Below are 112,300 nucleotides of genomic sequence, written 5' to 3'. Positions count from 1 at the left end.
TCTCGAGGCTGGCCTGGAGGACCTCCTCGGGGGCGGCGCAGGCCTCGTTGGCCTCGCCGGCGGCCGGGCGCAGGATCTCGCTCGCGTACTCGGAGACGACGTCGACGAGCATCTGCTCGTCCTCGGACGGCGTGAGGTCGAACTGGCCGCTGGCCGAGGCCGGCGCGACGCGGACGCCGTCCTTCGAGCCGCTGCCCTTCTTGGCGAAGGTGCGTCCGGCGGCCGCGGCGGTCTTGAAGCCGCTGCGGGTGACGGTGAAGACGGTCTGCTCGGCCTGCTTGCGCAGGCCCACACGGTCGAGCACGTCGCTCTGGGCGAGCTTGTTGAGCGCGAGGACGGCGTAGCCGATGGGGTCGCGCGTCTCGCTGCTGGAGAGCCCGTGCTTACCGCCGGGGCCCCAGCGCGAAGGCAGCTTCGGGAGGCTCTTGGTCAGGTCCATGGCAGAAATGTAACTCAGAGTTACACATCGGACTACAGCTGCCTCGCGTGCGCCAGGTCACATCCGACCGAAGACCGGGGCGAGCGGTGGCCGATGGGTGCCGGGACCCTCCCCTCACCTACGATCGTCGCCATGTCCGAGCAGCCCGCCGAGCAGCCCAGCGCCCCCGACCACGCGCCCTACGGCCCGCTCCCCACCGGCGGCACGGTGCGCCCGATCACCCGCTGGGGGACGCCGGTCATGCACCGCGCGCAGGAACGCATCACCGCCTTCGACGACGACCTGCGCTCGCTGGTGGCCGACATGGTCGCCACGATGTACGCCGCGGACGGCGTCGGACTCGCGGCCTGCCAGATCGGCGTCGACCGGGCGGTCTTCGTCTTCGACTGCCCCGACGCCACCGGACGCCGCGTGGCCGGCGTCGTCTGCAATCCCGAGCTGACGCTGCCCGAGGGCAAGGACCGCCAGCTCGACGTCTCCGAGGAGGGCTGTCTCTCCTACCCCGGCGCCTTCGTCGACTGCGCCCGCCCCGACGTCGCGCACGTGCGCGGCCAGGGTCTGGACGGCGAACCGGTGGAGTTCAGCGGCGACGGCCTGCTCGCCCGGTGCCTCCAGCACGAGACCGACCACACCCTCGGCACCGTCTTCGGCGACCGGCTGCCGGCGAAGAAGCGCAAGAAGCTCCAGAAGGAGCACGACCGGCTGGCCGAGGACTACCCGGCGGACTGGCCGGCCGTCTGACCGGCGCCGGGCAGCCCGGCGCGCGCAGGACGCTTCCGGGATCAGACCCCGGGGGTGCCGGAGTCGGGGGTGCGCTCGGCCGATGCCTCGACCCGTCCCTCGGTGCCGTCGAGCGGCTTGGCCTTGACGTCGTCCTCGCGCAGCGCCTTGGCCTCGGCCTTGAAGATGCGCAGCGCCTGGCCGCTGCTGCGGGCCAGGTCGGGGAGCTTCGAGGCACCGAACACGAAGACCACGATCACGAGGATCACCAGCCATTCGGCACCCTCGGGCATCATCAGCAGCGGCGTCATCGATTGCCTCCTCGTCTCCGGCCCGCCACGGGCCAGACTCGACGCTAGGACGCGAACCTGAGGTGTTCCTGACCGTCGGCTGGACGGCGACGAAGAGTGCGGCCCCATCGGGAAGAGCGGTCGAGGTGCGAGCGCAAGCGAGCCGCACCGGAACGAGCGGTCGAGGTGCGAGCGGTCGAGGTGCGAGCGAAGCGAGCCACGAGACCCCCGCACCCGACCACCCGCCGGTACCGGTACCTACCGTCGCGCGGTGACGTAGCAGGCCACCGCTCCGGCGGCGGCGACGTTGAGGGAGTCGATGCCCGCCCGCATCGGGATGATCGCCCGCCGGTCGGCGCTCTCCTGCCAGCGCGGGGTCAGGCCGTGGCCCTCCGAGCCGAGCACGAGGGCGACCTTGTCGAGTCCGGCGACGGCGTCCTCGAGCGGGACGGCGTCCTCGGCCAAGGTGAGCGCCACGGTGGTGAACCCGCGCGCCGAGAGGTCGGGCAGGGCGCCGTACCAGTCGGGAAGCCGGGTCCAGGGCAACGCGAACACCGCGCCCATGCCGACCTTCACCGCCCGCCGGTAGAGCGGGTCCGCGCACCGCGGGGCCAGCAGGACGGCATCGACACCGAGCGCCGCGCCGCTACGGAACGCGGCCCCGACGTTGGTGTGGTCGACGAGGTCCTCGAGCACGAGCACGAAGCGAGCCTTTGCCAGCACGTCGTCCAGGCTCGGCAGCGCTCGGCGGTGCAGGGAGGCCAGCGCACCGCGGTGCACATGGAACCCGGTGACCTCCTCGGCGAGCGCCTCGGAGAGCACGAAGCAGGGCGCATCCGAGGTGTCGAGGACGTCGGCCAGTCCGTCGAGCCAACGCGGCGCCATGAGGAACGAACGGGCGGCGAACCCGGCCTCGACCGCGCGCCGCACGACCTTCTCGCCCTCGGCGAGGAAGAGGCCGTGCTCGGTCTCCAGGCTCTTGCGCAGTTCGACGTCGCGCAGGTCGCGGTAATCGGCCAGGCGCGGGTCGTCGGGGTCGTCGATCTCGACGATCCGCGCCATCAGGCGAACCGCTCCGGATGCGCGACCGCCACGACGTCGCCGACCACGATGATCGCGGGCGGGCGCACCTGCTCGCGCTCGAGGTCGTCGGCCACGGTGGCCAGGGTCGAGAGCACCGTGCGCTGGCCGGGCATCGTGCCGTCGCACACGATCGCCACCGGCGTGGACGGCGCGCGGCCGCCGCCGACGAGCCGCTCGGCGATGACCGGGGCGTTCTGCACCGCCATCATCAGCACGAGGGTGCCGGTCATGCGGGCGACGGCGTCCCAGTCGGTCAACGACTCGGGGTGGCCGGGCGGCAGGTGCCCGGAGATCACGGTGAACTCGTGGGCGACCCCGCGATGGGTGATCGGCAGCCCCGTGACCCCGGGCACCGCGATCGGGCTGGTGACGCCCGGGATGACCGTGACCGGCACCCCGGCCTCGCGGCAGGCGAGGATCTCCTCGAACCCGCGGCCGAAGACGAAGTTGTCGCCGCCTTTGAAGCGCGCGACGACCTTGCCCTCGAGGGCCTTCTCGACGATGACGCGGTTGATCTCCTCCTGGGAGGCCGAGCGACCGCGCGGCAGCTTCGCCACGTCGATCAGCTCGACGTGCGGGGGCAGCTCGCCGAGCAGCTCGCGAGGGGCGAGCCGGTCGGCGACGACGACGTCCGCCTCCATCAGGGCGCGACGCCCGGCGACGGTGATGAGCTCAGGGTCACCGGGGCCGCCGCCGACCAGCACGACGCCCGGCGAGCGCCGGCGGCCGTGGTTGAGCCCGATGCGTCCCTCGCGCAGCACCTCGAGGATCTCGTCGCGCACGGTGGACGACGTACGCGGGTCGCGGTTGGCGAGCACGGCGACGGTGACGCCGGCGTGGCGTCCGGTCGCGGGGGTCCACGCGGTGGCCTCGCTCGCGTCGTCGGCGCGCACGCAGAACACGCGGCGCTCCTCGGCCTCGGCGCAGATCGCGGCGTTGACCTCGGCGTCGTCGGTCAGGGCGAGGGCGTACCAGGCGCCGTCGAGGTCGCCCGGCGCGTAGCGACGGTCGTGCCAGGTGAACTCGCCGATCATCCCCTCCAGCGCGGGGGTCAGGACGGGGCTGACGACCTCGACGACCGCGCCTGCGGCGATGAGGTGCGGGACCCGCCGCTGGGCGACTCCCCCGCCGCCGACCACGACGACGCGACGACCGGCCAACCGCAGTCCGACGGGGTACGGCGGCAGGGTGTCGGCGTTCTCGGGCGGGGCGGGGATGGTCACGGCACCATCATCGGTGCCCGCGATCCCCCGCCCCGCATCCATGCCCAGCGGGCGGACCGCCCAGCCCGCCCAGCCCGGTCAGCTCGGCAGGGGCAGGGTCGCGACCCACACCGGGCGCAGTCCGGCGAAGTCGCGACGGGCGTCGTCGACCGAGCGGGGCTCCAGCACCAGCGTCGCGGGGTCGTTGGGCGGCGCGGCCGCCCCGGAGACGAGCCCGACCGGCCACCGGTCGAACTCCTCGACGACCACGCGGCGCTGCGGCGAGGCCGAGGCAGCCGGCAGCGACACGTCGGGGTACCCCGTGTCGGTCGCGATGCCGACAGCGGCGGCGACCGTCTGCCATCCGGTGTCGGGCCCACCGCCGGGCTTCTCCTGCAGGGAGACCCGGACGACGGGTCGCGTCTGCTCGCTCGCGCCACGGTGCACCTTGCCGCCGATGCGGGTGACGAGCGCGCCGCCGCTGCGGGAGAGCCGGGCCGTGCGCGCCGGCAGCAGCTGCACCGGGTCGAGGGTGACGATCCGCGACAGCGTGACCGCCTCGGCGAGGTTCGTGCCCGCGGCAGCGGCCATGAGCGGCTGGTAGCGGGCCACGGCGAGCCGCACGAACGCGCCCGGGGCGAGATCCGCGAAGGTGAGGTCGACCCAGTAGGCGTCGCGCTCGGCGTCGTAGGCGACGTCGTGCATGCGGGCGGTGAACGTGGCGGTCGGCTTGATCGTCGAACCGAGCTCCTCCGCGATCGGGAGGCGGGTGACCTCGGTGCCCGAGGTGAGAGCCCCTGTGCGGGGCACGGACTCTCCGGCGCGCAGGGCGGGGTCGGCGCCGTAGGTGGTGACGAGCTTCTCCAGGCGCGTCGTGTCCTCGGTCCCGAGGGTCGCCTTGTCGACGCCGGTGATCACGGCCAGCTGCTCGCCGTCGCCGCTGGACCACCACGGCCGTTCGAGCCACAACCGCAGACCGCTGGTCAGGCGGGCGGCCGAGGAGCCGGCGCCGTCGGACGTGCCGGGCACGATGGTGAAGGACGGGACGACGTAGCGCGGTCGCACCGGTTCGGGCCGCACGCCCGACCGCACGGTGAGGGTGCGCGGCGCCGAGGTGCGCAGCACCGAGCCGCGTACGCCGACGCCGGTCACGATGTTCTTGGCGAAGGCCTTCGCGAGGGTGTCGTCGAGCACCACGAGGGTGACGTGCTCGGTGTCGGGGTCGATGGCGGTGGCGATCTCCGTGCCGCGCGCGAGCCGGCGGCCGTCGAGGTCGAGCAGCACGCTCTCGACGTCCACGTCGTCGGGCAGGACGACGTAGAGGGCGCCGTCGGAGCGCTTGACGGCGCTGACCGGGATCGCCTCGCGCCACTCCTCCACGAAGCGGGAGGTGGCCACGGCCTCGAAGGTCGGCGAGAAGCGCCGCAGGTCCGGCAGCACCAGGGTCGGGGTGGCGTCGAGGTCGGCCATCAGCCCGGTCGTCGTCGAGGGGTCGAGGGTCTGGTCGAGGACGACGTGGCGCCGGACGAGGGTGCGGACCGGTGCGGGCGTGCCGGGGCCGTCGTCGCGCCACTGCGACCACGACGCCCGCACCGTGAGCCCCCCGGTGCTGAGCCGGTGGTAGCGCAGCCCGGTGGTGACGTCGGCGTCCTTCTGGCCCAGCCGTCGGGTGACGGCGATGTCGTCGATGATCGGCGCCTCGAGCGGCGCCCGGACCGCGTGCACGACCTCGACCTCGATGCTGGGGGTCAGGATCGGGACCTTCCCCGAGGCCACCGCGGCCGCCTGGTCGGCCGGCGAGCCACCGAGCTGGGACACCAGGCCGTGCATCCCCAGCAGGGTCGGCGTGGGGCGGGCCCTCAGCTTGACCGTGCGCACCTCGGCGGGGGCGAGGGTGACGGTGACGACCTGCTGGTCGGCGGTGCCGACGACGGGGTCGGTGAGCACCGCCGGCGACCCGAGCGCGCCCGGACGGGCCCGCAGCGCGACGGAGTTCCAGGAGCCGATCTCAGCGAACCCGGTCGGGCTCGCACCCGGCGGCAGGAAGGAGGCCACGGCCTCGCTCCCGCCGTCGGGCGCCACGACCACGCCCGTGGCGAGGGGGTCGGGCAGCCAGTCGACGTCGAGGGGGCGCGGCGTCGCGTCGGGCGGGCCGCTGGGCCCCGTCGTCGGCCCCGTCGTCGGGCTGGTGCTGGGGCCCGTGCTGGGGCCTGCACCTCCGCTGGAGGGGGCGGTCGAGCTGGGGGCGGTGGTGATCGGGGAGGTGGAGGGACTGGTGGAGGGAACCACCGTCGGCGTGACCCCTGGATCGCGGGTCGTCGCGGGCGCGGTGGGCTCGGCGGCAGCGGCCGGTCGCGCGACGTCGGGGGCCGGGCCCTGCTGCGGCGGGGCGCCGGCGTCGAGGTCGGCGATGCGCTTCCAGGAGGCGGCGTCGGGCGCGTGACCGCCGGCGGCGTCGAAGACCCCGTGCAGCAGGCCGACCTCGACCGCGACCCGAGGCGGCACGAGGGTGCGCACAGAGGGCACCTGGGGGCCGAGCCCCGAGGCCGGGTCGGAGCGGACGACGATGCGCCGCGCCGCCTCGCCTGCCGTCAGGGCCGTGGCCGGCGGCGGGAGCACGAGCGGAGCGGGCACCGGGTCCCAGCGGTAGTAGGGCGTGTCGGCCGTCGCCGGGGCGCCGGACCACTCCCCCATCCCGCGTCCGGTCACGTCGACCGCGCGGGCCCGCAGGACGTAGGAGCGGCCGAAGCGGAGCGAGGCCAGCCGTCCGTCGGTGCCGTCGGCGGCCTGGTCGGGCACGGTGGCGTCCATGGTGAGCCAGGTGAGCGGCGCCCGCTCCGGCTCGGCCTCGACCGAACTGCCCTCCGCGGTCTGGATCATCTGCCGCCCCGGGCGCGGGACCGCGACGCTCCAGCCGTCGAAGCGGGCGACGACGTCGCTGACGAGGAGGTTCGGCGAGCCGGGCTTCTGGGCGCGGGCAGCGACGGTGACGGCGGCCTCGTCGACGGCGGTGAAGCTCAGCGGCACCCGGGTGCCGGTGTCGGCGCGGTACTCGACGCGCCGATGGCCCAGACCGAACCAGGCGTCGCCGGCGTCGGCCGGCGAGACCTGCACGTGGGCGCCGACGGCGAGGTCGTCGGCATAGAGCAGCGGCGTGTGGCCGGAGACCAGCGTGGCCGCGACCTGGCGGGCACGGGCGATCTGCTTCTGCACCACGATCGCCCGGTTGGCCATCGCGAGGGTCAGGCCGGCGCTGCGTCCGGCGGGCGGCGCGGCGGTCTTCGCGTCGGGTCCGGTGGCGACGCCGAGCAGCTGGGCGGCCGCGCCGTCGACGTCGAGGCTGTGCACCGAGTACGCGTCGTCGTCGAGGCGGTAGCGCAGCCCGGTGTCGAGGAGGCTGCCCGAGGCCGGGAGCGCCCGGAAGATCCTGCTCGAGGCGGAGGCCTTGAGGGCGCAGGCGGTGCGGGTGGAGAGCACGGTGGCCGGCACCGAACCACCCGGCTTCCAGGTGGTCCGCACCATCACCGAGGAGACCGAGGACGTCGAGGACGGCGGCGTGGCGGTGAGCTCGACCACCAGGCCGAGCCGCTCGAGCAGCGGCCCGTGATCGCTCATGAGCGAGAGCCGCTCGTGGAAGTCGGGCTCGAGGGAGCCCCGGCTCACCTGGGTGCTCACCGGCGTCCGGGGCCGGTAGAAGCCGCGCAGCGCGGTGAACGCCGCGGTCGGCTGCTTGGCACCGCGGTTGTCGGGCAGCGGCTCGCGCACGCGGGCGGCGGTGATGGCCGCCCGCCCGGCGTCGGTGGCGGCGAGGGTCGGCCGGGTGAAGGAGGAGAGCACCGCAGCGGCGACGCCGGCGTAGCTGTACCCGGCAACGCTCGCGGCGGGCGGCGGCGTCCCGTCGAAGGAGGTGACCGGCACCTCCGGGCGCAGGATCGCCTTCCAGAATCCGGAGTCGCCGTCGTCGTCGACCGAGGCCGCGGCCGCCCAGGTGTTCCCGGCGTCCCACGACACCTGCCAGGCGAGCTGCTGGGCCGGCCAGTCGAGCCACGCGGGGAAGTCCTCGAGTGTCGCTCCCGAGCCGGTGTAGCTCAGCCGCGGGGAGATGTGGACGCCGATGCGCACGCTCGTCCCCCGGTCGTCCCACCCCCGCGGGACGGCGGTGAGCACGATCGTCTGCCGACGCTTGCTGATCATGGGTCAGGCTCCCGGGGCGAAGGCGGCCGCGTAGGACGCCCAGGTGGACTGGTCGGGGTAGCTGTCGGCGAAGGTGAAGGAGCCGTCGGACGGCGCGCCCGCCCGCCCGGCCGTCGTCCGCGAGCCGATGGCCTTCTTCTGGGCGCCGCCGGTGAACGTCTTCTGCACCGAGGCGTGCACGGTCTTCGACACCCAGCAGACCTCGATCTTCATCGCCAGCTCGGCCACACCGCTGAGGCTGACCGGATCGCTGTCGACGTAGGTGAGGCTGATCTCGAAGACGACGCTCACCGAGACCAGACCGAGCACCTCCAGGGCACCGGAGGCCCGGAAGAACCCGGTGAGCGAGAGGTCGCCCTTCGCGGGCAGGGCGAGCACGAGCCCAGCCGAGACCGAGATCGCGCCGGCTGCGACGCCGAGGTCGATGCCCACGCCGCCGCACACGGCCAGGGACACCTCGAGGTTGCTGATCGAGCCGCCGTCGAGCTCGATCGCGCAGTAGCCGCCGCCGCCGAAGGGCCCGTAGAGCACCTGGAAGGGGTTCTCGTGGGTCGCGAAGTTGAAGCGGGCGCCGAGGCCGCCGATGAACAGCAGGTCGACCCCGAAGCCGAAGCTCAGGCCGTTGAGCTGGAAGACGCCGACCTGGACGTCGGGCAGCTTGATCGACTGGCTGACGTGCAGGCCGGAGAGGTCGACGTCGATGTCGGGGTCGAAGCCGCGCCGCGCCGTCCGCGCCAGTGAGGCCGACGCCGGGGTCGCGCGGTAGGCGGTGGCCGGGCGGCCGGCGTCCTCGTCGTCGGAGAGGAAGGGCTCGAGGATGGCGGCCAGCTGCTGCACGAACGCGAGCGGACCGAGGAACCCGACCTGCCCGAGCACGAGGGTGAGGTCGAACGGCGCCGCCGTGGTGGAGGTGATGTGCAGGTCGTCGACCGGCAGCTGCACCAACCCGGCCAGTTCGAGGGTCGACTTCGTCAGACGCGCGTCGAGGGAGTGCTCCGGCGGCTTGTCGCCACCGGCGGCCAGCTTCGCGACGATCGCGAGCGTGCCGGGGAAGAAGTGGAGCGGGCCGAGGCTGTAGGTCTTGAGCTTCGGCGTCAGCGTCGTCGTCACGGTCTGGCGCTGGTCGACGACCTCCGTGATGGCCTTCGGCAGGGCGCCGAGATCGCCGCCGAGGATGATCGAGGCCAGCGGGATCTGACCGAAGAGCGTGAGCTTGTCGTAGATGTCGGCGGCCGCGGACACGCCGTCCGCGAGCTTGTCGTACGCCTCCTCGGTGGCGGCCAGCACGGCACCGACCTTGGTCGAGAGCCCCTGGTAGATCTGCGGGAGCGAGCCGAGGCCACCGGTGAGGCTGTCGGGCACGGGGGCGTCGAAGGAGACCTTCGGCTTGAGGAAGACTCCGCCGGCGTTGTCCTCCTCGGCCAGGTACTGCGTCGGCCACACGTGGGTCGTGGGCGAACCGGACGGCGGGGTGGCGCGCCGCGCCGACCCGGGCGCGCTCGCCGCTCCGGCCAGGGCGCTCACGGCGGGGACGACGGCGTCCAGCTTGGTGAAGACCGGGCGGAAGTTCGCCTGCTTCTGGGCGGCGGACTCCGCGCTGGTGAGCGAGACCGGGGTGACGTCGACCGATGCCGTGGTGACCTGGACCCGGGTGCTGCCGGGGGTCGGCGGCGGGATCAGCGCCATGCTGCGACCGCCGAGGTCGACACCTGCGACCTTCTCCTCCTTCGCATCAGCCCAGATCTTCGCGGGCGCGGCCGCCTTGTCGAGCAGCTCGACGGGCATGAACCCGACGGTGGAGGTGAAGGGCACCTCGGTGCCCTCCCAATCGACGCCGACGAACGGCAGCTTCAGCACCCCGCCGCCGTCGGCCAGCCGCGGGATGCCGCCCTGGGTCTTCTCAGCGCGCAGCTTGACCGGGGGGCTGGTGCGCACCGTGCAGCGCACCGACGCGAACGGCAGCCGCGACCCGCCGAGCTTGCCCTGGACGATGCGCTTCTTGGGCAGCGAGGTGTCGACCACCGGCTGGGTGACGACGACGGTGACGACCTTCTCCAGGACGCCGACCGCCCGCGCCGCCGGCCCCGACCCGCGCAGCCGCTGGCGGCGCCAGGTCTCCTCCACGATGACCGCCGGGTGCCCCCAGGGCAGCAGGAAGCCCTTGGTGACGGTCTTGACGTACTGGTCGCGGCCGAGGGTGGTGCGGTGGTCCCAGGCGGTGAGCGAGGCGCCCTTCGGCGTGGGCCACCGGCCGTGGATCTCGACGCTCGCTCCCAGCGAGCTGACGATGAACTCCTCCGCGGTCACCGGTCCGCTTCCCGACGTCGTCGTGTCGACGTTCGCGAGCTTGAGGATGGCCTTGCGGTCGGTGGCGTCGAGCGGCAGCTTCAGGCTGGTCGGCAGCGTGTCGACGACCCGCAGCAGCGGGGCCGCGCCCGTGCTGGTGGTCAGGCGGCTGTGCCACAGCTCGGTCGCCCGGGCCGGCTTGCCGTCGGCACCGGTCAGCACCCGCGGAGTCGGGTCGTGCCGCCAGACCGGCGTCCCGAGGGGGCGCACCGAGATGCGGTACGGCGCCTCGAGGAGGGAGGTGGCATCCGTCGGTCCGGTCCACACCGGTTGCAGGCCCGACCAGTCGAGCAGGGAGGCGATGTCGTAGCCGATGCGCGTGCCGACCGGCACGGTGAAGAGCAGCAGGGCCGGCTGGCCGAGCTCGGCCTTGACCAGCGGCGAGCCGGTCGAGACCGCACCCGCGCCGTGGGTGTAGGACTCGCCGAGCGACTGGGCCGGAAGCACGAAGCCGAGCGTGGCCGGCTCGGCGCCGGCCGCCTCGAGCTGGACGACGCCGTCCTGCTCGACCTCGCGGAACCCGCTGCGGACGACGTCGAGCACCAGCTGGTCGGCGTCGCGACGCACCCGCTCGACGACCGTCGCGGTGTCGCGGTCGAGCACCCGGTAGTCGTCGGTGGCCAGGTCGGCGACGGCCGCGACCACCTGGCGACCCCACGAGGTGCCGCCGAGGGCGGCGAGGCCGACCACGACCCCGCCTGCGCCGACGACGCCGCGCCGGCGCACCTGCGCGCCGAGGACCGCTCCGTCCCTCGGGACCGTTCCCGCTCCGGTCCCTGCTGCGGTCTCCGCTGCGGTGGCGCCGGCCGACTCCTCGCTCATGAGCGGCAGGCTAGGGACGCCGGTTTGAAGGATCCTTAAATCGGTGGCCGTCGGCACTACTGTCGAGGCTCGTGGCAGGCATCGGGGACGCCGTCGGGCTCGGCACGAGGATCGCCGCGCTCTCCTTCCGCCGCTACGCCACCTACCGCGCCGCGACCCTCGCCGGGGCGTTCACCAACTCGGTCTTCGGCGTCATCAACGCCTACGTGCTCCTGGCGGTCTGGCGCGCCAACCCCGGCGTCGGCGGCTACGACGCCGTCGACGCGGTGACGTTCGTGTGGCTCAGTCAGGGTCTGCTGACCGTCGTGTCGATCTGGCGCGGCGGCGCCGACGCCGACCTGTCCGATCGCATCCGCAGCGGCGACGTCGTCCTCGACCTGCAGCGGCCGGTCAGCTTGCTCGGCTGGTACCTCGCGGCCGATCTGGGTCGCGCCGCCTACCAGCTGGTCACCCGCGGCGTCGTCCCGGTGGTCGTCGGGGCGCTCCTCTTCGACCTGCGCTGGCCGCACGGCTGGGCTGTGCCGGCCTTCCTGCTGGCGGTGCTCCTCGGCGTCGTCGTGAGCTTCAGCCTGCGCATGCTGGTGGCGCTCTCGGGGTTCTGGCTGCTCGACGACACCGGGCTGCGCAACGTGCTGGCCTTCCTGGCGATCTTCCTCTCCGGTCTGACCCTCCCGCTCGTGCTCTTCCCGGGGGTGCTCGGCACGATCGCGTTCGCCTCCCCCTTCGCCACCTACCTCCAACTGCCGGCCGACCTGTGGCTGGGCACCCGGTCGAGCGCCGACGCATGGGGCGGTCTCGGGCTCGCCGCCGCCTGGGCCGCGGTCGGGCTGGTCGTCTGCTCGATGGTGCTGCGCCGCGCGACGGCGAAGGTGGTGGTGCAGGGTGGCTGACGTGCTGCGCACCTGGGGTCGCGCCGGCGTCGACTACGTGCGGATCGCACGGATGTGGGGGCGCGCCCTGCGCACCTACCGCGCCTCGTTCTGGATGCTCGTGGTGAGCAGTTTCGTGACCTCGAGCCTCGACTTCGTCGCCCTGGCGATCGTCTTCACCCACCTCGACCGGCTGGCCGGTTTCGACGTCCGCGAGATCGCCTTCCTCTACGGCGCCAGCGGACTCGGGATCGGCGTCGCCGACCTGCTCGTGGGCCGGGTCGAACGCCTGGGAGCGATGATCCGCACCGGCGCGCTCGACGCGATGCTGACCCGACCCGTCCCCCTGCTGGTGCAGGTGTGCGCCGACGAGTTCGCCCTGCGGCGGATCACGCGCATCGTCCAGGCCGGAGCGGTCTTCGCGTGGGGCTGCTGGTGGATCGACTGGACGCCGTCGCGCGCCGCCCTGACGGTGCTCATGGTCGTCTGCTCCGCCGCGATCTTCATCGGGCTCTTCCTCGGCTTCGCCACGGTGCAGTTCTGGACCCAGGAATCCGCCGAGGTCGCCAACGCCTTCACCTACGGCGGCAACACGATCACCCAGTACCCGCTGTCGGTCTACCCGGGCGAGGTGGTCAAGGCGCTCACCTTCGGCGTCCCCGTCGCGTTCGTCAGCTGGTACCCGGCGCTGGAGGTGCTGGGCCGCCGCGACCCGTTCGGCAGCCCTGCGTGGTTCGCCTACGCCCCGCCCGTGGCCGCCCTCGCGGTCGGGACGGCGGCCGCCCTCGCCTGGCGCGCCGGCGTCCGGCACTACCGATCGACCGGGAGCTGAGCCGTGACACCCGAGACCCCCGCGACACCCGGGATCCCCGGCGACACCGTCATCGTGGCCGAGCACCTGCGCCGCGTGTTCCCGCGGCGCGGTCGCCCCGACGTCGTCGCCGTCGACGACCTCAGCTTCACCGTCCGGCGCGGCGAGGTGCTCGGGCTGCTCGGGCCGAACGGCGCGGGGAAGTCGACGACGATCAAGATGCTCACCGGCATCCTGGTCCCGACCGCCGGGCGGCTGGAGGTGGCCGGGGTCGACCCCACGCGGCACCGCACCGCGCTCGCCCGCCGCATGGGCGTGCTCTTCGGGCAACGCACCACCCTGTGGTGGGACCTCCCGCTGGGCGACTCCCTCGACCTGCTCGGACGCGTGCACCGGGTGCCGCCCGATCGGCTGCGACGCACCCGGGAGCTGCTCGTCGACGTCCTCGACCTCGGCCCGCTGCTGGGCACGCCGGTGCGCCAGCTGAGCCTGGGGCAGCGGGTGCGCGGCGATCTGGCGGCCGCGCTCCTGCACGGCCCCGACCTGCTCTACCTCGACGAACCGACGATCGGCCTCGACATCACCAGCAAGCGCCGTCTGCGCGAGCTGCTGACGACGCTCATCGCCGAGTCGGGGGTCACCCTGCTGCTCACCACCCACGACCTCTCCGACGTCGAGGCGCTGTGCCGCCGGGTGCTCGTCATCGACCACGGCACCGCCATCTTCGACGGCGACCTCGCGGCTCTGCACGTCGCGGGCGGCTCGGCGCGCACCCTGGTGGTCGACCTGGTCGCCCCGGTGCCGTCCCTCGAGGCGCCCGGCGCGACCACCGTGCGCACCGAGGACGACGGACGACGCCACTGGCTGCGGCTCCCCCAGGACGCCAGCACCGCGCCCGTCATCGCCGCGATCGCGGCCGCGCACGAGATCGCCGACCTGAGCGTGCGCGAGCCCGAGATCGAGGACGTCGTCGCCCGGCTCTACAGCGGCGGAGGCCCGGCGGTCAGCGACTGACCAGGAACACCGCTCGGTCGTCGTCCCCGCGGCTGACCTGGCGGACGATCCGGCGCGCGGCCCCCTCGAAACCGGGGGCGACGGCCCGGCGGGCGACCTCCTGGAGCCAGGCGATGCCCTCCTCGATGTCGCCGCCGCGGCTCTCGACCACGCCGTCGGTGTAGAAGAGCAGCGCCTCGCCGGGGGCGAGCTTGCCCTCGCTGGCCTCGAGTTCGGGGTGGCGGTGGATGCCGAGGGCGAGGCCGCGGGCGTTGTCGACGAGCCACGCGCCCTGGGCGTGGTCCCAGCGCAGGGCGGGCGGGTGTCCGGCGCTCAGCACGAGGTAGCGCCCGCTGTCGAGCTCCAGACGCACGTAGGCCGCGGTCGCGAAGGTCTCCTCGGCGGGTTGGCGCAGCAGGAAGTCGTTGGCGGCCTCCATGAGCCGCCGCGGCGGCATCGCGCCGATGAGGCCGCCGAGGGCCCCGGCGAACTGGAGCGCGTCGACCCCGGCGGCCACGCCCTTGCCGACCACGTCGACGAGGATGACCTCCAGGACCGGTGTCGTGCCCTCGTCGTCGACCGCGGCCATCATGAAGTCCCCGGCGTACCCGACGTCGTGGGCGGCGATCATCGCGGTCTGGGTGTACCAGGGCGCCGGCAGGGGCGGGATACGACCCTGCGCCTGGAGCCGCTCGCGCAGGTCGGCCAGCATCGCCTCGCCGAGCGGGGTCGGCAGGCCCGTGCGCTGGCCACGGGCGTGGTGGAGCGCCAGCAGACCACCCACGACGAGCGCGATCATCCCCGAGAGCCGGGCGGACCCGAAGGTGCCGTCGTGCAGGCCGTCGTAGACCCCGATGCCGATCGCGCCGACGACGGTGTAGACGGTGAGGATCATGAGCGGCACGTAGCGCAGCAGCAGCATGCCGACGAGCAGCCAGAGGAAGTAGGTGCTGACCGGGAGCACCGAGTAGAACGGCAGGCTGACCGCCAGGCAGACGGTGACGCCGAGCAGCATGAAGGCCAGCACACTCGCCTGGCTGCGCCGGGTGCCGGTGCGCCACGACCGGACCAGCGCGCCGGTTCCTGCCGAGAACGCCCGCACCGGCCCAGCATAGAGGCGCCGAGGCCGCCGCGATGGGAGACTGCACAGGTGGCCGTCCCCGACCAGCCCCCCGCCGCCGACGCCGCTGCGGAGTCCGTCTCCGAGCGCCTCGACCGCAAGTTCGACGACCTCCTCCAGGAGCTCCGTGTCGCCCAGACCGGCGCCCAGCTGCTCGCCGGCATCCTCGTCACGCTGCCGTTCCAGCCCGCCTTCGACGACCTCGACTCCTTCCAACGCGGCCTCTACCTCCTGCTGTTGGCCAGCGCGCTGCTGACGACCGCGGCCGTCCTCACTCCGATCGCGGTGCATCGGCGCCTCTCGGGGCGCCACCACAAGGACTCCGTGGTGCGCGTGGCACGACAGGCCCTCGGCGTCGTGCTCGGCACGCTCTCCGTGCTCGTGGTCGGCCTGGCGATGCTGGTCGTCGACGTCGTCGTGGGGCGCGCCGAGGCCGTCGTGGCGGCGTCCCTGCTCGCGGTGCTGATGGTCTCGCTGCTGGTGGTGCTCCCCCGGCTGCTGGTGCGGGAGCGCCGATGAGGGCCGCCCGCGGCCGGGTGCTGGTCAGCGCCCACCGCTGCAACGACCGCGCGCTCATCGAGCGGGCCATCGACCTCGGCGCCGACTACGTCGAGTTCGATCTGGTGCGGGAAGGCGACGCCGTGGTCGTGGCGCACGACCCCGGGTCGTCCGGCACGATCGGCTATCCCGACGTCCTCGCGCTGCTCGCCGCCTCCGCCTGCGGCGTCCACCTCGACCTGAAGTTCGGCACCGCGACCCACGCGTTGGAGGTCGAGGTCGTCGAGGCGGCCCTGGCCGCTGTCGGGGTCGAGCGCCTCGTCGTCACCACCGGACGCGAGCGGGTCATCCGGCATCTGCGCGACTGGGCCGACACCCGCGGGCAGCCGCTGCGTCTCGGGCTCTCGCTCGGCACCGACACCGCCGGACGGCCCTGGCGCGAACGCTGGCGCGTGCTGCGCTCGGAGCTCTTCCCGGCGAGCCGCCTGGCGGCCTGCGGTGCGGACGTCGTCGTCGCGCACTGGTCGCTGGCGGCCCTCACCCTGCGCGGCTACTGCCGCCGCCACCGGGTGCCCCTGCTCGTGTGGACCGTCGACAGCCCCCGGGCCCTGGCCTACTGGCTGCGGCCGGGCCGGGCCTGGATGGTCACCACCAACCGCCCGGCGCAGGCCCTCCACCAGCGACCGGCACCCTCTCGAGGAAGGCAGCACGCATGAGCGAGGAGCACCGGGACGCCACGCCCGGGCGCAGCACCGATCAGCCGACGCGCGTCCCCGACGTCCTCGGCGGATCGTGGACGGCCGAGACGATCCCGTTGGCCGACGACCGCGAGGGCGAGGTGGTCGCGACCCTCGTGCACCACCCGGCGCCGGAGCACACCGGCCGCGCCGTCCTGCACGTGCACGGGTTCGCCGACTACTTCTTCCACACCGAGTTCGCCGCGTGGTGGCTCGCGCGGGGCTACGACTTCTACGCCCTCGACCTGCGCAAGTACGGCCGCTCGCTGCGGCCGCACCAGACGCCCAACCACGTCGACGACCTCGGTGAGCACGACGAGGAGCTCGACGCCGCCTGGCAGCGCATCGTCGAGCGCGACGGGCACCGGCAGGTCGTCGGGTCGGCGCACTCCACCGGCGGGCTGACCCTGCCGCTCTGGCTCGACGACCGCCGTCCCCCCGAGCTCGCCGGCCTCGTCCTCAACTCCCCCTGGCTCGACCTCCAGGGCCACCCGCTGCTGCGCACCGTCGGCACCGTCGTCATCGACCGCCTCGGACGCCGGCAGCCGATGCGGGTCATCCCGCGCGACGTCTCCGGCGTGTACGGCCGCACCCTGCATCGCGACCACGAGGGCGAGTGGGACTTCCACCTGCCCTGGAAGCCGATCGAGTCCTTCCTGGTGCACGCCGGCTGGCTGGCCGCCGTCCGACGCGGCCATGCCCGGGTGCACCGCGGGCTCGGTCTGAGCGTGCCGACGCTCGTGCTCTCCAGCGACCGGTCGAGCCTGACGACCGAGGTCGACGACGACGCCCGCAGCAGCGACATCGTGCTCGACGTCGAGCAGATCCGGCGGTGGTCGACGAAGATCTCGAGCCACGTCACCTCGATCGCGGTGCCGGGCGCGCTGCACGACGTCGTCCTCTCCCGGCCGGAGGTGCGGGCAGAGGCCTACCGGCACCTCGCGGTGTGGTGCGACGGCGTTCTGGCCGCGACGCTCGGCGCGTCACCGGTCCGATCGGACGGCGGGCTCGGCGGGGCCTAGTAGGGTCCGCGACATGAACCCTGTGACCGGTCTCTCACTGGCCCGTATCGGCATCGGCGCCCTCGCCCTCGCCCGTCCCGACACCGCCGCCCAGGCCTTCGGCCTCGACCCGGCGAGCAACCCGCAGGCCACCTACGTCACCCGGCTCTTCGGTTCGCGCGAGATCGCGCTCGGCACCATCACCCTGCTCTCCCGCGGCAAGGCGCGCCCGGGCATCGTGCTGCTCGGCGTCGGTGTCGACGCCGCCGACGTCGCCACCGGCTACCTCGGCCCGAAGGAGGGTCAGGTCAGCACCAAGGCCGGCGCGACGCTGGTCGGACCGGCCATCCTCGCCGTCCTGATGGGACTCGCGGGCCTGCGCCCGGCCAAGAGCCGGGAGAAGAAGGCCGCGGCCAAGGCCGCCGCGAAGAGCGAGCGGAAGCTGGAGAAGAAGGCGGCCAAGAAGCTCGCGAAGGCCGCCTGACCCGCCGCTCCGTCACGAGCGGTCGAGGTGCGTGCGCAGCGAGCCCAGCCGGTGGTCGAGGTGCGAGCGCAGCGAGCCCAGCCGGTGGTCGAGGTGCGAGCGCAGCGAGCCCAGCCGGTGGTCGAGGTGCGAGCGCAGCGAGCCCAGCCGGTGGTCGAGGTGCGAGCGCAGCGAGCCACGAGACCCCCGCACCCGACCACCCGCCGATACCGGACGCCGTCCGGCTCACCGGGTCTCGCGGCTCGTCGCCAGCGCTCCTCGCACCTCGACCACCGGCGACCTCTCGCGGCGTCACCGCCGCTCCTCGCCCGTCGGATCCGGCGCGCTCAGGTCACCAGGATCGAGACGAACGCCGCCAGACCCACCGCCACCACGAGCCCGCGCAGGACCGTGGGTGGCAGGCGGCGTCCGTACGAGCCGCCGAGGATGCCCCCGAGCCCCGAACCCACGGCTAGGAGCAGGGCGATCCACCAGTCGACGTCGGCCACCAGGGCGAACAGCAGGCCCGCGACGCCGTTGATCGCGGCGGCCAGCGCGTTCTTCACCGCGTTCACACGGTGCAAGTCGGTGCTGTAGCCGACGCCGAGCAGCGCGATCAGCATGACGCCCTGCGCGGCACCGAAGTAGCCGCCGTAGACGCCGGTGCCGACCACGGCAGGTGAGAGCCAGCGCGGTTCGGGCAGGATCCCGTCGGACGCCACCCGGCCCTCCGGCGCGCGCCGGGCGACCCACCGCGAGACGGGCGGTCCGGCCACCACGAGCCCGACGCCGAGCAGCACGAGGGCCGGCACCACGGCCTCGAACGCGTCCGAGGGCAGCGCCAGCAGGAGCACGGACCCGAGGAGGCTGCCCGCGACGGCCGCCAGGCCCCACCGGAGGAGCCGGGACCGCTGGCCGGCCAGTTCGCGGCGATAGGCCACGGCCCCGAACAGGGCGCCGGGCACGAGACCGATGTTGTTGGAGACGTTCGCGACCACCGGCGGCACGCCCAGGGAGAGCAGGAGCGGGAACGTCAGCAGCGTCGCCGACCCGACCACGCTGTTGATGACCCCGGCCGCCACGCCGGCGGCGAGCACGAGCAGGGAGTCGCCGGGGGTCACGGCAGGCCACCCTAGGCCGGTGGCGCCGGCCGGCGGCGTCCGCCCCTCCCCCGGCCGTCCGCGGTGCGAGGGAGAGGGAGGGGCGGTCCCGGCGCCGAACGGCCGCCGATCAGTCGCGGATCAGCAGCGGATCAGTCGTCGGACTGCCGGAAGGTGACCTGCGTCGGGATCGTCGCCGAGGGGACGCAGAGCGCCCACACGACGACCTTCTCGGGCGCCTTGTCCGAGACCTGGCCGGCGTTGCCGCCGAACTGGACGATCCACCCGTCGAGCCGGCCCGCACGCGGCGTGTTGGTGCTCCAGTCCATGCGGCCGGGGAACGACGACGACACGGGCGTGTTGCGGCTGATCGCCTTGTCGCCCGAGTCGAGGCCGACCGTCTGGACGCCACCGGCGATCGCCACGAACGCGGTGCTCGTCGTGCTGCAGGCGACCGTGGCGACGGCGCCGGCGTTGGTGTCGCCCTGGTCGTAGACGGCCTGGGAGTAGAAGGCGCCGGCGAGACCGGACGGACCGGCAGGGCCCGCCGGGCCGGGGCTGCCGGCAGGGCCGGCGGGACCGGCCGGGCCGGCAGGGCCCGCCTCGCCGGTGGCACCGGCGGCGCCGGCCTCACCCGGGACGCCCTGCGCGCCGGTCGGGCCGGGGATGCCGGCGGGACCGACGGGGCCGGCCTGGAGGACGCCGGGCTTGAGCTCGGAGCGACCGACGCTGCGCTCGGCGAGGTTCTTGGCGGTGATGGTGTTGCGGGCGATGTCGTCGCCGGTGATGAGCCGGGCGGCGACCGAGGTGGAGATGCCGCCGGCCACGAACATCGCGGCGGCAGCGGTGACGATCGAGCCCGACTTCAGGGCGCGCTTGTACGACAGGGGCATGGGGAGGCTCCAGTGCTGGGGAGGGAGGAGTGACGGGTGTCACTCGGGATGGCTGGACCCTAGGTGGAACGTCCGACGGAATACCCCCGGACGCACCCGAACCACCCCTGCGGGCGAGGCTTCCGCGCTGTCGCCGCGCTCCCGATCAGCGGGCGCGGGTGCGCCGTCGCGCCGACCACCGGTCGTCGTCGGTGTGGGTGACCACCAGCGGGAGTCCGAAGGTCGCGGCGAGGTTGACCTCGGTGAGGACGTCGGTCAGCAGACCGGCCTCGACCACCTTTCCGTCGCGCAGCAGGAGCGCGTGGGTGAAGCCGGGCGGGATCTCCTCGAGGTGGTGCGAGACGAGCACCGTGGCCGGCGAGTCGGGGTCGTGGGCGAGCACCGAGAGGGTCGAGACGAGGTCCTCGCGGCCACCGAGGTCGAGGCCCGCGGCGGGCTCGTCGAGGATGAGGAGCTCGGGGTCGCTCATGAGGGCGCGCGCGATCTGCACCCGCTTGCGCTCCCCCTCCGACAGCGTGCCGAAGGTGCGGTCGGCCAGGTGCAGGACGCCGAGCTCGCGCAGCAGCCCGGTGGCGCGCTCGTGGTCGAGGGCGTCGTACTGCTCACGCCAGCGGCCGAGGATGCCGTAGGAGGCCGAGACGACCAGGTCGTGCACCCGCTCATCGCGCGGGAAGCGCTCGGCGATCGCCGCGCTCGTGACGCCGATACGGGGGCGCAGTTCGAAGACGTCGACCCGGCCGAGGGTCTCCTCGAGGAGCCCCGCATGACCCGAGGTCGGGTGCAGCTGGGCGGCGGCGACCTGCATGAGGGTGGTCTTGCCGGCGCCGTTCGGCCCGAGGACGACCCAGCGCTCGTCCTCCTCGACGGTCCAGCTGACGCGGTCGAGGAGATGAGCCTGACCACGACGGACGCTGACGTCGTGGAAGTCGATCACTGCCGCCATGATCGCCACCCTAGCGAGGGGCCCACCCCCACCTGGACTACGGTCTCCTGACGTGTCCGACGCCGTCCTGCTCCCCCCTGCGCTCCGCCTGGCGTGGTGGGGCACCGCGTGGCTGCGCGGCACGGTCGTCACCGACCTGATGCTCGACGAGGTCATCGGCGAGCAGGCCACCCACCTGCTGCGCGAGGACGACGTCGTCCACCCGCTGGCGATCGGGCTCGGCCGGCTCCGGGCCCTCGGCGTGACCGCCCTCGGCGCCGCGTTCCCGGCGGAGGGCGAACCGGTCGGGCTCGGCGGACCGGCGGGGTTCAACGCCGCCGCGCTCGAGGCCGGGGAGGCGGTGGTGGCGACCGGCGCCGAGATCGGCCTGACACCCGAGGTCGTCGGCGGTGCCACGACGTGGGTCATGCACCCGGCGCGACGCCGTCCGCTCGCCGATGTCGGCGCGGCCGACCGCGACCTGCGGCGGCTCCTGGCCGAGACCGCCGATCGCCTCGCCGACCTGGACGTCGCGCGGTGGCGCCCGGAGGCCGCCGACCTGCTCCTCGACCTACGGCGACGCCGTGCGATGACGGCGCCCCCGGGCGTGCCCGCCCGCTGCGTCGACCTGGCCGCGCGGGCGTTGGACGCCCAGGAGATCTGCGAGGTCGCCCTGGCCGATGACGGCGGGGCCGTCTCGGTCTCGGAGGCGATGGCTCGTACCGATGCGCTGCGCCCCCTCGCCCGAGCCGCCCGGGTGGCGCTCGTCGCGGCGGGTTCGCCCGAGGTCTGGCCACCGGACTGAGGTCCGCCGCGCCCTCCCGACAGCGATAGCCTGCCGCCCGATGAGCGAGCGAAGCGAGCGACCCCGACGACCCCTCATCGGCACCACCGCGCCAGCGGGGGTGACCCGATGAGCGAGCGTAGCGAGCGAGACCCCGACACCCTGTTGATCACCCTCACCGGGAAGGACCGTCCCGGTGTGACCTCGGCGGTCTTCGCGACGCTCGCGCGGGCCGAGGTGCACGTCGTCGACCTCGAGCAGATCGTGCTCCGCGGACGCCTGGTGCTCGGCGTCCTGGTCACCTCGCCGGAGGGTCCGGCCGCGTTGGACGCCCTCGGCGAGGCCGTCGAGGCGACGGCGTCCGAGCTCGGGATGAGCGTGGAGATCGAGCGCGGCACCGGCGACACCGGCCGTCGCTCGCCCCAGCGCGCCCACGTCACGGTGCTCGGCACCCCGCTCACGGCCGGCGCGATGGCGGCGGTGGCGGCGCGCATCGCCGAGGCCGGGGCCAACATCGACCGCATCCAGCGGATGGCCCGCTACCCGGTCACCGCCATCGATCTGCACGTCTCCGGTGCCGCGCCCGACGACCTGCGCACGACGCTGTCGGTCGAGGCGGCCGCCCAGGGCATCGACCTGGCGGTGCAGCCGGCGAACCTGCTGCGTCGCGGGATGCGCCTGATCGTGATGGACGTCGACTCCACGCTGATCCAGGGCGAGGTGATCGAGATGATCGCCGCCCACGCCGGCTGCGAGGCCGAGGTCGCCGAGGTCACCGAGCGTGCGATGCGTGGCGAGCTGGACTTCGCCGAGTCGCTGCGCTCGCGGGTCGCGCTGCTGGAGGGGGTGCCCGAGAGCGCGCTGGAAGAGGTCTACCAGCAGATCGTGGTGAACCCCGGCGCCCGCACGATGGTGCGCACGCTGCGCCGTCTCGGCTACCGGTTCGCGATCGTCTCCGGCGGCTTCACCCAGATCACCGACCGGCTCGCCGCCGACCTCGGCATCCACTACGCCCGTGCCAACACCCTCGAGATCGTCGACGGGCGCCTCACGGGCCGGGTCGTGGGCGAGATCGTCGATCGCGCCGGCAAGGCCCGGGCGCTGCGGGAGTTCGCCGCCGACATCGGTGTGCCGCAGGCCGCGACGGTCGCGATCGGCGACGGCGCCAACGACCTCGACATGCTCGCCGCCGCCGGTCTCGGCATCGCCTACAACGCGCGCCCGGTCGTGCAGGAGGCCGCCGACACCGCGGTCAACGTGCCCTACCTCGACGCGATCATGTACCTGCTGGGCATCAGCCGCGAGGAGATCGAGGCGGCGGACGCCGAGGCCGGCATCGTCACCCCGGCCCCGCCGCTGCCCCGGGCCTGACCAGGATCAGCGTCGGCGGCGTCAGCCGCGACCGACGTGGAACGCGACGACGGTCGCGCACTGCTCGTCGAGGTCGCTCCACTCGCCCTCGAAGTCGAAGACGGTGAGCGCGCTGGTCGGGTAGCCCGAGGCCAGCTCGTTGGCGGCCTCCTCGTCGCCGTCGCCGTCGTCGAGCAGCTGCGCCAGGTAGGCCATCGTCGGGTTGTGGCCCACCACGATGAGGGTGCGGGCGTCGTCGGGGGTCTCGCGCATGAGGTCGAGGGCGGTCTCGGGCCCGGCGTCGTAGAGCGCGTCGTCGTAGACGGCGTCGTCGCTCCAGCCCGCCCCGGCCGCCACGGACTCCCAGGTCTGGCTGGTGCGGACGGCGGCCGAGACCAGCGCGTGGTCGGGTTCGATGCCGAACGCGGCGAGCCACCGGCCGGCCTCCTCGGCGTCCTCGACGCCACGAGCGCTCAGCTCCCGGGTGAAGTCGCTGGAGCCGACCTGCTCGGCCTTGGCGTGGCGCATGACGACCACCCGACGCTTGACGGCCGGCTTCTTGCCGCGGCTCGAGACCGGCTCCGCGATCGCGGAGAGCGCCCCGGCCGGCTCGACGTCCAGCTCGTCATCGGCCTCGGTGTCCGGGTCGGCGTCGGACTCGGCGTGGGACTCGGCGTCGGGCTCGAGGTCCTGCTCGGGGCCTTCGGGGTCGATCTCGCTCACCCGCGCATCGTGTCAGGCCCGCCTGAGCGGCATCAATTCAGCGCGCCGGATCAGGCGCCCATCGCGTGGAAACCGCCGTCGACGTGCACGATCTCCCCCGACGTCGCGGGGAAGAAGTCGCTCAGCAGGGCGCAGACGGCCTTCGCGGTCGGCTCCTGGTCGGTGTTGTCCCAGCCGAGCGGGGCCCGCGTGCTCCACATGTTCTCGAGGTCCTCGAAACCGGGGATCGCCTTCGCCGCCAGGGTGCGCAGCGGGCCCGCCGAGACCAGGTTGACCCGGATGCCCGCGGGTCCGAGGTCGCGTGCGAGGTAGCGCGAGCAGGACTCCAGGCCCGCCTTCGCCACGCCCATCCAGTCGTAGGCGGGCCAGGCGACAGTGGCGTCGAAGGTGAGGCCGACGATCGAGCCGCCCTCGCCCATGAGCGGGCGGCAGGCGGTCGCGAGCGACTTCAGCGAGTAGGCCGAGACCTGCACCGCCTGGGCGACGTCGTCCCAGGGGCCGTCGAGGAACCGGCCGCCGAGGAGGGTCTCGGGGTTGCCGTAGGCGATGGAGTGGACGACGCCATCGAGGCCGTCGACGTGCTCGCGCACGAGCTCCGGCAGCCGCTCGAGGTGCTCGGGGTCGGTCACATCGAGCTCGAGCACCGGCGGTTCGACGGGCAGCCGCTTGGCGATGCGGCGGGTGATGCCCAGCGCCCGCCCGAAGTTGGAGATGAGCACCGTGGCGCCCTGCTCCTGGGCGACCTTCGCCGTCGCGAAGCCGATCGAGGTGTCCATGGTCACGCCTGCGACCAGGATGCGCTTGCCGTCGAGAATGCCCATCGTGTGCTCCTTGGCTGCGGTGATGCCGGGGTGATGTCTCTGCCTGGGTGGTCTGCTGGTGCCGTCGGTGCGGGGACGTCAGTGGCCCATGCCGAGCCCGCCGTCGACGGGGATGACGGCGCCGGTGACGTAGGCGGCGCCGGGGCTCGCCAGCCAGGTGACGGCCGAGGCGATCTCCGCGGTCGAGCCGTAGCGTCCGAGCGGCACCTGGCCGCGGATCGTGTCGCGCTGGGTGTCGGTGAGCACCGCCGTCATGTCGGTCTCGATGAAGCCCGGGGCGACGACGTTCGCGGTGATCGAACGCGAACCCAGCTCCCGGGCCAGCGACCGGGCCATGCCGACCAGGCCGGCCTTGGAGGCCGCGTAGTTCACCTGACCGGCGGACCCGAGGAGGCCCACCACGCTGGAGATGAAGATGATGCGGCCGCGACGCTGCCGCAGCATGCCCTTGGCGGCGCGCTTGGCGAGCCGGAAGGAGCCGGTGAGGTTGGTGTCGATGACCGAGGACCAGTCGTCCTCGCTCATGCGCAGCACGAGGGTGTCGGCGGTGATACCGGCATTGGCGACCAGCACCTCGACCGGTCCGTGCGCCGCCTCGACCTCGGCGAACGCCGCCTCGACGGCGTCCGGGTCGGTGATGTCGCAGCGGACGTCGAGCGCGCCCTCGGGGGCGCCGCCGCTGCGGGTCGTGACCGCGACGAGGTCGCCCTGGGCCAGGAAGGCCTCGGCGATGGCGCGGCCGATGCCCCGGTTGCCGCCGGTGACGAGCACCGATCGCGGGGCGGGCGCAGGGCTCTCGTCAGGGCTCTCGCCAGGGCTCTCGGGGGTCGTCTCGCTCACGCGTCACGACCGTAGTGATTACTGCGAGGTAGCCCTAAAGGCCCCGGTTACCGCCCAGTTCTCGGGACATGGAGGCCGCAGGCGCCCTCGGCGTCCTTCCGTCAGTCCAGTCGGATCAGTCGTCCTCGAGGCGGAAGCCGATCTTCATGCCGACCTGGAAGTGCTCGACGCCGCCGTCCTTGATGTGGCCGCGGATCTGGGTGACCTCGAACCAGTCGAGGTGGCGCAGCGTGCGACCGGCCCGCTCGACCCCGTTGCGGATCGCCTCCTCGATCCCGTCGGGAGAGGTGCCGACGATCTCGGTGACGCGGTAGGTGCGGTTGGACATCGATGCCTCCGGGAAGGGGTGCGGTGACGGGCGGTCGCGCCGGGACGGCGTCCGCCGCGCGGGGGCCGATGCTACCGCCCGGTCGACGCGGTGCCGCGGATGGACGGCGGGCTCCGCGTGTGGAGGGCCCACGTAGCCTGGAGGCGTGGCAAAACAACGTCCCCAGGACGACGTCGTGCGCATCACGACGGTCGGGACGAGTCGGGCTCAGGACATCGCGACGCGCCAGCGCCGCTACCTGCTCTCGATGAGTCTCCGGTCGCTGTGCTTCGTCGGCGCCGTCATCGCCGGCCTCGCAGGGATCGGCTGGCTCTGGCCGATCCTCATCGCCGGGGCCCTGATCCTGCCCTACTTCGCCGTGGTCCTCGCCAACGTGTCGACCATGCGCAACGACACCTTCGAGCTGCGTCGCACCATCGATCATCCCGAGCTCGGACCACGTCGTTGACCTCGCCCTCCGGAGCCCCGATCCCCGAACCGCCCGCCACCGCGCCGGGGATCTGCTCCGCCAAGGGATGCACGTCGGCAGCGGAGTTCGGCCTGCTCTGGAACAACCCGAAGCTGCACACGCCTGATCGACGCAAGGTCTGGTTGGCCTGCGCCGAGCATCGCGAGAGCCTCGGGGCGTTCCTGGGTGCGCGCGGCTTCCTCAAGGACGTCGTCCCCGCCTCCGCGCTGGAGACGGAGACGGCACCCGAGGGCTGAGCACCCGAAGGCCGCGGGGCTGACGCCCGGGCCTCAGCCCCCGATGGCCGACATCGGCCGCGCGGGCTGGAGGAACGTCGGGTCGTCGATGCCGTGGCCGGCCGCCTTGCCGCGCATCGCGACGAGCCAGCGCTCGGCCAACTCCTCGTCGCTCGCACCCGACCGCAGCGCCGCGCGCAGGTCGGACTCCTCGCGCGCGAACAGGCAGGTGCGCACCTGGCCGTCGGCGGTGAGGCGCACGCGGTCGCAGTCGCCGCAGAAGGGCTGGGTGACCGAGGCGATGATGCCGACGGTGGCCGGCCCGCCGTCGACGACGAAGCGTTCGGCCGGGGCGCTCCCCCGGTGCTCGGGCGAGGGCGCGAGATCATGGGTACGGCCGAGCAGCTCGAGGGTCTCGGCCGCCGTCACCATCGCCTCGCGCGACCAGCCGTGCTGGGCGTCGAGGGGCATCTGCTCGATGAACCGCAGCTCGTAGGACCGTTCGAGGCACCAGTCGAGCAGCTCGCCGGCCTGGTCGTCGTTGATGCCGCGCAGGAGCACGGCGTTGACCTTCACCGGCGTCATCCCCGCGTCGGCGGCGGCCGCGAGGCCGGCGACGACGTCGCCGAGGCGGTCGCGGCGGGTGATGGTGGCGAAGGTGTCGGCCCGCACGGTGTCGAGGCTGACGTTGACCCGGTCGAGACCGGCGGCCGCGAGAGCAGCCGCCGTGCGGGCGAGACCCAGCCCGTTGGTGGTCATCGAGAGGCTCACGCTCGGGGCTGCCTCGCGCACCCGGCGGACGATGTCGACCAGACCCCGCCGCACCAGCGGCTCACCGCCGGTGAACCGCACCTCCTCGACGCCGAGGTGCTCGATCGCGATGCCGACCATGCGCACCACCTCGTCGTCGCTGAGCACGGTCTCGTCGGGCAGCCAGTCCAACCCCTCCGCCGGCATGCAGTAGCTGCACCGCAGGTTGCAGCGGTCGGTCAGCGAGACGCGCAGATCGGTCGCGACGCGGCCGAAGCGGTCCTCGAGGGGTCGGGGGGTCATAGGCCCGACTCTACGGGTCGGGCGGGCGGGGCTCCCGGCGTCCGCACGGTGGGATCGGGCAGCTAGCCTCGTGGTGTGGGGTCCTGGCGTTTCGTGCTGAGCCGGCGCTGGGCGTTGTTCGCGGCAGCCGTCGTGCTCATCGCCTATGCGACCTGGTGGCTCGGCGAGTGGCAGTTCGGTCGGTTGCACGACCGCAAGGCGGACAACGCGATCATCCGCACCAACGAGGACCGTCCGCCGTCCCCGGTCGGCGAGGTGCTCGCACCGGGGGGCTCGGTACCGCGCACCGACGAGTGGCGCGTCGTCTCCGCGAGCGGCACCTACGACACCGCCGACACCGTCGTGGTGCGCTACCGCACCCGCGATGGGCAGGCGGGCGTCGACATCGTGGTCCCGCTGGTCACCGATTCCGGAGTCTCGCTGCTCGTCGACCGCGGCTGGCTGGCGACCGACAACCAGGGCGCCGACCCCGGCGAGCTCGACATCCCCGCGCCTCCGACCGGGCGGGTGACGGTCACCGGCTACCTGCGTCAGGACGGCACCGGCGAGTCGACCCAGGTCACCGACAACTCCGTGCGCGCCGTCGCCAGCAGCGCGATCGGGGCGGCCCAGGACCGCACGGTCTACCCCGGCTTCGTCGAGCTGCGCTCGGAGGATCCCGCGCCGGCCGACGCGCTCGAACCCGTCGAGCTGCCCGAGCTCGACAACGGTCCGCACTTCTTCTACGGGCTGCAATGGTGGTTCTTCGGGGTGCTGGCGGTCTTCGGATTCTTCTACCTGCTCTACGACGAGCGTCGCCACGGCCGCCGCGGCACCCGCGCCGGCGACGTGGCGGAGCAGCCGTCGGAAGCCGTGCCCGCGTTCGCGCCGGGACCCTTCGGATCCCGCTCCGCGGCACGGGAGCAGAAGCCGAAGAAGGTGCGGCAGACCAACCATCCCTACGCGCGGATGAAGGCGGAGGCCGAGGCGCGGGCCGCGGCGGAGGCCGCCCGCGCAGCAGAGCACCCGGCTGAGCAGCAGCCCGCAGGCGACCGCGACTCCTGAGTCCTCGCCTGAGTCCTCGCCCGGCTGCTCGTCCCTCGACGGCTGTGGCGGCTGAGGCGGGTCAGGCGGGTCAGGCGACGCTCTGGTCGGCGAACTGGGTGCGATACAGGTCGGCGTAGAGCCCGGGGCGGGCCACGAGCTCCTCGTGGGTGCCGTTCTGCACGATGCGCCCGCCGTCGAGCACCAGGATCTGGTCGGCGTGGCGCACCGTGGAGAGCCGGTGGGCGATGACGAGCGAGGTGCGACCCGCGAGCGCCGCGTCGAGGGCCCGCTGGACCGCCGCCTCCGACTCGCTGTCGAGGTGCGCGGTCGCCTCGTCGAGGACGACGATGGCCGGCGCCTTCAACAGCAGCCGCGCGATCGCCAGACGCTGGCGCTCACCGCCCGAGAGCCGGTAGCCGCGATCGCCCACGACGGTGTCGAGGCCGTCGGGCAGCTGGCGCACCAGGCCGCCGATCTGGGCGGCGTCGAGCGCCTCCCAGATGTCCTCGTCGGAGGCGGACGGGCGCGCGTAGCGCAGGTTCGCGCGGATGGTGTCGTGGAAGAGGTGGGCGTCCTGGGTGACGTAGCCGACGGCGTCCTCGAGGGAGTCCAAGGTGGCGTCGCGGACGTCGAGGCCCCCGACCCGCACCGCGCCGTCGGTGACGTCGTAGAGGCGGGCGACGAGGTGTGTGATGGTCGACTTGCCAGCCCCCGAGGGGCCGACGAGGGCGACCAGCTGGCCGGGCTCGGCGACGAAGGACACCTCGTGCAGCACCTCGCCGTGGTCGCGGCTCTTCTCCACCCGCGCGACGGCCTCCAGGGAGGCGAGCGAGACCTCCTCGGGGCGCGGGTAGGAGAACCGGACGTGGTCGAACTCGACGCGCGCGGCTCCGGCAGGGACCGGACGCGCGTCGTCGCGCTCCTGGATGATCGAGGGCAGGTCGAGCACCTCGAAGACGCGCTCGAAGCTGACCAGCGCGGTCATGACGTCGACCCGCACGTTCGAGAGCCCCTGGAGCGGCCCGAGCAGCCGCAGCAGCAGGGTCGCGAGCGCGAGCAGCGTGCCGACCGACAGGGTGCCGCTGACGGCGAGTTGGCCGCCGACGCCGTAGACCAATGCGGTGGCCAGCGCCGGGACGGCGAGCATCGCCGCACCGAAGACGCGGGTCGTGAGGCTGATGCGAACCCCGAGGTCGCGGACGACGCCGGCCTTCTCGGCGAAGAGGGCGTCCTCCTCGGCGCGACGACCGAAGAGCTTGAGCAGCATGGCGCCGCCGACGTTGAACCGCTCGGTCATCACGTTGCCGAGTTCGGCGTTGCCGTCCATCTGCTGGCGGGTGAGCCCGACCAGACGGTTGGAGACCCAGCGCGAGGCCAGCACGAGGATCGGGAAGACCGCGAGGCACAGCAGCGTCACCTGCCAGCTCAGCGCCAGCATCGTGATGCCGACGACGACCGCGGCGATCGCGTTCGAGACCGCGCTGCCGAGGGTGGCGGTGAAGGCCCGCTGGGCGCCGATGACGTCGTTGTTCAGACGCGACACGAGCGCGCCGGTCTGGGTGCGGGTGAAGAAGGCCAGCGACTGCCGCTGCACGTGGCCGAAGACCTGGGTGCGCAGGTCGAAGATGAGGCCCTCGCCGATGCGCGAGGAGAGCCAACCGCCCAGCACGCTCCACACGGCGTTGAAGACGGCGAAGAGTCCCATGCCCAGCGCCAGCCAGGTCACGACGCTGCGATCGCCGGCGAGGATGCCGTCGTCGACGGCGTGACGCACCAGCAAGGGGGTGACGACCACCGTGGCGGCGTCGACGACCGTGACGGCGAGGAAGAAGGCGATGAGTCGCCGGTGCGGGCGCGCGAAGGCGATCACCCGCCGCACGGTCTCGCGGCGCAACCGGTGCGACGCGACGCTGCGATCGGTGCGCAGCGTGCGCCAGGCCTGCCCGGCCCCCATCATCCCCGACTGCATGTCAGCCTCCTGCGATCTCCCGGAAACGGCGTCCCTGGGCCTCCCGCTCGAGCCGGCGCTGGGTGTCCAGGTCGGCCCAGACGGCCGACTGCAGCAGCGCCTTGGTCTCTCGGACGGCGCCCGCGAGCGGTGCCGTCAGGGCGCCGGCGAGGTCGGCCACGGTCTGCTCCAGCCGGTCTCCCGGGACGACGGCCAGCGCGAGCCCGATGGCGTGCGCCTCGTCGGCGGGCACCATGCGGGCCGTGGCGCAGATCTCCAGCGCTCGTGCGTACCCAACGGCCTCGACCAGCGGCTTTGTTCCCGTCAGGTCGGGCACGAGCCCGAGCGCGGACTCCTTCATGCAGAACTGCGCGTCGTCGGCGACGACGCGCAGGTCGCACGAGAGCGCGAGCTGGAAGCCCGCGCCGACCGCGTAGCCCTGCACCGCGGCGATCGAGACCCACCGCGGATCGCGCAGCCAGGTGAAGCCCTGCTGGTAGTCGTCGATGGTGGCCGACATCTGCTCGTCGCTCATCGTGAGCAGGTCGGCGACGGTCTCGACGCCCTCGCCGCTGCGGGACGGATCGAGCATCGTGCGGTCGAGCCCGGCGGAGAAGCTCGCCCCGGCGCCCCGCACGACCACGACGCGCACGTCGCCGGGCAGGCCGGCGCCGATCGCGGCCAGTGCGCGCCACATGGACGGAGTCTGGGCGTTGCGGACCTCGGGCCGCGCGAGCGTCACCGTGGCCAGCGGGCCCTCGATCGTGAGGGTGAGACCGGCCTCGGCGAGGGCGGCGGCGTCGGGAAGCGTCATGGGGCGGAGTCTAGGGACGCCGACCGACACTGCGACCGCGGGCCCGCGACGTCCTGCGAGCCGTCGACGGGTCAGGCCAGGGAGACCAGGTCGGCGTAGCTCTCGTTCCAGAGGTCCTCGACGCCGTCGGGCAGGATCAGCACGCGGTCGGGCTCGAGGGCCGCCACCGCGCCCTCGTCGTGCGTGACCAGCACGATCGCCCCCTCGTAGGTGCGGATCGCGGCGAGCACCTCCTCGCGCGAGGCGGGGTCGAGGTTGTTCGTCGGCTCGTCGAGCAGCAGCACGTTGGCGCTCGAGACGACGAGCGAGGCCAGCGCGAGCCGCGTCTTCTCCCCGCCGCTGAGCACCGCGGCGGGCTTGTGGACGTCGTCCCCGCTGAAGAGGAAGGAGCCGAGCACGCTGCGGGCCTCGGTGTCGGTGAGCTGCGGCGCCGCGCTCTGCATGTTCTCCAGCACCGAGCGGGCGGTGTCGAGGGTCTCGTGCTCCTGCGCGTAGTAGCCGACCTTCAGGCCGTGCCCGGGGATGACCTCGCCGGTGTCGGGGCGATCGACGCCGGCGAGGATGCGCAGCATCGTGGTCTTGCCGGCACCGTTGAGGCCGAGGATGACGACCCGGCTGCCGCGGTCGATGGCGAGGTCGACGCCGGTGAAGATCTCCAGCGAGCCGTAGGCCTTGGAGAGGTCGGCGGCGGTCAACGGCGTCTTGCCGCACGGTGCGGGTGCCGGGAAGGCGATGCGGGCGACCTTGTCGGCGGCGCGCTCCCCCTCGATGTCGGCCATCATCTTCTCGGCGCGCTTGAGCATCGACTGGGCGGCCTGGGCCTTCGAGGCCTTGGCGCGCATGCGGTTGGCCTGGTCGGTGAGGGTCTTGGCCTTGTTCTCGGCGTTCATGCGCTCGCGACGGCGGCGCTTCTCGTCGGTCTCGCGCTGGGTCAGGTACGCCTTCCAGCCCATGTTGTAGACGTCGATGACCGAGCGGTTGGCGTCGAGGTGCAGCACCTTGTTGACCGTCGCCTCGAGCAGGCTGTTGTCGTGGCTGATGACGATGAAGCCGCCGGTGTGGGCCTTGAGGTAGTCGCGCAGCCAGATGATCGAGTCGGCGTCGAGGTGGTTGGTGGGCTCGTCGAGGATCATCACCTCGGCGCCGGAGAACAGGATGCGGGCCAGCTCGATGCGGCGTCGCTGACCACCGGAGAGGGTCTTCAGCGGCTGGGTCAGGATGCGGTCGGGGATGCCGAGGCTCGCCGCGATCTGGGCGGCCTCCGCCTCGGCGGCGTACCCGCCGCCGGCGTGCATCTCGTCGTCGGCCCGCGCATAGCGACGCATCGCCCGGTCGCGGACGGCAGGGTCGTCGCTGCCCATCTCGATCTCGGACTGGCGGAGCCGGCGGACGACGTCGTCGAGACCCCGGGCGGAGAGGATGCGGTCGCGGGCGATCGTCTCGGGGTCGCCCGTGCGCGGGTCCTGCGGCAGGTAGCCGACCTCACCGGAGGTCGTCACGGAGCCGGCGGACGGCAGCGCCTCGCCGGAGAGCACCTTGGTCAGCGTGGTCTTGCCGGCGCCGTTGCGCCCGACCAGACCGACCTTGTCACCGGGGCCGACCCGGAAGGAGACGTTCTCCATGAGGAGCCGCGCCCCGGCACGGACTTCGAGCTGGTGGGCGGTGATCATGAGGGTCCACATCCTAGGTGTGGCAGGCTTCGACGCGGCATTCGTCGGGCTCCTGCGGAGCGGGGTGTGACCGACGCGACGCGGACGCGGAAGGCGGCGTGAGGTGCGGTTCAATCCCAAGGCCAGGCTCGACACCGGTCGCGTGCGCGACGTCCGCGGCGGTGGGGGCGGCGGTCGCGGTGGCACGATCCCCGTGCCCGCGGGCCTGCTCGGTCGCGGCGGTGTGGTCGGCACGCTCCTGGTCGTGGGCATCGTGCTCTACAACACCTTCGTCGCCGGCGGCGGCGCCGGCGGCTACGACACCAGCCGGATGGCCCAGACCTCGCGGTACGCCTCCTGCGAGACCGGAGCCGATGCCAACGCCTCCTCCGACTGCGCCCGGGTGGCGGTGGAGAACTCCCTGTACGACTACTGGTCCGGCGAGCTCGGCGACCGGTTCCGGCCCGAGCGCGCCGTCGAGACGTTCACGGGCTCGACCGACACCGGCTGCGGCCCGGCCTCGGCCGACGTCGGGCCCTTCTACTGCCCCACCGACCAGACCATCTACCTCGACACCACCTTCTTCGACGAGGTCCTGGAGAAGGAGCTCGGCGGACCCGACGGCGGATTCGTGGAGGCCTACGTGCTGGCCCACGAGTACGGCCACCACATCCAGAATCTGCTGGGCACCATGGGCCGCGTGCGCACCCAGCAGGGCGCGAACTCCGACTCCGTGCGGTTGGAGCTCCAGGCCGACTGCTACGCCGGCATGTGGGCCAAGGCGGCCACCAGCACGGACGACGGCTCGGGCCAGCCGCTCATCAGCGAACTGACCTCCGACGACATCCGCCTCGCCCTCGAGGCGGCCGCCTCGGTCGGCGACGACCGCATCCAGTCCAAGACCTCGGGCCAGGTGGACGAGGAGACCTGGACCCACGGCTCGGCCCAGGCCCGCGAGCGCTGGTTCACCACCGGCTACCGCAAGGGCTCGCTCCAGGCCTGCGACACCTTCGCCGTCGACCGCGTGGAGTAGTCCATGCCGCACCGGTGGTCGAGGTGCGAGCGCAAGCGAGCCGCGAGACCCCCGCACTCGAGCACCCACCGGTACCGGACGCCGCCTCAGTACTCCATCAACCGCTCGATGAGGGGGAACTGCCGCTGCAGGGTGAGCAGGTGGGGCTCGACGGCCGGGTGGCGGTACTTCGCGGCGAGGGCGCCCTCTCCCCCGGCGACCCGCGCGAGGGCCCACTCCGCCCGGCTCATCGCCGTGTAGACCGCGGTCACCCGGGCACCGTGCGCGGCCTGCTCCGCCGTCGCCAGATCGCCGAGACCGAGCAGGTAGGCCTCCAGCAGCGGCTCGAACTCCTCGCGCGCCGCGAGGAGGTAGAAGCCGAGGTCGCCCCCGACCGGTCCGCGGCCCAGGGTGCCCCAGTCGACGGCGACGACCTCGTCACCGACCCGCCCGGGCAGGTTGGACGGCGTCGGGTCGCCGTGCTGGGCCACCTGCGGGAGCGCGTCGAGGGAGTCGAGCATGCGGCTGCGCGCGGCCCACAGATGCTCGGCGATGTCGGCGACCGTCGTCCGGGCCAGGGTCGGCCAGCCGCCGCGGTGGGCGGTGCGGGCCAACCGGTCGCGCAACTGGTCGGTGGCCAGCCAGGGCCGCTCGCCGAGGTCGGCGTGGGCGAAGCGCCCGAGGGCGTGGGCCAGGAAGAGGCCGTTGGAGGCGGCGTCCTCGACCCAGTCCTGGGTGAGCGTGATGCCGTCCTCGTCCTCCTCCACCCAGGCGCGGTAGTCGGCGCAGAGACCTTCGGTGGCCCGCACGACGCCGCTCTCCAGGACGTCGGCCCCGCGGCGCCACCAGGCGAAGTGGCGCGGGTCGGACAGTTCGGGCGGGTCGCTCGGGCCGGGCGCCGCGAACCGCTTGACGACCACGGCGCGTCCGTCGACGGCAGTGCGCCACACGCCGACCGTCGAGGGTCCGGAGCCGCCCGGGAGTGCATGCCAGCCGGGCTCGGGCTGCCACATGCCGGTGACGCTAGTGGATCAGCCCAGGTCACGCCGGGCGAACCGCCGTACGGCGGCGAGCGCGAGCAGGGCGCCGAGGAGCGTCATGGCGACCTGGGCGCCTGTGACGACATCGCCCGAGGTGGGCACGTGGGCGAACGGGGAGAGCCGCGCGATGGGCGTGGGCAGGTCGAGGAGGGGCCCGAGATCCTCGAGGATCACCGCCCCGGCCAGCGCCGACCAGCCGATGGTCGGGCCGCGGCGCCACCACGCGCCGCCGACGAGGGCGATGCCGATGATGACGACGGCTGCTGGCCACGGTGCGACCGCGAGGGGCAGCACCTGCCGCGCACGGCCGAGCAGCCCGCCGCCGTCCCCCACGGCGAGCACGAGGGTGGCGGAGACCCCGGCGACGGCGAGCAGGAGCAGCGGCGGGACGATCGCCGCGACGGCGGTGACCCGGGCGGCGTCCTCGCGCCGCACCGCCGTCGCGAGCAGCAGCTCCGAGCGCCCCCGCGCGTCGTCGGCCGCCGACCTGGCGACGAGCGTGATGCCCCAGCCGGCGACGGCGATCCCGGCGAACGCGAAGATCGCCGCGAGCAGCGCCTCCTCCAGCGCGCCGCGCCCACCGAGGGTGCGCAGCACGTCGCGCCCCGTGCCGGTGTCGAGGAGATCGCCGACCCCGGGCGCGAGCGCCCCGGTGACGGCGCCGGTCGCGACCATCGCGATGGTCCAGCCGAGCAGGCTGGCCCGGTAGGTGCGCCAGGCCAGGCTCCACGGCCCGGCCAGGACGCCGTCCGCGCGCCCGAGCCGCTCCCCGATGAGGCCCGCACCGAGGTCGCGACGCTGCTCGAGCACCCGGGCCACGCCGAGGAGCACGAGGGCCAGGAGCGGCCACAGGAGCAGCACCCACCAGCGCGGCTCCGACCACGCCCGCAGCCGCGTCGTCCAGCCGAGCGGCGAGATCCAGCCGAGCGCGCCCCCACCGTCCACGACGTCGCCGAGGGCGCGCAGGGCGTACGCGGCGGCCAGGACGCCGAGGGTGAGCGCGGCCGTCGCGCGGGCGGTCGAGGCGATCTGCGCGGCCACTGCCGTGAGCCCGACGCCCACCAGTCCGACGCCGGCCCAGGAGGCGCCGAAGAGGACCGACCCGCGAGCCGGCAGGCCCCCGAGCAGGCAGGCGCCCGTCGTCAGCGCTCCCACAGCGAGGGTGACCGCACCCGCCCAGACGACGGCGCCGGTCAGGAGCGACCGGCGGCGCAGGGCGGTGGAGGCCAGCAGCTCCGCTCGCCCGTCCTCCTCCTCGGAGCGGGTGTGCCGGCGCACGAGCACGAGGGCGAGCGCGGCGACCGCGAGGGCATAGAGGACGGTCAGCTTCGTCATCGCCAGCTCGCCCACACTCTGCGGGTCGAGGATCGGACCGTAGAGCGCCACCAGGGCGGTGCTGCGGTCGATCGCCTCCGCCGCCCTCACCCGGTCGGCCGGATCGGGATAGAGGTCCGTCGTCGCGGCGGCCGAGGCGTAGACGAGACCGACGAGGACGGCGACCCACGCACCGACGAGCAGGCGGTCGCGCCGGACGGCGGAGCGCACCACGATCACCGTGGACGCCGACCTCACGGGACCGACCGGTAGGCGTCGCGGAAGAGCTCCTCCAGGCTGGGCGGGGAGGCCACCAGATCGTGCACCTGCGCCGCGGCGAGCGCGGCGAGCACCGCCGGCAGCCGGTCGGGGTCGACGGTGCAGCGCACGCGGTCGGCGTCCCTCACGAGGTCGTGCACGGGAAGGTCGTCCGGGAACGCGCCGGTCATCCGGGCCTCCAGCCGGGTACGCCGCAGGTGGCGGAGGTCCTCGAGCCGTCCCGAGACCACCGTCCTGCCCTCGCGGATGATCGTGACCCGGTCGGCGAGGTGGTCGACCTCGCCGAGCACGTGGCTCGACAGCAGCACGGCGGCTCCGGCTGCCACCTGGTCGCGCACACAGTCCTCGAAGACCGCGGCCATGAGCGGGTCCAGGCCGGTGGTCGGCTCGTCGAGCACCAGCAGGTCGACGGGCGCTGCGAACGCCGCGACGAGCACGACCTTCTGCCGGTTGCCCTTGGAGTAGGCACGGCACCGCTTGGTGGGATCGAGGGCGAACCGCTCGAGCAGCTCCTCGCGGCGGGTGGCGGCGGGGTCGAGGCCGCGGGCCCGCAGCAGCAGGTCGACGACCTCTCCCCCGCTGAGCTGCGGCCACAGGGCGACGTCGCCGGGGACGTAGGCGAGGCGGCGGTGCAGTGCCGGCGCATCGCGCACCGGGTCACCGCCCAGGAGCTCGGCCCGGCCGCCGTCGAGCCGGAGGAGACCGAGGAGGGCGCGGATCGTCGTCGACTTGCCGGCGCCGTTGGGTCCGAGGAACCCGTGGACCTCCCCGGCCTCGACCTCGAGGTCGAGGCCGTCGAGGGCACGCGTACGGCCGAAGGTCTTCACTAGACCCTGCGCTCGGATGATCGACGCCACCCGCTCAGCATGGCACCGGCCAGCGGGTCAGGGCCGATCGGCCGACTCGTCGGCGTTCGCGACCTCGACGACGAGGTGGAGCGCCTGCTCGGTGACCCGGTCGAGGACGTCGCGCCGCGGGTCGGGGACGTCGAACCAGGGCCCGACGACCTCGAGGTAGGCCAGCCGCGGATCGGCCAGCACCTCGCCGACCGCCGACCGGTCGCCACCGACGATCACCGGCAGCCGGTCGCGCCGTCCCGGGGTGGCCTCGAGCACCGCCACCGCGTGGGTGGCGGCGGCCTCGAACGCCTCGCGCGCCTGGTTGTCGCGCCGGCGCGCGAACCGCTGCTGCGACTGCCCGCCGGCCTTGGTGCGCCCCTGCACGTGACGGCGTCCGACCTTCGCGGCGACCGGCGAGCCGTCGAGATGGCGCGCGACGGCGAATCCGCCCTTGCGCACCAGCAGCACGCCCCACTGCGGCGGTGCCGCGATCTGCTCCACGAGGGCTGCCGGTGTCGCAGCGCCCTGGTACGGCCGGTCGAACGGCAGCCGGGCCGCGAAGGTCGAGCCGTCCGGAGCGCTGCCGAGCAGGGCGCCGCCCGCGACGGCCAGGTCCACCGCTCCGTGGCGCGCCGCGAAGTTCTCGACCCAGCGCTCGAAGCGGGCCGGGGGCACGAGGACGACGGGCACCAGCGCAACCTATCCGGCTCGCTCCGCTGCTGCCCGCGGGGCCTGTCCGGCTCGGGGCCATCCACCGTCTGGCTACCGTCGAAGCCGACGTGTTCGCAGTTCCACACCACGGACGACCTCGGGAGGTCCTCACCCATGCGACTGCATCGACGCCTCACCCTCGCCGCCTCGGCGGCCCTGCTCACCACGGCGGCCGTCGCCGGCGCCGCGACCGGCTCGACCTCGGGTCCGCTCGTCTCGCACGACGACCGTTCCTTCCCCGCGCAGATCGCACTGCCCGACGGCTTCCAGCCTGAGGGCATCACCATCGGCCGCGGCGCGACCGCCTGGTTCGGCTCCCGGGCCGACGGCGACATCTACCAGGTCGACCTGCGCTCCGGCACCGGCCGCGTGATCAGCCAGGGTCCGGGCACCCCGTCGGTCGGGCTGAAGACCGACGGACGCCGCCTGCTCTACGTCTCCGGCGGTACCGCCGGCACTGCGCGCGTCGTCGACATCCGCACCGGCGAGGTGGTGCGCGACTACCAGTTGGCCGCCAGCCCGTCGTTCGTCAACGACGTCGTCCTCGCCCGCCGGGCCGCCTGGTTCACCGACTCCCTGCGCCCCCAGCTCTACCGGGTCGGCCGCGACGACGGGACGCCCGACACGACGGCCGCGACGCTGACCCTGTCGGGCGAGTGGGTGCAGGGCACCGGCAACAGTGCCAACGGCATCACGACGACGCCGGACGGCCGGGCGCTGATCGTCATCAACTCCAGCAACGGCCTGCTGTACCGGGTCGACCCGCGCAGCGGGGCCGCGGTGGCCCTCGACCAGGGCGGCGAGGTGCTCACCAACGGCGACGGTCTCCTGCGGGAGGGTCGCACCCTCTATGTCGTCCAGAACCGGCTGAACCGCATCGCGGTGCTCCGCCTCGACCGCGCGGGCACGAGCGCCCGCCTGGAGCGCACGATCACCTCGCCGGCCTTCGACGTGCCGACCACGGTCGCCCGCTTCGGTCGCGCGCTGTATCTGCCGAACGCCCGGTTCACGACGCCGGCCACCCCCACGACGACCTACGACGTCACCCGGGTGTACGAGCGCCGCTGAGCTCCCAGCGACCCGCGACATGACGACGCCCCCGGTGCCGATGGCACCGGGGGCGTCGTCGTGGTCGGGGACGGCGGTTCAGACGTTGAACCCCAGCGCCCGCAGCTGCTCGCGGCCGTCCTCGGTGATCTTGTCCGGACCCCACGGCGGCATCCAGACCCAGTTGATGACGACGTCGCCGACCAGGCCCTCGAGGGCGGAGTCGGTCTGGTCCTGGATGACGTCGGTGAGCGGGCAGGCCGCGGAGGTCAGCGTCATGTCGAGGACGACGTTGCTGTGCTCGTCGAGGTGCACGCCGTAGACGAGGCCGAGGTCGACGACGTTGATGCCGAGCTCGGGGTCGACGACGTCCTTCATCGCCTCGGTGACGTCCTCGACGGTGACGGTCGAGACACCGCCGGTGGCCTCGGGGACCTCGGGCAGGTCGCCGGCGGCGGATGCGGGCTCAGACATGGGAGGTCTCCTCCAGGGATCGGGCCGTGGCGTCCTTCCAGGCCATCCACGACAGCAGCGCGCACTTGACGCGCGCGGGGAACTTGGCGACACCGGCGAAGGCGATGGCGTCCTCGAGGACGTCCTCGTCGGGCTCCACGGTGCCCTTGCCCTGCATGAGGGTCAGGAAGGTCTCGTGGATGTCCATCGCCTCGGTCAGCGGCTTGCCGATGACGAGGTCGGTGAGCACCGAGGCCGAGGCCTGCGAGATCGAGCAGCCGACGGCGTCGTAGGAGACGTCGTCGACGACGCCGTCGGCGAGATGCACGCGCAGCGTGATCTCGTCGCCGCAGGTCGGGTTGACGTGGTGTACCTCGGCCTCGAAGGGCTCGCGCAGACCCTTGTGATGCGGGTTCTTGTAGTGGTCCAGGATGATCTCCTGGTAGAGCGCGTCGAGTTCCTGGCTCACTCAGGCCACCTTGAAGTACGAGCGGGTGTAGTGCAGGGCCTCGATCAGCGCGTCGATCTCCTGCGGCGTCGTGTAGAGGTAGGACGACGCACGCGTGGTGCTCTGCACGCCGAAGCGGGCGTGGGCCGGCTTTGCGCAGTGGTGGCCGGCGCGGACGGCGACGCCGCGCACGTCGAGCACCTGCGCGATGTCGTGGGGGTGCACGCCCTCGAGCTCGAAGGAGATCGCCCCACCGCGCCGCGTGGCGTCGAGCGGACCGAGCACGCGCACGCCCGGCACGGTGGCCAGGCCCTCGAGCGCGTAGGCGGTGATCGCCTGCTCGTGGGCATGGATGGCCTCCAGCCCGATGCTGCGCAGGTACTGCACGGCCGCGCCCAGGCCCACGGCCTCGACGATCGGCGGCGTGCCGGCCTCGAACTTGTGCGGGATGCCCGCGTAGGTCGAGCGCTCCATCGCGACGGTCTCGATCATCTCCCCGCCGCCGAGGAACACCGGCAGCTGCTCGAGGAGCGCACGCGAGCCCCACAGCACGCCGATGCCCGTCGGGCCCACGACCTTGTGACCGGTGAAGACCAGGGCGTCGGGACGCTCCTCGACCGGCATCGCAGCCAGGTCGATGGGCATCTGGGGCGCGGCCTGGGAGGCGTCGACGACGACGATCGCGCCGACCTCGTGGGCCCGCCGCGCGATCAGCCCGATCGGGTTGACTGTGCCGAGCATGTTCGACACCCACGTCAGCGAGACGACCTTGGTGCGCTCGGTGATGAGCGCATCGATCTCCGAGAGGTCGAGCTCGCCCTCCTCGGTGAGCCCGAACCACCGCAGCGTCGCGCCCGTGCGCTGGGTGAGCAGCTGCCACGGCACGATGTTGGAGTGATGCTCCATCTCGGTGATGACCACCTCGTCACCGGGCCCGACCTGCAGCGGCGAGCTCCAGGCGAGGGTGTTGGCGATGAGGTTGAGGGCCTCGGAGGCGTTCTTGGTGAAGATCACCTCGTCGCGCTCGGGCGCACCGAGGAAGGACGCGACCAGGTCGCGACCGTTCTCGAAGGCCTCGCTGGCCTCGGCGCCGAGCTGGTGCATGGCGCGCGCCACGTTCGCGTTGTGCCGCTCGAGGTGGTCGACCATCGCGTCGATGACGACCTGCGGCTTCTGCGAGGTGTTGGCGCTGTCGAGGTAGACCAGCGGCTGCCCGCCCGCGAGGGTGCGTTCGAGGATCGGGAAGTCCTTGCGGATCACTGCCAGGTCGGGCAGTAGTCCTGCGATCATCGGAACCCCTTTCTTGAGGTCCGGCCCAGCGGTGCGGGAAGCGATGCTGGGCAAGGCGGAGAAGCGAGGAGCGGCCGTCGAGCGGAGCGGGCCGTCGGGCGACGACAACGCAGCCCAGGGCCGGTTATCGCGTCGCTGGGGTGAAGCGCTCGTAGCCGTTGGCCTCCAGCTCGTCGGCGAGCTCGGGGCCACCGGACTCCGCGACGCGGCCGTCGACGAAGACGTGGACGACGTCGGGCTTCACGTAGCGCAGGATGCGCGTGTAGTGGGTGATGAGGAGCAGGCCCTTGCCGTCGCGGCCGGCGAAGTCGTTGATGCCGTCGGAGACGACCTTGAGGGCGTCGATGTCGAGACCGGAGTCGATCTCGTCGAGGATCGCGAACTTCGGGTCGAGCAGGTCGAGCTGGGCGATCTCGGCGCGCTTCTTCTCACCACCGGAGAAGCCCTCGTTGACCGAGCGGCTGGAGAAGGCCGAGTCGAGCTTCATACGGTCGAGGGCGCCGTTGACGTCCTTGACCCAGGTGCGCAGCTTGGGGGCCTCGCCATCGAGGGCGGTCTTGGCGGTGCGCAGGAAGTTCGCCATCGAGACGCCCGGCACCTCGACGGGGTACTGCATGGCCAGGAAGAGGCCGGCGCGGGCCCGCTCGTCGACGCTCATCTCGAGCACGTTCTCGCCGTCGAGCAGCACCTCTCCACCGGTGACGGTGTACTTGGGGTGGCCTGCGATCGAGTAGGCGGTGGTCGACTTGCCCGAGCCGTTGGGACCCATGATGGCGTGGGTCTCGCCGGACCGGATGGTCAGCGTGACGCCCTTGAGGATCTCCTTGGCACCGTCCTCGGTGTCGACGGAGACCTGGAGGTCCTTGATCTCGAGAGTGCTCATGCCGGGGTGACTCCGTTCAGGGTGGACTCCACGTCGACGTACACATCGCCGTCACGGAGTTCGACAGGGAAGGTGGCGACCGCCTCGGTCGCCGGGAAATTGGTGGGCTTGCCGGTGCGCAGGTCGAAGCGGGAGCCGTGCAACCAGCATTCGATCTGGCAGTCCGCGACCTCGCCCTCGCTGAGCGAGACCGCCGCGTGGGAGCAGAGGTCCTGGAGGGCGTACACATCGTCGCCGTCGCGGGCGACCGCGACGGTGTAGCGACCGACCTGGACCGACAGCCCCTCGTCGGTCGGGACATCGGCGAGGGCGCAGGCGCGCTCGAAGGTCACGCGAGCTCCTTCAGCACGTTCTTGGCCAGCTCGGCCTCGACGGTCGCGAGCAGCTTCTCCTCGACCGACTCGATCTGCACGCGGCGGATGACGTCGTTGAAGAAGCCATGGACGACCAGGCGCTGGGCCTCCTTCTCCGACACACCGCGCGAGCGCAGGTAGAACAGCTGCTCGTCGTCGAACCGCGCCGTGGCCGAGGCGTGACCCGCACCCTCGATCTCGCCGGTCTCGATCTCCAGGTTCGGCACCGAGTCGGCCTGGCAGCCGTCGGTGAGCACGAGGTTGCGGTTCTCCTCGTAGGTCTCGATGCCCTCGGCGACCTTGCGGATGAGCACGTTGCCGATCCACACGGCGTGCGCCTTCTCGCCCTGCAGCGCGCCCTTGTAGACGACGTTGCTGGAAGTCTTCGGCGCGTTGTGGTCGACGAAGAGGCGGTGCTCGATGTGCTGGCCGGCGTCGGCGAAGTAGAGGCCGATGCCCTCGAAGGAGCCACCCGGGCCGGCGTAGGCGACGTTGGTGCTGGTGCGCACGACGTCGCCGCCGAAGGTGACCTCGAAGTTGCGGACCACCGCGTCACGGCCGACGGTGATGTTGAGCTGCGCGGTGTGCACGGCGTCGTCGGCCCAGTCGTAGATGGTGACGAGATCGACGCTGGCGCCGTCCTCGACCACGACCTGCACGAGCTCGTTGTAGTGCGCGGAGCCCTGGTCCTCGACGACGAGCTGCACCTTGGCGTGGCGCCCGACGCGGATCACGGTGTGCTGGGCGACGCCGGCCTCGATGCCGGTGCCGACCGCGCGCACGCGGATCGGCTCGGCGAGCTCGGTGTCGGCCGGCACCTCCAGGACGCCGACGCGCGGCGCGTGCTTGGCCGCGAGCGCACCGAGGCGGTCGAGCGGGGCGATCCCGCCGAGCGCCACGGCCTCCGCCGCGTCGACCTCGCGCCACGTGGCCCCCTCGGGCAGGTGCGCCTCGAGCTCGATCGTGCCGGTGAGGGCGACGTCGTCGAGCAGCGAGCCGAGCCGCTTGAGGGGGGTGAAGCGCCACAGCTCCTCCCGGCCCGTGGGGGCCGGGTGCGCGTCGAGCTCGTAGCTCGGCTCGCTGTGGAGGTGGCTCTCGACGCGCTCGACCTCGAGCGCGTCGCGGACAGCGGTGACCGTCACCCGACGGCTCCTTCCATCTGCAGTTCGATGAGGCGGTTGAGCTCGAGGGCGTACTCCATGGGGAGCTCCTTGGCGATCGGCTCGACGAAGCCGCGCACGATCATCGCCATCGCCTCGTCCTCCTCCATGCCCCGCGACATGAGGTAGAAGAGCTGGTCGTCGGAGACCTTCGAGACGCTCGCCTCGTGACCCATCGACACGTCGTCCTCGCGGATGTCGACGTAGGGGTAGGTGTCGGAGCGGCTGATCTGGTCGACGAGCAGCGCGTCGCACAGCACGTTGGACTTCGAGCCGTAGGCGCCCTCGTTGACCTGGATCAGGCCGCGGTAGGACGTGCGGCCGCCGCCGCGGGCGACCGACTTGCTCAGGATCGAGGAGGAGGTGTGGGGCGCCGCGTGCACCATCTTGGCTCCGGCGTCCTGGTGCTGGCCCTCGCCCGCGAAGGCGATGGACAGCGTCTCGCCCTTGGCGTGCTCGCCCATGAGGTAGACGGCCGGGTACTTCATCGTGACCTTGGAGCCGATGTTGCCGTCGACCCACTCCATCGTGGCGCCGGCCTCGCAGACGGCGCGCTTGGTGACGAGGTTGTAGACGTTGTTCGACCAGTTCTGGATGGTCGTGTAGCGGCAGCGGCCGCCCTTCTTCACGATGATCTCGACGACCGCGGAGTGCAGGGAGTCGGAGGAGTAGATCGGCGCGGTGCAGCCCTCGACGTAGTGCACGTAGGCGTCCTCATCGACGATGATCAGCGTGCGCTCGAACTGGCCCATGTTCTCGGTGTTGATGCGGAAGTAGGCCTGCAGCGGGATGTCGACGTGCACCCCCTTGGGCACGTAGATGAACGAACCGCCCGACCACACCGCGGTGTTGAGCGCGGCGAACTTGTTGTCGCCGACCGGGATCACGGTGCCGAAGTACTCCTGGAAGAGCTCCGGCTGCTCCTTGAGCGCGGTGTCGGTGTCGAGGAAGAGCACGCCCTGGGCCTCGAGGTCCTCGCGGATCGAGTGGTAGACCACCTCGGACTCGTACTGCGCGGCGACGCCGGCGACGAGGCGCTGCTTCTCCGCCTCCGGGATGCCGAGCTTGTCGTAGGTGTTCTTGATGTCCTCGGGGAGGTCCTCCCAGGACTGCGCCTGCTTCTCGGAGGACCGCACGAAGTACTTGATGTTGTCGAAGTCGATGCCCGAGAGGTCAGAACCCCAGGTGGGCATGGGCTTGCGGTGGAAGAGCTTGAGGCCCTTGAGCCGCAGGTCGAGCATCCACTGGGGCTCGCCCTTCTTCGCCGAGATGTCGCGCACGACCTCCTCGTCGAGGCCGCGCTTGGCCTCAGCACCCGCGACGTCGGGGTCGGCCCAGCCGAAGTCGTAACGGCCGATCCCCTTCAGCTCGGGGTTCAACTCTTCGATCGAGGTCATGAGACGACCTTCTTCCTCTCATCGGTGGTCCGCTGGGGGTCCGGGATGCAGGTGGTGCACACGCCGTCGCCGTGGGCGATGGTGGCGAGGCGCTGCACGTGGCGGTCGAGCACGCGGCTGATCGCCGCGGTCTCGGCCTCGCACAGCTCGGGGAACTCGTGGGCGACGTGGCTGACGGGGCAGTGCTGCTGGCACAGCTGCTCGCCCGCGGCGGCCACGGACACCGGGAGGGCCCGCACGCTCGCGGCGTACCCCTCGTCGGTGAAGACCCGGGCGAGCACCTGGGCGGGGCTCAGGCTCGGGTCGGACGCCTGCACGTGGGGGAACCGCTCCTCGATGAACGCCACGCGGCGCTCGGCGAATTCCCGCAGCGCGGGCTGGCCGCCGGTCTCGGCGAGGAAGCGCAGCGCCTGGACGGCGAGGTCGTCGTACTGCTGGTCGAAGCCCTCGCGGCCGGCGTCGGTGAGCGCGAAGACCTTGGCCGGGCGGCCACGGCCGCGGGCGCCCGCGATCGGGCGGGGGTCGCGGGCCTCGACCGCGCCGTCCTCGAGCAGCTGGTCGAGGTGACGGCGGACGGCGGCCGCGGTCAGGTCGAGACGCTCGGCGATGGCGGCCGCGGTGAGCGGGCCGTCGTGGAGGAGGCAGCGCGCGACGCGCTGGCGCGTCGTCCGGTCACCCGCCTCGAATTCCACAACATCAGTGTGCCGTTAATGTTTCGGGGCCTTCAAGGAAGGGTGCCCTAACTCGGCGGGGGTCGGGTACGTGGGGGTCGTCACACCCCGCCGAGCTCGCGCAGCTCGGTCAGGATCTCCGGCATCCGGGTCATCAGGGAGAGGTGGCCGTCCTCCTCGGTGAAGTGCACCCGGGCACCCGGGATCGAGGCCGCCAGGAACTCCGCATGCGCGAACGGGACCATCCGGTCGAGCCGGCCCTGCCACAGCGCGACGGGGCGCCGGATCTGCGCCGGCTCGAACCCCCACGGCGCGACGAAGGCGAGGTCGTCGTGCAGCCAACCCTCGATGCCGCGGCTCAGCGCATGCCGGAAGGTCGCTGCCATCTCCTCGGCGAAGGCGTCGGTGAGGACGGCCTTGTCGGGCTCGGGCAGCAGGTCGCCCATGCCCTCGACGAGGTTCTCCGCGGTCAGTGCGGCGAACCCGGGGTGCCACTCCTCCAGCAGGGCGCGCAAGGCCTCCTCGCCCCGGAAGGCCGCACCGAACTCGACGACGTTCTCCTCCCCCATCCCGGCCAGGAAGTCGCCGGGGAAGCCGACGTGCGGCGCGACGCCGACCCCGGACGCGGCGGCCAGGCAGCGGTCCCCCAGCACCGCGGCGCAGGCGAGCGCGCGCGGACCGCCGCCCGACCAGCCGAGGGTCAGGAACTCCCCCAGTCCGAAAGCGTCGAGGACCGTCACGGTGTCGGCGGGGTCGTCGGCGATCGGCTGCCAGGCCGAGCGGGGCGTCGAGTCGCCGTAGCCGGGTCGCGAGAAGCACACCGTGCGCAGGCCCACCTGCGCGGCGGCGTCCTCCAGCAGCGGGGACGGCCAGGCCGCCTGCGGCGTGCCGTGGTGGTACACCAGCGGGACGCCGTCGGGGTCGCCGCCGAGGAGCACCTCGAGCTCGCGGCCGTCGGGGGTGGGGACGACGTGTCGGGTGCTGGGGTGGCTGCTCACCTCAGGAAGCCTGCCGGGTGGCCCGGAGCCAGACAAGGCCGCAGAACGGCAGCACGAGGGGCAGGAAGCCGTAGCCCTGACCGAAGTGCGACCAGACGGTCTTGTCGGGGAACAGGGCGGTGTCGACGTAGGTGAGCGTGCCGACCACCAGCACCCCGACCGCCTCGATCGAGCAGGCGACCAGCGCGATCCACCATGCCGTGCGGCCACCGCGCAGGAGGCAGGTGGTGGCGACGAGGTAGACGATCGCGGCGACCAGGGAGAGCGAGTAGGCCAGCGGCGCCTTGCCGGCGTCCAGGCCGAGCTGGGTGAGGGAGCGGCCGGTCGCGGCCACCGCGAACACGCCGTAGACGGCCACGAGGATGCGGCCGGGGCCGGCGCCGAGGCGCGGTCGGGCGTCGTCCGTCGAGGCCTCCGGCGCGCTCATGCCGCACCCCACAGGCTGTGCAGCCGCGCCTCGCAGGCGACGACGGTGAGCAGCATGACCACGAGCACTCCCGTGCCCCACCGGCTGCGTTCGACCAGGGCGAGGGCGGCCCCGACCGGGACGACGAGCAGGGCGGTGAACAGGTAGGCCACGAACGTGACCCCCTCGACGTCGCGATCGGTGTTCGCCAGCGCGACGCACCCGCCGATCGCCTGCACCAGCAGGGCGAGGAGCAGCACGCCCAGCACGACGAAGTAGCGGTCGCTCGGCGGGCTCTCGTCTCGCACGAGCATCAGCACGGTCAGCACCATCGCCACGGCGGCGATGAGCAGGACGATCGCGGTCAACCACCAGGTCACGCCCGAAGCCTAGGCGCAGGCCCGCGGACGGCTCCCGCGGCCTCGGGGAGCCGATCGACCCGGCCGCCGGGACGCTGGCCCGGGCTCCCTAGACTGGAGGCGTGCACGACGCCGACCTCGCCGTCGTCGTCGACGACCTCGTGATGCGCTACGGCGACAAGGTCGCCGTCGACGGTCTCTCACTCACCGTCGAACGGGCGAGCATCACCGCCGTCCTCGGCCCCAACGGCGCCGGCAAGACCACCACGCTCGAGACCTGCGAGGGCTTTCGCAAGCCGCAGTCCGGTAGCGTGCGCGTGCTCGGGCTCGACCCCGTGCGCGACCGTCGCGCGCTCCTCCCCCGCATCGGGGTGATGCTCCAGGGTTCCGGGGCGTGGAGCGGGGCGCGCGCGCTGGAGATGCTCGCCCATGTGGCCAAGCTGCACTCCGACCCCCTCGACATCGGCATGCTCGCCGACCGTCTCGGGCTGCACGAGTGCGGACGGACGCCGTACCGCCGCCTCTCCGGCGGGCAGCAGCAGCGCCTCGGTCTGGCGATGGCGATCGTCGGGCGACCCGAGCTGGTCTTCGTCGACGAGCCGACCGCGGGCATGGACCCGCAGGCCCGCCGCACGACGTGGAAACTGCTGCAGGAGCTGCGCGCCGACGGCGTCACCGTCGTGCTGACCACGCACTACATGGACGAGGCCGAGCGGCTCGCCGACCACATCCACATCGTCGACCACGGGCGGCTCATCGCCTCCGGCTCCCCCATCGCGCTCACGCGCGGCGGGGCCTCGACCACCATCCGCCTAGTCGTCACCAAGCCGTTCCCGCCCGGCGCGCCGGAGTCGCTGCGCGCCGCGCTCGGACCCGACATCGAGGTGACCGCCCTCGACGAGCTCAGCCTGGTCGTGAGCGGACCCGCCGACGCCTCGACCCTCGCCAAGGTCTCCGGATGGTGCGACGAGCAGGGCGTCCTGCCCGAGTCGCTCACCCTGGGACAGCGCACCCTCGAGGACGTCTTCCTCGAGCTCACCGGACGGGAGCTCCAACCGTGACCCAGACGACGTCCGCCGTCACCGCCGGTGCGTTCGCGCCGCGCCCCGGCGCCGCGCCGCTCGCCCGGCAGGTGCTCGCCCAGGCCTCGATGGAGGCCCGGCTCATGCTGCGCAACGGCGAGCAGCTGCTGCTCGCCGTCGTCATCCCGGTCATCGTGCTGATCGGCGGCGTGCAGGGCTCGGACAGCATCGGCCTGGACCTGTCCCACCCGCCCGTCGACGTCTTCACCCCCGGCGTGCTCGCCCTCGCGGTCATGTCGACCTCGTTCACCTCCCTGGCCATCGCCACCGGCTTCGAACGCCGCTACGGCGTCATCAAGCGGCTCGGCGCCTCGCCGCTGCCTCGCGTCGGACTGCTGGCCGGGAAGGCCCTGGCCCTGCTGCTGGTCGAGGTCGTCCAGATCGTCGTCGTGTGCGGCGTCGGCCTGGCGCTGGGCTGGAACCCGGACACCGCACCAGCCGCGTTCGTGGGAGCGCTGCTCGCCGCCGTCCTCGGCACCTTCGCCTTCGCGGCCCTCGGGCTGTTCGTGGCCGGCGTCCTGCGCGCCGAGGCGACCCTCGCGGCCGCCAACCTCGTCTACCTGCTGCTCATGGCCGGCGGCGCCGTCGTCCTGCCGGCCTCGGCCTACGGCGCCTTCGGGGACGCCGTCAGCTGGCTGCCCTCAGGCGCGCTCGGCCAGGCGATGCGGGCCGCGTTCCTCGACGGGTCGATCGCCTGGACCCACCTGCTCGTGCTCGCGGCCTGGGCCGCGCTCGGCACGGCGCTGACCGCCCGCACCTTCAAGTGGGAGTGACCCGCACGTGAGCCTCACCGACCGCACCGCTCGCACCGACACCCCGCCCGCCGGCCCGTCCCGGCGCGAGCCCGGGCCGCTGGCGCGCTTCCTGCCGCTGACGGCCTGGGCCTCCATCGTGGCCAACATCGGCATCGTCGTGACCGGCGGCGCCGTCCGGCTGACCGGGTCGGGGCTGGGCTGCCCCACCTGGCCGCGCTGCACCGACGAGGGGTACACCCCGCACGGCGCGTACAGCGTGCACGCGGCCATCGAGTTCGGGAACCGGCTGCTGACGTTCGTGCTCGTCGCGATCGCGATCGCGACCGTCGTCGCGGCCTGGTCGAGCCGGCGCCGCGACCTGCGCGTGCTGGCGATCGCGATGGCGCTGGGCATCCCCTTCCAGGCCGTCATCGGCGGCATCACCGTGCTCACCGACCTCAACCCGTGGGTCGTCTCGCTGCACCTGATGCTCTCGATGGTGATCACCGCGGTCGCCGTCCTGTTCCTGCGACTGCTGCCCGGACCGCTTCCCGCACCGCGCGGCGGACCGGTGACCGCGCTCGCCTGGGCGACGTTCGCGATGGCGTGGGTGGTGCTCTACGTCGGCACCGTGGTCACCGGCAGCGGCCCGCACGCGGGCGACGCCGACGCCCCCCGCAACGGCCTGGACCCGCTCCAACTCAGCCAACTGCACGCCGACGTCGTGATGCTCTTCATCGGCCTCTCCATCGGCCTGCTGGCCCTGGCCGTCCTGCTCGGCGACGGAGTGGCCCGTCGGGCCGCGGTGGTGCTCCTCGTGGTGGAGGTCGCCCAGAGCGCGATCGGTTTCGTGCAGTACTTCACCGGCCTGCCGGAGATCCTCGTCGGCGCCCACATGCTCGGTGCCGGCGTCCTCATCGCCGTGATGACCTGGGCGCTGCTCGCCGTGCGGCATCCGGTGGAGCGGGGCTGAGGGCCGGCTGCAGGTTTCCCCGGTCAGCCGGGGAACAGACCCCGCCCTCAGAACCGCAACAGCGGATCGAGCGCGACGGCGACGAAGAGCAGCGACAGGTAGAGGTTCGAGGAGTGGAACAGGCGCATCGGGGAGATGACGCTCAGCTCCTCGCTGCGTCGTGAGCGGGCCCACATGCGGTGCGCCTCGACCAGGAACGCAGCCCCCAGGAGGACGGCGGCGATCGGGTAGACCGGGCCGGTATCGGCGATCGGCCACAGGGCCAGGGAGGTCGCGACCATCACCCAGCTGTAGATGACGATCTGGCGTCCGACCTCGGCGGCCGAGGCGACGACGGGGAGCATCGGCACGTCGACGTTGCGGTAGTCCTCGCGGTAGCGCAGCGCGAGCGCCCACGTGTGGGGCGGGGTCCAGAAGAAGACCACCAGGAACAGGACGACGGGGGTCCAGGCGAGCTCGCCGGTGACGGCGGTCCAGCCGATGAGGGCGGGGAAGCAGCCGGCGATCCCGCCCCAGACGATGTTCTGGGTCGTGCGGCGCTTGAGCAGCATCGTGTAGCCGAACACGTAGAACGCGTTGGCCGCCACCGACAGCAGCGCGGAGAGCGGGTTGACGAAGGCGTAGAGCACCACCGTCGAGAGCACCCCGAGGACGACGCCGAAGACCAGCGCGGCCCGCGGGCTGACGATGTGGCGGGGCAGCGCGCGACGTCGCGTGCGGCGCATCTGCTCGTCGATGTCGCGGTCGTAGACGCAGTTGAAGACCGAGGCCGAACCCGCCGAGAACGTGCCGCCGATCACGGTGGCGACGACCAGCCCGAGCTCGGGCACCCCGCGCGCGGCGAAGAACATCACCGGCACGGTGGTGAGCAGCAGCAGCTCGATGACGCGGGGCTTGGTGAGGCCGACGTAGGCGGCCACGACGTCCTTCCAGGTCTTGCGACCCGGCAGCTCCTCACCCGCAGGGCGGGGGTCCGTCGACGACTCCGCGCCGTCTCCGCCGACGAACGGCTCGGAGGAGGCGTGCTCGCCGACGTACGTCACTGAATTCCTCACCGCAGTGCGGGCACGGGGTGTGCCCGGGACGCTTGTGAGTCTAGCCGCGGCTGACAGTAGGCTCGGAATCGCCCGCCATGCGACTCCTGCCACCCACGGCTGCCGACGCCCATGGCCTCCCACGCACCCGGTCAGCCCTGGAAGGAACCCTGTGACCTCTCCCGCCCCGCTCGAGTGGACCGACCTCGACGCCTTGGCCGTCGACACGGCCCGCGTCCTGGCGATGGACGCCGTCCAGAAGGTCGGCAACGGCCACCCCGGGACGGCGATGAGCCTGGCCCCCGCGGCCTACCTGCTCTTCCAGAAGGTCATGCGCCACGACCCGGCCGACCCGCAGTGGATCGCCCGCGACCGCTTCGTGCTGTCGTGCGGCCACTCCAGCATCACGCTGTACACGCAGCTCTACCTCGGCGGCTTCGGGCTGGAGATCGAGGACATCAAGGCGCTGCGCACGTGGGGCAGCCGCACCCCGGGCCACCCCGAGTTCGGCCACACCGCCGGCGTCGAGGTCACCACCGGCCCGCTCGGCCAGGGTGTCGCGAACGCGGTCGGCATGGCGATGGCCGCCCGTCGCATCCACGGCCTGCTCGACCCCGAGACCCCCGAGGGCGAGTCGCTCTTCGACCACCACGTCTACGTGCTGTGCTCGGACGGCGACCTCCAGGAGGGCGTGAGCGGCGAGGCCAGCTCGATCGCGGGCACCCAGAAGCTCGGCAACCTGACGGTCGTCTACGACCGCAACCGCATCTCGATCGAGGGCGACACCGACATCTCCTTCACCGAGGACGTCGCCGCGCGCTACGAGGCCTACGGCTGGCACGTGCAGACCGTCGACTGGACCAACGGCGGCACCGAGTACCGCGAGGACGTCCACGCACTGCACGACGCGATCACGGCCGCCGGCGCGGTCACCGACAAGCCCTCCCTCATCGTGCTCGACACGATCATCGCCTGGCCCGCCCCGAACGCCCAGGGCACCGAGGCCGCGCACGGCAGTGCGCTGGGCGCTGAGGAGGTCGCGGCGACGAAGAAGGTGCTCGGCTTCGACCCCGAGCAGCACTTCGAGGTGCCCGAGCAGGTGCTCGCCCACACCCGGTCGCTGCGCGAGCGCGGGGCCGCCGCCGGCAAGGAGTGGGACGGGAAGTACCGCGCCTGGGCCGAGGCGAACCCCGAGCGCGAGCAGCTGCTGCACCGCCTCAAGGCCCGCGCGCTGCCGGCCGAGGCGGCCACTGCGCTGCCGACCTTCGAGGCCGACGCCAAGGGCGTGGCCACCCGGTCGGCGTCCGGCAAGGTGATCAACGCCCTCGCTCCGGTGATGCCCGAGCTGTGGGGCGGCTCGGCCGACCTCGCAGGCTCGAACAACACCACCATCAACGGCGTCCCCTCGGTCGGCCCGGTCGACGGCGGCACGCATGACTGGACCACCGACCCGCTCCAGGGCCGGGTGCTCCACTTCGGCATCCGCGAGCACGCGATGGGCGCGATCATGAACGGCATCGCCGTCTCGGGCCTGACCCGCGTCTTCGGCGGCACCTTCATGACCTTCTCCGACTACATGCGCGGCGCGGTCCGCGTGGCCGCGCTCATGGGCGTGCCGGTCACCTACGTGTGGACCCACGACTCCATCGGCCTGGGCGAGGACGGTCCGACCCACCAGCCGATCGAGCACCTCGCGGCGCTGCGCGCGATGCCGGGTCTCGACGTCATCCGGCCCGCCGACGCCAACGAGACGGCCGCCGCCTGGCTCACCCTGCTCGGCCACACCGACCGTCCGGCCGCGCTGGCGCTGACCCGCCAGAACGTGCCGGTCTTCCCGCGCGGCGAGCAGGCCTTCGCCACCACCGAGGGCGTCGCGAAGGGCGCCTACGTGCTCATCGACGCCGAGGCCACGCCCGACGTCATCCTCATGGCCACCGGTTCGGAGGTGCAGATCGCGGTCGAGGCACGCGCGAAGCTCGCCGAGGAGGGCGTCGACGCCCGGGTGGTCTCGATGCCCTGCCTGGAGTGGTTCGAGGCGCAGGACCAGGCCTACCGCGACTCCGTGCTGCCCCCGTCGGTGCGGGCCCGGGTCTCGGTCGAGGCCGGCGTCCGTCAGGGCTGGCGGGAGTACGTCGGCGACCTGGGGCGCATCGTCTCCATCGACCACTTCGGCGGCTCCGCCGACTACCAGCGCCTGTACCAGGAGTACGGCCTGACCACCGAGGCCGTGGTCGCCGCCGCGCGCGACAGCCTCACCTCGGTCTCGGGCTGAAACCAGCACCCCGGCGGACGCCGGCGATCCCGGCGTCCGCTCCACCACCGGCACCATCACGTACGCAGGAGGGAACGACCACCATGAGCGATCGACTGAAGGAGCTGGCGGACGCGGGCGTCTCGATCTGGCTCGACGACCTGTCGCGCGAGCGCATCGAGACCGGCAACCTCACCGACCTGGTGCGGGAGAAGTCCGTCGTCGGTGTCACCACCAACCCGACCATCTTCGCCGGGGCGATCGCCGACGGTGAGCGCTACGACGAGCAGGTGCGCAAGCTCGTGGCCGAGGGCCACGACGTCGACCGGGTGATCTTCGAGCTCACCACCGAAGACGTCCGCAACGCGTGCGGTCTGCTGCGGCCGGTCTACGACGCCACGCCCGCCGACGGCCGGGTCTCCATCGAGGTCGAGCCGACCCTGGCCACCGACACCGAGGGCACCATCGCCTCGGCCCAGGCGCTGTGGCAGGCGGTCGACCAGCCCAACGCGCTGATCAAGATCCCCGCCACCCGCGAGGGCATCCCGGCGATCACCGCCGTCATCGCCCAGGGCATCTCGGTGAACGTCACCCTGATCTTCAGCGTCGAGCGCTACCGCGCCGTGATGGACGCCTACCTCACCGGCCTGGAGCAGGCACGCGACGCCGGTCTCGACCTGGCGAGCATCCACTCGGTGGCCTCGTTCTTCGTCTCCCGGGTCGACAGCGAGATCGACAAGCGCCTGGAGGCCATCGGATCCGAGGAGGCGCTCGGGCTGCGCGGGAAGGCCGCGGTCGCCAACGCCCGGCTCGCCTACGCCGCCTACGCGGAGGTCGTCGCCAGCGACCGCTGGCGTCAGCTCGCCGACGCCGGCGCCAACCCCCAGCGTCCGCTGTGGGCCTCCACCGGTGTGAAGAACCCCGACTACTCCGACACGCTCTACGTCACCGAGCTGGTCGTCGCCGGCACCGTCAACACGATGCCGGAGAAGACCCTCGACGCCGTCGCCGACCACGGCGAGGTGCACGGCGACACCGTCACCGGCACCGCCGCCGAGGCGCAGGGCGTCTTCGACGCGCTCACCGGCGTCGGCATCGACCTCGACGACGTCTTCCTCACCCTCGAGGACGAGGGCGTCTCGAAGTTCGTCGACTCCTGGCGCGAGCTCGTCGAGACCGTCCGCGGCCAGATGGAGGCGGCGGCCCGGTGACCGCCACGCCGGTGGATCCCACGTCGACACCGGCCTGGTCGCAGCTCGCGGCGCTCGCCGAGCACTTCGAACCCGACCTGCGCGGCTGGTTCGCCGCCGACCCCGACCGGGTCGCGCGCCTGACCCACGTCGCGGGCGATCTCCACGTCGACCTCTCCAAGGCGCTGCTGACCGACGAGGTGCTCGCCGCGCTGCTGGCACTGGCCGAGCAGGTGCAGGTGGCCGAGCGCCGCGAGGCGATGTTCGCCGGTGAGCGGGTCAACGTCACCGAGGACCGCGCCGTCCTGCACACCGCCCTGCGGCTGCCGGTCGACGCACACCTGGAGGTGGAGGGCCGCGACGTCGTCGCCGGCGTCCACGAGGTCCTCGAGCGCATCTACGACTTCGCGCGGCGCGTCCGCAGCGGAGCCTGGACCGGCGTCACCGGCGAGCGCATCCGCACGGTCGTCAACATCGGCATCGGCGGCTCCGACCTCGGGCCCGTCATGGCCTACGAGGCGCTCGAGCCGTTCCGCGGCGAGGGCCCCGAGTGCCGGTTCATCTCCAACATCGACCCCACCGACGCCGCCACCACGTTGGCCGGTCTCGACCCGGCGACGACGCTGTTCATCGTCTCCAGCAAGACCTTCGGCACCCTGGAGACCCTCACCAACGCCCGACTCTGCCGCACCTGGCTGCTCGAGGGCCTGGCTGACCGGCTCGGTGAGGCGTCCGAGGCCGACGCGGTCGCGCAGCACTTCGTGGCCGTGTCGACGGCGCTGGACAAGGTCGCCGACTTCGGCATCGACCCGGCCAACGCCTTCGGCTTCTGGGACTGGGTCGGCGGCCGGTACTCCCTCGACTCCGCCATCGGCACCTCGCTGGTGCTGGCCATCGGTCCGGAACGCTTCGCCGAGATGCTGGCCGGGTTCCACACCCTCGACGAGCACTTCCGCACCGCCCCGCCCGAGCGCAACGTGCCGCTGCTGATGGGGCTGCTGAACGTCTGGTACACCAACTTCCTCGGTGCCCAGAGCCACGCCGTACTGCCCTACGCCCAGTTGCTGCACCGCTTCCCGGCCTACCTCCAGCAACTGACGATGGAGTCGAACGGCAAGGGGGTGCGGTGGGACGGCTCGCCGGTCACCACCGACACCGGCGAGATCTTCTGGGGCGAGCCCGGCACGAACGGCCAGCACGCCTTCTACCAGCTGATCCACCAGGGCACCCGGCTCGTGCCGGCCGACTTCATCACCGTCGCCAACCCGGCCCATCCGCTGCGCGACGGCGACACCGACGTGCACGAGCTGTTCCTCGCCAACTTCTTGGCCCAGACCCGGGCGCTCGCGTTCGGCAAGACCGCCGAGGAGGTGCGCGCGGAGGGCGTGGCCGAGGCCGTCGTCCCGGCCCGGGTCTTCCCCGGCAACCGACCCAGCACCTCGATCATCGCCCCCGAGCTGACGCCGTCGGTGCTCGGGCAGCTGGTGGCGCTCTACGAGCACATCACCTTCACCCAGGGAATCGTCTGGGGCATCGACAGCTTCGACCAGTGGGGCGTCGAGCTCGGCAAGCAGCTCGCCCAGCAGGTCGGACCGGCCATCGCGGGCGATGCCGAGGCGCTCGCCCAGCAGGACGCCTCCACCCGCGCCCTCATCGACTACTACCACCGGCACCGACGCCAGGAGGACTGATGGCCGTCTCGGGCAACCCGCTCCGCGATCCCCAGGATCGTCGACTCCCCCGCATCGCCGGCCCGTGCGGCCTGGTGCTGTTCGGCGTCACCGGCGACCTCTCCCGCAAGAAGGTCATGCCGGCGATCTACGACCTCGCCAACCGCGGCCTGCTGCCGCCCGGCTTCAGCCTCGTCGGCTTCGCCCGGCGCGACTGGGCCGACCAGGATTTCGCGCAGATCGTGCACGACTCGGTCAAGCAGTACGCGCGTACCGAGTTCCGCGAGGAGGTGTGGCGCCAGCTCGCCGAGGGGTTCCGCTTCGTGCCCGGCTCCTTCGACGACGACGAGGCCTTCGAGCGGCTGCGGCACACCATCGAGGAGCTCGACGAGGTGCGCGGCACCGACGGCAACCACGCCTTCTACCTCGCCATCCCGCCGGGCGCCTTCGGCACGGTGACCCAGCAGTTGAAGGAGCACGGCCTCACCGACGCGCCGTCCCGGCACCCCGACGCGTGGCGCCGGGTCGTGATCGAGAAGCCGTTCGGCCACGACCTCGCCTCCGCGCAGGAGCTCAACGCCGCCCTCGACGCCGTCTTCCCGCCCGAGACGATCTTCCGCATCGACCACTACCTCGGCAAGGAGACGGTGCAGAACATCTTGGCGATGCGCTTCGCCAACCAGATGTTCGAGCCGCTGTGGAACGGCAACTTCGTCGACCACGTGCAGATCACGATGGCCGAGGACGCCGGCATCGGCGGCCGGGCCGGCTACTACGACGGCATCGGCGCGGCCCGCGACGTCATCCAGAACCACCTCCTCCAGCTGATGGCGCTCGTCGCGATGGAGGAGCCGACGTCCTTCGACGCCCACGCGCTGCGCCTGGAGAAGCAGAAGCTGCTCTCCTCGGTCTCGCTCCCCCGCCGTCTCGACCTCACCACCGCCCGCGGCCAGTACGCGGGCGGCTGGGCCGGCGGCGTCAAGGTGCCCGGGTTCTTCGAGGAGGACGGCATCGCAGCCCGCTCGACCACCGAGACGTTCGCTGCGATCACGCTGCACGTGGAGAACCGGCGCTGGGCGGGCGTGCCGTTCTACCTGCGCACCGGCAAGCGGCTGGCGCGCCGCGTCACCGAGGTCGCCGTCGTGTTCAAGAAGGCGCCGCACCAGCCGTTCAGCCAGACGGCGGTCGAGGACCTCACCCAGAACGCGCTGGTGATCCGCATCCAGCCCGACGAGGGCGTCACGCTGCGGTTCGGCTCGAAGGTGCCGGGCACGGCCATGGAGATCCGCGACGTCACCATGGACTTCGCCTACGGCGGATCGTTCACCGAGGCATCGCCCGAGGCCTACGAGCGGCTGATCCTCGACGTCCTGCTGGGTGACCCGCCGCTGTTCCCCCAGCACGAGGAGGTCGAGCTCTCCTGGCGGATCCTCGACCCGATCCTCGAGCACTGGGCCGCGAAGGGCCGTCCCGAGGAGTACGCCTCGGGCGGATGGGGGCCGGCATCGGCCGACGAGATGCTCGCCCGCGACGGACGGGTGTGGCGGCGTCCGTGACGCCGGGGAGGACCTCATGATCGAACTGACCGACACCACCTCCGCCGCGATCGCCGCGGAGTTCGTCCGCGCTCGCACCCGGGCGGGCTCCCCGGCGATGGGCATGGTGCTGACCCTCGTCTTCGTCGTCGACGAGGAGCAGGCCACCCAGGCCATGGAGACCGCACGCGAGGCCTCCCAGGAGCACCCCGCGCGGGTGCTGGGGGTCATCCTCGGCAACGGCCGCGGCGCGGGCCGGGTCAACGCCCAGGTCGGCATCGGCGACGGCTGGGCCGGCGAGACCGCGCTGATCCGGCTCACCGGGGAGGCCGCGAAGCACCCCGAGTCCGTCGTCCTGCCCTTGCTGCTGCCCGACTCCCCGGTGGTCGTGTGGTGGCCCGTCGACGCGCCCGCCGACCCGGCGTCCGACCCGCTCGGGGCGCTGGCCCAGCGCCGCATCACCGACTCCGCCGCCGCGACCAAGGCACGGGCGCAGGCACTGCACACGCAGTGCACCGCCTACACCCGCGGCAACACCGACCTCGCCTGGACCCGGCTCACGCCGTGGCGGGCGCTCCTGGCGGCGGCACTCGACCAGTCGCCGGCCAAGGTCACCGCGGCCCGGGTGAGCGCCGAACGCATCAACCCCAGCGCCGACCTGCTGGTGGCCTGGCTCGCCGATCGCCTCAAGGTGCCGGTGGAGCGCACCGTCTCCGACGGCCCCGGTCTGACCGAGGTCGAGCTCACCACCCGATCGGGCCCGGTGCGCATCACCCGCACCGACGGACGACTGGCGACCTTCGCCACCCCGGCCCACCCCGATCGGCCGATCGCGCTCAAGCGCCGCACCCCGCACGAGCTGCTCGCCGAGGAGCTGCGCCGTCTCGACGAGGACGACGTCTACGCCGCGACCGTGCGGGCGTTGACGAAGACCGCCACGAAGACCGCTGGCAAGAGGACGACGGCGAAGAAGGCGGCCCCGAAGACCGCCGCCAAGAAGACCGCCGCGAAGAAGGCCACCGCGAAGAAGGCCGGCCGATGAGCGCCGAGCCGCGCATCGAGGTCCACCCCGACGCCGACACCCTCGCCCACGCGGTCGCCGGGGAGCTCCTCGACCGCATCCACCAGGCGCAGGCGTCGGGGCACGTCCCGCAGATCTGCCTGACCGGCGGCACCATCGCCGAGGCCATCCACCGCCAGATCGCGGTCATCGCCGACGCCTCGGGCGTCGACTGGGGTGCGGTCGACTTCTGGTGGGGCGACGAGCGGTTCGTGTCCGCCGACTCCCCCGACCGCAACGAGGGTCAGGCCCGCGCGGCCTTCCTCGACGCGCTCGGGGTGCCGGCGCACCGCATCCATGCGATGCCCTCGACCGACGACGTCGCCGATGTCGACGCCGCGGCCGCAGCCTTCGAGCAGGCGGTCCGCGAGCACGGCTCGGGCGGGTTCGACCTGCTGATGCTCGGCGTCGGCCCCGACGCCCATATCGCCTCGCTGTTCCCGCACCACCCCGACGCCGCGTTGACCGATCACATCGCGGTCGCGGTGCACGACTCCCCCAAGCCGCCGCCGGAGCGGATCAGCTTCACCTTCGAGGCGCTGGCCCGCAGTCGCAGCGTCTGGTTCCTGGTGAGCGGCGAGGGCAAGGCCGACGCCGTGGCCGCCGCGCTCGCCGACCCGACGCCGAGCCGGGTCGACGTCCCGGCCGCGGGGGTCCGCGGCGAGGACGAGACCGTCTGGTTCCTCGACCGCGACGCCGCGAGCCGGCTGTAGCGGCACCCGCCCGTTATCGCGTGGCCGCCGAACCGGCACCGTGCCTAGGGTGCCGGGGTGCGTCCTTCCCCTGAGCTGTACCTGACCGCCCTCCACGACGAGTCGGCCCGGTTCGCCGAGGCGGTGGCGCTTGCGCCCTCCGGGGCCGTCGTCCCGACCTGTCCCGACTGGTCCGCCGACGACCTGCTGTGGCACCTCACCGAGGTGCAGCGGTTCTGGGCCGAGGTCGTGCGCACCCGGCCCGCCGAGCCGGTCGAGGCCGCCGGAACGCGCCCCGAGGGCCGGACGGCGCTGTTGGCGGCCTTCACCGAGGCGAGCGCCGCGCTGCGGCGAGAACTCCAGGACGCCGACCCGGGCGAACCGGCGTGGTCGTGGGCGGCGGAGCAGACCGTCGGGTTCACCCTGCGGCGTCAGGCGCACGAGGCGCTGATCCATCGTGTGGACGCCGAGCTGACGGCCGGCCTGCCGGTCACCGAACCGCATCCGGCCCTGGCCGACGACGGCGTGGCCGAGGCCCTCGACGTCATGTACGGCGGACTCCCGCCCGCGGGGATCGACTTCACACCGGTCTGCGGCGTGGTCGCGGTGCATCTCACCGACACCGGGACGACGTGGTGGACCCAGCCCGGCTCGCTCTCCGGCGTCCGCGCCGACGGCCGTGACCTCAGCGGACCGCACGTCCTCCTGCTCGATCCACGGGAACCGCTCGACGCCGTCGCCGCGATCAGCGGTCCGGCGTCGGTCGTCGACCGCTGGCTCTGGAAGCGCCTGCCGGACGACGCCGTCCGCCGCACCGGTGATCCGGACGCGATCGCCGCGTTCGAGGCGGCGGTGCGGCCGGCGATCGAGTGACCGCCGGCCGCACCCTCGCGCGCGTCGGGCCGCGCCCCTCGGATCAGGCGCGCTGCACGGCACCCGTGGCAGCCGCGGCGGCCGCCACGGCCCCCTGCCGCGCGCTCACGGTCTCCTCGTCGGTGAGCGTGCGGTCGGGGGCGCGGAAGCGCAGCGCGAACGCCAGCGACTTGCGACCCTCCCCGATCTGCTCGCCGCGGTAGACGTCGAAGAGGCGCACCGACTCCAGCAGCTCGCCGGCACCGTCGCGCAGCGCCGCCTCGACGGCGGCGACGGTGACCGTCTCCTCCACGATGAGCGCGACGTCCTCCTTGGCCACCGGGAAGGTGGAGTAGGACGGCGCCGGCGCCACCGCGGGCGCGGCGGCCATCAGGACGTCGAGGTCGAGCTCGACCGCCGCCGCACGGGCCGGCAGGCCGAACGCGGCGCAGACCCGCGGGTGCAGTTCGCCGGCGTGGCCGATCACGACACCGCCGGTGAGGATCTCCGCGCAGCGCCCCGGGTGCCAGGGCGCCAGCGAGGCCGAGCGCACCTCGATCGGCACGGCGAGCTCGCCGGCCAGGCGCCGCACGACGCCGACGGCGTCGTCCCAGCCGACCGGACGGGCGGCGCCCCACCAGCCGCCGGGCTCCCGCTCGCCGGCCAGCACGACCGCGAGGTGCAGCGGCTGGGCGGGGATGGCGTCCAGCAGGGCCTCGAGCTCGGCCTCGGAGGGACGCCGGTCGACGCCGTAGATCGGCGCCTTGACGGGACCGTCGGCCACCGCGACGGCGCCGGTCTCGAAGAGCGCGACCCCGTTGCGCCCGCGCGAGAGGTTGCGCGCGGCCTGGCGCAGGACGCCGGGCAGCAGCGTCGTGGTGAACCCGGGCTCCTCGCTCGAGATCGGGTTGGCGAGCAGCACCGTGCTGCGGCGCGGGTCGTCGGCGGGCAGCCCGAGGGCGTCGAAGGTCGCCTCGCCCGCGAACGGGAAGCTCAGCACCTCGACACAGCCGGACGCCGCCAGGGTGCGACCGATCCGACGGCGCAGGCGCTGTTCGCGGGTCAGGCCGCGGCCGGCGTTCGGGGTCGGCAGCACCGAAGGCACCTGGTCGTAGCCGACGATGCGCACGACCTCCTCGACGAGGTCGAAGGGGTCGTTGAGGTCGGGGCGCCACGTCGGCGGGACGGCGCTGAGGCGGCCGCCGTCGACGGTCACCGTGCACCCGACGGCCCGCAGGTAGCGCACCGTGTCGTCGTCGGAGACCGCGATGCCGCTGATGCGCGCGGGCAGGTCGACGTCGGTCTCGATGGCCGTGCGCTCGGGCACCGAGCCGACGACGGTGACGCCCGGCTCGGCGGTCGCGCCGCCGTGGGCGACGAGCAGTTCGACGACCCGGTCGGCCGCGGCCTCGGTGATGGCGGGGTCGACGCCTCGTTCGTTGCGCTTGCCGGCCTCGGAGGAGATGCGCTGCCGCTTGCCGGTGCGGAACATGGAGGTGGCGTCCCAGTGGGCCGCCTCGACCAGCACGCGGGTGGTGGTGTCGGAGATCTCCGTGGACTCCCCGCCCATGACGCCGCCGAGACCGATCGCCCCGGTGTCGTCGGCGACGACGAGGTCCTCGGGGTGGAGCTCGCGCTCGGTGCCGTCGAGGGTGGTGAGCCGCTCACCGGGCTCGGCCCGGCGCACCCGCAGCGCTCCGGTGACCTTGTCGGCGTCGTAGCCGTGGATCGGACGGCCGAGCTCGAGCATCACGTAGTTGGTGATGTCGACGGCCAGCGAGATCGGTCGCATGCCGGCGGCGGTGATGCGCTGGACCATCCAGTCCGGCGTGGGCGCGGTCGGGTCGAAGCCGCTGACCGTGCGGGCCACGAAGAGCGGGCACCCCTCGGTGTCGTCGATGACGACCGGGTGGCCGGCGCCGTCGGCCGCAGGGGTGTCGCGGGCGGCCGGGTCGCGGAACGGCGCCTCGAAGCCGAGGGCGGCCTCGCGGGCCAGGCCGCGGATCGAGAGGGCGTAGGCGCGGTCGGGATTGATCTCGAACTCGATGATCTCCTCGTCGAGCCCGAGCAGCGGCCGGGCGTCGTCGCCCGGCTCGGCGACACCCTCGGGCAGCACGATGATGCCGTCGTGGTCGCTGGAGATGCCCAGCTCGGCGGCCGAGCAGATCATGCCGGACGACACGTGGCCGTAGGTCTTGCGCGCCGAGATCGCGAACCCGCCGGGCAGCACCCCACCGGGCAGGACGACGACCACGAGGTCGCCGGGCCCGAAGTTGTGGGCGCCGCACACGATGCCCTGGGGCTCGCCGGTGCCGTTGGCGTCGCCGACGTCGACGGTGCACCAGTTGATGGTCTTGCCGTTCTTCTGCGGCTCGGGCTCCTGGGTGAGCACCCGGCCGACGACGAGCGGACCGGTGATCTCGCTGCCCGGCGACTCGATCGCCTCGAGCTTGAGGCCGAGCGCGGTGAGGCGGTCGGTGATGTGCTCGGTCGTCAGCTCGGCCGGCAGGTCGACGAACTCGCGGATCCAGGACAGGGGTGCCTTCACAGCTCGCTCCCGAACGCAGTGGTGAATCGGACGTCGCCCTCCCAGAAGGCGCGCAGGTCGTCGATGCCGGAGCGGAACATGAGCATGCGGTCGATGCCGAAGCCGAACGCGAAGCCGGTGTAGCGCTCGGGGTCGACGCCGCAGGCGATGAGCACGCGCGGGTTGACGACACCGCAGCCGCCGAGCTCGATCCAGCCCTCGCCGCGGCACGTGCGACAAGCGTCGGTGCCCTCGGCGTTGAGTGCGGAACCGCCGCAGACGAAGCAGATCATGTCCATCTCGGCCGACGGCTCGGTGAAGGGGAAGTACGAGGGCCGGAAGCGCGTGGAGATGCCCTCGCCGAAGAGGCTGGAGACGAGGTGGTCGAGGGTGCCCTTGAGGTGGGCCATCGTCAGACCCTCGTCGATCGCCAGGCCCTCGACCTGGTGGAAGACAGGGCTGTGGGTGGCGTCGTACTCGTCGGTGCGGAAGACCCGCCCGGGGCACGCCACGTAGATCGGGGGTGTGCGGGTGAGCATCGAGCGCGCCTGCACCGGGGAGGTCTGGGTGCGCAGGACGACGCCGCTGTCGGCGGGCGCGACCCAGAAGGTGTCCTGCATGGTGCGAGCCGGGTGGTCGGGGCCGAGGTTGAGGGCGTCGAAGTTCAGCCACTCCGCCTCCATGACCGGACCCTCGGCGATCTCCCAGCCCATGGCCACGAAGATGTCGGCGATCAGCTCGGCACCGGTGGTGAGCGGGTGGCGGGCGCCGACGGGCTCACGGTCGACCGGCAGCGTGACGTCGACGGTCTCCTCGACGAGCATCCGCTCCTCGTGCTCGGCCTCGAGCACCGTCTGCCGGGCCGCGAGCGCCTGGTTGACGGCGCCGCGCGCCTGGCCGACGCGCTGGCCGGCCTCCTTGCGCGCCTGCGGCGGCAGGGCGCCGATCTCCCGGTTGGCCAGCGCCAGCGGCGAGCGGTCGCCGGCGTGGGCCAGCCGGACCTGCTTGAGCTCCTCCAGGTCGCCCGCGGCGGCGATGGCGGCGAGCGCGGCGTCGCGGGCGGCGTCGATCTCAGCCGGCTGCAACGGGGTCACCTCCACGGGGTCGTACTGGGTGTTCGGTCCCGACATGTCGGCCTTCCACGTAAGCGGTGCGTCGCCCGTGCGGGCGACCGGCCAATCTTAGGAAGTGCGCCGACCCGGGCGCGAACCGGTTCCGTCGGCGGACGTCGGCCTCGCCCTCACCCCAGGTCGGACGCCGGCCACCACACCTGGATCCGGGCGCCTCCGCCGGGGGCGTCGTCGATGACGATCGTGCCGCCGTGCGCGCGCACCAGCCCGTGGACGACGTAGAGTCCCAGGCCCGAACCGCCGCGGGCGCCGTTCTTCCAGAACTTGGTGAACACCGTGCGCCGCAGCTCGGCCGGGATGCCCTCACCCTGGTCGTCGACGGTGATGCGCACCCCCGGCTCGCCGCCGTGCTCGGCCGCCTCGAGCCGCACCCGGACCGGGCCCTCGCCGTGCCGGACGCCGTTCTCGACGAGGTTGGTGAGCACCTGGGTGAACTTGTCGGGGTCGGCTCCCAGCGACGGCAGGTCGGCATCGGCGTTCAGGTCGACCTCCCCCTGCCCGGAGGCGAGGGCGGCGTCGACGACACGACCGGTGAGGGTCGCCGCGTCGATCGGGCGCACGTGCAGCTGGAGCCGGCCCGTGTCGATGCGGGCGACGTCGAGCAGTTCGGCGATCAACCGCGTCAGGCGGTCGGAGTCGGCGGCGACCGTGGTGAGCATCAGCTTCTTCTGCTCGTCGGTGAGCCGGTCCCAGCGGTTCAGCATCACCTGGACGAAGCCCTTGACGCCGGTCAGCGGCGAGCGCAGCTCGTGGGCGACGGTGGCGACGAGGTCGGAGCGCTCGCGGTCGAGGCGGGCCCGCCCGCGGCCCGAGCGCAGCACGATGCCGACGCGCTCGACCGGGACCGCGAGGCTCGGACGCCGGATGCTGGCGGTGACCAGCACCTCGGTGCCGTCGGGCAGCAGCCAGGACTGCTCGGGGACGCCGGTGCGCGTCGCCAGTCCGTCGTAGGGGGTGTTGCAGCCGAGCCAGTCGCGCCCGTCCTGGTCCTGCAGGCGCAGCACCTCCCCCAGCGGTCGACCGGGGGCGGCCTCGGGGTCGACGTCGAGCATCGCGGCCGCGACGCGGGAGAGCGCCACGACCCGGCCCGCCGCGTCGGCGACGATCACCCCGTCGGGCAGGTCGTCGAGGAGCGGATCGGGCACGCCGTCACTCTAGGACGACGTCGCGCGACGCGGGCTCACCCGCGCTGGGCGCGGGCGGTGGCGTAGAGGCAGACCGCGGCGGCGGTGGAGAGGTTGAGGCTCTCGGCGGCGCCGTAGATCGGGATGGAGACCCGGTGGTCGGCCAGGGCCGCGATCGCCGGGTCGAGGCCGTGCGCCTCGTTGCCGAGCAGCCACGCGGTCGGACGCGCGAGCACCTCGTCGGCGGCGAAGAGGTCGAGATCGCCGGCCGCCTCGGTAGCCAGCACCTGGTAGCCGGCCGCGCGGGCCGCGGCGACGGCGTCCTCGACGCCGATGCCGACCGCGACGGGCAGGTGGAAGACGCTGCCGGCGCTCGCGCGCACGGTCTTGGGGTTGTAGAGGTCGACGGAGTCGCCGGCCAGCACGACGCCGCCGGCACCGGCCGCGTCGGCCGTGCGGATGACCGTGCCGGCGTTGCCCGGCTCGGAGACCTGGGCGCAGATGACCACGCAGCCGCCGCTCAGCGCCTGCGCGGGCGGCACGTCGAGGAAGCGGCACAGGGCGAGGAGTCCCGGCGGGCTGACGGCGTCGGAGAGCGCCTTCATCGCGCGCTCGTCGACCAGGGTGGTCGGCACGTCGTCCGGGACGTCGGGCAGCAGGTGCGCCCGGTCGGGCTGGAGGAGGAGCTCCTCGACGACGCCGGCGGCCAGGGCGGCCTCGACGGCGTTACGGCCCTCGGCGAGGAAGAGCCGCCGCTCCGATCGTTCGGAGCGGCGGCTCAGGCGCCGGAGCTGCTTGACGCGGGCGTTGCTCGCGCTCAGCGGGGCGGGGTCGTGGCTCAGGCCGAGACCTTGGGCGCGTTGACGTCCTCGGGCAGGGCGGCCTTGGCGGTGGCGACGAGCGCGTTGAACGCGGCGACGTCGTTGACGGCCAGGTCGGCGAGGATCTTGCGGTCGACCTCGACGCCCGCCAGGTTCAGGCCCTGGATGAAGCGGTTGTAGGTCATGCCCTGGGCGCGGGCCGCGGCGTTGATGCGCTGGATCCAGAGGCGACGGAAGTTGCCCTTGTTCTTGCGGCGGTCGTTGTAGCTGTAGACCAGCGAGTGGGTGACCTGCTCCTTGGCCTTGCGGTAGAGGCGCGAGCGCTGGCCGCGGTAGCCGCTGGCGCGCTCGAGGGTGGTACGACGCTTCTTGTTGGCGTTCACTGCGCGCTTGACGCGAGCCATCTTGTACTCCTAGGTGTTCTGCCGGGCGATGCCGACCGGCGGGTCGATCCGGGTCGGGTGTGGGTCAGCGACCCAGCAGCTTCTTCGCGCGCGGGACGTCGTTGGCGGCCACCTCGGTGGTGCCGGTCATGCGACGCGTCACCTTCGAGGCCTTCTTCTCGAGGTTGTGGCGCTTGCCCGCCTTCTCGCGCAGGATCTTCCCGCTGCCGGTCACGCGGAAGCGCTTGCCGGCGCCGGAGTGGCTCTTGTTCTTCGGCATCTCGTATCTCTTTCTCGGGTGTCGGGCCGGGGCGGAGTTCCGCGGTCCGGCTCAGGCGGCCGCCGGGGTGCTGCCCGGAACGGATCCGGGTCGGCACCGCCGGCGGCGATGTCTGCTGTGCGTCAGGCGTCGATCTCGGGGTCGAGGTTCTCCGAGCGACGACGCTCCTTCTTCGCGGCCACGGGACCGGCCGCGTGGGCGGCCTCCCGCTCGGCGCGCTCGGCGGCCTCGTCGGCGGCACGCTCGTCGGCCTTGGCCTGCTTGGCGGCCTGGGCGTCGACCTTGGCGTCGGCCTTCTTCTTGTGGGGGCCCAGCACCATGATCATGTTGCGGCCGTCCTGCTTGGGCGAGGACTCCACGAAGCCCAGCTCGGAGACGTCGTCCGCGAGGCGCTGGAGCAGCCGGAAGCCCAGCTCGGGGCGGTGCTGCTCGCGACCGCGGAACATGATCGTGATCTTGACCTTGTCGCCGGCGCGCAGGAAGCGGACCACGTGACCCTTCTTGGTCTCGTAGTCGTGCGCGTCGATCTTGGGACGAAGCTTCATCTCCTTGATGACGACGTTCGTCTGGTTGCGCCGCGCCTCACGGGCCTTCTGGGCGTTCTCGTACTTGAACTTCCCGTAGTCCATGAGCTTGCACACGGGGGGCTTGCCCTGCGGGGCGATCTCGACGAGGTCGAGGTCAGCCTCCTGGGCAAGCCGGAGCGCGTCGGCGGTAGGGACGATGCCGACGGTCTCGCCGTTGGGGCCAACGAGCCGGACCTCCGCGACGCGGATCCGGTCGTTGATACGAAGCTCGGTGCTGATGTGTCCTCCTGGTGGGAATGGGGTCGGAGTCCGCGGTCGCGGCCGGATGCTCGCTGCATCGGGCCGGAGAACACGAAAGCCTCCGCTGTGACGCAAGCGGAGGCCAGTCGGACGACTCCCCACCACGGGGGAACCACCAGGAGCGAGACACCACGAGGCATGCACCTCATGAGAGCCCTGCTCTCGGACCGGACCCGACGACCTCGCGGTCGATGCGGGTGGGAGACGGACGTGCTGTCCCCGCTTGTGGATCGGTGCGCCGACTCCGGGCCGGGGCTCGGGGCACGACGTACTGATCGGTCAACACCGCATGCTACCGGAGGGATTCCCGGCCGGGCGAATCCTCGAAAGCGGGCGGGAGACCTGCCGAGCCCGGCCGGGGGCAGGCGGGGATCAGGCGGGGGCGATCCAGCCGCGTTCCGCACCGAGGCGGGCGATGCGCCATCCGCGGGCGAGCGCCTGGAGGTCCTCCCCCTCGACCACGAAACGCACCGGGCCCGCGACGTCGACCAGCAGCGCCGCGGCGTCCTCCTGGACGGCGGCCAGCGCGGCGTGGGCGACCGGCACCGGCACGGGCCGGGCCTCGGGGTTCCACCGCACCATCGACGCGGTGCCGGTGAACGCGAGGAGCGCGCGCCGGCCGTCGGCACCGGTGAGCAGCACCGCGGCCATGTCGCTGGACTTGTCCCGCGCCAGGCCGGCCTCGTCGTACTCGATCTCGCCGAGCACGGCCACGACGGGCACCAGCACGCGGGAGACGGCCAGGGCGGCCAGGGCGTCGAGGTAGCGCTCGGGATCGTCGGGGGCGGCCTCGAAGGCCGACAGCGCAGCGTCCACCGCGGGGTCGCTGGCCCCGGTGTCGTCGGGCGCCGCGGGACTCAGCAGGGTGCGGCGGCGGGCCCCGTCGACCGGATCCTGCGGCCCGTGGTGGTCTCCCATCGCTCCATCGTGTCACCGCCCCACCCCACCCCACCCCGGTGGGTGGGGTGGGCTGATCGACGCGCCGCCCGACTTGCCCTAACTGGACTAGTTGTCTAGACATACTTGTCATGACCACGACAGTCGACGGGTCGACGGCCTCCGCGGTCACACGCCCCTCCTCCGCCCGGCGCCGGAGCACCCACCGCTCCCCCGGGTCGGCCCGGGGCCGGTCGGCACCGCTCACCTTCCTACGCCGCCTCGTCTCCCCCATCATCCTCATCGCCCTGTGGCAGGCCGCGTCGTCCGCGGGACTGCTCTCGGCCGACACCATGGCCTCCCCGGCCACGATCGCGGCCACCGCCCGCGACCTGATCGCCGACGGCACGCTGGGCCAGGAGACCCTGATCTCAGTGCAGCGGGTCGCGATCGGCCTGAGCCTGGGCCTGGTCACCGGGCTCGTGCTCGCCCTCCTGGCGGGCCTGAGCCGGCTCCTGGACGACGCCATCGACCCGCCGATGCAGGCGCTGCGCACGCTCCCGCACCTGGGGCTCGTACCGCTGTTCATCATCTGGTTCGGCGTCGGCGAGGAGCCGAAGGTCTACCTCGTCGCCTTCGGTGTGCTGTTCCCGATCTACCTGACCACGCTCGCGGGCATCCGCGGCATCGACCGGCGCATCCTCGAGGCCGCCGACGCCATGGCGCTGACCTGGTGGCAGCGCGTGCGCTACGTCGTCCTGCCCGGTGCGCTCCCCTCGGCCCTCACCGGCCTGCGCCAGAGCCTCGGCATCGCCTGGCTCTCCCTCGTGGTCGCCGAGACCATCGCGGCCAGCTCGGGGCTCGGTTACCTCATCAACCAGGCCCGCGAGTTCGGCCAGACCGACATCGTCGTCGTGGTGCTCGTGGTCTACGCGGTGCTCGGCCTGGTCACCGACGGCGTCGTCCGCATCATCGAGAGGAGGGCGCTGGCATGGCGCTCCTGAACCGCCGCCCCGCCGAGACGTCGGCGACGTCCGCGACGTCCGCCCAGACCACCGGCTCCGACGCACCCGACGCACCCGGGGCCACCGGCCCCGTCGCCCGCGTGCGCGGCCACCACCGCTCCTTCGGCGACCTGCACGTGCTGCGCGGCATCGACCTCGATATCGCCCCGGGCGAGATCGTGGCGCTGCTCGGCCGCAGCGGCTGCGGCAAGTCGACCCTGCTGCGCAGCCTCGCCGGCCTCGACCCCGCCCCGCGCGAGGAGGTCGAGGTGCGCGGCACCACCGCGGTCGCCTTCCAGGAACCGCGGCTGCTGCCCTGGCAGCGGGTCCAGCGCAACGTCGCCCTCGCCCTGCTCAACAGCGCGCGGCGCGGCGAGCGCGAACGCCTCGCGGCCGAGACCCTCACCGAGGTCGGCCTCGGTGCCAAGCTCGACGCGTGGCCCGGCCAGCTCAGCGGCGGTCAGGCCCAGCGGGTCTCCCTGGCCCGCGCCCTGGTGCGCAACCCCTCGCTGCTGCTGCTCGACGAGCCCTTCAGCGCCCTCGACGCGCTCACCCGCATCGAGATGCACCAGCTGGTCATCGAGCTGTGGCGACGCCACGGCATGGCCATCCTCATCGTCACCCACGACGTCGACGAGGCCATCGCGCTGGCCGACCGCCTCATCGTCCTCGACGAGGGGCGGGCGGCGGGCAGCTGGCGCCTGGAGATGCCGCGCACCGACCGCGACCACGCCGTCCCCGAGATCGCGCAGGTGCGTCACGAGGTGCTCGCCTCCCTCGGCGTGCAGCCGCTGCCGCCCAACCCGAACCGCACCCCGGTCGACGACCGGTCCCCCGCACCGACCCCGCCCCGCCATCATCAAGGAGCAGCATGATCACCCGACGACGCCTGCTGGGCGCCACCGCCGGACTCGCCCTCGCCGCCGGCCTCACCGCCTGCGGCGACGACACGACCGGCAACGAGGACGCCGTGTCCTCCGACGGCACCGTCGACCTCTCCAAGGTCACCCTCATCGTGGCCGACCAGCGCGGCACGAGCGCGCAGGCGGTGCTGAAGGCCGCCGGGCTCGACGACACCCCGTACACGATCGAGTGGAAGCAGTTCACCTCCGGCCCGCCGATCCTCGAGGCCCTCGACGCCGGCGCCGTCCACGTCGGCCAGGTCGGCAACACGCCGCCGATCTTCGCGGCCGCCGCGAAGAGCAAGTTCAAGATCGTCAGCGCCACCAGCTACACCGGTCAGGGCGACGCCATCCTGGTGCCGAAGGACTCCTCGCTGACCTCGGTGTCGCAGCTGGCCGGGAAGAAGGTCGCGGTGGCCGAGGGCAGCTCGGCCAACTACAACCTGCTCGGCCTGCTCGACGAGGGCGGCGTCTCCTACTCCGACGTCCAGATCCAGAACCTGCAGCCGGCCGACGCCCTAGCGGCGTTCAGCGCCGGCCACCTCGACGCCTGGACCACCTGGGAGCCCTACACCTCCCAGGCCGTGCTCGAGGACGGCGCCCGCGTGCTCGCCGACGGTCGCAAGGTCATGAACGGCCTCAGCTTCAACGTCGCCTCCGACGCCGCCCTGGCCGACAAGGCCACGGCCGCCGCCCTCGGCGACTTCCTCACCCGCATCCAGAAGGCGGCGCTGTGGACCGGCAGCCACGCCGAGGAGTGGGCGAAGATCTGGGCCACCCAGCTCGACATCGCCCCGACCATCACCGAGGCGGCCGTGCAGAAGCGTCCGGTCAGCGTGGTGCCGATCGACCAGTCCGTCATCGACTCCGAGCAGGAGATGGCCGACGCGTTCACCGCCGCCGGGCTCCTGCCCGGCAAGGTCGACGTGGCGCCCTACTTCGACGACCGGTTCAACAAGCAGGCCTCGGGGTCCGCCGTCGAAGCGGCAGCGGCCGCTTCCTGAGCCCACCGAGGTCGGCGCGACCGCAGCGGAGGTCGCGCGACACAGGACACCCCGTCACCCTCACCTGTGCGAGGGTGACGGGGTGTCGTCGTCCTCACCCCCGCCCGATGCCGGCACCGGGTTCGATCCAGGGTTCTATCCCGGGTTCGATCCCGGGCTGGTGGACGACCTCCTCGACACCGTGCGTCGGCGCCCGGCTCGGCTGGGCACGACCCGGGTGCTCGGCATCGACGGTCCGTCCGGCTCGGGCAAGACCACCCTCGCCGACCGCCTCGCCGATGCGGCCGGCGCGCCCGTGGTGCGTCTCGACGAGCTCTACCGGGGCTGGGACGGTCTCGACGAGGTCGGTCCGCTCGTCGAGGAGCTGCTCGCGCCTCTCCGCGACGGCGGCACCGGCCGGGTGGCGCGGTGGGACTGGCACCGCGATCGGCTCGGCGACGACGTCGTCGTGGTGCCGGCGCCCCTGATCGTGCTCGAGGGGGTCGGCAGCGGCCAGGCACGCCTGGCCCCGCTGTTGAGCCTGCTGGTGTGGGTCGAGGCGCCGGTCGAGGAGCGTCACCGGCGCGGACTGGAACGCGACGGCGCGGCGGCCGCCGTCGCGCTCGCACGGTGGTGGCAGGCCGAGGAACGCCACTTCGAGCAGGAGGCGACCAGGTCGCGAGCCGACCGGATCATCACCACAGCATCGTCCTAGGCTGACCGGCATGCTCCCACCCAGCGGCGACCAGTTCGAGATCGCGGCGGCCGGTTACCGCGCCGTCGTCACCGAGAGCGGCGCGGCGCTGCGGGTGCTCGAGCACGACGGCCGTCCGCTGGTCGCCGGCTTCCCCGAGGACGCCATGGCCGACGGAGGCCGCGGACAGATCCTCATGCCCTGGCCGAACCGCATCCGCGACGGCCGCTACGACCACGACGGCACGAGCTACCAGCTCGCCCACACCGAGCCCGCCCGTGCCAACGCCTCCCACGGCCTGGCCCGCTGGGTCGCCTGGACGCTCGAGGAGCACACCGACCACTCGGTGAGCCTGCGGTACCGCTGCATGGCGCAGGCCGGGTACCCCTGGACCCTCGACCTCGCCGTCGTCTACGACCTGTCGGCCGACGGCCTGACCGTCACCCAGTCGGCGCTCAACCAGGCCGCCTCCAGCGCTCCGTACGCCAGCGGGGCGCACCCCTACCTGTGCGTCGGCGACGGCCTCGTCGACGACTGGGAGCTGCTCCTGCCCGCCCGCACGCGCTACGTGCTCGACGAGCGGCTGCTGCCGGTCGGACGCGAGTCGGTGGAGGGGACGCCGGTCGACTTCCGGGTACCGCGACCGATCCGCGACCTCGACCTCGACGCGGCCTTCACCGATCTGGCCCGCGACGAGGAGGGACGCTCGACCGTCGAGCTGCGCGATCCGTCCACCGGCGCCGGGGTGGCCGTCTGGCTCGACGCCCACCACCACGTCGTCCAGCTGTTCACCGCCCGCGGCAACCCCGCCACCGAGCGGCGCTCGCTCGCCATCGAGCCGATGACCGCCCCCGCCGACGCCTTCAACTCCGGTGAGCACCTCGTCGTGCTCGCGCCGGGCGAGGAGTTCGCGGCGACGTGGGGGGTGCGGGCGGTCTGAGGCGGCGGCCAGTTTCCCCGGCCGGCCGGGGAAACCAGCCGACATCGCCCGCCGATAGCCCGATTCCGGGCAGTTCCGCCTGTCCGGTGTGACGGGAGGTGCCGATGGGACGACGTCCGCGGGCCGGCACCCGGGTCAGCGCGAGAGCTCGCCCGCCAGCGCCCGCAGCTGCCGGACGGCGACGCGGGCGCGACCGCCGTCCGAACCCTGGATCGCCATCAGCGGCAGGGTGGTGCCGTCGGAGAGGTCGAGGGTGACCCACGGCGCGCCGGGCGGCATCCGGACGGCGACGATCTGGGCCCAGGCGAGCTGGTGCTTGCGGAAGCCGTTGACCACCGTGAGCCCCTCCCGCCGCGCGACCGCGCGCGATCGGGTCAGGGCGTACATGCAGAGCGCGCCGAGGCCGGTGAGGAAGAAGATCGTGCACAGCTGGAAGAGCGTGAACTTCGCCCGGGTCTCCGGCGGGAAGGTGTACCAGGAGGCCACGAACAGCACGAGGACGCCGACGCCGAGGATGGCGCCGACGATGCGCGGGCCCAGCGGTCGCCAGGTGTGCGGCAGCACGAGGCCGAGGCCGTCAGAGGCGGCAGGCATGGATGTCCGTCAGCAGGATCGCGCGGGCGCCGAGGTCGTAGAGGTCGTCCATGAGCCGCTGCGCCCCCTCACGCGGCACCATGGCGCGGACCGCCGACCACCCCTCCTTGTGCAGCGGGGCCACCGTCGGGCCCTCGATGCCGGGCGTGTGCCGCACGGCCTCGGGGAGCCGGTCGGTGGGGATGTCGTAGTCCATCATCACGTAGGTCCGGGCCACCAGCACGCCCTCGATGCGGCGCTGGAAGTGCTCGAACCCGGCAGGCACCGAGCCCGTGCGGCTGATGAGGACGGCCTCGGACTCCAGGATCGTCTCGCCGAAGACCTCCAGTCCGGCCCGCCGCAGCGTGCTGCCGGTCTCGACGACGTCGGCGATGACGTCGGCGACGCCGAGCGCGATGGAGGTCTCGACGGCGCCGTCCAGGCGGGTCACCGTGGCCTCGATGCCGCGCTGCTCGAGGAAGCGGCGCACGACGCCGACGTAGGACGTCGCGATGCGGGTGCCGGCAAGCTGCTCCAGGCTCGTGTAGCGGCCCGCGGGGCCGGCGAACCGGAAGCGGCTGCGGCCGAACCCGAGGCTGAGGATCTCCTCGGCCTTGGCGCCGGAGTCCTGGAGCAGGTCGCGGCCGGTGATGCCGATGTCGAGGGTGCCCTCACCGACGTACAGCGCGATGTCGCGCGGGCGCAGGTAGAAGAACTCCACGCCGTTCTCGGCGTCGACCAGGCTCAGGACCTTGGCGTCGTCACGCTGCCGGTAGCCCGACTCGCGGAGGATGTCGGAGGCGGCGATGGAGAGCGATCCCTTGTTCGGGACGGCGATGCGCAGCAGGGACACAGGGGACCTCACAGGTGTTCGTAGACATCGGCGAGCCCGATACCGCTGGCGAGCATCAGGCACTGGGCGTGGTAGAGCAGCTGGCTGATCTCCTCGGCCGTGCGCTCCTTGCCCTCGTGCTCGGCGGCCATCCAGGACTCGGCGGCCTCCTCGACGAGCTTCTTGCCGATGGCATGGACGCCGGCGTCGAGGTGGCGCACCGTGCCCGACCCCTCGGGTCGGGTGCGCGCCTTCTCGGACAGCTCGGTCCACAGCTCGTCGAACGTCTTCACGTCGGGCAAGCCTACGGCGTCGCTCCACCCCGGGCCCCGGCGGTCTCACGCCCCGCCTCGGTGCCCGTGGAAGGATCGGTGCGTGACCTCGGATCGCCGACCCGCCCTCACCGACCTCAGCTGGCCGCTCACCGGCGAGCGGGTGCTCCTGCGCCCCGCCGGCCCCGACGATCTGGAGGCCACCTGGGCCTACTGGCGCGACCCGCAGGTCACCCACTGGCTCCCCGCCGCGCCGGCCGACCTGACCGCCCACCGCGAGCGCTTCCTGCACCCGGCCCGCCTGCCCCACACCCTGATCGTCGAGGTGGACGGCGCGGTGGTCGGCGAGGCGATGCTGCGGGTCGAGAACTCCTGGGCGCAGGCCGAGGTTGCCGCCGAGGCCCTCGGCACGCACGCCGAGATCGGCTGGGTGCTGGCCGGCGAGGTGCACGGACGTGGGCTCGGCACCGAGGTCGCCGGCCTGCTGCTGCGCATCGCCTTCGACGCTCTGGCGATGCATCGCGTGACCGCCGTCTGCTTCGCCGGCAACACGCCGTCCTGGCGCCTCATGGAGCGCCTGGGGATGCGCCGCGAGGCGCACGCCCAGGACGACGCCCTGCACCGCACCCTGGGCTGGTGCGACTCCTTCACCTACGCGCTGACCCGCTCGGAGTGGCGCGCGGGCTGAATCCCCCGAAACCTGCCGGTACCGGACGGCGTCCGTCTCACCGGGCTTCGAGGCTCCTCGCTGGCGCTCGTCGCACCTCAGCCACCGGCCGGGAACCGGAACGATCGGTCGGGGTGCGAGCGCAGCGAGCCGCTCCGGTGGTCGAGGTGCGAGCGCAGCGAGCCGCGAGACCCCCGCACCCGCAAGACCGCCCGTACCGGACGGCGTCCGTCTCACCGGGCTTCGAGGCTCCTCGCTGGCGCTCGTCGCACCTCAGCCACCGGCCGGTCAGGCCTTGCGGATGTCCTTGAGCAGCCGCGCGGTCTGCAGGGCCGCGGAGGCGGCCTCGTAGCCCTTGTCTTCGCGCGAGTGCGCGAGACCGGCACGCTCCATGGCCTGCTGCTCGTTGTCGCAGGTGAGGACGCCGAAGCCGATCGCGACCGTGTGGTCGAGGGCCACCCGGCCCAGACCGTCGGTGGCGGCGTTGCAGACGTACTCGAAGTGCGGGGTGCCGCCGCGGATGACGACGCCGAGCGCGATGACGGCGTCGTAGCCCTGGCCGGCCACCGTGCCGCAGACCACCGGCAGCTCGAAGGTGCCCGGCACGCGCAGCACCGGCGCGTTCTCGACGCGGTACTCGGCCAGCGCCTTCTGCGCTCCGGCGATCAGGCCGTCCATGATGACCGGGTGCCAGGAGGCCGCCACGACGGCGACCCGCAGGTCGCCGCAGTCGATCGGCTCGGTGGCCGGTGCGCCGGCTCCACTCATCGTGCAACTCCTTCGAGGTCGGGCAGCAGGTGCCCCATGCGGTCCCGCTTGGTCAGCAGGTAGGCGAGGTTGTGGTCGTTGGCGCGCGGCGTGAGCGGCACGCGCTCGACCACCGCCACACCGTAGTCCTCGAGGCTGTCGACCTTCTCGGGGTTGTTGGTCAGCAGCCGCACCGAGGTGACGCCGAGGTCCTTGAGGATCTGGGTGGCGGTGCCGTAGTGGCGGGCGTCGGCGGGCAGGCCGAGGTCGAGGTTGGCGTCGACGGTGTCGCGACCGCCGTCCTGGAGCTGGTAGGCCTGCAGCTTCGCGAGCAGGCCGATGCCGCGACCCTCGTGGCCGCGCAGGTAGACGATGACGCCGCGGCCCTCGGCCACGACGAGGTCCATCGCCTCCTCCAGCTGGGGGCCGCAGTCGCAGCGCGCCGAGCCGAACACGTCGCCGGTCAGGCACTCGGAGTGCACCCGCGTGAGCACCGGCTCGCCGTCGGCGAGGTTCTCCAGGTCGCCGTAGACCAGCGCGATGTGCTCGGAGCCGTCCACGGTGATGCGGTAGCCGACCGCGGTGAAGTCGCCGGCCTTCGTGGGCAGCCGGGTCACGGCGGCGCGCTCGACGTGGGTCTCGTGGCGCCGGCGGTAGCGCACGAGGTCCTCGATGGAGATCATCGCCAGACCGTGCTCGTCGGCGAAGGCCCGCAGCTCGGGTCCGCGCTTCATGGTGCCGTCGTCGTTGACCACCTCGACCAGGACGCCGGCCGGCGTCAGGCCCGCGAGCCGCGCGAGGTCGACGGCGGCCTCGGTGTGACCGCGGCGCACCAGCACACCGCCCTCGCGATAGCGCAGCGGCAGCACGTGCCCGGGCCGGGTCAGCTCCCACGGCTCGGTGGCCGAGTCGGCCAGCACCCGCGCGGTGTGGGCGCGGTCGGCGGCGCTGATGCCGGTGGTGACGCCGTCGCGGGCGTCGACGGTGATCGTGTACGCCGTCCGGTAGGCGTCCTTGTTGTGCGGGGTCATCAGCGGGATCTCGAGCCGGTCGAGCATCTCGCCGGGCATCGGCACGCAGATGACGCCGCTGGAGTGCCGGATCGTGAAGGCCATCAGTTCCGGGGTCGCCTTGGCGGCGGCGAAGATGATGTCGCCCTCGTTCTCGCGGTCCTCGTCGTCGACGACGACGACGGCCTTGCCCGCGGCGATGTCGGCGATGGCCCGTTCGACGGAGTCGAGACGGATGGTCGTGCTCATAGGGTCACCTGCTTCGTGGGGGTGCTGCTCGAAATCGGGTCCGCGCCCTGCGCGGGTGGGGTGTCGGCGCCGCGGGCGACCCGCAGCCAGACGACGAAGCCCCAGATCACCAGGCCGCCGTAGACGAGGTAGAGGACGGCGGTCGGGTAGTAGCCGGAGTGCCACAGCAGCGGCACGCCGACGGCGTCGACGGCGATCCACGCCAGCCAGAAGTCGGTCCACCCGCGCGCCATCGCGTAGGTGGCGACGACCGAGCCGACGAAGATCCAGGCGTCGCACCAGAAGTACCAGCGCGGGGCCGGCCAGCCGGCGCCGAGGACGGCGAACAGCTGCTGGCAGACCAGGACGCCGGCCAGGGCCGCGAGCAGCGTGGCGGTGCGCTCGCGACCGGTCGCCCAGCGGGGCGTCACCGCGGCGTCCACCGCACCGGCCGCGCCGGCCGCACCGGCCGCACGGGCGGCGCGCCAGCGCTGCCAGCCGTAGACGCTGACGGCGATGAAGAGCACCTGGCGACCGGCCTGGCCGAACAGCGGCACCTGGGCGTCGGCCTCGACGGTGGCGGCCAGGAAGACGGTGAACAGCAGCGCGTTGCCGACGATGCCGACCGGCCAGGCCCAGACCCGGCGGCGCAGGCCGCCGACGGCGGAGGCGAAGCCGAAGGCGTTGCCCAGGATCTCCCGCCAGGTGATGGGGTGGCCCGCGATCGACACCGAGGCGTCGTAGAGGCCGCTCAAGGCGCTCATGAGGCCCTCCCGCCCAGCAGCTTCTCGACGTACTTGGCGATGACGTCGGTCTCGAGGTTGACCCGGTCGCCCGGCTGGCGGAACCCCAGCGTGGTGCGGGCCAGCGTCTCGGGGATGAGGCTGACGGTGAACGACTCGGCGCCGGCCTCGACGACGGTCAGGCTGATGCCGTCGACGGTGATGGAGCCCTTGTCGACCAGGTAGCGGGCCAGCTCGGGCGGCAGCGCGATCTCGACGACCTCCCAGTGCTCGCTGGGGCTGCGGCGCACGACGTGCCCGACGCCGTCCACGTGGCCCTGCACGATGTGCCCGCCGAGGCGGGTGTGCGCGGTGACGGCCCGCTCGAGGTTGACCCGGTCGCCGGGCGCGATGCAGGCGAGGCTGGTCTTGTCGAGGGTCTCCTGCATGACGTCGGCGGTCCAGGTGTCCTCGGTGCGCTCGGCGACGGTCAGACAGCACCCGTTGACGGCGATGGAGTCGCCGAGGCCGGCGTCCTCGAGCACGGTGGTGGCGCGGATGGTGAGCCGGATGGCGTCGCCCTGCTCCTCGATGGCGGCGACGGTGCCGAGCTCCTCGACGATGCCGGTGAACATGTCAGTTGCCTCCTGCGGACGGTGCGGTGAGGGGTGAGCCGGGGGCTGCGGGACGGAGGGTGAAGCGGACGTCGGGGTCGAGGACGGCGATGTCGACGACCTCGGGCCGTAACGCCTCGGCGATGCCGGTGATGCCCAGGTCGGCGACCGCGGCGGGGCCGGCGCCGAGCAGCACGGGGGCGACGTAGGCGACGATCTCGTCGACCAGGCCGGCCGCGACGAACGCGGCCGCGAGGCGCGGGCCGCCCTCGAGGAACACGTGCCGGTGCTCGCGGGCGTGCAGCTGCTCGAGGGCCTCGCGCGGGTCGCGAGTACGCAGCAGCAGGGACGGCGCGGCGTCGTCGAGCACGCGGCTGGACGGCGGGATGTCGCGCAGCCCCATCACCGCGCGCAGCGGCTGCTCCGCGACGGGCAGCGGCCGGTCGTCGGCATCGCGGACGGTGAGCCGTGGGTCGTCGGCCAGCACGGTGCCGGTGCCCACCAGCATGACGTCGCTCAAGGACCGCAACCGGTGGGTGTCGCGGCGCGCGGCGGCGGAGGTGATCCAGCGGCTGGTGCCGTCGGCGGCCGCGCTGCGACCGTCGAGGCTGGCCGCGAACTTCCAGGTGACGAACGGGCGGCCGTGGGTGACGGCGAAGGTCCAGGCCCGGTTGAGGGCCGCGGACTCCTCGGCGAGCAGCCCGCCCTCGACCTCGATACCGGCAGCGCGCAGGGTGGCCGCTCCCCCGGCGGCGGCCGGGTTGGGATCGGCCTGCGCGTAGACGACACGGGCGACACCGGCGGCGAGCAGCGCCTGGGCGCAGGGGCCGGTGCGACCGGTGTGGTTGCACGGCTCGAGGGTGACGACGGCGGTGGCGCCGCGGGCACGCTCGCCGGCACGGGTGAGCGCGTCGACCTCGGCGTGCGGCGTGCCCGCGCCGCGGTGGTGGCCCTCGGCGACGACCGCGCCCTCGGTGTCGATCAGGACGCAGCCGACCCGCGGATTCGGGGCGAGCGGCACACCGGGGGTGGCGGCGAGCTCGAGGGCGCGCAGCATCGCCGCACGCTCGCTCAGCGGGCTCGCCGTGGTCATCAGCCGGGTCCTTCCTCGGGTCCGCTCACGGACTCGAGGGTCTCCACGGCTGGTGGGCGCGCGACGCGTCAGGGCGTCGAACGGACCAACTGTGCGTGCGCTTCCCATCCGGACTTTCACCGTCGGTCCAGGAGTTCCACCTGGTCAACCGGTCACTGGCGGTGACCGGGTCGCGGACTTTCACCGCCGGTTCGGACTTACACCGACCCCAGAGCACGCGAGCGAAGCTTCGCTCGTGGGGTCAGCATAGCCACGACGATCGGGGCGGTCGGCCCCGACCGGGGCGTGAGACCGCTCACCGGGCAACCGAACGGGCGCGGACGGCGTCGCAGCGGCATGCCTCGCCGCTCCCCTCGCTCCCGCCTGTTTCCGCTGGTCAGCGCGACCATCGTCGCTGTCGCACTCCCCCTCCTCGCCGGGTGTCAGGCGACGCCGTCCGCGGGGTCCGACACTCCGATCACCGAGATCTCCGACGCCGCCGCTGCGGCGCGTTCACCGCTGGACGACGCCCGGCTGGTCGCCGCAGAGCTGACCCGCAGCGGCGACGGCGTCCGGGTGACGGCGTACTGGCAGCGCCGGGGCGGGCGCGTGCTGGTCGTCCGGGACGGCGTCCTGGACGAAGCGGGCGCGACTGCGCCGCCGGCACCGATCGCCGTCCCGCCGGAGGTGATCGCCGGTCTCGCGCGCTACGGGCAGACGCCCGAGGTCGCCGGCCTCGTCACGGCGGGTGATCGCACCCTGGCGCTGGTGACCGGTTGGCGCGACGCGGCCGGGCAGGAGACCGCGACACTGTTCCGCGGCCTGTGGGCCAGCGACCCCGGCACCGTGGCGCGCTGGACGCCCTACGCCGTCCCGGACGCCGAGGGTCCGGGCCTCACCAGTGTGGGCGCGGCGTCCCGGGGGCTGCTGTGGGTGACGACCGCCGACGGGCGGCTGGTGGTCTCGACCGACGCGGGTCGCTCGTTCAGCGAGCTGCCTGCTCGGCCGTCGCCTTGAGCGCGCGCACCATCGCGTCGGGGTCGTCGGCGGAGTAGACGGCCGAGCCGGCGACGAACACGTCGGCGCCGGCCTCGGCGCAGCGGTCGATGGTCTCCAGGGAGACGCCGCCGTCGACCTGGAGCCAGGTCTCGATGCCGTGGCGGTCGAGCATCGCGCGGGCGCGGCGGATCTTCGGCAGGCACAGGTCGAGGAACTTCTGGCCGCCGAACCCGGGCTCGACGGTCATGATGAGCAGCATGTCGAGTTCGGCGAGCATGTCCTCGTAGGGCTCGATCGGGGTGGCGGGCTTGAGCGCCATGCTGGCGCGCCCGCCCTGGGCGCGGATCTCGCGGGCCAGCCGCACCGGCGCCTTCGCGGCCTCGACGTGGAAGGTGACCGACGCGCAGCCTGCCTCGACGTAGGCCGGGGCGTGCCGGTCGGGGTCCTCGATCATGAGGTGGGCGTCCAGCGGGATGTCGGTGCTGCGCGCGAGCGCCTCGACCATCGTGGGCCCGAAGGTCAGGTTCGGCACGAAGTGGTTGTCCATCACGTCGACGTGCACCCAGTCGGCGCTGGGGATCCGAGCCACCTCCTCGCCCAGGCGGGAGAAGTCGGCGTTGAGGATCGACGGCGTGATCTGCATACCCACGAGGCCGCATCCTCCCAGACCGGGACAGCGCGCGACGCGGTGGCGGTGTCCCCGGACGCCCAGGACTCCTCGTGGGAGAGCGCGAACTCCAGGGGTCGACGTCGCGCAGGCTCACGTCGTGACGACGGCCAGGATGCCGGCGACGATCCGATCGGTCACCGCGGTTGTCGATGCGGAGGCGTCGATCACCGTCACGGGCGCGTGCTGGGCGATCTCGAGGTAGGCCCGGCGAACACTCCGGAGGAACTCGGGAGCTTCGTCTGTCTGGCTCGGCTTCTCCGACCGGGACAGCACTCGGAGCCATGCCGTGTCGGCGTCGAGCTCCAACAGGAAGGTTCGGACCGGCCACGGCACCATGTCGTGCACCGGCGTGATCCACTCAGGATCGGCTTCGTAGGCACGTGCGTAGGCGCGATAGCACAGCGGGCCCCGGTCCCAGATCACCGTCCTGCCCGCCGCCAGCAGAGGCGCGATGTGCCTGCGATAGGAGGTCGCGACATCGCAGGCGACCACGAACTCGCGCAGAGTGGCGGGAACATGGGGGTGGTAATCGTGGGGGTCACCTGTGAGTGATCGCGCCAACTCGAACACGGTGTCCGTGGCCCAGAGCTCGGTCTTCGCGGAGACGACGTCGAGACCCTCATCGCGCAACGCCTGGGTGACGAGGTGGACCTGCGTGCTCTTCCCGCTGCCGTCGATGCCGGCGAGAGAGAACAGATTGCCTTCCATGCGCTGGCCCACCCTGTCGTGTGTCGTTCATGGCCGCCACGTTCGCGGGCCGCCGAGATCCACCAGCATCGCTGGCAAGCGGCCCCGGGGTCACCATGACCGGAGCGGACGCCTCACCCGTCGTAGCGCGCGGCCCGCGAGTGCGCCGGGACGACGACGTGGACGGCGTTGCGCTCGACCTCGAAGGTCAGCGGACTGGACTCGGCGATCTCGCCGTCGAGGTTGACCGGCATCGGCTCGTCGGTGCTGATCGCCACCCGGCGGGTGACGACGTGGTGCACGCGGTCATGCTCGACCAGGCTGCCGTCGCGCAGCAGTCGGGCGATCGAGAGGTGCTCGCGCAGCCGGCCGCGTTCGATGGCGTAGACGTCGAGCAGGTGGTCGTCGACCGAGGCGGTGGGCGAGACCGTGTTGCCGCCGCCGTAGTGGACGCCGTTGCCCACCGCGATCTGGAGCAGGCCGTCGAGCTCGAGGTCGGGGTGGTCGCCGTCCGGGAAGTGGAGGCGGGCGGAGAACGCACCGGCCGAGCGGTAGGCCCGCAGTGTCGCCCACGGGTAGGCCAGCGGCCCGAGGTGCTTCTTGGAGCGGGCGGTGAGCCGCTCGGTGACCGCGACCGAGAAACCGAGCGAGGCCACGTTGAGGAAGGCCGAGCGGCCGGCCCGGCCGAGGTCGACGTCGACGATCCGGCCGGTGAGCAGCTGCTCGATCGCCCGCACGGGGTCGGGATCGATCTCCAGGGTGCGGGCGAAGTCGTTGGCGGTGCCGAGCGGGACGACGCCGAGCACGGTGTCGGTGTGCGCGACGAGATCGGCCGCGCAGCCGATGGTGCCGTCGCCGCCGCCGACCAGCACGAGCGGCGGCGCGTCGGCGAGCACCTCGGTCAGGGCGGCGCGCAGGTCGTCGCCCGGGTCAACGAAGACGGGCGTCACGTCGGCGGCGCGCAGGCCGGCGTCGAGCGCGGGCTGTGCTGCGGCACCGCGGCGCGAGCGGGGGTTGATCACGACCGGCACAGGTCGCGCGAGGAGCGTGGCGAGGGTCGGCGGGGTCATACCCCGACGGTAGGCAGACGATCCTGTGAGGATCCTGGGAGCCGGATGCGCGGCGGCGCTCAGGACTCCTCGTGGGAGAGCGCGAACTCCAGCGTCTCCACGTCGAGGTCGAGCAGGCGCAGGGCCTTGACGAGCGTGACGGCCGCGCGGGGCGCGTCGAGCACGGGGACGTCGCGGATCCAGGTGCGCATCTCCTCCGACCAGGGCCGCTCCCAGCCCGCACGCTCGAGCGCCTGCTCCTGCTCGGGTGTCATCGCCCAGTCGCCGCCGAAGCTGGTCGACCCGACCACCTCGAGCACGAGCACGGTCTGGCCGGCGGTCGCGGCGACCCACCGACGCGGGCCGGACGGCGTCCGTCGGCGGAGGAGTCCGGTGCGCACGGGCGTCGGCGCCGGTTCGCCGATGGTGAGCATGTCGTCGAGGTCGAGGGCGAGCAGGGCGCCCACGAGCCGGCGGTTGAGGTCGTCCCAGGTCGTCACGCGTCCTCCTCGGTCTCGACGGCGTCGGCTTCCAGACCGTCGCGTTCGGCCCACGCGAGCAGCGGCGCGAGGTCGAAGACGTGGTCGTCGATGTCGGCGTGCAGGTCGCCGAGCTCGGCGAACCGGGCCGGCATGGTGAGCACGGTGAGGTCGCGCGGGTCGGCATCGTCGACCTCGTCCCAGCGGATCGGCGCCGAGACCCGGGCGTCGGGCAGCCCGCGCACCGAGTAGGCGGCGGCGATCGTGTGGTCGCGGGCGTTCTGGTTGTAGTCGACGAAGACCGCGGCCGGGTCGCGGTCCTTGCGCCACCAGGCGGTGGTGACGTCGTCCGGTACCCGCCGCTCGACCTCGCGGGCGAACGCGAGGGCTGCGGTGCGCACCGTGGTGAAGTCGTGGTCGGGCCGCACGCGCACGTAGACGTGCAGGCCCTTGCTGCCACTGGTCTTGGGGTACCCGACGGCGCCCAGCTCGTCGAGCACCTCGTGGACGACGTGCGCCACGCGACGCACCCGGGCGTAGTCGCATTCCGGGCCGGGGTCGAGGTCGATGCGCCACTCGTCGGGGCGCTCGGTGTCGGCACGGCGGCTGTTCCAGGGATGGAACTCCACGGTCGACATCTGCACTGCCCAGATCACCGCACCGAGCTCGGTGACGCACAGCTCGTCGGCGGTGCGGTTCCACCGGGGGAAGTGGAGCTGCACGGTCTCCACCCAGGGCGGTGCGCCCGCGGGGATGCGCTTCTGGTGCACCTTCTCCCCCGCCAGGCCCTTCGGGAAGCGGTGGAGCATGCAGGGCCGCTCCCACAGGGCGTTGAGGATGCCCGGCCCGACCGCGAGGTAGTACTCGACGAGGTCGAGCTTGGTCAGGCCGACCTCCGGGAAGTACACCCGATCGGGGTTGCTCACCCGCACGACGCGGTCGTCGACCTCGATCTCGATCGCGGGTGAGGAGCTGGCCACCCCGCCACCCTAGGCCGTGGGTGGACGGTGGCGGGCTGCTGCACCGGCGATCGTCGGGAGGTCAGAGGCGTATCGTGCCGACCACCGCCCCGTCGACGGCATAGGCCACCAACGTCGGGTGGGAGCCCGTCGGGAACCAGCCCCAGAAGTCCCCGCCGACGAGGAGTGCCGGGAAGGTCCGGCCATCGGGAGCCGTCACCTCTGCGCGGACGGCTTCGCCGGCCGAGACCACGAAGCCGTCGGCCATCGGGCCGCTGTCGACCCCGACCGTGCCGAAGTCCGATCCCGAGGGTCCGTCAGCGCACCAGTCGCCGTACGCCGGAGTGAACTCGGTGGGCTCGGACGCCGTAGCGCTGGCTTCGCTCTCGAACACAGCAGTGCGACACCCTCCTCCGTCGTCCTCGGTGGTGAGGACGCTGAAGACGGTGCCGACCGGCCCGGGCGCCGACGCCCGTCGAACTGCCGCAGTGGGGTCGGCGCCCGTACCGTCCGGCCAGCTCAGCCAGGGCGAGAAGACCTCGGCGAACGGCGCACCCACCCAGCCGCTCCCGGCAGCCGCGACGGCGGTCCCTGTTCCGAGGGTCAGCACCAGCGCGACACCGGCGGCGGCCCACGGACGCCGTGGCGGTCGGAGCACGGCCCGGCGGTTGTCCCGTTCCGTACGCAGGATCGCGTTCAGCGTCTCCGCCGACCGGACGGGATGGAGTGGTTCGAGGTCGGGGCGGATCGCGCCGACGTCATCGAGGTCGATCTTCACAGCGACTCCCGGGTGATCAGATGGAGCGACGACAGGGCAGGGGTGGACGGCGGGAGCGGCGACTCCTCGCGCTGCAGGCGTTCTCGGGCTCGGCTGAGGCGCTTGCGGAAGGTAGCGGGCCGCACGCCGGCGACCTCTGCTGCCGCCTCCATGCTCAAGCCGTCCCAGCTGACCAGCAGGACCGCTTCGCGGTGGTCGTCGGGCAGGGCAGCGAGCCTCTGGATCGCCTCAGCTCGCCTGACGACCGCGTCCGCGGTGTCCGGTCCGGTCGACGCCACGGCGTCCAGGAGCGCGATCCGATCGGTCAGACGGACGGCTCGGCGAGTGCTCCGGAGGCGATTGCGCAGCACGCCGGAGGCCGTGCGGATCAGCCATCCGATGGGCGGGTCCGGCACCTCGTCCCACCGTCTCCACGCCACGAGGAAGACCTCGGCCACGACATCCGGCGCCTCGTCCGCCCCGATGTGCCGGTGGGCATAGCCCAAGACCCTGGGGGCATCGCGCTCCCAGCAGGCGGTGAACGCTGCAGTGATGTCATCCATGTTCAGAGATGTCCGGTGGGACCGGAGTTGTGACCGACCGTGAAGACGTCGTTCGAGCGCACCGACATCCGAGCCTCCTCCCACCCTCAGTGAGCGCGTGATCTCAGTGGCGGCGCAGCAGCGCCATGAACATCGCGTCGGTGCCGTGCCGGTGCGGCCACAGCTGCACCGTGCCCGGCAGGCTGCCCTCGACGCGGGTCATGCCGAGCGGCTCGAGCACGGGCGTGAGGTCGCCGAGGGAGACGTCGTCACGCTGGGCGAGCAGCGAGGAGACGACCTCGGCGGTCTCGGCGACCACCGGCGAGCAGGTGGCGTAGAGGACGACGCCGCCGGGCCGGACGAGGTCGAGGGCGGAGTTCACCAGGGCCCGCTGGAGGAGCACGAGTTGGAGGAGGTCGTCGGGACGCCGCCGCCACCGCGCCTCCGGGCGCCGCCGCAGCGCACCCAGGCCCGTGCAGGGAGCGTCGACGAGCACCCGGTCGAAGCTCGCGGGACGGAACGGCGGGCGCACACCGTCGGCCGCGAGCACGCCCGCGACCCCGGCGGCGCCGTCGAGGTTGCGGGCCACGAGCCGGGCCCGGTGCACCTGCTTCTCCACCGCGACCAGTCGCGCGCCCGCGGCGTCGGCGAGGCCCGCCAGCAGCGCGCTCTTGCCGCCCGGGCCGGCGCACAGGTCGAGCCAGGTGCGGTCGGGGCCCGCGGCTCCCGGAGCGCCGTCGAGCGAGGCGGTGGCGGCGGCGTGGGCGACGAGCTGCGAGCCCTCGTCCTGCACGCCCGCCCGTCCCTCGGCCACCGCCGGCACCGCGGCGGGGTCTCCGCCGGCCAGGGTGGCGCCGTAGGGCGACCACGGGGTCGGCTCGCCGCCGAGCTCGTCGCGGGTGACGCGTCCGGGCCGGGCCACCAGGGTGACGCGGGGCGGCTCGTTGTCGGCGCGCAGCAGCGCCTCGAGCTCCTCCTCGGCGGCCCCGCCCAGGCTCTGCCGCAGTTCGTTGACGACCCAGATCGGGTGGCTGGTGGCGGTGGCCAGCCGGCGGGTCGGGTCGGCGTCGTCGGCGACCTGCGTGATCCAGGCGTCGAGATCGTGCTGGGCGACGCGGCGCAGGACGGCGTTGGCGAAACCGGCGGCACCGGGGCCCGAGATCGACCGCACGAGATCGACCGTCGTCGAGAGGGCGGCGTGCGGCGGCACCCGCATCGCCAGCAGCTGGTGGACGCCGAGTCGCAGCGCGTCGACGACGGCCGCCTCGACCTTGCGCAGCGGCCGATCGATCGAGGCGGTGAGCACGGCGTCGTAGAGGCCCTGACCGCGCACCGAGCCCGAGACGAGCTCGGTGACGAAGCCCGCGTCGCGTCCGCTCAGCCCGTGGCGACGCAGGATCGAGGGCAGCACCAGGTTCGTGTACGCGCCGTCGACGCGCACCGCGCGCACGGCCTCGTACGCGGCCAGTCGGGCCGGGTCGACCCGCACCGTCCGGCCGCCACCGCCCGGGCGTCCGCCGCCGCTGGGACGGCGTCCCGGCTCGGGGCGGCCACCCCGCTCAGACGTCGCCACGGTGTCCGCGGACCAGGGTCTTCGGGGCGCGGGAGGCCCAGGCGTCGGTGAGGGTCTCGCGCAGCTCGGCCAGGGTGATCTCGCCGAGGCGGCTCTGCTGCACCAGCACGGCGTTGGAGCGGGTGCGCCGGAAGTGCTCGATGGTGAAGAACGGGGTGGCGGGGTCGCCGATCAGCGCATCGCGCTCGGCGGGGCCGGGCGTCTCGATGACCACCAGGTCGTCGTACATCTCACCGCTCACCGGGTCGACCGCGTCGTGCCGCGGGGCCCGGAAGCGCACGAAGCCCTTGCCGCGCACGAGATAGGTCGGCACATCGCCCCAGGAGGTGCCGAACACGACCTCGGGCAGGCTGCGGCAGACGGCGTCGACGTCGTCGGGGCGGGCCGGCCGCCCATCGCCGGCCGCCGGGGCCATCAGGCCTCCCCGAAGCGGGCGCCGCTCTCCACCCGCACCCCACGGGCCCAGTCGGCGGCACCCATCTCCTTCTTGCCGAACGCCTTGACCTGGCCCAGACGCACCGGCACCGTGCCCGTGCCGACCAGCACCTCGTTCTTGCCGACCGCCAGCTCACCGGCGGGCAGCGCGGGCGCCTCGAGCACGGGGACGACCGGGCCGACCTTGAACCGCTCGCCCTCGAAGAGGGTCCAGGCACCCGGGCCCGGGGTGCAGGCGCGCACCTGCCGGTCGATGAGGGCGGCCGGCTGGCTCCAGTCGACGCGCGCGTCGTCGACGAGGATCTTCGGCGCGAAGCTGACGCCGTCCTCGGGCTGGGGGCGTGCCTCGATGCTGCCGTCGGCGAGCCCGTCGAGCGTGGCGACCAGGAGACCCGCGCCGCCCTCGGCCAGGCGCCCCAGCAGGTCGCCGGCGGTGTCGGTGTCGCGGATGCGCTCGGTCATGACCCCGAAGGTCGGGCCGGCGTCGAGCTCCTTGACGATGCGGAAGGTGGTGGCGCCGGTGATCTCATCGCCCGCCCACAGCGAGTGCTGCACCGGCGCGGCCCCGCGCCAGGCGGGCAGGCACGAGAAGTGCAGGTTGATCCAGCCCAGCGGCGGGATGTCGAGGGCCGACTGCGGCAGCAGGGCGCCGTAGGCGACCACGGGGCAGCAGTCGGGTGCGAGCGCCTTCAGCTGCTCCTGGAACTCCGGGTCGCGCGGGTGCTCCGGCTTGAGCACCGGGACGCCGAGCTCCTCGGCGCGCAGCGCGACCGGGCTGGCCACCAGCTTGCGACCGCGCCCGGCCGGTGCGTCGGGACGGGTGACGACGCCGACCAGGTCGTGGTCGGAGGCCGCGATCGCGTCGAGGGCCGGGACGGCGACCTCGGGGGTGCCGGCGAACACGACGCGCATCAGATGGCCTTTCCGCCGGTGGAGTGGGGGCTGAGCTTGATGGTGGGGGTGCGCGGGGCGCCGTCCAGGCCGAACCACTCGGCCTCGCGGATCGCCTTCATCGCGGTCTTGCGGGCCTCGGCATCGAGCCGGTCGACGAACAGGACGCCGTCGAGGTGGTCGGTCTCGTGCTGGATCGCCCGCGCCAGGTAGTCGTCGCCCTGGATGACCACGGGCTCGCCGTGCATGTCGAAGCCGTGCGCGACGACCGAGCGGGCGCGCAGGCAGTCGATGGTCAGGCCCGGGATCGACAGGCAGCCCTCGGGGCCGTCCTGGGTGTCGCCGGACAGGGTGAGGGTGGGGTTGACGAGGTGGCCGACCTGGCCGTCGACGTTCCAGGTGAACACCCGCAGGCCGACCCCGATCTGCGGGGCCGCGAGGCCCGCGCCCGGCGCGGCGAGCATGGTGTCGGTGAGGTCCTCGACGAGACGGCGCAGCTCCTTGTCGAAGTCGACGACCTCGACGGCGGGGCGCCGGAGCACCGGGTCTCCGAAGAGTCGGATGGGCTGGACGGCCACGTGCTGTGTCGCTCCTCGATGGATAGCGGGATGGGTGGCGGGGTGCGTGCGGCGGAAGGCGCCGCGACGGTCGGTGCACCGGTCGGTGCAGGCGTCAGTCTAGAGAAGGCGGATCGACCTGGATCCGCACCGGGTCGAGCTTGCGCGCGGCGCGGCTGCGCTGCACCGCACCCAGTGACTGCGACAACGCGCTCCCCCGCGCCCGCGGCACCCGGACGACCACCCGGCAGGTCTCCTCGTCGATCGGCACCGGCCCCAGGATCTCCGCCCCCTCCGGTGCCTCGAGCAGCACCAGGACGTCGTCGACCGCACCGGGACTGCCGGTGATCGTGGCCAGCCGGGACGCCGGCGGCAGGTGCGCCTCACGGCGCTGGTCGGCCTCGCGTGCGGCGAAGCCGGCGGGGTCCCACCGGACGAGGGCCTGGAGCGCCGGGTGGGCGGGGTCGCCGACGAGCACCGCCCGCCCGCCGGGCCGCGCGAGCGCGATGGCCGCGCTCCATCGGCGCACGGCCTCCTCGTCGGTGCGCAGGTCGGTGCGGGCCAGGCTGAGCCAGGTGTCGAGGACGACGACGCCGGCGTAGCCGCCGACGGCCACAGGTTCGGCGCCCGGGGTGGCCACGACGATGCCGGGCCGGTCGGGCACCTCGGTGAGCACGTGCTCGCCCCCGGAGATCCGCACCGCGGCGCCGGGGAAGCTGCGGCCGAGCTCCTCGGCGGTGCGCGACTCCCCCACCACCGGCGCGCGCAGACCGCGGTGCCCGCAGGTGCCGCACCGCCAGGCGGGCTCGGCCGTGCCGCACCAGCGGCAGGACGGCGGCGTGGTCGGCCCGGTCTGCGCGAGCGGGCCCGCGCAGGCGGCGCACCGGGCCGGCGTCCGGCACCGCTCGCAGGCCAACGAGGCGGCGTAGCCGCGACGGGGCGTGGAGACCAGGACCGGGCCCACGGCCAGGGCGTCGCGGATCAGGTCGTGGACCTGCCGCGGCATCCGGCTGGCGCGGGCCAGCGGATCGCGGGCGAGATCGAAGTCGGAGGCGCCGGCGACCTCGACCCGCACGGCGCGGACGGCGGCGCGGGTCGGCAGCAGGTCGTGGGCCCAGCCGGCCCGCACGACGTGGTCGGCCTCGACCGACCGGCTCATCCCGCCGATCAGCACCGCCGCCCGGGCGGCCTCGGCGCGCAGCAGCAGCACCTCGCGGGTGTGCGGGTAGGGGGCGCGCGGTTCGGCGTGCAGGTCGTCGCCGTCGTCCCAGATCGCGACGAGCGCGAGATCGTGCACGGGCGCGAAGGCGGCCGCGCGGGTGCCGACGACGATGCGCCGGGCGCCGCGGGCCACCGAGAGGAACGCCCTGTAGCGCCGGGCCGGGCCGGTGTCGGCGGTGAGGACGGCGTGGCTGTCGGGGCCGGCGAGCGCCGTCAGCGCGGCCGAGACGCGCGCGACGTCCTTGTGGTCGGGCAGGCAGAGGACGACGCCGCCGCGGGCGGTGAGCGCCGCGTGGGCCAGCAGCTGCGGCCAGGCGGCGCCCGGCGGTGGGTTCCAGACCGCTCGCGGCGCCGCCCCCTGGGCCAGCCGGCGCAGGAAAGCTCCGCCGTGCTCGTGGTCGGCCCAGGCCGCCGCGGCCTCGGCCGGGTCGGAGCGCACCTCGACCCGCGCGAGCGGCTCCTCCTTCTCGACCGTCGCATGCCGGGGCGGGACGGCCAGACGCAGGACGTCGGTGCGGGTGCCGGCGTAGCGCTCGGCGACCTCGGCCGCGAGGGCTGCGATCTCCGGCGCGAGCACCGCCTCACCGCTGACGACGCGGCGCAGGTTCTGCAACCGGCCGGTGTGGTCGCTCGTGGCGGTGCGTTCGAGGAGGAAGCCGTCGGCCTCCTTGCCCGCGAACCGCACCTTCACCCGCACGCCGGGCCGCGCCTCGGCGTCCATAGCGGCCGGGACGACGTAGTCGAAGACCCGGTCGAGGTGCGCCGGGCCGACGTCGACCAGCACCCGCGCGATCGGATCGCGTTCGGCCGGCTCGGCCTCGACCAGACGCCGCTCCCGCGTGGCCGCCGCCTTCGCCCGGGACTGCGCGACGCCGGCACGCGCCATCCCGGGCAGCTCCTGCTGCGGGGCTCCGGCGTCGCTGGTCACGCCGGGTTGTCTATCAGGCGGCGGGGACAGGCTGCAGGTTTCCCCGGTCAGCCGGGGAAACCTGATGTTCGTGGGCGAAACTTCGCCCACTATGTGCCAGTTTCCCCGGTCAGCCGGGGAAACTGGCAGCCGCCTCAGCCCCCGATCGCGGCCTTCAGCGCCTCGGCGCGGTCGGTGCGCTCCCAGGTGAACTCCGGTAGCTCGCGGCCGAAGTGGCCGTAGGCGGCGGTGCGGGCGTAGATCGGACGCAGCAGGTCGAGGTCGGCGATGATCGCGGCGGGGCGCAGATCGAAGACCTCGAGGACGGCGCGCTGGATCTGCTCATCGGGCACGGTGCCGGTGCCGAACGTCTCGACGAAGACGCCGACGGGCTGGGCCTTGCCGATCGCGTAGGCGACCTGGGCCTCGCAGCGACGGGCGAGGCCCGCGGCGACGACGTTCTTGGCGACCCAGCGCATGGCGTAGGCGGCCGAGCGGTCGACCTTGGAGGGGTCCTTGCCCGAGAAGGCGCCGCCGCCGTGGCGGGCCATGCCGCCGTAGGTGTCGACGATGATCTTGCGTCCGGTCAGACCGGCGTCGCCCATCGGGCCGCCGACGACGAAGCGGCCGGTCGGGTTCACCAGCAGCCGGTAGCCCTCGGAGGGGATGTCGAAGGTGGCGAGCACGGGGTCGATCACGTGCTTCTTGATGTCGGGCTGGAGCACGGTGGCGAGGTCGATGTCGTCGGCGTGCTGGGTGGAGAGGACGACGGTGTCGATGCGCACCGGGCGGTTCTCGTCGTCGTACTCGATGGTGACCTGGGTCTTCCCGTCGGGGCGCAGGTAGGGCAGCGTGCCGTCCTTGCGCACCGCCGAGAGCCGCTCGGCGAGCGTCTGCGCGATCTTGATCGGCAGCGGCATCAGCTCGGGCGTGTCGTCGCAGGCGTAGCCGAACATGAGGCCCTGGTCGCCGGCGCCCTGCTTGTCCATCGCGTCGACGGACTCCTCCAGGCGCGACTCGTAGCCGGTGTCGACGCCCTGGGCGATGTCGCCCGACTGGCCGCCGATGGCGACCATGACGCCGCAGCTCGCGCCGTCGAAGCCCTTCTCGGAGTGGTCGTAGCCGATCGAGAGGATGCGGTCGCGCACGATCTGCTTGACGTCGACGTAGCCGGTGGTGGTGACCTCGCCGGCGACCACGACCAGGCCGGTGGTCAGCAGCGTCTCGACGGCGACCCGGGCGTGCGGGTCCTGCTCGAGCATGGCGTCGAGGACCGAGTCGCTGATCTGGTCCGCGATCTTGTCGGGGTGACCCTCGGTCACCGACTCGGAGGTGAACAGACGTCCGGACACGGGTTCTCACTCTCGTTGGGCGGGGACTGCGGCTACCTTAACGGGCGCTGCGCAGGGCTTCGACGACCGGTGCGATCGGCGGAACCGGTCACGGGTTCGTGGCCGACACGCCGTCCGGATGGGACGTCCGGGTGGGACGACCGAGGAGACCGGGTCAGGACCAGGTGGCGACGACCTGGTCCCAGATCGCGTGGGCGACGGCGGCCTTGGTGCCGCGCGGGACGGCGACGCTGCGACCGTCGGCACCCAGGATGACCGCCTCGTTCTCGGGGCTGCCGAAGACCGCGCCGCCGCTGACGTCGTTGACGACGAGCAGGTCGCACCGCTTGCGAGCGAGCTTCGCGCGCCCGAGGGTCAGGACGTCGCCGGTGGCGTCGCCCGTCTCGGCGGCGAACCCCACGATGACCGCGTCGGCGCGCACGCGCTCGTGGGAGATCTCGGCCAGGATGTCGGGGTTCTGCACCAGCTCGATCGACGGCGCGGAGCCGTCGTCGGCCTTCTTGATCTTGGTGGTGGCCTGCGCGGCGGGCCGGAAGTCGGCCGGCGCGGCGGCCATGACGACGGCGTCGGCGCCGGCCGCGGCGGAGACGACCTCGGCGCGCAGCTCGGCGGTGGTCTCGACCCGCACCACCTTCACCCCGGCGGGATCGGGCAGGGCCACGTTCGCGGCCACGAGGGTGACCTCGGCGCCGCGCGCGACGGCGGCCCGGGCCAGCGCCCAGCCCTGCAGACCCGAGGAGCGGTTGCCGAGGAAACGCACGGGGTCGAGGTACTCGCGCGTGCCGCCGGCGCTGACCAGCACGTGGCGACCGGCGAGGTCGGCGGCGCCGCGCCCGCGCAGCAGCACCTCGCGAGCGACCTCGACGATCTCGCCCGGCTCGGGCAGGCGCCCCTTGCCGGAGTCCTTGCCGGTGAGCCGGCCCTCGGCGGGCTCGATGACCAGGACGCCGCGCGAGCGCAGGGTGGCCACGTTGGCCTGGGTGGCGGGGTGCTCCCACATCTCGGTGTGCATGGCCGGGGCGAGCACGACCGGGCAGCGGGCGGTGAGCAGCGTGTTGGTGAGCAGGTCGTCGGCCAGGCCGTGGGCGGCCTTGGCGAGCAGGTCGGCGGTGGCCGGGGCGACGACGACGAGGTCGGCCTCCTGGCCGATGCGCACGTGCGGCACCTCGTGGACGGCGTCCCAGACCTGCGCGGAGACGGGCTTGCCCGACAGCGCCGACCAGGTGGGGGCACCGACGAACTCCAGGGCGGCCGCGGTCGGGACGACGGTGACGTCGTGACCGGACTCGGTGAGCCGGCGCAGGATCTCGCAGGCCTTGTAGGCCGCGATGCCGCCAGCGACCCCCAGAACGACGCGAGACCGCGCCCCCGAGGGGGACGCGGTCGTCGCGGTGGAGTCGGTGCTCAGCGGATCACTCGCTGAGGAAGTCGGCCGCAGCGGCGTCGGCGGCGGCAGCCTCCGCAGCCAGCTCGGCCGGGTCGATGTCCTCGCAGGTGAGCAGGTCGTCGCTGATCTCGCGCAGGGCGATCGAGAGCGGCTTCTCCTGGACCTGGGTGTCGACCAGCGGGCCGACGTACTCCAGCAGGCCCTCGCCGAGCTGGGAGTAGTAGGCGTTGATCTGACGGGCGCGCTTGGCCGCGTAGAGGACCAGCTTGTACTTGCTGTCGGTCTTGGTGAGCAGGTCGTCGATCGGGGGGTTGGTGACACCCTCGGCCGCGATAAGGGGCGAAGACACGCTGGTGAGCCTCACATCTGGTCGGTCACGGACGCCCGACGGTCCCGGGCGCAAGCATCAAGGCTACCAACTCGTCGGCGGCTTCACGAACTTCGTGGTTGACGATCGTGACGTCGAACTCCGACTCGGCCGCCAGTTCGGTGCGCGCGGTCTCCAGGCGGCGCTCGCGCTCCTCCGGCGTCTCGGTGCCGCGGCCGACGAGCCGGCGCACGAGTTCGTCCCACGACGGCGGGGCGAGGAAGACGAACAGCGCCTCGGGCATCGTGGCCCGCACCTGGCGTGCGCCTTGGAGGTCGATCTCGAGCATCGCGGGGCGTCCGGCCGCCAGCGCCTCCTCGACGGGACGCCGCGGGGTGCCGTAGCGGGCGGCCTTGTGGACGACGGCCCACTCGAGCATCTCGTCGTCGGCGACGAGCCGGTCGAACTCGGCGTCGTCGACGAAGTGGTAGTGGACGCCGTCGATCTCACCGGGGCGGGGCGCCCGCGTGGTGGCCGAGACCGAGATCCACACGTCGGGGTGCGCCTCGCGCACCGCAGCGGCGACGGTGCCCTTGCCGACCGCGGTCGGGCCGGCGAGGACGACGAGGCGGCTGGGGCCGGGAGCGGTGCTCACCGGGCGTCTCGGTCGCCGAACTCCTTCTCGAGCGCGGCGATCTGCTTGGCGCCCAGACCCCGCACCCGGCGGCTCTCGGCGATCCCGAGCCGCTCCATGACCTGACGCGCACGGACCTTGCCCAGACCGGGCATGGCCTGGAGCAGGTCGACGACGCGCATCTTGCCGATGACCTCGTTCTCCTGGCCCTCGGCGAGCACCTCGAGCACCGAGACGCCCGAGTTCTTCAGGCGGTTCTTGACCTCCGCCCGCTCCCGCCGGCTGGCCGCGGCCTTCTCGAGGGCGGCCTGGCGTTGTTCGGGCGTGAGGGGCGGAAGTGCCACGAGTGTGAGGTCCTTCGGGGTCTGGTGGGCTGGTCCGGCGGCGGACGGACGTCAATCTAGTCAGAACCCGCCGACAGGATCAATCGACCCCGTCCGGCGGACGTCCTGGGCTGCCGGGGTGGTGCGCTCAGCGGGTCAGCGGGGTGTGGCAGACGTCGAGCACCTGCTGCTGGACGGCGTCGAAGGCCTGCTGGGTGGTGGCGCTGCCCACCTCGGTGGCCGCGGCGGCGATCGCGGTGCGCTGCTCGCTGGTCAGTCCGGCGGGCGGCTTGGCCGGGTCGTAGTCGGCGGGATCCACCCCGGCGTCCTGCAGCGCGTCGCGCAGCGCCCGCAGCCGGGAGACGACCTGCTGCCAGTCGTCGGCGATGTCGTCGGGCGCCTTCGCCCGCAGGTCCTCCAGCGCCGGCAGGCCCTGGAGGAGCGCGGTCGGGGAGTTCTGGGCGACGAGGTCGGAGAGCTCGCGCTGGTGGCTGGTCACGGCCCCGCAGTAGTCCTCTCCCCCGCAGCCGGCGGCGGCGAGCGTCGAGGCGAGGGCCAGGACGCCGACCAGGCACCGGGCGAGCCCAGCCCGACGTCCGACCCGGCGTCCGGCCCGACGTCCGACCCGGCGTGATCGGGTGGTCACGCCAGGCCCGCGAGCGCGTCGGTGGTGCGGACAGCGGCGTCGCGCAGCGCGACCGGGTCGGGGCCGGCGGCCAGGATCTCGCGGGAGGAGCTCGGCAGCACCCGGGCCGCTGCCGCGCCGAAGATGCGGCGCAGGTCGTCGACCGTGCCGCCCTGCGCACCGAAACCGGGCGCGAGGATGGGGCCGCCGAAATCGAGGTCGACGCCGTCCTCGGCCGCCGGTTCGGCGATGGTGGCGCCGACGACCGCGCCGAAGGAGCCGTGCGGGGCGGCGTCGGCGTTGAGTGCGCGCAGGTGGTCGAGCATGCGTCCGGCCACGCTGGCGGCGCCGGCGATGCGCGCGTGCTGCACCTCGGGGCCCTCGGGGTTGGAGGTCAGGGCCAGCACGAACAGGCCGGCCCCGTGTCGCTGGGCGGTCTCGACGAACGGGCTCAGCGAACCGAAGCCCAGGTAGGGGCTGACGGTCGCGGCGTCGGCGGCCAGCGGCGAGGCCGGGTCGAGGTAGGCGTCGGCGTAGGCCTGGGAGGTCGATCCGATGTCGCCGCGCTTGACGTCGAGCAGCACCAGCGCGCCACCCTCGCGGGCGGTCGCGATCACCCGCTCGAGCACCGCCACCCCGGCCGAGCCGAAGCGTTCGAAGAACGCCGACTGCGGCTTGAGCACCGAGCACACCGGCGCCAGGGCCTCGGTGGCCGTGAGCGCGAACCGCTCGAGGCCGGCCAGGTCGTCGCCGAGCCCCCACGCGGTCAACAGCCCCGCATGCGGATCGATGCCGGCGCAGAGCGGGCCGCGGTCGGCGACGGCGGCGGCCAGCCGGGTGCCGAAGGGCGTGGGTGCGGTCATGTCAGGGTCCTTCCGTGGCGGACGGCGCCGGGGCGAGCGCCTCCAGGATGCGGGACGGCGTGCGGGGATCGTGCAGCAGGGCGGTGCCGATCTGGACGGCGCGGGCGCCGGCGGCGAGGTGGCGTCGCACGTCGTCGGCCGATCGGATCCCGCCACCGCCGACGACGTCGAGTTGCGGCAGGGCACCGGCGACCTCGCGCACCTGCTGGAGGGCAAGCGGCGCGATGGCCGGGCCGCCGAGCCCGGCCGGACGACCGTCGGGCAGGACGCCGGAGGCGGCGTTGCCGACGACGACGGCGGCGGCACCGGCGTCCGCAGCGCTGCGGGCGGCCTCGACCGCGTGCAGCGGGTCGTGGCGCAGCTTGGCGATCGCCGGCACTCCGGGTGGCAGTTCGCTCGCGACCGCGCCCACCACGCGGGCGACGTGGAAGGGTTCGCGCGCGTCGTGCAGGCCGTGGGCGGCGGCATCCGGCGCGGCCAGGTTGACCTCCACGGCGCTCACGCCCGGGGTGCGCCCGATACGGCGAGCCAGTTCGGCGTACTCCCCCAGGCTCGCGGCGACGATCGAGACGAACACACGTGCGCCGAGCCGCACCAGCTCGGGCAGCTCGGTGGCGCAGAAGACCTCGAGACCGGGGTTGGGCCAGCCCGTGCTGTGCAGCAGCCCGGACGGCGACTCGACGACCCGGGGTGTCGGGCCGCCCGGTCGCGGGTCGAGGGTGATCGAGCGGGTGACGACGGCGCCGACGGCGTCCAGCGCGGTGTAGGCCGCGAGCTCGCGGCCCGCGCATCCGGAGGCGAGGATCAGCGGCGCCCGCAGCGTGAGGCCGGCGACGTGCACGGGTTCGGCGTCGGTCATGGCCGGCCCTCCCGCAGGTCGTCCCAGCGCACGCGGTCGCCACGGATGACGGGGCCGTCGGTGCAGGCGCGCACGGTGCGCGGCGCGCCGTCCTCGCCGACGACCGGCACCGGGCAGCCGTGGCACAGGCCGGTGCCGCACGGGAGGTCGGGGGTCTCGACGGCCGTCTGGCTCCAAGCGCCGTGCTCCTCCGCGGCCAGCGCGGCGGCGTGCAGCAGGTCGGTGGGGCCGGCGGCGTAGACGACGGCGGCCTCGGTGCGGCGCACGACCTCGGCCACCTGATCGGCGGGACGACCGCGCTGCCCCACCGAGCCGTCCTCGGTGAGCACGGTGATGGCCTGGGCGGTGCGGCGCGCCTCGAGGGCGGCAAGCAGGTGCTGCTCGTCGCGGGCACCGAGCAGCAGCGAGACCGAGCACCCGCGATCGCGCAGCCGCTCGACCAACGGCAGCAGCGCCGCCGACGCGTAGCCCTCACCGACCAGCAGGGTCGGTACCGGCTCCTTGGGCAGCGCGAAGGGGCGTCCGAGGGGTCCGGTGACCTCGAACCGGTCGCCCTTGGCCCGGGCCGCCAACCACCGCGTGCCCGCACCGCGCGGCTCGACGACGACCTGGACTCCCGTGCCGTACCCGCCGATCGGCTGCACCTTGTGGATCCACAACGCCCGCCGGGCCAGGTGCGAGCCGTCGGTGCTGCAGGCGAGGAACGTGCCGGGCCGGAAGAGCTCGCCGACGCCGGGAGCGACCAGGGTCAGGTGCTGGTAGGCACCGATCCGCTTGGTCATCAGCACCTCGGCGGTGACGTGCAGGCTCATCCCGGCGACCTCACCCCCGGCCGGGGACGGCGGCCACCCCGGCGGCGATGCGGCGGGCCCACAGGGGGCCCTCGTAGATGAAGGCCGTGTAGCCCTGGAGCAGGTCGGCCCCGGCGTCGAGACGCTCCCGGGCGTCCTCGACGGTCGTGATGCCGCCGACGCCGATGAGGGTCAGGTCGGGCGCGACCCGCGCGCGCAGCCGGCGCAGCACCTCGCAGGAGCGGGCGGTCAGCGGGCGCCCCGACACACCGCCGGCGCCGTAGGCCTCCACCACGCCGGCGTCGGTGCGCAGGCCGGCACGGGAGATCGTGGTGTTGGTGGCGATGATGCCGTCGAGACCGATCGCACCGGCGAGGTCGGCGACGCCGTCGACGTCCTCGTCGGCGAGATCGGGGGCGATCTTCACCAGCAGCGGCACGCGGCGTCCGGACGCCTCAGTGGCGTCGTCGGCGGTGCGTCGCACGTGGCGCAGCAGCGGCTCGAGGCGCTCGACCGCCTGGAGGTTGCGCAGCCCCGGGGTGTTGGGCGAGGAGACGTTGACCACCAGGTAGTCGGCCAGCGGCGCGAGCAGGCGGGCGCTCAGCTCGTAGTCGGCCTCGACGGCGGCCTGGTCGTCGTCGGGCACGACCTTGGACTTGCCGATGTTGACCCCCAGCACCGGGCCGCGCCGGGCGCTGCGGGCCACCCGCTCGGCCCGGGTCGCCAGGCGACGGGCCACGACCTCGGCGCCGTCGTTGTTGAAGCCCATCCGGTTGAGGATCGCCCGGTCGGCCGGCAGCCGGAACAACCGCGGCTGCGGGTTGCCCGGCTGCGGCAACCCGGTGACCGTGCCGATCTCGACGTGCCCGAAGCCGAGCCCGCCGAGCGCGTCGATGCCGACCGCGTTCTTGTCGAAGCCGGCCGCCAGCCCGATGACGTTCGGGAAGGTCAGCCCGAGCGCCCGCACCGGGCGACCCGGCACCGGTGCCGCACGCAACACCGGCTCGGCCGCCCGGATCGCCCCGAACGCCCGGTGGTGCACCCACTCCGGATCGGTGCGGGTGAGCACCCGGTCGAAGAACTGCTGGTAGATCACCGGCCCGCCCGGACGACCTCGGCCCACTCCTGCAGCGAGCGGACCCCGACGTCGCCGCGCAGCATCGCCTCGATGCCCTGCACCGCCGCGCCGAAGCCCGGCACGGTGGTGATGCAGGGGACGTTGGCGCGCACGGCCGCCGTCCGGATCTCGTAGCCGTCGAGCCGGGCCTGACCGACCTGACCGCCGCCGGCGGCGCCGTACGGGGTGTTGACGATCAGCTGGATCTCGCCGTCGAGGATGAGCTGCACCGTGGTCTTCTCGCCCTGCGGGCCGGGGCCCTCGAAGTGCTTGCGGACGACGGTGGCCGCGACGCCGTTGCGGCGCAGCACCTCGGCGGTGCCCTGGGTCGCGAGGATCTCGAAGCCCATGTCGGCCAGCGCCTTGACCGGGAAGATCATCGAGCGCTTGTCGCGGTTGGCCATCGAGACGAAGACCTTGCCGCTGGTGGGCAGGTGCCCGAAGGCGGCCGCCTGCGACTTCGCGAACGCGGTGCCGAAGTCGCGGTCGAAGCCCATGACCTCGCCGGTCGACTTCATCTCCGGGCCCAGCACGGTGTCGACCTGGAGGCCGTCGGGGGTGCGGAACCGGTTGAAGGGCATCACGGCCTCCTTGACCGCGATCGGCTGGTCGGCCGGCAGCCGGCCGCCGTCGCCCTCGGCGGGCAGGACGCCGGCCGCGCGCAGCTCGGCGATCGACTCCCCCAGCATCACCCGGGCCGCGGCCTTCGCCAGCGGGGTGGCGGTGGCCTTGGAGACGAACGGCACCGTGCGGCTGGCGCGCGGGTTGGCCTCGAGGACGTAGAGGATGTCGGCGCTCAGCGCGAACTGGATGTTGAGCAGACCCCGCACCCCGACGCCGCGGGCGATGGCCTCGGTGGCCTCGCGGATGCGGTCGATCTCGCGGTCGCCGAGCGTGATCGGCGGCAGCGCGCACGAGGAGTCGCCGGAGTGGATGCCGGCCTCCTCGATGTGCTCCATGACGCCGCCGAGGAACAGCTCCTCGCCGTCGAAGAGGGCGTCGACGTCGATCTCGACGGCGTCGTCGAGGAAGCGGTCGACCAGCACCGGCGCAGCCGGGCTGATGAGGCCGGCGGCGACGTACTTCTCCAGATAGCTGCGCAGGGCCTCCTCGCCGTAGACGATCTCCATGCCGCGGCCGCCGAGCACGTACGAGGGGCGCACGAGCACGGGGTAGCCGATCTCGGCGGCGATCTCGCGCGCCTCCACGAACGACGTCGCGGTGCCGTGCTTGGGGGCGGTGAGCCCGGCACGGGCGAGCACCCGGCCGAACGCACCGCGCTCCTCGGCGAGGTCGATGGCGTCGGGCGAGGTGCCCACGATGCGCACGCCGTTGGCGGCGAGGCCCTGGGCCAGGCCGAGCGGCGTCTGGCCGCCGAGCTGGCAGATGACGCCGGCGACGGGGCCGGCCTGCTCCTCGGCGTGCACGATCTCCAGGACGTCCTCGAGCGTGAGCGGCTCGAAGTAGAGCCGGTCGGAGGTGTCGTAGTCGGTGGAGACGGTCTCGGGGTTGCAGTTGACCATGACGGTCTCGTAGCCGGCCTCGCTCAGCGCGAGGGAGGCGTGCACGCAGGAGTAGTCGAACTCGATGCCCTGGCCGATGCGGTTCGGGCCGCTGCCGAGGATGATGACGGCCTCGCGCTCGCGCGGGGCGACCTCGGTCTCCTCGTCGTAGGAGGAGTAGTGGTAGGGCGTCGCCGCCGCGAACTCCGCCGCGCAGGTGTCGACGGTCTTGTAGACCGGCCGGACGCCGAGGGCGTGGCGCACCCCGCGGATGACGTCGGGCGAGGTGCCGCGGATGCGGCCCAGCTGCACGTCGGAGAAGCCGTGCCGCTTGGCCAGCCGCAGCAGCTCGGGGGTCAGCTCGGGAGCAGCGATCAGCTCCTGGGCGACCTCGTTGATGAGGCTGAGCTGGTCGACGTACCAGGGGTCGATGCGGGTGGCCTCGAAGACCTCGTCGGCCGTGGCGCCGGCACGCAGCGCGTCCATGACCTTCTTCAGACGCCCGTCGTGCGGCTTGGCGATCTCGGTGAGCAGCGCCTGCTTGTCGAGCTCGACGACCTCGTGCGACCAGTCGAAGGCGGCATCCTTGCTCTCCAGCGAGCGCAGCGCCTTCTGCAGCGCCTCGGTGAAGTTGCGACCGATCGCCATCGCCTCGCCGACGGACTTCATGTGCGTGGTGAGCACCGGGTCGGCGCCCGGGAACTTCTCGAACGCGAAGCGCGGCACCTTCACCACGACGTAGTCGAGCGTCGGCTCGAAGGCGGCCGGCGTGGAGCCGTGCGGGCCGGCGGTGATGTCGTTGGGGATCTCGTCGAGGGTGTAGCCGATGGCCACCTTCGCCGCGATCTTGGCGATCGGGAACCCGGTGGCCTTCGAGGCCAGCGCCGAGGAGCGGGAGACGCGCGGGTTCATCTCGATGACGATCACGCGGCCGTCGACCGGGTTGACGGCGTACTGGATGTTGCAGCCGCCGGTGTCGACGCCGACCTCGCGGATGATGCCGATGGCGAGGTCGCGCAGGTGCTGGTACTCACGGTCGGTCAGCGTCATCGCGGGCGCGACGGTGATGGAGTCGCCGGTGTGCACGCCCATCGGGTCGAGGTTCTCGATCGAGCAGACGATGACGACGTTGTCCTTGCGGTCGCGCATCACCTCCAGCTCGTACTCCTTCCACCCGATGATCGACTCCTCGATCAGCACCTCGGTGGTGGGGCTGGCCGCGAGGCCGGCGCCGGCGATGCGCTGGAGGTCGTCGGCGTCGTAGGCGATGCCCGAGCCGGTGCCGCCCATGGTGAAGGAGGGGCGGACGACGACCGGGAACCCGAGCTCCTCGACCGCCTTCTCGCAGTCGGCGATCGTGTGGCACACGAAGCTGCGGGCCACCTCGCCGCCGACCTTGGCGACGATGGCGTTGAAAAGCTCGCGGTTCTCGCCGCGGTGGATGGCCTCGAAGTTGGCGCCGATCATCTCCACGCCGTACTTCTCCAGGATGCCGCGCTCGTGCAGCGCGATGGCCGCGTTGAGCGCGGTCTGGCCGCCCAGGGTGGGCAGCAGCGCGTCGGGGCGCTCCTTGGCGATGACCTTCTCGACGAACTCCGGGGTGATCGGCTCGACGTAGGTGGCGTCGGCGAACTCGGGGTCGGTCATGATCGTGGCCGGGTTGGAGTTCACGAGCACCACCCGCAGGCCCTCGGACTTCAGCACCCGGCACGCCTGGGTGCCGGAGTAGTCGAACTCGCAGGCCTGGCCGATGATGATCGGCCCGGAGCCGATGACGAGCACCGACTTGATGTCTTCACGCTTCGGCATCAGAGGTCTCCCGCCATCAGGCTCGTGAACCGGTCGAACAGGTAGGCGGCGTCGTGCGGCCCGGCCGCGGCCTCGGGGTGGTACTGCACGGAGAAGGCCCGCAGCCGCCCGTCGGCGGCACGCAGCTCGAGCCCCTCGACGACGTCGTCGTTGAGGCACACGTGGCTGACCGTCGCCTCGCCGTAGGGGGTGGTGGTGGGCCGGTCGAGAGGCGCGTCGACGGCGAAGCCGTGGTTGTGCGCGGTGACCTCGACCTTGCCGGTGGTGCGGTCCATGACCGGCTGGTTGATGCCGCGGTGGCCGTACTTCAGCTTGTAGGTGCCGAAGCCGAGCGCGCGGCCGAAGAGCTGGTTGCCGAAGCAGATGCCGAAGTAGGGCAGGTCGGCGGCCAGCACTGCCTGGAGGGTGCTGACGTCGGCGGTGGCCGGGTCACCGGGACCGTTGGAGAAGAAGACGCCGTCGGCGCCGGTGGCGCGGATGTCGTCCAGGGTCGCGGTGGCGGGCAGCACGTGCACCTCGATGCCGCGCTGTGCCATCAGCTCGGGCGTCATGCCCTTGATGCCGAGGTCGAGGGCGGCCACGGTGAACCGCTTGTCCCCTTGCGCCGGGACGACGTAGGCGGCGTCCACGCTCACCTCGCCGGCGAGGTCGGCGCCCTTCATGGCCGGCTGCTCGAGCACGCGGGCGAGCAGCGCCTGCGGGTCGGACTCGGTGCTGGAGATGCCGCAGCGCATCGAGCCGCGCTCGCGCAGGTGGCGGGTCAGCGCGCGGGTGTCGATATCGCTGATGCCCACGACCCCCTGGTCGGCGAGCTCGTCGGCGAGATCGCGGGTGGCGCGCCAGTTCGAGGTGCGCCGCGCGGGATCGCGGACGACGTACCCGGCCACCCAGATGCGGCGGGACTCGTCGTCCTCGCCGTTCACGCCGGTGTTGCCGATGTGCGGGGCGGTCATGACGACCACCTGGCGGTGGTAGGACGGATCGGTCAGCGTCTCCTGGTACCCGGTCATGCCGGTGTTGAAGACGGCCTCGCCGAAGGTCTCCCCTGCGGCTCCGTAGGACCGGCCGCGGAAGACCCGGCCGTCCTCGAGCACGAGGATCGCCGGCGCGGGGGCATGCGAGGGCACCCCATACCTCCTTCTCCGCCTCACAGGACGGGTCGTTAAAGGATGTCGAGCGGCGTCAGCCTAGCAGCGCCCGACCGCTCCTCCGGCACCCGCGCCGCGCCCTTCCGGGTGGCGGGACGGCGGGCGCCCGCGCGGTCACAGATCGCCGAGGATGCGGGCGCGCGCGGCGGTGTGCTCGGTCTCGGTGATCGCGCCGGCGGCGAGCAGGTCGTCGAGCTCGCGGAGCCGCTCGACAGTGGGCCGTTCGCGGCCGGCGGGCGGCTCGGACGGCGCGTGAGGCGCGGGAGGCGCGGCCGGCGCGGAAGGCGTCGGGGCTGGCTGGGGGCGCAGGTTGGAGGCGAGGTAGGTGGCCTCGAATCCGCCGTCGGTGAGCAACGTCATGGCGGTGGCGTCACCCTCGCTCATGCCGCTCTGGCGGGCCATCCGGCGTGCGGTGGAGACCTTCCAGACCGTGAAGGCGATGCCGGCCAGGAGGACGATCACGAACAGGGCGGCGAACCCGCCCCCGGCGCCACCACCGCCACCGGCCGGATCGTCGTAGGAGACAGTCCACCGTCCGCCGGTGTAGGTGCAGGTCGCCGGCTGGAGGTCGTCGTTCACCTGGAAGCACTTCGCCGGCGGCGACGGTTCGGCGGCGACGTGCGCGGCGGAGACACCCGAGAGCATGGACCGAACCTAGACCTGTCCGGTTCCGCGCGGAAGGTCGGCGCAGACCACCGCTCGACCGGGTCAGAGGGTCGGATCGACGTCGAGGAGCACCTTGCCGACCGCACCGCCCTCGACCGCGTCGTGGGCGGCGGCCGTCTCCTCGAGCGGGAAGCGGTGGAGCGGGAGACCGGCGTCCCCGCCGATGCGGACGGCGCCGTCCTCGATGGCGGCGGTGATGTCCTCGACCGCCGCCCGCAGCAGCGCCGGGTCGAGGGTGTAGAGGATGACGAACTGGAACCGCAGGTTGCGGCTGAAGGTCGCGCGCAGCGGCACCGTGAGCTCGTCGCCGCCGTTGTTGGCGTAGATGCCGATGGTGCCGCCGATGCGGGTGACGGCGAGGTCGAGCCCGATGTTCTGGGCCGGTGCCACCTCGGCGACCAGGTCGACCCCGTCGGGTGCGATCGCGAGGATCGCCTCCGCCGGGTCGCCCTCGGTGTAGGTGACGACGCGGTGGGCGCCGGCCGCGGTGGCCAGGGCGGCCTTCTCGGGGCCGCTGACGGTGGTGACGACGGTGGCGCCGGCCCAGCGGGCGAGCTGGATGGCCGCGTTGCCGACCGCGCCCGCTCCCCCGGCGACGAGCACGGTGTGCCCGGCCAGGGCGCCGGGGGCGAGCCGGGCGACGTCGCCGGAGGTCAGCAGCCGGTGCGCGGTGACGAACGGGACGCCGAGGGCCGCCCCGAGGTCGAAGCTCGCGCCCGCGGGGAGCTTCGCCACGCGGGCGGTCGGCTGCACGGTGTACTCGACGGCCGTGCCGTACGGGCGGCCGTGCTGGGCCAGCAGCAGCCACACGTGGTCGCCGATCTCGAACCCGGTGACGCCCTCGCCGAGCGCCTCGACGACGCCGGCGCCGTCCTGGCCCGGGGCCACCTCGTCGTGGCCCGACATCATGCCCGCCCGGAACTTCCAGTCCGTCGGGTTCACCCCGGCCCGCACCACGCGGACGAGCACCTCGCCGGGGCTGGGCTGCGGGACCTCGCGCTCGACGAGCTGGAGGACGGAGGAGGGACCGGTCTCGGTGTAGACGACTGCGCGCATGTGGAGTGCCAACGTCGTCCGGCCCGGGGCGTGTTCCCGGGTCACCCGGGCGGACAGGACAGGCAGAACTGTCCGTTTCGGGGCGATTCCGGCCCTGAATCGGCCAGTTTCCCCGGCCGGCCGGGGAAACTGGCCGCCGCCTCAGCCCACCAGCACCCCGTCGCGCACCGTGGCCCGGCCCCGCAGGAACGTGTGCCGGACGGCGGCCTGGAAGGAGCGTCCGTGCCAGGGGTTGTTGCGCGAGAGCGACACCGAGGCGTCGCGGTCGACGGTGATGGAGGCGGCCGGGTCGACGAGCGTGAGGTTGCCCGGGGCGCCGACCTCGAGCGCGCGGCCCTGACCCGACAACCCGGCGATCGCGGCCGGCGAGGTCGACATCACCCGGGCGAGGTCGGCCCACGTCATGAGGCCGGGCTCGACCATCACCGAGGCGACCACGGCCAGCGCGGTCTCCAGACCGAGCATGCCGAAGGCAGCGTCGACGAAGGCGTGCTCCTTGTCGTGACGCGCGTGCGGGGCGTGGTCGGTGGCGACCGCGTCGATCGTGCCGTCGGCGAGCGCGGCCCGCAGCGCGGCGACGTCCTCGTCGGGACGCAGCGGCGGGTTGACCTTGAAGGTCGGGTCGTAGCCGGCGAGCAGGTCGGTGGTGAGGATGAGGTGGTGCGGCGTGACCTCCGCGGTGACCGCGATGCCCTGGCTCTTGGCCCACCGCACGACCTCGACCGACCCGGCGGTCGAGACGTGGGCGACGTGCACCCGCGAGCCGGTGTGCCGCGCGAGCATCACGTCGCGGGCGACGATGACCTCCTCGGCCACGCCCGGCCATCCGGGCAGACCCAGCTGCCCCGACAGCTCGCCCTCGTGGCAGCAGGCGGTCGGCCCCGCCAGCGACGGCTCCTGGGCGTGCTGGCTGACGACGCCGCCGAACGCCTTCACGTACTCCAACGCCCGCCGCATGACGCGGGCATCGGCGACGCAGCGACCGTCGTCGGAGAAGACCCGGACGCCGGCGCGCGAACGGTGCATGAGCCCGAGCTCGGCGAGCTCCTCGCCGGCCAGGCCCTTCGTGACCGCGCCGACGGGCTGGACGTCGACGATGCCGGCCGCGACACCGAGGTCGTGCACCCGCTCGGCCGCCTCGGCGGTGTCGGTGACGGGGTTCGTGTTCGCCATCGCCAGCACGGCGGTGTACCCGCCGACGGCAGCGGCCTGCGAACCGGTGCGGATCGTCTCGGCGTCCTCACGGCCCGGCTCGCGCAGGTGCGTGTGCAGGTCGACCAGACCCGGCAGCGCGACGAGGCCGTCGGCGTCGACCACCTCGGCCCCCGACGGCACCGTGACCGAGCCGATCTCGGCGATGACGCCGTCGACGATGAGCAGGTCGGCGGCCGACTCCCCCAGGAGGCGGGCACCCTGGACGACGGTCTTCACGACGCCTCCCCGGCGAGCAGGTGGTACAGGACGGACATGCGGATCGCGACGCCGGCGGACACCTGCTCGAGGATCGCCGACTGGGCGGCGTCCGCGGCGTCCGCGGCGATCTCCAGGCCGCGGTTCATCGGGCCGGGGTGGCAGATCGGGACGTCGGGGCCGAGCACCCGCAGCCGGTCGCGGGTCAAGCCGTAGCCGACGGTGTACTCCCGCGGGCTGGGGAAGAACCCGCCGCTCATCCGCTCCTTCTGGACGCGCAGCATCATGACGGCGTCCGCGGTCGGCAGCACCTCGTCGAGGTCGTAGGAGGTCGCGAACCCCTGGGACGCCGACCAGGTGCCGACCCCGCTCGGCATCAGGGTGGGCGGCGCGACGACGGTGACCCGGGCACCCAGCTTGGCCAGGCACTTCACGTTGCTGCGGAAGACGCGGCTGTGGGTGAGGTCGCCGGCGATGACGACGTGCTTGTCCTCGAGCGTGCCGAGCCGGCGGGTGAGGGTGTAGGCGTCGAGCAGCGCCTGCGTGGGGTGCTCGTGGGTGCCGTCGCCGGCGTTGATCACAGCGGCGTCGACCCACTGCGAGACCTGGAGGGCGGCGCCGCTGGCGCTGTGCCGCATGACGAGGGCGTCGACGCCCATCGAGGCGATGGTCATCACGGTGTCGCGCAGGCTCTCGCCCTTGGAGGTCGAGCTGCCCTTGCCGGTGATGTTGATGGTGTCGGCCGAGAGCCACTTGCCGGCGAGCTCGAAGCTCGAGCGGGTGCGGGTGGAGTCCTCGAAGAAGAGGTTGATCACCGTGCGGCCGCGCAGCGCGGGGAGCTTCTTCACCTCGCGGTGCTGCACGTCGTGCATCTCCGCGGCGGTGGTGAACAGGGTGGTGATGTCGTCGACGCCGAGGTCGTCGATCGAGAGCAGGTGCCGCTTCATCAGCTGATCCACACGCCTTCCTGGCCGTCGGTCTCCTCCAGGCGCACCATCACGCGCTCGCTGCGCGCGCTCGGCAGGTTCTTGCCCACGTGGTCGGCGCGGATCGGCAGCTCGCGGTGGCCGCGGTCGACCAGCACCGCCAGCCGGACGGCGTCGGGGCGGCCGAGGTCGCCCATCGCGTCGAGGGCGGCGCGCACCGTGCGACCGGAGTAGAGGACGTCGTCGACCAGCACGACGGTGCGCCCGTCGATGCCGCCGGGCGGCAGCTCGGTGGGCTGCGGACCGCGTGCGGGGTGCTTGCGCAGGTCGTCGCGGTAGAGGGTGATGTCGAGCGATCCGACCGGCACGTCGGCGCCCTCGGTCTCGGCGATGCGCGCCGCGATGCGCCGGGCCAGGCCGACCCCGCGCGTGGGGATGCCGAGCAGCACCAGACCCTCGGAGCCCTTGTTGCGCTCGAGGATCTCGTGCGAGATGCGGGTCAGCGCCCGGGCGATGTCACGGGCGTCGAGGACGACACGCCCCTCGGGGGGCACGGGCGGCTCGGCGGGGCTCGCGGCCTCCGCCGGCGGAAGTGGGGTGACCACCGGGCCGGATCTCCTTCTCCGCCTCACGGGACGGCTCGTTAAAGGACGACGTCGCTCACCCTACCGCCGCGGCGGCCGGGGGCGTCACTCGGCGAGCTCGCCCAGCGCCGTCTCGATGGCCCGGTGGAAGGTCGGGTAGGCGAAGATCATCATGCGCAGCGTGGCGGTCGGCACCTGCGCGTGCACGGCCAGGGCGAGCAGACCGAGGATCTCCCCGCCGGCGGGCCCCATCGCGGTGGCGCCGACGAGCACCCCGCGGTCGGCGTCCTCGACGAGCTTGATGAGGCCGCGAGCCCCGGGCCCGTGGGTGAACCCTCGCGAGGACTGCTCCAGCGGCGTCGTCGCGACCCGGACCGTCAGGCCCGCATCGCGCGCCTGCTTCTCGGTCATGCCGACGCCGCCGACCTCGGGATCGGTGAAGGTGACGTGCGGGACGGCGTGGTAGCTCGCCGGGGCGCCGTCCTCGCCGAGGACGTCGCGGCGGGCGATGGCCGACTGGTACATCGACATGTGGGTGAAGGCACCGTGGCCGGTGACGTCGCCGATGGCCCAGAGCCGCTCGCCGGCGCGCATGCGCTCGTCGACGGTGATCGTGCGGGCGCTCGGGTCGAGCCCGACGGTCTCCAGGCCGAGGTCGTCGAGATTGGGGGTGCGGCCGGCGGCCACCAGCAGCTTGTCGGCCCGCACCGCGCCGTCGGCGAGGTGCACGGTGACGCCGCCGTCGGCGCCCGCCTCGATCCGGTCGATGTGCGCGGCCGTGACCACCCGGATGCCCTCCTGCGCGAACAGCTCGCCGAGCAGCTCGCCGGCCTCCGGCTCGACCGGGCCGAGCAGGTGCGGGCCGACCTCGATGATCGTCACCCGCACCCCGAACCGGGCGAAGACCTGCGCCATCTCGCAGCCGATCGGACCGCCGCCGATCACCGCGAGGCTGCCGGGCAGCTCGGTGACCCGGACGGCGTCCCGGTTGGTCCAGTGCGGGGTCTCGGCCAGGCCCGGGATCGGCGGCAGCGCCGGGCGGGTGCCGGGGTTGAGGACGACGCCGCGGGCCGCCTCGAACGTGCGGGTCGACCCGTCGGGCGCGGTGACGGCCACGGTGCCCTCGCCCGCCAGCCGACCCGTGCCGTGCAGCACGGTCGCGCCGGCGTCCTCGAGGCGCCGGACGGCCACGACGTCGTCCCAGTGGTCGGTGGCGTCGCGGGCGATGCGCTCGGCGACCGGCGTCCAGGACCGGACGACGGTGGCCTCCCCCGCCAGCTCGTTGACGCGGTGGCTCTCGGCGAGCGCGTCGGCGGCGCGCACCATCATCTTCGAGGGGATGCACCCGTAGTAGGGGCACTCGCCGCCGACCAGGTGCTTGTCGACCGCGACGACGCGCAGCCCGGCCTGCGCCGCTCCGGTGGCCAGGGCCTCACCGCCCGGGCCGAGTCCGACGACGACGAGATCGACCTGCTCGGGGGCATCGCTCATGTGCTCAGCCTGTCAGGTGCGCCCGCATCGGGCGAGGCCCGGAGGAGGGGTGGGGACAGGCGAAACTGCCCGTTGCGGGGCCGATGCGGCCGCGAAATGGGCAGTTTCCCCGGCCGGCCGGGGAAACTGGCCCCCGCCGCCCACCGGCTCACCTGCCTCAGACCAGGCTCGCCTTGTCCCGCTGGATCGCGCCGAGGACGCCGTTGACGAACGCCGGCGACTCATCGGTCGACAGGTCGGCCGCCAGCGAGGTCGCCTCGGCCACCGCGACGGCGTCCGGGACATCCTCGGCCCACAGCAGCTCGAAGACCCCGAGCCGCAGCAGGTTGCGGTCGACGGCCGGCATGCGGCCGAGCGTCCAGCCCTGCGCGTAGTCGGCCAGCAGCTGGTCGATGCGCTCCTGGTGCGCGACGACGCCGCGCACCAGGTCGGCGGTGTAGGCGTTGGTCGGGCCCTCACCCTCGGCGATCGCGCGGTCGAGCGCCTCGACCGCCGACTCCTGGCGCAGCTCGGAGGCGAAGAGGACGTCGAGGGCGCGCTTGCGCGCCTTCGTGCGGGCCGACATCAGGCCTTGACGCGGCCCAGGTAGGAGGAGTCGCGGGTGTCGACCTTGACCTTCTCGCCCTGGTTGACGAAGAGCGGCACCTGGATCTCGTGGCCGGTCTCGAGGGTGGCGGGCTTGGTGCGACCGGTGGCGGAGTCGCCGACGACGCCGGGCTCGGTGTAGGTGACGAGGAGCTCGACGGAGGCGGGAAGCTCGATGAAGAGCACGCGACCCTCGTTGGTGGCGACGATCGCCTCCTGGTTCTCGAGCATGAAGTTGGCGGCGTCGCCGACGATCTCGGGCGCGACCTCGATCTGGTCGTAGCTCTGGACGTCCATGAAGACGTAGCTCGTGCCGTCGTTGTAGAGGTACTGCATGGTGCGGCGGTCGACCGTGGCGGTCTCGACCTTGGTGCCGGCGTTGAAGGTCTTGTCGACGTTCTTGCCCGACTCGACGTTGCGGAGCTTGGTGCGCACGAAGGCCGGGCCCTTGCCGGGCTTGACGTGCTGGAACTCGACGACGGACCAGAGCTGGCCGTCGATGTTGAGGACCATGCCGTTCTTGAGGTCGTTGGTGGTAGCCATGTGCGCGGGATCAGCCTTCTAGCGGTCGAGAGACAGGGGTGTCGTCGTCCCATCGCGGGTTCGCGTCGGAGCGAGGACGACAGCGCAGCCTAGCTGGCGTCCCCGCCGAACTCCCAGACGACCTCGACCCGCACGGTGCTCTCATCGCGCCCGGCACGGATCGGGACCGAGCCCAGGTCGGCGAGCGCGGCGGTCGTGCGGTCGTAGGTGAGCGCCTGGGGGACGACGGCCGAGCGCCGCACCTCCCGCAGGGTCAGCACGTTGCCGAGGGTCCGGCCGGTGGCGGCGGCGTACTGCTCGGCCTTGGTACGGGCCTCCTCGATCGCGGCCTCGCGTGCCTTCGCCAGCGCTGCCTCGGGATCGCCGACCTGGAGCTTCAAGCCGCTCACCCGCACGTCGTTCCCGCCGGCCGCCACCGCGGCGCTCACCGCTCCCCCGGCGTCCTTCAGATCACGGACGACGACACTCGCCCGCTGCGTCACCCGGTAGCCCCGCAGCACCGGCGGGCCGGAGTTCGGGTAGTCGTACTCCGGCTGCATCGACAGGCCGGCCGTCTGGAGGTCCTTGCGTTCGACGCCCGCGCGCTCCAGCGCGCGGTAGACGCGCTCGAGATCGGTGTTCGCTGCAGCGAGGGCGTCGTCGAGGTCGGTGCGCACGAGGGTGACGGTCACGGTGAAGGCCGCCTCGTCGGGGATCACCGTCGCCGTGCCGGTGCCGGTCATCGTGACCGTGTAGGCGTCGGCGGCCAGCCCGTCGGTGGGTGCGGAGGCCGCAGCCGTGGCCGGGGCGATGACGGCGTCCGAGCCGGTGCCGGAGCCGAGCAGGTAGGCGACCGCGAGGCCGAGCAGGACGACGGCGCCGAGCAGGGCCTTGCCGAGGGTGAGCGGACGGTCGAGTGCCATGGGGTCCTCCAGCGGTCGGTGGCGATCGCGGGTCGGACGCGGCACGCGGTGTTCCGGTTCCGCGGGCGGCGGCCCCCTCAGCCCCGACTTGTCAGGGGAAACTCCCACCTGTCAGGCAATGCTTGCCGTGCCAAGAAGGAGTTTCCCCGGCTGACCGGGGCGCTTTCGGGCGGTCAGTGCAACAGGAGGTCGGTGATGACCTCTGAGGGT

At 73.1% G+C, this 112,300-nt stretch carries 116 protein-coding genes and 1 riboswitch (1 of these 117 cut by a window edge); of the genes, 32 read left to right on the top strand and 84 right to left on the bottom strand.

Annotated elements, in window-relative coordinates; all coding sequences use genetic code 11:
- On the bottom strand, nt 1-439 hold the 5' end (the start) of the coding sequence (locus tag ABD671_RS17750) for an acyl-CoA dehydrogenase family protein (RefSeq protein ID WP_344734774.1). Its footprint begins 947 nt before the window's first position; 439 of the gene's 1,386 nt are visible here — the first part of the coding sequence; it begins with the start codon at nt 437-439; its stop codon lies beyond the left edge, outside the window.
- 132 nt (nt 440-571) lie between these two features.
- Here ABD671_RS17750 and def (ABD671_RS17745) point away from each other — a divergent pair, with 132 nt between their 5' ends.
- On the top strand, nt 572-1,180 hold the full coding sequence (gene def / locus ABD671_RS17745; RefSeq protein WP_344734773.1) for a peptide deformylase: 609 nt from the start codon (nt 572-574) through the stop codon (nt 1,178-1,180).
- A gap of 41 nt (nt 1,181-1,221) precedes the next feature.
- On the opposite strand, the gene tatA is transcribed toward def (ABD671_RS17745), so the two are convergent.
- The 5 genes from tatA to ABD671_RS17720 all read right to left on the bottom strand — a co-directional run bounded on the left by tatA (nt 1,222) and on the right by ABD671_RS17720 (nt 11,096).
- Nucleotides 1,222-1,470: a twin-arginine translocase TatA/TatE family subunit gene (gene tatA / locus ABD671_RS17740; protein WP_344734772.1), complete on the bottom strand. Its 249-nt coding sequence runs from the start codon at nt 1,468-1,470 to the stop codon at nt 1,222-1,224.
- Between the two features lie 237 nt (nt 1,471-1,707).
- Nucleotides 1,708-2,511 (bottom strand): TrmH family RNA methyltransferase, encoded by an 804-nt coding sequence (locus tag ABD671_RS17735; RefSeq protein ID WP_344734771.1) that lies wholly within the window; start codon nt 2,509-2,511, stop codon nt 1,708-1,710.
- Complete coding sequence (gene cobA / locus ABD671_RS17730; protein ID WP_344734770.1) at nt 2,511-3,755, bottom strand: uroporphyrinogen-III C-methyltransferase; 1,245 nt, start codon at nt 3,753-3,755, stop codon at nt 2,511-2,513. Before cobA ends, ABD671_RS17735 begins: the two co-directional genes overlap by 1 nt.
- A 78-nt stretch (nt 3,756-3,833) precedes the next feature.
- Nucleotides 3,834-7,928 carry a hypothetical protein gene (locus ABD671_RS17725; protein WP_344734769.1) on the bottom strand — a complete coding sequence of 1,365 codons (4,095 nt, stop codon included), beginning with the start codon at nt 7,926-7,928 and terminating at the stop codon, nt 3,834-3,836.
- A gap of 3 nt (nt 7,929-7,931) precedes the next feature.
- Nucleotides 7,932-11,096, bottom strand: a complete 3,165-nt coding sequence (locus ABD671_RS17720; RefSeq protein ID WP_344734768.1) for a hypothetical protein — start codon at nt 11,094-11,096, stop codon at nt 7,932-7,934.
- A 71-nt stretch (nt 11,097-11,167) separates the two neighbouring features.
- Between ABD671_RS17720 and ABD671_RS17715 the strand changes: the two genes are divergently transcribed.
- From ABD671_RS17715 to ABD671_RS17705, 3 genes are read left to right on the top strand one after another with little or no spacing between them, the layout of a single operon-like run.
- The gene (locus ABD671_RS17715; protein WP_344734767.1) at nt 11,168-11,986 is read left to right on the top strand and encodes an ABC transporter permease; all 819 of its coding nucleotides are present in this window, start codon (nt 11,168-11,170) and stop codon (nt 11,984-11,986) included.
- Between the two features lies 1 nt (nt 11,987).
- Complete coding sequence (locus tag ABD671_RS17710; RefSeq protein ID WP_344734766.1) at nt 11,988-12,797, top strand: ABC transporter permease; 810 nt, start codon at nt 11,988-11,990, stop codon at nt 12,795-12,797.
- 3 nt (nt 12,798-12,800) lie between these two features.
- A complete protein-coding gene (locus ABD671_RS17705; protein WP_344734765.1) occupies nt 12,801-13,790 on the top strand; it encodes an ABC transporter ATP-binding protein in 990 nt (329 codons plus the stop codon).
- On the opposite strand, the gene ABD671_RS17700 is transcribed toward ABD671_RS17705, so the two are convergent.
- Complete coding sequence (locus ABD671_RS17700) at nt 13,780-14,871, bottom strand: PP2C family protein-serine/threonine phosphatase (RefSeq protein ID WP_344734764.1); 1,092 nt, start codon at nt 14,869-14,871, stop codon at nt 13,780-13,782. The genes ABD671_RS17705 and ABD671_RS17700 overlap by 11 nt on opposite strands.
- A 48-nt stretch (nt 14,872-14,919) precedes the next feature.
- Between ABD671_RS17700 and ABD671_RS17695 the strand changes: the two genes are divergently transcribed.
- The 4 genes from ABD671_RS17695 to ABD671_RS17680 are packed head-to-tail and all read left to right on the top strand — an operon-like array spanning nt 14,920 to nt 17,609.
- A complete protein-coding gene (locus tag ABD671_RS17695) occupies nt 14,920-15,408 on the top strand; it encodes a DUF6328 family protein (RefSeq protein WP_344734763.1) in 489 nt (162 codons plus the stop codon).
- On the top strand, nt 15,405-16,103 hold the full coding sequence (locus ABD671_RS17690; RefSeq protein WP_344734761.1) for a glycerophosphodiester phosphodiesterase: 699 nt from the start codon (nt 15,405-15,407) through the stop codon (nt 16,101-16,103). The genes ABD671_RS17695 and ABD671_RS17690 overlap by 4 nt, the downstream gene beginning before the upstream one ends.
- Entirely contained in the window at nt 16,100-17,146 is a 1,047-nt protein-coding gene (locus ABD671_RS17685; RefSeq protein WP_344734760.1) for an alpha/beta hydrolase, read from the top strand. The genes ABD671_RS17690 and ABD671_RS17685 overlap by 4 nt, the downstream gene beginning before the upstream one ends.
- Nucleotides 17,147-17,159: 13 nt before the next feature.
- Nucleotides 17,160-17,609, top strand: a complete 450-nt coding sequence (locus ABD671_RS17680) for a DUF4267 domain-containing protein (protein ID WP_344734759.1) — start codon at nt 17,160-17,162, stop codon at nt 17,607-17,609.
- 12 nt (nt 17,610-17,621) lie between these two features.
- Here the strand turns inward: ABD671_RS17680 and ABD671_RS17675 are convergent, their stop codons facing one another.
- The 4 genes from ABD671_RS17675 to ABD671_RS17660 form a co-directional block, all read right to left on the bottom strand.
- The gene (locus tag ABD671_RS17675; RefSeq protein ID WP_344734758.1) at nt 17,622-17,801 is read right to left on the bottom strand and encodes a hypothetical protein; all 180 of its coding nucleotides are present in this window, start codon (nt 17,799-17,801) and stop codon (nt 17,622-17,624) included.
- A gap of 134 nt (nt 17,802-17,935) precedes the next feature.
- Nucleotides 17,936-18,709 (bottom strand): sulfite exporter TauE/SafE family protein, encoded by a 774-nt coding sequence (locus ABD671_RS17670; RefSeq protein ID WP_344734756.1) that lies wholly within the window; start codon nt 18,707-18,709, stop codon nt 17,936-17,938.
- A 131-nt stretch (nt 18,710-18,840) separates the two neighbouring features.
- Nucleotides 18,841-19,581 (bottom strand): hypothetical protein, encoded by a 741-nt coding sequence (locus ABD671_RS17665; protein ID WP_344734755.1) that lies wholly within the window; start codon nt 19,579-19,581, stop codon nt 18,841-18,843.
- A gap of 145 nt (nt 19,582-19,726) precedes the next feature.
- Nucleotides 19,727-20,524: an ABC transporter ATP-binding protein gene (locus tag ABD671_RS17660; protein WP_344734754.1), complete on the bottom strand. Its 798-nt coding sequence runs from the start codon at nt 20,522-20,524 to the stop codon at nt 19,727-19,729.
- Between the two features lie 52 nt (nt 20,525-20,576).
- Between ABD671_RS17660 and ABD671_RS17655 the strand changes: the two genes are divergently transcribed.
- Both ABD671_RS17655 and serB read left to right on the top strand, forming a co-directional pair.
- Entirely contained in the window at nt 20,577-21,308 is a 732-nt protein-coding gene (locus ABD671_RS17655) for a hypothetical protein (protein ID WP_344734752.1), read from the top strand.
- A gap of 108 nt (nt 21,309-21,416) precedes the next feature.
- Nucleotides 21,417-22,658 (top strand): phosphoserine phosphatase SerB, encoded by a 1,242-nt coding sequence (gene serB / locus ABD671_RS17650; protein WP_344734751.1) that lies wholly within the window; start codon nt 21,417-21,419, stop codon nt 22,656-22,658.
- A gap of 21 nt (nt 22,659-22,679) precedes the next feature.
- On the opposite strand, the gene ABD671_RS17645 is transcribed toward serB, so the two are convergent.
- The 4 genes from ABD671_RS17645 to ABD671_RS17630 all read right to left on the bottom strand — a co-directional run bounded on the left by ABD671_RS17645 (nt 22,680) and on the right by ABD671_RS17630 (nt 25,349).
- On the bottom strand, nt 22,680-23,360 hold the full coding sequence (locus ABD671_RS17645) for a SixA phosphatase family protein (protein ID WP_344734750.1): 681 nt from the start codon (nt 23,358-23,360) through the stop codon (nt 22,680-22,682).
- Between the two features lie 50 nt (nt 23,361-23,410).
- Nucleotides 23,411-24,181: an enoyl-ACP reductase FabI gene (gene fabI / locus ABD671_RS17640; RefSeq protein ID WP_344734749.1), complete on the bottom strand. Its 771-nt coding sequence runs from the start codon at nt 24,179-24,181 to the stop codon at nt 23,411-23,413.
- Nucleotides 24,182-24,259: 78 nt separating this feature from the next.
- Nucleotides 24,260-25,021: a 3-oxoacyl-ACP reductase FabG gene (fabG, locus tag ABD671_RS17635; protein ID WP_425574930.1), complete on the bottom strand. Its 762-nt coding sequence runs from the start codon at nt 25,019-25,021 to the stop codon at nt 24,260-24,262.
- Between the two features lie 115 nt (nt 25,022-25,136).
- Nucleotides 25,137-25,349, bottom strand: coding sequence for a dodecin (locus ABD671_RS17630; RefSeq protein WP_344734748.1), 213 nt, complete (start codon nt 25,347-25,349; stop codon nt 25,137-25,139).
- 145 nt (nt 25,350-25,494) lie between these two features.
- Here ABD671_RS17630 and ABD671_RS17625 point away from each other — a divergent pair, with 145 nt between their 5' ends.
- Both ABD671_RS17625 and ABD671_RS17620 read left to right on the top strand, forming a co-directional pair.
- On the top strand, nt 25,495-25,797 hold the full coding sequence (locus ABD671_RS17625) for a DUF3099 domain-containing protein (protein WP_344734747.1): 303 nt from the start codon (nt 25,495-25,497) through the stop codon (nt 25,795-25,797).
- The gene (locus ABD671_RS17620) at nt 25,794-26,054 is read left to right on the top strand and encodes an acetone carboxylase (RefSeq protein ID WP_344734746.1); all 261 of its coding nucleotides are present in this window, start codon (nt 25,794-25,796) and stop codon (nt 26,052-26,054) included. Before ABD671_RS17625 ends, ABD671_RS17620 begins: the two co-directional genes overlap by 4 nt.
- A 33-nt stretch (nt 26,055-26,087) precedes the next feature.
- Here the strand turns inward: ABD671_RS17620 and moaA are convergent, their stop codons facing one another.
- Nucleotides 26,088-27,086, bottom strand: coding sequence for a GTP 3',8-cyclase MoaA (gene moaA / locus ABD671_RS17615; RefSeq protein ID WP_344734745.1), 999 nt, complete (start codon nt 27,084-27,086; stop codon nt 26,088-26,090).
- A 75-nt stretch (nt 27,087-27,161) separates the two neighbouring features.
- On the opposite strand from moaA, the gene ABD671_RS17610 reads away from it, so the two are divergent.
- Complete coding sequence (locus ABD671_RS17610; protein WP_344734744.1) at nt 27,162-28,130, top strand: SURF1 family cytochrome oxidase biogenesis protein; 969 nt, start codon at nt 27,162-27,164, stop codon at nt 28,128-28,130.
- Between the two features lie 70 nt (nt 28,131-28,200).
- Here the strand turns inward: ABD671_RS17610 and ABD671_RS17605 are convergent, their stop codons facing one another.
- The 3 genes from ABD671_RS17605 to ABD671_RS17595 all read right to left on the bottom strand — a co-directional run bounded on the left by ABD671_RS17605 (nt 28,201) and on the right by ABD671_RS17595 (nt 32,544).
- Complete coding sequence (locus ABD671_RS17605) at nt 28,201-30,081, bottom strand: ABC transporter ATP-binding protein (RefSeq protein ID WP_344734743.1); 1,881 nt, start codon at nt 30,079-30,081, stop codon at nt 28,201-28,203.
- Between the two features lies 1 nt (nt 30,082).
- Nucleotides 30,083-30,874, bottom strand: a complete 792-nt coding sequence (locus tag ABD671_RS17600) for an enoyl-CoA hydratase/isomerase family protein (protein WP_344734742.1) — start codon at nt 30,872-30,874, stop codon at nt 30,083-30,085.
- A 71-nt stretch (nt 30,875-30,945) separates the two neighbouring features.
- Nucleotides 30,946-32,544 (bottom strand): ABC-F family ATP-binding cassette domain-containing protein, encoded by a 1,599-nt coding sequence (locus tag ABD671_RS17595; protein ID WP_344734741.1) that lies wholly within the window; start codon nt 32,542-32,544, stop codon nt 30,946-30,948.
- 103 nt (nt 32,545-32,647) lie between these two features.
- Between ABD671_RS17595 and ypfJ the strand changes: the two genes are divergently transcribed.
- Nucleotides 32,648-33,556, top strand: coding sequence for a KPN_02809 family neutral zinc metallopeptidase (gene ypfJ / locus ABD671_RS17590; protein ID WP_344734740.1), 909 nt, complete (start codon nt 32,648-32,650; stop codon nt 33,554-33,556).
- A gap of 86 nt (nt 33,557-33,642) precedes the next feature.
- On the opposite strand, the gene ABD671_RS17585 is transcribed toward ypfJ, so the two are convergent.
- Genes ABD671_RS17585 through ABD671_RS17570 form a run of 4 tightly spaced genes read right to left on the bottom strand, consistent with a single transcriptional unit; the run spans nt 33,643 to nt 37,697 of the window.
- Nucleotides 33,643-34,548, bottom strand: a complete 906-nt coding sequence (locus tag ABD671_RS17585) for an aminoglycoside phosphotransferase family protein (RefSeq protein ID WP_344734739.1) — start codon at nt 34,546-34,548, stop codon at nt 33,643-33,645.
- Between the two features lie 18 nt (nt 34,549-34,566).
- On the bottom strand, nt 34,567-36,120 hold the full coding sequence (locus tag ABD671_RS17580; protein ID WP_344734738.1) for a hypothetical protein: 1,554 nt from the start codon (nt 36,118-36,120) through the stop codon (nt 34,567-34,569).
- 23 nt (nt 36,121-36,143) lie between these two features.
- Entirely contained in the window at nt 36,144-37,025 is an 882-nt protein-coding gene (locus ABD671_RS17575) for an ABC transporter ATP-binding protein (protein WP_344734737.1), read from the bottom strand.
- Between the two features lie 27 nt (nt 37,026-37,052).
- Complete coding sequence (locus ABD671_RS17570; RefSeq protein ID WP_344734736.1) at nt 37,053-37,697, bottom strand: acVLRF1 family peptidyl-tRNA hydrolase; 645 nt, start codon at nt 37,695-37,697, stop codon at nt 37,053-37,055.
- Between the two features lie 135 nt (nt 37,698-37,832).
- Between ABD671_RS17570 and ABD671_RS17565 the strand changes: the two genes are divergently transcribed.
- Entirely contained in the window at nt 37,833-38,786 is a 954-nt protein-coding gene (locus ABD671_RS17565) for an SMP-30/gluconolactonase/LRE family protein (RefSeq protein WP_344734735.1), read from the top strand.
- Between the two features lie 78 nt (nt 38,787-38,864).
- Here ABD671_RS17565 and ABD671_RS17560 read toward each other — a convergent pair whose 3' ends face one another.
- The 11 genes from ABD671_RS17560 to ABD671_RS17510 form a co-directional block, all read right to left on the bottom strand.
- Nucleotides 38,865-39,239: a metal-sulfur cluster assembly factor gene (locus ABD671_RS17560; RefSeq protein ID WP_344734734.1), complete on the bottom strand. Its 375-nt coding sequence runs from the start codon at nt 39,237-39,239 to the stop codon at nt 38,865-38,867.
- A complete protein-coding gene (sufU, locus tag ABD671_RS17555) occupies nt 39,232-39,687 on the bottom strand; it encodes a Fe-S cluster assembly sulfur transfer protein SufU (protein WP_344734733.1) in 456 nt (151 codons plus the stop codon). Before sufU ends, ABD671_RS17560 begins: the two co-directional genes overlap by 8 nt.
- On the bottom strand, nt 39,688-40,956 hold the full coding sequence (locus ABD671_RS17550) for a cysteine desulfurase (RefSeq protein WP_344734732.1): 1,269 nt from the start codon (nt 40,954-40,956) through the stop codon (nt 39,688-39,690).
- A 124-nt stretch (nt 40,957-41,080) separates the two neighbouring features.
- The gene (gene sufC / locus ABD671_RS17545; protein WP_344734731.1) at nt 41,081-41,839 is read right to left on the bottom strand and encodes a Fe-S cluster assembly ATPase SufC; all 759 of its coding nucleotides are present in this window, start codon (nt 41,837-41,839) and stop codon (nt 41,081-41,083) included.
- Nucleotides 41,836-42,171, bottom strand: a complete 336-nt coding sequence (locus ABD671_RS17540; protein ID WP_344734730.1) for a non-heme iron oxygenase ferredoxin subunit — start codon at nt 42,169-42,171, stop codon at nt 41,836-41,838. The genes sufC and ABD671_RS17540 overlap by 4 nt, the downstream gene beginning before the upstream one ends.
- Nucleotides 42,168-43,334: a Fe-S cluster assembly protein SufD gene (sufD, locus tag ABD671_RS17535; RefSeq protein ID WP_344734729.1), complete on the bottom strand. Its 1,167-nt coding sequence runs from the start codon at nt 43,332-43,334 to the stop codon at nt 42,168-42,170. The genes ABD671_RS17540 and sufD overlap by 4 nt, the downstream gene beginning before the upstream one ends.
- Complete coding sequence (sufB, locus tag ABD671_RS17530) at nt 43,331-44,749, bottom strand: Fe-S cluster assembly protein SufB (protein ID WP_344734728.1); 1,419 nt, start codon at nt 44,747-44,749, stop codon at nt 43,331-43,333. Before sufB ends, sufD begins: the two co-directional genes overlap by 4 nt.
- A complete protein-coding gene (locus ABD671_RS17525) occupies nt 44,746-45,441 on the bottom strand; it encodes a helix-turn-helix transcriptional regulator (protein WP_344734727.1) in 696 nt (231 codons plus the stop codon). Before ABD671_RS17525 ends, sufB begins: the two co-directional genes overlap by 4 nt.
- A gap of 80 nt (nt 45,442-45,521) precedes the next feature.
- On the bottom strand, nt 45,522-46,418 hold the full coding sequence (locus ABD671_RS17520) for an alpha/beta fold hydrolase (protein ID WP_344734726.1): 897 nt from the start codon (nt 46,416-46,418) through the stop codon (nt 45,522-45,524).
- 1 nt (nt 46,419) lies between these two features.
- Nucleotides 46,420-46,845 (bottom strand): hypothetical protein, encoded by a 426-nt coding sequence (locus tag ABD671_RS17515; protein WP_344734725.1) that lies wholly within the window; start codon nt 46,843-46,845, stop codon nt 46,420-46,422.
- Complete coding sequence (locus ABD671_RS17510; protein ID WP_344734724.1) at nt 46,842-47,204, bottom strand: hypothetical protein; 363 nt, start codon at nt 47,202-47,204, stop codon at nt 46,842-46,844. The genes ABD671_RS17515 and ABD671_RS17510 overlap by 4 nt, the downstream gene beginning before the upstream one ends.
- A 101-nt stretch (nt 47,205-47,305) precedes the next feature.
- Between ABD671_RS17510 and ABD671_RS17505 the strand changes: the two genes are divergently transcribed.
- Genes ABD671_RS17505 through ABD671_RS17495 form a run of 3 tightly spaced genes read left to right on the top strand, consistent with a single transcriptional unit; the run spans nt 47,306 to nt 49,972 of the window.
- The gene (locus tag ABD671_RS17505; RefSeq protein WP_344734723.1) at nt 47,306-48,244 is read left to right on the top strand and encodes an ABC transporter ATP-binding protein; all 939 of its coding nucleotides are present in this window, start codon (nt 47,306-47,308) and stop codon (nt 48,242-48,244) included.
- Nucleotides 48,241-49,038 (top strand): ABC transporter permease, encoded by a 798-nt coding sequence (locus ABD671_RS17500; protein WP_344734722.1) that lies wholly within the window; start codon nt 48,241-48,243, stop codon nt 49,036-49,038. The genes ABD671_RS17505 and ABD671_RS17500 overlap by 4 nt, the downstream gene beginning before the upstream one ends.
- A gap of 7 nt (nt 49,039-49,045) precedes the next feature.
- Complete coding sequence (locus ABD671_RS17495; RefSeq protein WP_344734721.1) at nt 49,046-49,972, top strand: COX15/CtaA family protein; 927 nt, start codon at nt 49,046-49,048, stop codon at nt 49,970-49,972.
- 47 nt (nt 49,973-50,019) lie between these two features.
- Here the strand turns inward: ABD671_RS17495 and ABD671_RS17490 are convergent, their stop codons facing one another.
- A complete protein-coding gene (locus ABD671_RS17490) occupies nt 50,020-51,015 on the bottom strand; it encodes a heme o synthase (RefSeq protein ID WP_425574929.1) in 996 nt (331 codons plus the stop codon).
- Nucleotides 51,016-51,178: 163 nt separating this feature from the next.
- Here ABD671_RS17490 and tkt point away from each other — a divergent pair, with 163 nt between their 5' ends.
- From tkt to ABD671_RS17455, 7 genes are all read left to right on the top strand, one after another.
- Nucleotides 51,179-53,278, top strand: a complete 2,100-nt coding sequence (gene tkt, locus ABD671_RS17485; RefSeq protein ID WP_344734720.1) for a transketolase — start codon at nt 51,179-51,181, stop codon at nt 53,276-53,278.
- Between the two features lie 83 nt (nt 53,279-53,361).
- A complete protein-coding gene (gene tal / locus ABD671_RS17480) occupies nt 53,362-54,468 on the top strand; it encodes a transaldolase (RefSeq protein WP_344734719.1) in 1,107 nt (368 codons plus the stop codon).
- Nucleotides 54,465-56,138 (top strand): glucose-6-phosphate isomerase, encoded by a 1,674-nt coding sequence (gene pgi, locus ABD671_RS17475; RefSeq protein WP_344734718.1) that lies wholly within the window; start codon nt 54,465-54,467, stop codon nt 56,136-56,138. The genes tal and pgi overlap by 4 nt, the downstream gene beginning before the upstream one ends.
- Nucleotides 56,138-57,673, top strand: a complete 1,536-nt coding sequence (gene zwf / locus ABD671_RS17470) for a glucose-6-phosphate dehydrogenase (RefSeq protein ID WP_344734717.1) — start codon at nt 56,138-56,140, stop codon at nt 57,671-57,673. The genes pgi and zwf overlap by 1 nt, the downstream gene beginning before the upstream one ends.
- A gap of 16 nt (nt 57,674-57,689) precedes the next feature.
- Nucleotides 57,690-58,694, top strand: coding sequence for a glucose-6-phosphate dehydrogenase assembly protein OpcA (locus ABD671_RS17465; RefSeq protein WP_344734716.1), 1,005 nt, complete (start codon nt 57,690-57,692; stop codon nt 58,692-58,694).
- Complete coding sequence (gene pgl / locus ABD671_RS17460; protein WP_344734715.1) at nt 58,691-59,425, top strand: 6-phosphogluconolactonase; 735 nt, start codon at nt 58,691-58,693, stop codon at nt 59,423-59,425. Before ABD671_RS17465 ends, pgl begins: the two co-directional genes overlap by 4 nt.
- A 57-nt stretch (nt 59,426-59,482) precedes the next feature.
- On the top strand, nt 59,483-60,277 hold the full coding sequence (locus ABD671_RS17455) for a maleylpyruvate isomerase family mycothiol-dependent enzyme (RefSeq protein WP_344734714.1): 795 nt from the start codon (nt 59,483-59,485) through the stop codon (nt 60,275-60,277).
- A 43-nt stretch (nt 60,278-60,320) separates the two neighbouring features.
- Here the strand turns inward: ABD671_RS17455 and pheT are convergent, their stop codons facing one another.
- The 8 genes from pheT to ABD671_RS17415 form a co-directional block, all read right to left on the bottom strand.
- On the bottom strand, nt 60,321-62,804 hold the full coding sequence (gene pheT / locus ABD671_RS17450; RefSeq protein WP_344734713.1) for a phenylalanine--tRNA ligase subunit beta: 2,484 nt from the start codon (nt 62,802-62,804) through the stop codon (nt 60,321-60,323).
- Nucleotides 62,801-63,913 (bottom strand): phenylalanine--tRNA ligase subunit alpha, encoded by a 1,113-nt coding sequence (pheS, locus tag ABD671_RS17445; protein ID WP_344734712.1) that lies wholly within the window; start codon nt 63,911-63,913, stop codon nt 62,801-62,803. Before pheS ends, pheT begins: the two co-directional genes overlap by 4 nt.
- Nucleotides 63,914-64,023: 110 nt before the next feature.
- On the bottom strand, nt 64,024-65,058 hold the full coding sequence (locus tag ABD671_RS17440) for a sensor histidine kinase (RefSeq protein ID WP_344734711.1): 1,035 nt from the start codon (nt 65,056-65,058) through the stop codon (nt 64,024-64,026).
- A gap of 35 nt (nt 65,059-65,093) precedes the next feature.
- A complete protein-coding gene (locus tag ABD671_RS17435) occupies nt 65,094-65,858 on the bottom strand; it encodes a TrmH family RNA methyltransferase (protein ID WP_425574936.1) in 765 nt (254 codons plus the stop codon).
- Between the two features lie 17 nt (nt 65,859-65,875).
- Nucleotides 65,876-66,262 (bottom strand): 50S ribosomal protein L20, encoded by a 387-nt coding sequence (rplT, locus tag ABD671_RS17430; protein ID WP_344734709.1) that lies wholly within the window; start codon nt 66,260-66,262, stop codon nt 65,876-65,878.
- Nucleotides 66,263-66,326: 64 nt separating this feature from the next.
- Nucleotides 66,327-66,521 (bottom strand): 50S ribosomal protein L35, encoded by a 195-nt coding sequence (gene rpmI / locus ABD671_RS17425; RefSeq protein ID WP_344734708.1) that lies wholly within the window; start codon nt 66,519-66,521, stop codon nt 66,327-66,329.
- A gap of 122 nt (nt 66,522-66,643) precedes the next feature.
- Nucleotides 66,644-67,450, bottom strand: a complete 807-nt coding sequence (infC, locus tag ABD671_RS17420) for a translation initiation factor IF-3 (protein ID WP_344734707.1) — start codon at nt 67,448-67,450, stop codon at nt 66,644-66,646.
- A 270-nt stretch (nt 67,451-67,720) separates the two neighbouring features.
- Nucleotides 67,721-68,266 carry an SseB family protein gene (locus tag ABD671_RS17415; RefSeq protein WP_344734706.1) on the bottom strand — a complete coding sequence of 182 codons (546 nt, stop codon included), beginning with the start codon at nt 68,264-68,266 and terminating at the stop codon, nt 67,721-67,723.
- Between the two features lie 110 nt (nt 68,267-68,376).
- Between ABD671_RS17415 and ABD671_RS17410 the strand changes: the two genes are divergently transcribed.
- From ABD671_RS17410 to ABD671_RS17390, 5 genes are all read left to right on the top strand, one after another.
- Nucleotides 68,377-69,228 carry an ABC transporter permease gene (locus ABD671_RS17410; protein ID WP_344734705.1) on the top strand — a complete coding sequence of 284 codons (852 nt, stop codon included), beginning with the start codon at nt 68,377-68,379 and terminating at the stop codon, nt 69,226-69,228.
- The gene (locus ABD671_RS17405; RefSeq protein ID WP_344734704.1) at nt 69,216-70,103 is read left to right on the top strand and encodes an ABC transporter ATP-binding protein; all 888 of its coding nucleotides are present in this window, start codon (nt 69,216-69,218) and stop codon (nt 70,101-70,103) included. The genes ABD671_RS17410 and ABD671_RS17405 overlap by 13 nt, the downstream gene beginning before the upstream one ends.
- The gene (locus ABD671_RS17400; RefSeq protein WP_344734703.1) at nt 70,100-71,134 is read left to right on the top strand and encodes an ABC transporter substrate-binding protein; all 1,035 of its coding nucleotides are present in this window, start codon (nt 70,100-70,102) and stop codon (nt 71,132-71,134) included. The genes ABD671_RS17405 and ABD671_RS17400 overlap by 4 nt, the downstream gene beginning before the upstream one ends.
- Before the next feature lie 160 nt (nt 71,135-71,294).
- A complete protein-coding gene (locus ABD671_RS17395; RefSeq protein ID WP_344734702.1) occupies nt 71,295-71,828 on the top strand; it encodes a uridine kinase family protein in 534 nt (177 codons plus the stop codon).
- Between the two features lie 10 nt (nt 71,829-71,838).
- A complete protein-coding gene (locus ABD671_RS17390) occupies nt 71,839-72,747 on the top strand; it encodes an aldose 1-epimerase family protein (RefSeq protein ID WP_344734701.1) in 909 nt (302 codons plus the stop codon).
- 135 nt (nt 72,748-72,882) lie between these two features.
- Here the strand turns inward: ABD671_RS17390 and ABD671_RS17385 are convergent, their stop codons facing one another.
- Genes ABD671_RS17385 through ABD671_RS17375 form a run of 3 tightly spaced genes read right to left on the bottom strand, consistent with a single transcriptional unit; the run spans nt 72,883 to nt 74,445 of the window.
- Nucleotides 72,883-73,341 (bottom strand): PH domain-containing protein, encoded by a 459-nt coding sequence (locus tag ABD671_RS17385; RefSeq protein ID WP_344734700.1) that lies wholly within the window; start codon nt 73,339-73,341, stop codon nt 72,883-72,885.
- Nucleotides 73,325-74,167: an ATP phosphoribosyltransferase gene (hisG, locus tag ABD671_RS17380; protein ID WP_344735021.1), complete on the bottom strand. Its 843-nt coding sequence runs from the start codon at nt 74,165-74,167 to the stop codon at nt 73,325-73,327. The genes ABD671_RS17385 and hisG overlap by 17 nt, the downstream gene beginning before the upstream one ends.
- Before the next feature lie 14 nt (nt 74,168-74,181).
- Complete coding sequence (locus ABD671_RS17375; protein ID WP_344734699.1) at nt 74,182-74,445, bottom strand: phosphoribosyl-ATP diphosphatase; 264 nt, start codon at nt 74,443-74,445, stop codon at nt 74,182-74,184.
- 82 nt (nt 74,446-74,527) lie between these two features.
- Between ABD671_RS17375 and ABD671_RS17370 the strand changes: the two genes are divergently transcribed.
- On the top strand, nt 74,528-75,112 hold the full coding sequence (locus ABD671_RS17370) for a GNAT family N-acetyltransferase (RefSeq protein WP_344734698.1): 585 nt from the start codon (nt 74,528-74,530) through the stop codon (nt 75,110-75,112).
- Between the two features lie 267 nt (nt 75,113-75,379).
- Here the strand turns inward: ABD671_RS17370 and ribH are convergent, their stop codons facing one another.
- Genes ribH through ribD form a run of 5 tightly spaced genes read right to left on the bottom strand, consistent with a single transcriptional unit; the run spans nt 75,380 to nt 79,505 of the window.
- Nucleotides 75,380-75,859 (bottom strand): 6,7-dimethyl-8-ribityllumazine synthase, encoded by a 480-nt coding sequence (ribH, locus tag ABD671_RS17365; RefSeq protein WP_344734697.1) that lies wholly within the window; start codon nt 75,857-75,859, stop codon nt 75,380-75,382.
- A complete protein-coding gene (locus ABD671_RS17360) occupies nt 75,856-77,097 on the bottom strand; it encodes a bifunctional 3,4-dihydroxy-2-butanone-4-phosphate synthase/GTP cyclohydrolase II (RefSeq protein WP_344734696.1) in 1,242 nt (413 codons plus the stop codon). The genes ribH and ABD671_RS17360 overlap by 4 nt, the downstream gene beginning before the upstream one ends.
- Nucleotides 77,094-77,840 carry a nicotinamide mononucleotide transporter family protein gene (locus ABD671_RS17355; RefSeq protein ID WP_344734695.1) on the bottom strand — a complete coding sequence of 249 codons (747 nt, stop codon included), beginning with the start codon at nt 77,838-77,840 and terminating at the stop codon, nt 77,094-77,096. The genes ABD671_RS17360 and ABD671_RS17355 overlap by 4 nt, the downstream gene beginning before the upstream one ends.
- Nucleotides 77,837-78,433 (bottom strand): riboflavin synthase, encoded by a 597-nt coding sequence (locus ABD671_RS17350; RefSeq protein ID WP_344734694.1) that lies wholly within the window; start codon nt 78,431-78,433, stop codon nt 77,837-77,839. The genes ABD671_RS17355 and ABD671_RS17350 overlap by 4 nt, the downstream gene beginning before the upstream one ends.
- A gap of 1 nt (nt 78,434) precedes the next feature.
- The gene (ribD, locus tag ABD671_RS17345; protein ID WP_344734693.1) at nt 78,435-79,505 is read right to left on the bottom strand and encodes a bifunctional diaminohydroxyphosphoribosylaminopyrimidine deaminase/5-amino-6-(5-phosphoribosylamino)uracil reductase RibD; all 1,071 of its coding nucleotides are present in this window, start codon (nt 79,503-79,505) and stop codon (nt 78,435-78,437) included.
- 91 nt (nt 79,506-79,596) lie between these two features.
- A riboswitch (FMN riboswitch) is annotated at nt 79,597-79,726 on the bottom strand.
- Nucleotides 79,727-79,841: 115 nt separating this feature from the next.
- Here ribD and ABD671_RS17340 point away from each other — a divergent pair.
- On the top strand, nt 79,842-80,501 hold the full coding sequence (locus tag ABD671_RS17340; protein WP_344734692.1) for a beta propeller repeat protein: 660 nt from the start codon (nt 79,842-79,844) through the stop codon (nt 80,499-80,501).
- On the opposite strand, the gene rpe is transcribed toward ABD671_RS17340, so the two are convergent.
- From rpe to ABD671_RS17175, 33 genes are all read right to left on the bottom strand, one after another.
- Nucleotides 80,470-81,126 carry a ribulose-phosphate 3-epimerase gene (gene rpe / locus ABD671_RS17335; protein ID WP_344735020.1) on the bottom strand — a complete coding sequence of 219 codons (657 nt, stop codon included), beginning with the start codon at nt 81,124-81,126 and terminating at the stop codon, nt 80,470-80,472. The two genes, ABD671_RS17340 and rpe, sit on opposite strands and share 32 nt — an antisense overlap.
- A 117-nt stretch (nt 81,127-81,243) precedes the next feature.
- On the bottom strand, nt 81,244-81,861 hold the full coding sequence (locus ABD671_RS17330; protein WP_344734691.1) for a dTMP kinase: 618 nt from the start codon (nt 81,859-81,861) through the stop codon (nt 81,244-81,246).
- 113 nt (nt 81,862-81,974) lie between these two features.
- Entirely contained in the window at nt 81,975-82,910 is a 936-nt protein-coding gene (locus tag ABD671_RS17325; RefSeq protein WP_344734690.1) for a diacylglycerol/lipid kinase family protein, read from the bottom strand.
- Between the two features lie 59 nt (nt 82,911-82,969).
- A complete protein-coding gene (locus ABD671_RS17320) occupies nt 82,970-83,389 on the bottom strand; it encodes a TY-Chap domain-containing protein (protein ID WP_344734689.1) in 420 nt (139 codons plus the stop codon).
- Nucleotides 83,386-84,348 carry a non-homologous end-joining DNA ligase gene (ligD, locus tag ABD671_RS17315; RefSeq protein ID WP_344734688.1) on the bottom strand — a complete coding sequence of 321 codons (963 nt, stop codon included), beginning with the start codon at nt 84,346-84,348 and terminating at the stop codon, nt 83,386-83,388. The genes ABD671_RS17320 and ligD overlap by 4 nt, the downstream gene beginning before the upstream one ends.
- 61 nt (nt 84,349-84,409) lie before the next feature.
- Nucleotides 84,410-85,105: a hypothetical protein gene (locus ABD671_RS17310; protein WP_344734687.1), complete on the bottom strand. Its 696-nt coding sequence runs from the start codon at nt 85,103-85,105 to the stop codon at nt 84,410-84,412.
- Nucleotides 85,102-85,647, bottom strand: a complete 546-nt coding sequence (locus tag ABD671_RS17305) for an RNA polymerase sigma factor (protein ID WP_344734686.1) — start codon at nt 85,645-85,647, stop codon at nt 85,102-85,104. Before ABD671_RS17305 ends, ABD671_RS17310 begins: the two co-directional genes overlap by 4 nt.
- Before the next feature lie 103 nt (nt 85,648-85,750).
- On the bottom strand, nt 85,751-87,115 hold the full coding sequence (locus tag ABD671_RS17300; RefSeq protein ID WP_344735019.1) for an RsmB/NOP family class I SAM-dependent RNA methyltransferase: 1,365 nt from the start codon (nt 87,113-87,115) through the stop codon (nt 85,751-85,753).
- A gap of 70 nt (nt 87,116-87,185) precedes the next feature.
- Nucleotides 87,186-87,614 (bottom strand): MmcQ/YjbR family DNA-binding protein, encoded by a 429-nt coding sequence (locus tag ABD671_RS17295; RefSeq protein WP_344734685.1) that lies wholly within the window; start codon nt 87,612-87,614, stop codon nt 87,186-87,188.
- Nucleotides 87,614-88,546: a methionyl-tRNA formyltransferase gene (gene fmt, locus ABD671_RS17290; protein ID WP_344734684.1), complete on the bottom strand. Its 933-nt coding sequence runs from the start codon at nt 88,544-88,546 to the stop codon at nt 87,614-87,616. The genes ABD671_RS17295 and fmt overlap by 1 nt, the downstream gene beginning before the upstream one ends.
- Nucleotides 88,546-89,103 carry a peptide deformylase gene (gene def, locus ABD671_RS17285; protein ID WP_344734683.1) on the bottom strand — a complete coding sequence of 186 codons (558 nt, stop codon included), beginning with the start codon at nt 89,101-89,103 and terminating at the stop codon, nt 88,546-88,548. Before def (ABD671_RS17285) ends, fmt begins: the two co-directional genes overlap by 1 nt.
- A gap of 94 nt (nt 89,104-89,197) precedes the next feature.
- A complete protein-coding gene (locus ABD671_RS17280; protein WP_344734682.1) occupies nt 89,198-91,231 on the bottom strand; it encodes a primosomal protein N' in 2,034 nt (677 codons plus the stop codon).
- Nucleotides 91,232-91,365: 134 nt separating this feature from the next.
- Nucleotides 91,366-92,562 carry a methionine adenosyltransferase gene (gene metK, locus ABD671_RS17275; RefSeq protein WP_344734681.1) on the bottom strand — a complete coding sequence of 399 codons (1,197 nt, stop codon included), beginning with the start codon at nt 92,560-92,562 and terminating at the stop codon, nt 91,366-91,368.
- A 154-nt stretch (nt 92,563-92,716) separates the two neighbouring features.
- Complete coding sequence (gene coaBC / locus ABD671_RS17270; protein ID WP_344735018.1) at nt 92,717-93,970, bottom strand: bifunctional phosphopantothenoylcysteine decarboxylase/phosphopantothenate--cysteine ligase CoaBC; 1,254 nt, start codon at nt 93,968-93,970, stop codon at nt 92,717-92,719.
- A gap of 4 nt (nt 93,971-93,974) precedes the next feature.
- Nucleotides 93,975-94,298, bottom strand: coding sequence for a DNA-directed RNA polymerase subunit omega (gene rpoZ, locus ABD671_RS17265; RefSeq protein WP_344734680.1), 324 nt, complete (start codon nt 94,296-94,298; stop codon nt 93,975-93,977).
- A 25-nt stretch (nt 94,299-94,323) separates the two neighbouring features.
- Nucleotides 94,324-94,911: a guanylate kinase gene (gmk, locus tag ABD671_RS17260; RefSeq protein ID WP_344734679.1), complete on the bottom strand. Its 588-nt coding sequence runs from the start codon at nt 94,909-94,911 to the stop codon at nt 94,324-94,326.
- The gene (gene mihF, locus ABD671_RS17255) at nt 94,908-95,234 is read right to left on the bottom strand and encodes an integration host factor, actinobacterial type (RefSeq protein WP_344734678.1); all 327 of its coding nucleotides are present in this window, start codon (nt 95,232-95,234) and stop codon (nt 94,908-94,910) included. The genes gmk and mihF overlap by 4 nt, the downstream gene beginning before the upstream one ends.
- A 127-nt stretch (nt 95,235-95,361) precedes the next feature.
- Nucleotides 95,362-95,859: a hypothetical protein gene (locus ABD671_RS17250; protein WP_344734677.1), complete on the bottom strand. Its 498-nt coding sequence runs from the start codon at nt 95,857-95,859 to the stop codon at nt 95,362-95,364.
- Nucleotides 95,856-96,701 (bottom strand): orotidine-5'-phosphate decarboxylase, encoded by an 846-nt coding sequence (gene pyrF / locus ABD671_RS17245; protein WP_344734676.1) that lies wholly within the window; start codon nt 96,699-96,701, stop codon nt 95,856-95,858. Before pyrF ends, ABD671_RS17250 begins: the two co-directional genes overlap by 4 nt.
- A 1-nt stretch (nt 96,702) precedes the next feature.
- Nucleotides 96,703-97,560, bottom strand: coding sequence for a HisA/HisF-related TIM barrel protein (locus ABD671_RS17240; protein WP_344734675.1), 858 nt, complete (start codon nt 97,558-97,560; stop codon nt 96,703-96,705).
- Nucleotides 97,557-98,372: an iron-sulfur cluster-binding protein gene (locus ABD671_RS17235; protein ID WP_344734674.1), complete on the bottom strand. Its 816-nt coding sequence runs from the start codon at nt 98,370-98,372 to the stop codon at nt 97,557-97,559. Before ABD671_RS17235 ends, ABD671_RS17240 begins: the two co-directional genes overlap by 4 nt.
- 10 nt (nt 98,373-98,382) lie before the next feature.
- Entirely contained in the window at nt 98,383-99,447 is a 1,065-nt protein-coding gene (locus tag ABD671_RS17230; RefSeq protein ID WP_344734673.1) for a quinone-dependent dihydroorotate dehydrogenase, read from the bottom strand.
- Entirely contained in the window at nt 99,444-102,779 is a 3,336-nt protein-coding gene (gene carB, locus ABD671_RS17225) for a carbamoyl-phosphate synthase large subunit (RefSeq protein WP_344734672.1), read from the bottom strand. The genes ABD671_RS17230 and carB overlap by 4 nt, the downstream gene beginning before the upstream one ends.
- Entirely contained in the window at nt 102,779-103,906 is a 1,128-nt protein-coding gene (gene carA, locus ABD671_RS17220; protein ID WP_344734671.1) for a glutamine-hydrolyzing carbamoyl-phosphate synthase small subunit, read from the bottom strand. Before carA ends, carB begins: the two co-directional genes overlap by 1 nt.
- Before the next feature lie 135 nt (nt 103,907-104,041).
- Complete coding sequence (locus ABD671_RS17215; RefSeq protein WP_344734670.1) at nt 104,042-104,572, bottom strand: SHOCT domain-containing protein; 531 nt, start codon at nt 104,570-104,572, stop codon at nt 104,042-104,044.
- Nucleotides 104,573-104,635: 63 nt separating this feature from the next.
- Entirely contained in the window at nt 104,636-105,649 is a 1,014-nt protein-coding gene (locus tag ABD671_RS17210) for an NADPH:quinone reductase (protein ID WP_344734669.1), read from the bottom strand.
- A 141-nt stretch (nt 105,650-105,790) separates the two neighbouring features.
- On the bottom strand, nt 105,791-107,080 hold the full coding sequence (locus tag ABD671_RS17205) for a dihydroorotase (RefSeq protein WP_344734668.1): 1,290 nt from the start codon (nt 107,078-107,080) through the stop codon (nt 105,791-105,793).
- A complete protein-coding gene (locus tag ABD671_RS17200) occupies nt 107,077-108,006 on the bottom strand; it encodes an aspartate carbamoyltransferase catalytic subunit (RefSeq protein WP_344734667.1) in 930 nt (309 codons plus the stop codon). Before ABD671_RS17200 ends, ABD671_RS17205 begins: the two co-directional genes overlap by 4 nt.
- Complete coding sequence (gene pyrR, locus ABD671_RS17195; RefSeq protein ID WP_344734666.1) at nt 108,006-108,539, bottom strand: bifunctional pyr operon transcriptional regulator/uracil phosphoribosyltransferase PyrR; 534 nt, start codon at nt 108,537-108,539, stop codon at nt 108,006-108,008. The genes ABD671_RS17200 and pyrR overlap by 1 nt, the downstream gene beginning before the upstream one ends.
- A 135-nt stretch (nt 108,540-108,674) precedes the next feature.
- Entirely contained in the window at nt 108,675-110,060 is a 1,386-nt protein-coding gene (locus tag ABD671_RS17190) for a dihydrolipoyl dehydrogenase family protein (RefSeq protein WP_344734665.1), read from the bottom strand.
- Between the two features lie 157 nt (nt 110,061-110,217).
- Nucleotides 110,218-110,625: a transcription antitermination factor NusB gene (nusB, locus tag ABD671_RS17185; RefSeq protein ID WP_344734664.1), complete on the bottom strand. Its 408-nt coding sequence runs from the start codon at nt 110,623-110,625 to the stop codon at nt 110,218-110,220.
- Complete coding sequence (efp, locus tag ABD671_RS17180; RefSeq protein ID WP_344734663.1) at nt 110,625-111,188, bottom strand: elongation factor P; 564 nt, start codon at nt 111,186-111,188, stop codon at nt 110,625-110,627. Before efp ends, nusB begins: the two co-directional genes overlap by 1 nt.
- Before the next feature lie 89 nt (nt 111,189-111,277).
- Nucleotides 111,278-112,090, bottom strand: a complete 813-nt coding sequence (locus ABD671_RS17175; RefSeq protein WP_344734662.1) for an SIMPL domain-containing protein — start codon at nt 112,088-112,090, stop codon at nt 111,278-111,280.
- Between the last annotated feature and the right edge of the window lie 210 nt (nt 112,091-112,300).

This window comes from Nocardioides fonticola (genome assembly GCF_039536805.1).
Taxonomy (GTDB): domain Bacteria; phylum Actinomycetota; class Actinomycetes; order Propionibacteriales; family Nocardioidaceae; genus Nocardioides; species Nocardioides fonticola.
The sequence above is the reverse complement of the archived record's forward strand: the minus strand, read 5'-3'. Positions and strand labels throughout refer to the sequence as shown.

Excerpts from the sequence above, each read along its gene's own strand:
- def (WP_344734773.1), top strand. The coding sequence starts at position 572 with ATGTCCGAGCAGCCCGCCGAGCAGCCCAGCGCCCCCGACCACGCGCCC.
- tatA (WP_344734772.1), bottom strand. The coding sequence starts at position 1,470 with ATGACGCCGCTGCTGATGATGCCCGAGGGTGCCGAATGGCTGGTGATC.
- ABD671_RS17735 (WP_344734771.1), bottom strand. The coding sequence starts at position 2,511 with ATGGCGCGGATCGTCGAGATCGACGACCCCGACGACCCGCGCCTGGCC.
- ABD671_RS17725 (WP_344734769.1), bottom strand. The coding sequence starts at position 7,928 with ATGATCAGCAAGCGTCGGCAGACGATCGTGCTCACCGCCGTCCCGCGG.
- ABD671_RS17720 (WP_344734768.1), bottom strand. The coding sequence starts at position 11,096 with ATGAGCGAGGAGTCGGCCGGCGCCACCGCAGCGGAGACCGCAGCAGGG.
- ABD671_RS17690 (WP_344734761.1), top strand. The coding sequence starts at position 15,405 with ATGAGGGCCGCCCGCGGCCGGGTGCTGGTCAGCGCCCACCGCTGCAAC.
- ABD671_RS17685 (WP_344734760.1), top strand. The coding sequence starts at position 16,100 with ATGAGCGAGGAGCACCGGGACGCCACGCCCGGGCGCAGCACCGATCAG.
- ABD671_RS17680 (WP_344734759.1), top strand. The coding sequence starts at position 17,160 with ATGAACCCTGTGACCGGTCTCTCACTGGCCCGTATCGGCATCGGCGCC.
- ABD671_RS17665 (WP_344734755.1), bottom strand. The coding sequence starts at position 19,581 with ATGCCCCTGTCGTACAAGCGCGCCCTGAAGTCGGGCTCGATCGTCACC.
- ABD671_RS17660 (WP_344734754.1), bottom strand. The coding sequence starts at position 20,524 with ATGGCGGCAGTGATCGACTTCCACGACGTCAGCGTCCGTCGTGGTCAG.
- serB (WP_344734751.1), top strand. The coding sequence starts at position 21,417 with ATGAGCGAGCGTAGCGAGCGAGACCCCGACACCCTGTTGATCACCCTC.
- fabI (WP_344734749.1), bottom strand. The coding sequence starts at position 24,181 with ATGGGCATTCTCGACGGCAAGCGCATCCTGGTCGCAGGCGTGACCATG.
- ABD671_RS17630 (WP_344734748.1), bottom strand. The coding sequence starts at position 25,349 with ATGTCCAACCGCACCTACCGCGTCACCGAGATCGTCGGCACCTCTCCC.
- moaA (WP_344734745.1), bottom strand. The coding sequence starts at position 27,086 with ATGACCCCCCGACCCCTCGAGGACCGCTTCGGCCGCGTCGCGACCGAT.
- ABD671_RS17605 (WP_344734743.1), bottom strand. The coding sequence starts at position 30,081 with ATGCAGTCGGGGATGATGGGGGCCGGGCAGGCCTGGCGCACGCTGCGC.
- ABD671_RS17600 (WP_344734742.1), bottom strand. The coding sequence starts at position 30,874 with ATGACGCTTCCCGACGCCGCCGCCCTCGCCGAGGCCGGTCTCACCCTC.
- ABD671_RS17595 (WP_344734741.1), bottom strand. The coding sequence starts at position 32,544 with ATGATCACCGCCCACCAGCTCGAAGTCCGTGCCGGGGCGCGGCTCCTC.
- ABD671_RS17585 (WP_344734739.1), bottom strand. The coding sequence starts at position 34,548 with ATGTGGCAGCCCGAGCCCGGCTGGCATGCACTCCCGGGCGGCTCCGGA.
- ABD671_RS17565 (WP_344734735.1), top strand. The coding sequence starts at position 37,833 with ATGCGACTGCATCGACGCCTCACCCTCGCCGCCTCGGCGGCCCTGCTC.
- ABD671_RS17560 (WP_344734734.1), bottom strand. The coding sequence starts at position 39,239 with ATGTCTGAGCCCGCATCCGCCGCCGGCGACCTGCCCGAGGTCCCCGAG.
- ABD671_RS17550 (WP_344734732.1), bottom strand. The coding sequence starts at position 40,956 with ATGATCGCAGGACTACTGCCCGACCTGGCAGTGATCCGCAAGGACTTC.
- sufC (WP_344734731.1), bottom strand. The coding sequence starts at position 41,839 with ATGAGCACTCTCGAGATCAAGGACCTCCAGGTCTCCGTCGACACCGAG.
- sufB (WP_344734728.1), bottom strand. The coding sequence starts at position 44,749 with ATGACCTCGATCGAAGAGTTGAACCCCGAGCTGAAGGGGATCGGCCGT.
- ABD671_RS17515 (WP_344734725.1), bottom strand. The coding sequence starts at position 46,845 with ATGAGCGCGCCGGAGGCCTCGACGGACGACGCCCGACCGCGCCTCGGC.
- tal (WP_344734719.1), top strand. The coding sequence starts at position 53,362 with ATGAGCGATCGACTGAAGGAGCTGGCGGACGCGGGCGTCTCGATCTGG.
- zwf (WP_344734717.1), top strand. The coding sequence starts at position 56,138 with ATGGCCGTCTCGGGCAACCCGCTCCGCGATCCCCAGGATCGTCGACTC.
- ABD671_RS17465 (WP_344734716.1), top strand. The coding sequence starts at position 57,690 with ATGATCGAACTGACCGACACCACCTCCGCCGCGATCGCCGCGGAGTTC.
- pgl (WP_344734715.1), top strand. The coding sequence starts at position 58,691 with ATGAGCGCCGAGCCGCGCATCGAGGTCCACCCCGACGCCGACACCCTC.
- pheS (WP_344734712.1), bottom strand. The coding sequence starts at position 63,913 with ATGTCGGGACCGAACACCCAGTACGACCCCGTGGAGGTGACCCCGTTG.
- rplT (WP_344734709.1), bottom strand. The coding sequence starts at position 66,262 with ATGGCTCGCGTCAAGCGCGCAGTGAACGCCAACAAGAAGCGTCGTACC.
- rpmI (WP_344734708.1), bottom strand. The coding sequence starts at position 66,521 with ATGCCGAAGAACAAGAGCCACTCCGGCGCCGGCAAGCGCTTCCGCGTG.
- ABD671_RS17415 (WP_344734706.1), bottom strand. The coding sequence starts at position 68,266 with ATGGGAGACCACCACGGGCCGCAGGATCCGGTCGACGGGGCCCGCCGC.
- ABD671_RS17410 (WP_344734705.1), top strand. The coding sequence starts at position 68,377 with ATGACCACGACAGTCGACGGGTCGACGGCCTCCGCGGTCACACGCCCC.
- ABD671_RS17405 (WP_344734704.1), top strand. The coding sequence starts at position 69,216 with ATGGCGCTCCTGAACCGCCGCCCCGCCGAGACGTCGGCGACGTCCGCG.
- ABD671_RS17400 (WP_344734703.1), top strand. The coding sequence starts at position 70,100 with ATGATCACCCGACGACGCCTGCTGGGCGCCACCGCCGGACTCGCCCTC.
- ABD671_RS17390 (WP_344734701.1), top strand. The coding sequence starts at position 71,839 with ATGCTCCCACCCAGCGGCGACCAGTTCGAGATCGCGGCGGCCGGTTAC.
- ABD671_RS17385 (WP_344734700.1), bottom strand. The coding sequence starts at position 73,341 with ATGCCTGCCGCCTCTGACGGCCTCGGCCTCGTGCTGCCGCACACCTGG.
- ribH (WP_344734697.1), bottom strand. The coding sequence starts at position 75,859 with ATGAGTGGAGCCGGCGCACCGGCCACCGAGCCGATCGACTGCGGCGAC.
- ABD671_RS17360 (WP_344734696.1), bottom strand. The coding sequence starts at position 77,097 with ATGAGCACGACCATCCGTCTCGACTCCGTCGAACGGGCCATCGCCGAC.
- ABD671_RS17355 (WP_344734695.1), bottom strand. The coding sequence starts at position 77,840 with ATGAGCGCCTTGAGCGGCCTCTACGACGCCTCGGTGTCGATCGCGGGC.
- ABD671_RS17350 (WP_344734694.1), bottom strand. The coding sequence starts at position 78,433 with ATGTTCACCGGCATCGTCGAGGAGCTCGGCACCGTCGCCGCCATCGAG.
- ribD (WP_344734693.1), bottom strand. The coding sequence starts at position 79,505 with ATGACCACGGCGAGCCCGCTGAGCGAGCGTGCGGCGATGCTGCGCGCC.
- ABD671_RS17340 (WP_344734692.1), top strand. The coding sequence starts at position 79,842 with ATGCCTCGCCGCTCCCCTCGCTCCCGCCTGTTTCCGCTGGTCAGCGCG.
- rpe (WP_344735020.1), bottom strand. The coding sequence starts at position 81,126 with ATGCAGATCACGCCGTCGATCCTCAACGCCGACTTCTCCCGCCTGGGC.
- ABD671_RS17330 (WP_344734691.1), bottom strand. The coding sequence starts at position 81,861 with ATGGAAGGCAATCTGTTCTCTCTCGCCGGCATCGACGGCAGCGGGAAG.
- ABD671_RS17325 (WP_344734690.1), bottom strand. The coding sequence starts at position 82,910 with ATGACCCCGCCGACCCTCGCCACGCTCCTCGCGCGACCTGTGCCGGTC.
- ABD671_RS17305 (WP_344734686.1), bottom strand. The coding sequence starts at position 85,647 with ATGGATGACATCACTGCAGCGTTCACCGCCTGCTGGGAGCGCGATGCC.
- ABD671_RS17295 (WP_344734685.1), bottom strand. The coding sequence starts at position 87,614 with ATGGCCCCGGCGGCCGGCGATGGGCGGCCGGCCCGCCCCGACGACGTC.
- fmt (WP_344734684.1), bottom strand. The coding sequence starts at position 88,546 with ATGCGCGTCGTGTTCGCCGGCACCCCCGAGGTCGCCGTCCCGGCCCTC.
- pyrF (WP_344734676.1), bottom strand. The coding sequence starts at position 96,701 with ATGACCGCACCCACGCCCTTCGGCACCCGGCTGGCCGCCGCCGTCGCC.
- ABD671_RS17240 (WP_344734675.1), bottom strand. The coding sequence starts at position 97,560 with ATGACCGACGCCGAACCCGTGCACGTCGCCGGCCTCACGCTGCGGGCG.
- ABD671_RS17235 (WP_344734674.1), bottom strand. The coding sequence starts at position 98,372 with ATGAGCCTGCACGTCACCGCCGAGGTGCTGATGACCAAGCGGATCGGT.
- carB (WP_344734672.1), bottom strand. The coding sequence starts at position 102,779 with ATGCCGAAGCGTGAAGACATCAAGTCGGTGCTCGTCATCGGCTCCGGG.
- ABD671_RS17215 (WP_344734670.1), bottom strand. The coding sequence starts at position 104,572 with ATGCTCTCGGGTGTCTCCGCCGCGCACGTCGCCGCCGAACCGTCGCCG.
- ABD671_RS17210 (WP_344734669.1), bottom strand. The coding sequence starts at position 105,649 with ATGCGCGCAGTCGTCTACACCGAGACCGGTCCCTCCTCCGTCCTCCAG.
- ABD671_RS17200 (WP_344734667.1), bottom strand. The coding sequence starts at position 108,006 with ATGAAGCGGCACCTGCTCTCGATCGACGACCTCGGCGTCGACGACATC.
- ABD671_RS17190 (WP_344734665.1), bottom strand. The coding sequence starts at position 110,060 with ATGAGCGATGCCCCCGAGCAGGTCGATCTCGTCGTCGTCGGACTCGGC.
- nusB (WP_344734664.1), bottom strand. The coding sequence starts at position 110,625 with ATGTCGGCCCGCACGAAGGCGCGCAAGCGCGCCCTCGACGTCCTCTTC.
- efp (WP_344734663.1), bottom strand. The coding sequence starts at position 111,188 with ATGGCTACCACCAACGACCTCAAGAACGGCATGGTCCTCAACATCGAC.
- ABD671_RS17175 (WP_344734662.1), bottom strand. The coding sequence starts at position 112,090 with ATGGCACTCGACCGTCCGCTCACCCTCGGCAAGGCCCTGCTCGGCGCC.